General features: G+C 64.7%; 104 protein-coding genes (1 of these 104 only partly in view). 59 read left to right on the top strand and 45 right to left on the bottom strand.

Going from position 1 to position 112,704, the window contains the following annotated elements:
- Together VGN93_RS22685 and VGN93_RS22680 are read left to right on the top strand one after the other, a co-directional pair.
- Positions 1-225 carry the 3' portion of a DUF1236 domain-containing protein gene (locus VGN93_RS22685; RefSeq protein ID WP_319314098.1) on the top strand. Its footprint begins 102 nt before the window's first position, so 225 of the gene's 327 nt are visible here — the last part of the coding sequence; the start codon falls outside the window, past its left edge; it ends in the stop codon at positions 223-225.
- A gap of 112 nt (positions 226-337) precedes the next feature.
- Positions 338-1,135 carry an alpha/beta hydrolase gene (locus VGN93_RS22680; RefSeq protein WP_327509267.1) on the top strand — a complete coding sequence of 266 codons (798 nt, stop codon included), beginning with the start codon at positions 338-340 and terminating at the stop codon, positions 1,133-1,135.
- Between the two features lie 3 nt (positions 1,136-1,138).
- Here VGN93_RS22680 and VGN93_RS22675 read toward each other — a convergent pair whose 3' ends face one another.
- The gene (locus VGN93_RS22675; RefSeq protein ID WP_327509266.1) at positions 1,139-2,017 is read right to left on the bottom strand and encodes a LysR substrate-binding domain-containing protein; all 879 of its coding nucleotides are present in this window, start codon (positions 2,015-2,017) and stop codon (positions 1,139-1,141) included.
- Between the two features lie 110 nt (positions 2,018-2,127).
- On the opposite strand from VGN93_RS22675, the gene VGN93_RS22670 reads away from it, so the two are divergent.
- The 5 genes from VGN93_RS22670 (at position 2,128) to VGN93_RS22650 (ending at position 8,247) form a co-directional block, all read left to right on the top strand.
- Positions 2,128-3,651, top strand: a complete 1,524-nt coding sequence (locus tag VGN93_RS22670; RefSeq protein WP_327509265.1) for an ABC transporter substrate-binding protein — start codon at positions 2,128-2,130, stop codon at positions 3,649-3,651.
- Positions 3,652-3,720: 69 nt separating this feature from the next.
- Positions 3,721-4,386: a dimethylsulfonioproprionate lyase family protein gene (locus VGN93_RS22665; RefSeq protein ID WP_327509264.1), complete on the top strand. Its 666-nt coding sequence runs from the start codon at positions 3,721-3,723 to the stop codon at positions 4,384-4,386.
- Positions 4,383-5,336, top strand: a complete 954-nt coding sequence (locus VGN93_RS22660) for an ABC transporter permease (protein ID WP_327509263.1) — start codon at positions 4,383-4,385, stop codon at positions 5,334-5,336. The genes VGN93_RS22665 and VGN93_RS22660 overlap by 4 nt, the downstream gene beginning before the upstream one ends.
- On the top strand, positions 5,333-6,220 hold the full coding sequence (locus VGN93_RS22655) for an ABC transporter permease (protein ID WP_327509262.1): 888 nt from the start codon (positions 5,333-5,335) through the stop codon (positions 6,218-6,220). Before VGN93_RS22660 ends, VGN93_RS22655 begins: the two co-directional genes overlap by 4 nt.
- 2 nt (positions 6,221-6,222) lie before the next feature.
- Entirely contained in the window at positions 6,223-8,247 is a 2,025-nt protein-coding gene (locus VGN93_RS22650; protein ID WP_327509261.1) for an ABC transporter ATP-binding protein, read from the top strand.
- Here VGN93_RS22650 and VGN93_RS22645 read toward each other — a convergent pair.
- Positions 8,244-9,032 carry a pseudouridine synthase gene (locus VGN93_RS22645; protein WP_327509284.1) on the bottom strand — a complete coding sequence of 263 codons (789 nt, stop codon included), beginning with the start codon at positions 9,030-9,032 and terminating at the stop codon, positions 8,244-8,246. The two genes, VGN93_RS22650 and VGN93_RS22645, sit on opposite strands and share 4 nt — an antisense overlap.
- A gap of 106 nt (positions 9,033-9,138) precedes the next feature.
- Between VGN93_RS22645 and prmB the strand changes: the two genes are divergently transcribed.
- Positions 9,139-10,056: a 50S ribosomal protein L3 N(5)-glutamine methyltransferase gene (gene prmB / locus VGN93_RS22640; RefSeq protein WP_327509260.1), complete on the top strand. Its 918-nt coding sequence runs from the start codon at positions 9,139-9,141 to the stop codon at positions 10,054-10,056.
- Between the two features lie 3 nt (positions 10,057-10,059).
- Here the strand turns inward: prmB and VGN93_RS22635 are convergent, their stop codons facing one another.
- From VGN93_RS22635 to VGN93_RS22600, 8 genes are all read right to left on the bottom strand, one after another.
- On the bottom strand, positions 10,060-12,510 hold the full coding sequence (locus tag VGN93_RS22635; RefSeq protein ID WP_327509259.1) for an FAD-dependent oxidoreductase: 2,451 nt from the start codon (positions 12,508-12,510) through the stop codon (positions 10,060-10,062).
- 87 nt (positions 12,511-12,597) lie between these two features.
- Positions 12,598-13,380, bottom strand: coding sequence for a DeoR/GlpR family DNA-binding transcription regulator (locus VGN93_RS22630; protein ID WP_327509258.1), 783 nt, complete (start codon positions 13,378-13,380; stop codon positions 12,598-12,600).
- A 299-nt stretch (positions 13,381-13,679) separates the two neighbouring features.
- A complete protein-coding gene (locus VGN93_RS22625; RefSeq protein WP_327509257.1) occupies positions 13,680-15,686 on the bottom strand; it encodes a putative 2-aminoethylphosphonate ABC transporter permease subunit in 2,007 nt (668 codons plus the stop codon).
- A 2-nt stretch (positions 15,687-15,688) separates the two neighbouring features.
- Entirely contained in the window at positions 15,689-16,852 is a 1,164-nt protein-coding gene (locus tag VGN93_RS22620; protein ID WP_327509256.1) for a putative 2-aminoethylphosphonate ABC transporter ATP-binding protein, read from the bottom strand.
- 80 nt (positions 16,853-16,932) lie between these two features.
- Positions 16,933-17,943 carry a putative 2-aminoethylphosphonate ABC transporter substrate-binding protein gene (locus VGN93_RS22615; RefSeq protein ID WP_414714154.1) on the bottom strand — a complete coding sequence of 337 codons (1,011 nt, stop codon included), beginning with the start codon at positions 17,941-17,943 and terminating at the stop codon, positions 16,933-16,935.
- A gap of 307 nt (positions 17,944-18,250) precedes the next feature.
- Positions 18,251-19,705, bottom strand: coding sequence for a phosphonoacetaldehyde dehydrogenase (phnY, locus tag VGN93_RS22610; RefSeq protein WP_327509254.1), 1,455 nt, complete (start codon positions 19,703-19,705; stop codon positions 18,251-18,253).
- A gap of 10 nt (positions 19,706-19,715) precedes the next feature.
- A complete protein-coding gene (gene phnA / locus VGN93_RS22605; RefSeq protein ID WP_327509253.1) occupies positions 19,716-20,978 on the bottom strand; it encodes a phosphonoacetate hydrolase in 1,263 nt (420 codons plus the stop codon).
- Between the two features lie 75 nt (positions 20,979-21,053).
- Positions 21,054-22,256: a 2-aminoethylphosphonate--pyruvate transaminase gene (locus VGN93_RS22600; protein ID WP_327509252.1), complete on the bottom strand. Its 1,203-nt coding sequence runs from the start codon at positions 22,254-22,256 to the stop codon at positions 21,054-21,056.
- Between the two features lie 198 nt (positions 22,257-22,454).
- Between VGN93_RS22600 and VGN93_RS22595 the strand changes: the two genes are divergently transcribed.
- From VGN93_RS22595 to VGN93_RS22585, 3 genes are all read left to right on the top strand, one after another.
- Positions 22,455-23,330 carry a LysR substrate-binding domain-containing protein gene (locus VGN93_RS22595; protein ID WP_327509251.1) on the top strand — a complete coding sequence of 292 codons (876 nt, stop codon included), beginning with the start codon at positions 22,455-22,457 and terminating at the stop codon, positions 23,328-23,330.
- An 89-nt stretch (positions 23,331-23,419) separates the two neighbouring features.
- On the top strand, positions 23,420-24,016 hold the full coding sequence (locus VGN93_RS22590) for a GNAT family N-acetyltransferase (RefSeq protein ID WP_327509250.1): 597 nt from the start codon (positions 23,420-23,422) through the stop codon (positions 24,014-24,016).
- Between the two features lie 182 nt (positions 24,017-24,198).
- A complete protein-coding gene (locus VGN93_RS22585) occupies positions 24,199-25,284 on the top strand; it encodes a hypothetical protein (RefSeq protein ID WP_327509249.1) in 1,086 nt (361 codons plus the stop codon).
- A 29-nt stretch (positions 25,285-25,313) separates the two neighbouring features.
- Here the strand turns inward: VGN93_RS22585 and VGN93_RS22580 are convergent, their stop codons facing one another.
- The gene (locus VGN93_RS22580; RefSeq protein WP_327509248.1) at positions 25,314-25,778 is read right to left on the bottom strand and encodes an Rrf2 family transcriptional regulator; all 465 of its coding nucleotides are present in this window, start codon (positions 25,776-25,778) and stop codon (positions 25,314-25,316) included.
- A gap of 475 nt (positions 25,779-26,253) precedes the next feature.
- Between VGN93_RS22580 and tauA the strand changes: the two genes are divergently transcribed.
- The 3 genes from tauA to VGN93_RS22565 all read left to right on the top strand — a co-directional run bounded on the left by tauA (position 26,254) and on the right by VGN93_RS22565 (position 28,998).
- The gene (tauA, locus tag VGN93_RS22575; protein ID WP_327509247.1) at positions 26,254-27,258 is read left to right on the top strand and encodes a taurine ABC transporter substrate-binding protein; all 1,005 of its coding nucleotides are present in this window, start codon (positions 26,254-26,256) and stop codon (positions 27,256-27,258) included.
- A gap of 94 nt (positions 27,259-27,352) precedes the next feature.
- Entirely contained in the window at positions 27,353-28,159 is an 807-nt protein-coding gene (locus VGN93_RS22570; protein WP_327509246.1) for an ABC transporter ATP-binding protein, read from the top strand.
- Complete coding sequence (locus tag VGN93_RS22565) at positions 28,156-28,998, top strand: ABC transporter permease subunit (RefSeq protein WP_327509245.1); 843 nt, start codon at positions 28,156-28,158, stop codon at positions 28,996-28,998. Before VGN93_RS22570 ends, VGN93_RS22565 begins: the two co-directional genes overlap by 4 nt.
- A gap of 15 nt (positions 28,999-29,013) precedes the next feature.
- Here the strand turns inward: VGN93_RS22565 and VGN93_RS22560 are convergent, their stop codons facing one another.
- The 5 genes from VGN93_RS22560 to VGN93_RS22540 form a co-directional block, all read right to left on the bottom strand.
- Complete coding sequence (locus VGN93_RS22560; protein WP_327509244.1) at positions 29,014-29,649, bottom strand: RBBP9/YdeN family alpha/beta hydrolase; 636 nt, start codon at positions 29,647-29,649, stop codon at positions 29,014-29,016.
- 168 nt (positions 29,650-29,817) lie between these two features.
- A complete protein-coding gene (locus VGN93_RS22555; protein ID WP_327509243.1) occupies positions 29,818-30,474 on the bottom strand; it encodes a methionine ABC transporter permease in 657 nt (218 codons plus the stop codon).
- Positions 30,455-31,525, bottom strand: a complete 1,071-nt coding sequence (locus tag VGN93_RS22550; RefSeq protein WP_327509242.1) for a methionine ABC transporter ATP-binding protein — start codon at positions 31,523-31,525, stop codon at positions 30,455-30,457. The genes VGN93_RS22555 and VGN93_RS22550 overlap by 20 nt, the downstream gene beginning before the upstream one ends.
- 82 nt (positions 31,526-31,607) lie before the next feature.
- Positions 31,608-32,456 carry a MetQ/NlpA family lipoprotein gene (locus VGN93_RS22545; RefSeq protein WP_327509241.1) on the bottom strand — a complete coding sequence of 283 codons (849 nt, stop codon included), beginning with the start codon at positions 32,454-32,456 and terminating at the stop codon, positions 31,608-31,610.
- A 197-nt stretch (positions 32,457-32,653) separates the two neighbouring features.
- Complete coding sequence (locus tag VGN93_RS22540) at positions 32,654-33,469, bottom strand: MerR family transcriptional regulator (RefSeq protein ID WP_327509240.1); 816 nt, start codon at positions 33,467-33,469, stop codon at positions 32,654-32,656.
- Positions 33,470-33,670: 201 nt separating this feature from the next.
- Between VGN93_RS22540 and VGN93_RS22535 the strand changes: the two genes are divergently transcribed.
- Entirely contained in the window at positions 33,671-34,948 is a 1,278-nt protein-coding gene (locus tag VGN93_RS22535) for a 4-aminobutyrate--2-oxoglutarate transaminase (protein ID WP_319314159.1), read from the top strand.
- Between the two features lie 95 nt (positions 34,949-35,043).
- Entirely contained in the window at positions 35,044-36,525 is a 1,482-nt protein-coding gene (locus VGN93_RS22530; RefSeq protein ID WP_327509239.1) for an NAD-dependent succinate-semialdehyde dehydrogenase, read from the top strand.
- Positions 36,526-36,561: 36 nt separating this feature from the next.
- Here the strand turns inward: VGN93_RS22530 and VGN93_RS22525 are convergent, their stop codons facing one another.
- Genes VGN93_RS22525 through VGN93_RS22510 form a run of 4 tightly spaced genes read right to left on the bottom strand, consistent with a single transcriptional unit; the run spans position 36,562 to position 38,919 of the window.
- Entirely contained in the window at positions 36,562-36,957 is a 396-nt protein-coding gene (locus VGN93_RS22525; protein ID WP_327509238.1) for a type II toxin-antitoxin system VapC family toxin, read from the bottom strand.
- A complete protein-coding gene (locus tag VGN93_RS22520) occupies positions 36,957-37,196 on the bottom strand; it encodes a type II toxin-antitoxin system VapB family antitoxin (protein WP_256116302.1) in 240 nt (79 codons plus the stop codon). The genes VGN93_RS22525 and VGN93_RS22520 overlap by 1 nt, the downstream gene beginning before the upstream one ends.
- 57 nt (positions 37,197-37,253) lie before the next feature.
- A complete protein-coding gene (maiA, locus tag VGN93_RS22515) occupies positions 37,254-37,898 on the bottom strand; it encodes a maleylacetoacetate isomerase (RefSeq protein ID WP_327509237.1) in 645 nt (214 codons plus the stop codon).
- A 4-nt stretch (positions 37,899-37,902) separates the two neighbouring features.
- On the bottom strand, positions 37,903-38,919 hold the full coding sequence (locus tag VGN93_RS22510) for a fumarylacetoacetate hydrolase family protein (protein WP_327509236.1): 1,017 nt from the start codon (positions 38,917-38,919) through the stop codon (positions 37,903-37,905).
- Positions 38,920-39,025: 106 nt separating this feature from the next.
- On the opposite strand from VGN93_RS22510, the gene VGN93_RS22505 reads away from it, so the two are divergent.
- Positions 39,026-39,592, top strand: coding sequence for a DUF2585 domain-containing protein (locus tag VGN93_RS22505; protein ID WP_414714153.1), 567 nt, complete (start codon positions 39,026-39,028; stop codon positions 39,590-39,592).
- Positions 39,593-39,600: 8 nt separating this feature from the next.
- On the opposite strand, the gene hmgA is transcribed toward VGN93_RS22505, so the two are convergent.
- A complete protein-coding gene (hmgA, locus tag VGN93_RS22500) occupies positions 39,601-40,941 on the bottom strand; it encodes a homogentisate 1,2-dioxygenase (RefSeq protein WP_327509234.1) in 1,341 nt (446 codons plus the stop codon).
- An 85-nt stretch (positions 40,942-41,026) separates the two neighbouring features.
- On the opposite strand from hmgA, the gene VGN93_RS22495 reads away from it, so the two are divergent.
- The 6 genes from VGN93_RS22495 to VGN93_RS22470 all read left to right on the top strand — a co-directional run bounded on the left by VGN93_RS22495 (position 41,027) and on the right by VGN93_RS22470 (position 46,149).
- Positions 41,027-41,485 carry a MarR family winged helix-turn-helix transcriptional regulator gene (locus VGN93_RS22495; RefSeq protein WP_327509233.1) on the top strand — a complete coding sequence of 153 codons (459 nt, stop codon included), beginning with the start codon at positions 41,027-41,029 and terminating at the stop codon, positions 41,483-41,485.
- Positions 41,486-41,573: 88 nt separating this feature from the next.
- Positions 41,574-41,822, top strand: coding sequence for a WGR domain-containing protein (locus VGN93_RS22490; RefSeq protein WP_327509232.1), 249 nt, complete (start codon positions 41,574-41,576; stop codon positions 41,820-41,822).
- Between the two features lie 220 nt (positions 41,823-42,042).
- Positions 42,043-43,254, top strand: a complete 1,212-nt coding sequence (gene repA / locus VGN93_RS22485) for a plasmid partitioning protein RepA (RefSeq protein WP_319314179.1) — start codon at positions 42,043-42,045, stop codon at positions 43,252-43,254.
- 2 nt (positions 43,255-43,256) lie between these two features.
- A complete protein-coding gene (repB, locus tag VGN93_RS22480; RefSeq protein WP_327509231.1) occupies positions 43,257-44,282 on the top strand; it encodes a plasmid partitioning protein RepB in 1,026 nt (341 codons plus the stop codon).
- A 156-nt stretch (positions 44,283-44,438) separates the two neighbouring features.
- Positions 44,439-45,761, top strand: a complete 1,323-nt coding sequence (repC, locus tag VGN93_RS22475; protein WP_327509230.1) for a plasmid replication protein RepC — start codon at positions 44,439-44,441, stop codon at positions 45,759-45,761.
- Between the two features lie 94 nt (positions 45,762-45,855).
- Positions 45,856-46,149, top strand: coding sequence for a DUF6074 family protein (locus VGN93_RS22470; RefSeq protein ID WP_319314185.1), 294 nt, complete (start codon positions 45,856-45,858; stop codon positions 46,147-46,149).
- Between the two features lie 2 nt (positions 46,150-46,151).
- Here VGN93_RS22470 and VGN93_RS22465 read toward each other — a convergent pair whose 3' ends face one another.
- Complete coding sequence (locus tag VGN93_RS22465) at positions 46,152-46,733, bottom strand: threonine transporter RhtB (protein WP_327509229.1); 582 nt, start codon at positions 46,731-46,733, stop codon at positions 46,152-46,154.
- 143 nt (positions 46,734-46,876) lie between these two features.
- On the opposite strand from VGN93_RS22465, the gene VGN93_RS22460 reads away from it, so the two are divergent.
- The 8 genes from VGN93_RS22460 (at position 46,877) to VGN93_RS22425 (ending at position 57,276) form a co-directional block, all read left to right on the top strand.
- A complete protein-coding gene (locus tag VGN93_RS22460; RefSeq protein ID WP_327509228.1) occupies positions 46,877-47,380 on the top strand; it encodes a heme-degrading domain-containing protein in 504 nt (167 codons plus the stop codon).
- Positions 47,381-47,470: 90 nt separating this feature from the next.
- Positions 47,471-49,294 (top strand): sensor histidine kinase, encoded by a 1,824-nt coding sequence (locus VGN93_RS22455; protein WP_327509227.1) that lies wholly within the window; start codon positions 47,471-47,473, stop codon positions 49,292-49,294.
- Positions 49,291-50,646 (top strand): sigma-54 dependent transcriptional regulator, encoded by a 1,356-nt coding sequence (locus tag VGN93_RS22450; RefSeq protein ID WP_327509226.1) that lies wholly within the window; start codon positions 49,291-49,293, stop codon positions 50,644-50,646. Before VGN93_RS22455 ends, VGN93_RS22450 begins: the two co-directional genes overlap by 4 nt.
- Before the next feature lie 198 nt (positions 50,647-50,844).
- Positions 50,845-51,828 (top strand): tripartite tricarboxylate transporter substrate-binding protein, encoded by a 984-nt coding sequence (locus VGN93_RS22445; RefSeq protein WP_327509225.1) that lies wholly within the window; start codon positions 50,845-50,847, stop codon positions 51,826-51,828.
- A 93-nt stretch (positions 51,829-51,921) separates the two neighbouring features.
- Positions 51,922-52,383, top strand: coding sequence for a tripartite tricarboxylate transporter TctB family protein (locus VGN93_RS22440; RefSeq protein ID WP_327509224.1), 462 nt, complete (start codon positions 51,922-51,924; stop codon positions 52,381-52,383).
- A gap of 9 nt (positions 52,384-52,392) precedes the next feature.
- Positions 52,393-53,898, top strand: coding sequence for a tripartite tricarboxylate transporter permease (locus VGN93_RS22435; protein ID WP_319314197.1), 1,506 nt, complete (start codon positions 52,393-52,395; stop codon positions 53,896-53,898).
- A gap of 132 nt (positions 53,899-54,030) precedes the next feature.
- On the top strand, positions 54,031-54,915 hold the full coding sequence (locus tag VGN93_RS22430) for an AraC family transcriptional regulator (RefSeq protein ID WP_327509223.1): 885 nt from the start codon (positions 54,031-54,033) through the stop codon (positions 54,913-54,915).
- A 159-nt stretch (positions 54,916-55,074) separates the two neighbouring features.
- A complete protein-coding gene (locus VGN93_RS22425) occupies positions 55,075-57,276 on the top strand; it encodes a TonB-dependent siderophore receptor (RefSeq protein ID WP_327509222.1) in 2,202 nt (733 codons plus the stop codon).
- A gap of 100 nt (positions 57,277-57,376) precedes the next feature.
- On the opposite strand, the gene VGN93_RS22420 is transcribed toward VGN93_RS22425, so the two are convergent.
- The 9 genes from VGN93_RS22420 to VGN93_RS22380 all read right to left on the bottom strand — a co-directional run bounded on the left by VGN93_RS22420 (position 57,377) and on the right by VGN93_RS22380 (position 66,969).
- Complete coding sequence (locus tag VGN93_RS22420; protein ID WP_327509221.1) at positions 57,377-58,399, bottom strand: LLM class flavin-dependent oxidoreductase; 1,023 nt, start codon at positions 58,397-58,399, stop codon at positions 57,377-57,379.
- A gap of 134 nt (positions 58,400-58,533) precedes the next feature.
- The gene (locus VGN93_RS22415; RefSeq protein ID WP_327509220.1) at positions 58,534-58,893 is read right to left on the bottom strand and encodes a cupin domain-containing protein; all 360 of its coding nucleotides are present in this window, start codon (positions 58,891-58,893) and stop codon (positions 58,534-58,536) included.
- 26 nt (positions 58,894-58,919) lie between these two features.
- On the bottom strand, positions 58,920-60,305 hold the full coding sequence (locus tag VGN93_RS22410) for an FAD-binding oxidoreductase (protein ID WP_327509219.1): 1,386 nt from the start codon (positions 60,303-60,305) through the stop codon (positions 58,920-58,922).
- 20 nt (positions 60,306-60,325) lie between these two features.
- Positions 60,326-61,441 (bottom strand): ABC transporter ATP-binding protein, encoded by a 1,116-nt coding sequence (locus VGN93_RS22405; RefSeq protein ID WP_327509218.1) that lies wholly within the window; start codon positions 61,439-61,441, stop codon positions 60,326-60,328.
- Between the two features lies 1 nt (position 61,442).
- Positions 61,443-62,228, bottom strand: coding sequence for an ABC transporter permease (locus VGN93_RS22400; protein WP_256116327.1), 786 nt, complete (start codon positions 62,226-62,228; stop codon positions 61,443-61,445).
- 5 nt (positions 62,229-62,233) lie between these two features.
- Complete coding sequence (locus VGN93_RS22395) at positions 62,234-63,055, bottom strand: ABC transporter permease (RefSeq protein WP_414714152.1); 822 nt, start codon at positions 63,053-63,055, stop codon at positions 62,234-62,236.
- Between the two features lie 132 nt (positions 63,056-63,187).
- Positions 63,188-64,264 carry an extracellular solute-binding protein gene (locus VGN93_RS22390; RefSeq protein ID WP_414714148.1) on the bottom strand — a complete coding sequence of 359 codons (1,077 nt, stop codon included), beginning with the start codon at positions 64,262-64,264 and terminating at the stop codon, positions 63,188-63,190.
- Between the two features lie 39 nt (positions 64,265-64,303).
- A complete protein-coding gene (locus VGN93_RS22385; protein WP_327509217.1) occupies positions 64,304-64,921 on the bottom strand; it encodes a helix-turn-helix domain-containing protein in 618 nt (205 codons plus the stop codon).
- An 83-nt stretch (positions 64,922-65,004) separates the two neighbouring features.
- Entirely contained in the window at positions 65,005-66,969 is a 1,965-nt protein-coding gene (locus VGN93_RS22380) for an FAD-dependent oxidoreductase (protein ID WP_327509216.1), read from the bottom strand.
- Between the two features lie 207 nt (positions 66,970-67,176).
- On the opposite strand from VGN93_RS22380, the gene VGN93_RS22375 reads away from it, so the two are divergent.
- Positions 67,177-67,767: an XRE family transcriptional regulator gene (locus VGN93_RS22375; RefSeq protein WP_327509215.1), complete on the top strand. Its 591-nt coding sequence runs from the start codon at positions 67,177-67,179 to the stop codon at positions 67,765-67,767.
- A gap of 8 nt (positions 67,768-67,775) precedes the next feature.
- On the opposite strand, the gene VGN93_RS22370 is transcribed toward VGN93_RS22375, so the two are convergent.
- The 3 genes from VGN93_RS22370 to VGN93_RS22360 are packed head-to-tail and all read right to left on the bottom strand — an operon-like array spanning position 67,776 to position 69,150.
- Entirely contained in the window at positions 67,776-68,474 is a 699-nt protein-coding gene (locus VGN93_RS22370) for an LrgB family protein (protein ID WP_327509214.1), read from the bottom strand.
- Complete coding sequence (locus VGN93_RS22365) at positions 68,467-68,841, bottom strand: CidA/LrgA family protein (protein ID WP_319314220.1); 375 nt, start codon at positions 68,839-68,841, stop codon at positions 68,467-68,469. The genes VGN93_RS22370 and VGN93_RS22365 overlap by 8 nt, the downstream gene beginning before the upstream one ends.
- Before the next feature lie 60 nt (positions 68,842-68,901).
- Positions 68,902-69,150 (bottom strand): hypothetical protein, encoded by a 249-nt coding sequence (locus VGN93_RS22360; protein ID WP_327509213.1) that lies wholly within the window; start codon positions 69,148-69,150, stop codon positions 68,902-68,904.
- On the opposite strand from VGN93_RS22360, the gene VGN93_RS22355 reads away from it, so the two are divergent.
- The 10 genes from VGN93_RS22355 to VGN93_RS22310 all read left to right on the top strand — a co-directional run bounded on the left by VGN93_RS22355 (position 69,122) and on the right by VGN93_RS22310 (position 79,817).
- On the top strand, positions 69,122-70,276 hold the full coding sequence (locus VGN93_RS22355; protein ID WP_414714147.1) for a phytanoyl-CoA dioxygenase family protein: 1,155 nt from the start codon (positions 69,122-69,124) through the stop codon (positions 70,274-70,276). The two genes, VGN93_RS22360 and VGN93_RS22355, sit on opposite strands and share 29 nt — an antisense overlap.
- A 63-nt stretch (positions 70,277-70,339) precedes the next feature.
- Complete coding sequence (locus tag VGN93_RS22350; RefSeq protein WP_327509211.1) at positions 70,340-71,284, top strand: sugar ABC transporter substrate-binding protein; 945 nt, start codon at positions 70,340-70,342, stop codon at positions 71,282-71,284.
- Positions 71,285-71,359: 75 nt separating this feature from the next.
- Entirely contained in the window at positions 71,360-72,481 is a 1,122-nt protein-coding gene (locus tag VGN93_RS22345; protein ID WP_319314228.1) for an ABC transporter permease, read from the top strand.
- The gene (locus tag VGN93_RS22340) at positions 72,481-73,257 is read left to right on the top strand and encodes an ATP-binding cassette domain-containing protein (RefSeq protein WP_414714146.1); all 777 of its coding nucleotides are present in this window, start codon (positions 72,481-72,483) and stop codon (positions 73,255-73,257) included. The genes VGN93_RS22345 and VGN93_RS22340 overlap by 1 nt, the downstream gene beginning before the upstream one ends.
- A gap of 35 nt (positions 73,258-73,292) precedes the next feature.
- Positions 73,293-74,405 carry a Gfo/Idh/MocA family oxidoreductase gene (locus VGN93_RS22335; RefSeq protein ID WP_327509210.1) on the top strand — a complete coding sequence of 371 codons (1,113 nt, stop codon included), beginning with the start codon at positions 73,293-73,295 and terminating at the stop codon, positions 74,403-74,405.
- A gap of 16 nt (positions 74,406-74,421) precedes the next feature.
- Positions 74,422-75,405 carry a Gfo/Idh/MocA family oxidoreductase gene (locus VGN93_RS22330; protein WP_327509209.1) on the top strand — a complete coding sequence of 328 codons (984 nt, stop codon included), beginning with the start codon at positions 74,422-74,424 and terminating at the stop codon, positions 75,403-75,405.
- Positions 75,406-75,541: 136 nt separating this feature from the next.
- Complete coding sequence (locus tag VGN93_RS22325; protein ID WP_327509208.1) at positions 75,542-76,978, top strand: NAD-dependent succinate-semialdehyde dehydrogenase; 1,437 nt, start codon at positions 75,542-75,544, stop codon at positions 76,976-76,978.
- A 10-nt stretch (positions 76,979-76,988) separates the two neighbouring features.
- On the top strand, positions 76,989-77,804 hold the full coding sequence (locus VGN93_RS22320; RefSeq protein ID WP_327509207.1) for an HpcH/HpaI aldolase family protein: 816 nt from the start codon (positions 76,989-76,991) through the stop codon (positions 77,802-77,804).
- Positions 77,805-78,794, top strand: a complete 990-nt coding sequence (locus VGN93_RS22315) for a hydroxyacid dehydrogenase (protein WP_327509206.1) — start codon at positions 77,805-77,807, stop codon at positions 78,792-78,794.
- A 108-nt stretch (positions 78,795-78,902) separates the two neighbouring features.
- On the top strand, positions 78,903-79,817 hold the full coding sequence (locus VGN93_RS22310) for a MurR/RpiR family transcriptional regulator (protein ID WP_319314240.1): 915 nt from the start codon (positions 78,903-78,905) through the stop codon (positions 79,815-79,817).
- A 2-nt stretch (positions 79,818-79,819) separates the two neighbouring features.
- On the opposite strand, the gene iolG is transcribed toward VGN93_RS22310, so the two are convergent.
- Complete coding sequence (iolG, locus tag VGN93_RS22305) at positions 79,820-80,821, bottom strand: inositol 2-dehydrogenase (protein WP_327509205.1); 1,002 nt, start codon at positions 80,819-80,821, stop codon at positions 79,820-79,822.
- A gap of 110 nt (positions 80,822-80,931) precedes the next feature.
- Here iolG and VGN93_RS22300 point away from each other — a divergent pair, with 110 nt between their 5' ends.
- The 7 genes from VGN93_RS22300 to VGN93_RS22270 all read left to right on the top strand — a co-directional run bounded on the left by VGN93_RS22300 (position 80,932) and on the right by VGN93_RS22270 (position 92,482).
- A complete protein-coding gene (locus VGN93_RS22300) occupies positions 80,932-82,125 on the top strand; it encodes a Gfo/Idh/MocA family oxidoreductase (RefSeq protein WP_327509204.1) in 1,194 nt (397 codons plus the stop codon).
- A gap of 87 nt (positions 82,126-82,212) precedes the next feature.
- Complete coding sequence (gene iolD, locus VGN93_RS22295) at positions 82,213-84,054, top strand: 3D-(3,5/4)-trihydroxycyclohexane-1,2-dione acylhydrolase (decyclizing) (RefSeq protein ID WP_327509203.1); 1,842 nt, start codon at positions 82,213-82,215, stop codon at positions 84,052-84,054.
- A gap of 170 nt (positions 84,055-84,224) precedes the next feature.
- Positions 84,225-85,508 carry an efflux RND transporter periplasmic adaptor subunit gene (locus tag VGN93_RS22290; protein WP_327509202.1) on the top strand — a complete coding sequence of 428 codons (1,284 nt, stop codon included), beginning with the start codon at positions 84,225-84,227 and terminating at the stop codon, positions 85,506-85,508.
- Between the two features lie 10 nt (positions 85,509-85,518).
- On the top strand, positions 85,519-87,456 hold the full coding sequence (locus tag VGN93_RS22285) for a MacB family efflux pump subunit (protein ID WP_327509201.1): 1,938 nt from the start codon (positions 85,519-85,521) through the stop codon (positions 87,454-87,456).
- Between the two features lie 63 nt (positions 87,457-87,519).
- Positions 87,520-89,382, top strand: coding sequence for a sigma-54-dependent Fis family transcriptional regulator (locus VGN93_RS22280; protein ID WP_327509200.1), 1,863 nt, complete (start codon positions 87,520-87,522; stop codon positions 89,380-89,382).
- 161 nt (positions 89,383-89,543) lie between these two features.
- The gene (locus tag VGN93_RS22275) at positions 89,544-90,617 is read left to right on the top strand and encodes a 2,3-butanediol dehydrogenase (protein ID WP_327509199.1); all 1,074 of its coding nucleotides are present in this window, start codon (positions 89,544-89,546) and stop codon (positions 90,615-90,617) included.
- 65 nt (positions 90,618-90,682) lie between these two features.
- On the top strand, positions 90,683-92,482 hold the full coding sequence (locus tag VGN93_RS22270; protein ID WP_327509198.1) for an NAD(P)/FAD-dependent oxidoreductase: 1,800 nt from the start codon (positions 90,683-90,685) through the stop codon (positions 92,480-92,482).
- Positions 92,483-92,530: 48 nt separating this feature from the next.
- Here the strand turns inward: VGN93_RS22270 and VGN93_RS22265 are convergent, their stop codons facing one another.
- The 3 genes from VGN93_RS22265 to VGN93_RS22255 all read right to left on the bottom strand — a co-directional run bounded on the left by VGN93_RS22265 (position 92,531) and on the right by VGN93_RS22255 (position 96,165).
- The gene (locus VGN93_RS22265; protein WP_327509197.1) at positions 92,531-93,904 is read right to left on the bottom strand and encodes an aspartate aminotransferase family protein; all 1,374 of its coding nucleotides are present in this window, start codon (positions 93,902-93,904) and stop codon (positions 92,531-92,533) included.
- Between the two features lie 161 nt (positions 93,905-94,065).
- The gene (locus tag VGN93_RS22260; protein WP_327509196.1) at positions 94,066-95,562 is read right to left on the bottom strand and encodes an NAD-dependent succinate-semialdehyde dehydrogenase; all 1,497 of its coding nucleotides are present in this window, start codon (positions 95,560-95,562) and stop codon (positions 94,066-94,068) included.
- 120 nt (positions 95,563-95,682) lie between these two features.
- Entirely contained in the window at positions 95,683-96,165 is a 483-nt protein-coding gene (locus tag VGN93_RS22255; protein WP_327509195.1) for an Lrp/AsnC family transcriptional regulator, read from the bottom strand.
- A gap of 66 nt (positions 96,166-96,231) precedes the next feature.
- Here VGN93_RS22255 and VGN93_RS22250 point away from each other — a divergent pair, with 66 nt between their 5' ends.
- The 10 genes from VGN93_RS22250 to doeB all read left to right on the top strand — a co-directional run bounded on the left by VGN93_RS22250 (position 96,232) and on the right by doeB (position 106,020).
- A complete protein-coding gene (locus VGN93_RS22250; RefSeq protein WP_327509194.1) occupies positions 96,232-97,653 on the top strand; it encodes a PLP-dependent aminotransferase family protein in 1,422 nt (473 codons plus the stop codon).
- Between the two features lie 119 nt (positions 97,654-97,772).
- Positions 97,773-98,558, top strand: coding sequence for an ectoine/hydroxyectoine ABC transporter ATP-binding protein EhuA (gene ehuA / locus VGN93_RS22245; RefSeq protein WP_327509193.1), 786 nt, complete (start codon positions 97,773-97,775; stop codon positions 98,556-98,558).
- A gap of 56 nt (positions 98,559-98,614) precedes the next feature.
- A complete protein-coding gene (ehuB, locus tag VGN93_RS22240; RefSeq protein ID WP_319314267.1) occupies positions 98,615-99,466 on the top strand; it encodes an ectoine/hydroxyectoine ABC transporter substrate-binding protein EhuB in 852 nt (283 codons plus the stop codon).
- A 247-nt stretch (positions 99,467-99,713) separates the two neighbouring features.
- The gene (gene ehuC, locus VGN93_RS22235) at positions 99,714-100,373 is read left to right on the top strand and encodes an ectoine/hydroxyectoine ABC transporter permease subunit EhuC (RefSeq protein WP_327509192.1); all 660 of its coding nucleotides are present in this window, start codon (positions 99,714-99,716) and stop codon (positions 100,371-100,373) included.
- A gap of 2 nt (positions 100,374-100,375) precedes the next feature.
- A complete protein-coding gene (gene ehuD, locus VGN93_RS22230) occupies positions 100,376-101,038 on the top strand; it encodes an ectoine/hydroxyectoine ABC transporter permease subunit EhuD (protein WP_327509191.1) in 663 nt (220 codons plus the stop codon).
- Complete coding sequence (gene eutA, locus VGN93_RS22225) at positions 101,038-101,814, top strand: ectoine utilization protein EutA (protein WP_327509190.1); 777 nt, start codon at positions 101,038-101,040, stop codon at positions 101,812-101,814. The genes ehuD and eutA overlap by 1 nt, the downstream gene beginning before the upstream one ends.
- A 3-nt stretch (positions 101,815-101,817) precedes the next feature.
- Positions 101,818-102,819 (top strand): hydroxyectoine utilization dehydratase EutB, encoded by a 1,002-nt coding sequence (eutB, locus tag VGN93_RS22220; protein ID WP_327509189.1) that lies wholly within the window; start codon positions 101,818-101,820, stop codon positions 102,817-102,819.
- Positions 102,816-103,808 carry an ectoine utilization protein EutC gene (gene eutC / locus VGN93_RS22215; protein ID WP_327509188.1) on the top strand — a complete coding sequence of 331 codons (993 nt, stop codon included), beginning with the start codon at positions 102,816-102,818 and terminating at the stop codon, positions 103,806-103,808. Before eutB ends, eutC begins: the two co-directional genes overlap by 4 nt.
- A gap of 34 nt (positions 103,809-103,842) precedes the next feature.
- On the top strand, positions 103,843-105,024 hold the full coding sequence (gene doeA, locus VGN93_RS22210) for an ectoine hydrolase DoeA (RefSeq protein ID WP_327509187.1): 1,182 nt from the start codon (positions 103,843-103,845) through the stop codon (positions 105,022-105,024).
- Between the two features lie 3 nt (positions 105,025-105,027).
- Positions 105,028-106,020: a N(2)-acetyl-L-2,4-diaminobutanoate deacetylase DoeB gene (gene doeB, locus VGN93_RS22205; RefSeq protein ID WP_327509186.1), complete on the top strand. Its 993-nt coding sequence runs from the start codon at positions 105,028-105,030 to the stop codon at positions 106,018-106,020.
- Positions 106,021-106,023: 3 nt separating this feature from the next.
- Here doeB and VGN93_RS22200 read toward each other — a convergent pair whose 3' ends face one another.
- From VGN93_RS22200 to VGN93_RS22170, 7 genes are read right to left on the bottom strand one after another with little or no spacing between them, the layout of a single operon-like run.
- Entirely contained in the window at positions 106,024-107,337 is a 1,314-nt protein-coding gene (locus VGN93_RS22200; protein WP_327509185.1) for an aspartate aminotransferase family protein, read from the bottom strand.
- A gap of 15 nt (positions 107,338-107,352) precedes the next feature.
- On the bottom strand, positions 107,353-108,021 hold the full coding sequence (locus tag VGN93_RS22195; RefSeq protein WP_327509184.1) for an isochorismatase family cysteine hydrolase: 669 nt from the start codon (positions 108,019-108,021) through the stop codon (positions 107,353-107,355).
- Complete coding sequence (locus VGN93_RS22190) at positions 108,018-109,046, bottom strand: branched-chain amino acid ABC transporter permease (protein ID WP_327509183.1); 1,029 nt, start codon at positions 109,044-109,046, stop codon at positions 108,018-108,020. The genes VGN93_RS22195 and VGN93_RS22190 overlap by 4 nt, the downstream gene beginning before the upstream one ends.
- Before the next feature lie 12 nt (positions 109,047-109,058).
- The gene (locus VGN93_RS22185) at positions 109,059-109,949 is read right to left on the bottom strand and encodes a branched-chain amino acid ABC transporter permease (protein WP_319314286.1); all 891 of its coding nucleotides are present in this window, start codon (positions 109,947-109,949) and stop codon (positions 109,059-109,061) included.
- Between the two features lie 3 nt (positions 109,950-109,952).
- Positions 109,953-110,660, bottom strand: a complete 708-nt coding sequence (locus VGN93_RS22180; RefSeq protein ID WP_327509182.1) for an ABC transporter ATP-binding protein — start codon at positions 110,658-110,660, stop codon at positions 109,953-109,955.
- Complete coding sequence (locus VGN93_RS22175) at positions 110,653-111,387, bottom strand: ABC transporter ATP-binding protein (protein WP_327509181.1); 735 nt, start codon at positions 111,385-111,387, stop codon at positions 110,653-110,655. The genes VGN93_RS22180 and VGN93_RS22175 overlap by 8 nt, the downstream gene beginning before the upstream one ends.
- Before the next feature lie 54 nt (positions 111,388-111,441).
- Positions 111,442-112,614, bottom strand: a complete 1,173-nt coding sequence (locus VGN93_RS22170; RefSeq protein ID WP_319314293.1) for an ABC transporter substrate-binding protein — start codon at positions 112,612-112,614, stop codon at positions 111,442-111,444.
- Between the last annotated feature and the right edge of the window lie 90 nt (positions 112,615-112,704).

Here is a 112,704-nt window from a genome sequence, read left to right as displayed (position 1 = left end):
ACGGAATCGACGGTCGTCGTACCGGGTGAAGTTCGCACCTATGTGATGGAACAGCAGGTTCCCTCCGCCACCTATGAAGGCGATGTGCTCATCGGCCGGGTGATGCCCGACACCGTGGAAATCCACAGCGTCGATGGATATTCCGACTATGGCTATACTGTCGTCAACGAACAGCGGGTTATCGTGGATCCGCAGACGCGCACGGTCATTCAGGTGCTCGAATAACAGACAAAGCCCGGCGGTCTCCGCCGGCTTTGCGGCATGAGGTTCTTTTTGCGCGGGCTGTCGAAGACCGGCCTGCGCAATCGTCCTTGTTTGAAGGATAGGGAGGAGCCCAATGCATGATGATGAACTGCTGATTTTTGAGAAGGATGGCGCGCCGCCGCTTCCGGCGACAGGCACGGAAGGCTTCGTGACGAATGACGGCGCGCGCATCTGGTTTGCCGTTCATGGTGCGGGACCGGCGGTCATCCTGCTGCATGGCGGGCTGGGCAATGCTGGAAACTGGGGCTACCAGGTGCCGGCCCTCGTGCGGTCCGGTCGCATGGTCGTCGTGATCGACAGCCGCGGCCACGGCCGCAGTACGCGTGATGCCGGGCCGTTCGGCTATGCCCGCATGGCGGATGACGTGCTGGCCGTGATGGATCATCTGGGCCTGGAAAAGGCGAGCCTCGTCGGCTGGAGCGATGGCGCCTGCACCGCACTTATTCTCGCCGACAAGCACCCGCAGCGCGTCTCCGGCGTCTTCTTCTTCGCCTGCAGCATGGACCCGGGCGGCGCGCTGCCTTTCCAATCGACACCGGTGATCGACCGCTGCTTCAGCCGCCACCGGCAGGATTATCAGGCGTTGTCCGCGACACCGGACGACTTCGAGACATTCGTGGCCGACGTATCGCGCATGATGCAGACCGAGCCGAACTATGGCGCCGAGCAGCTTGCTTGTATCCGGGTTCCCGTCGCGGTGGTGATCGGCGAGAACGACGAATTCATCCGGCGCGATCATGCCGACTATCTGGCGCGTACCATTCCCGGCGCCGAACTTGTGGTTCTTCCGGGTGTGAGCCATTTCGCGCCCGTGCAGAGGCCGGAACTGTTCGATCAAGCGGCTATCGGGTTTCTCGACCGGCTCGACTGAGGCTTACACCTGACCCTGGAGCCATTGCACGAATTTGCGCAGCGCCTTTTCGTTACCGCGTCGCTCCAGATGCACGAGATACCAGCCGCCGGGCTGCATGACCTCGGAGGCCAGTGGTGCGACGAGCGTGCCGCTGGCGATATCCCCCTCCACCAGGAAGGCCGGCACCACGACCAGCCCCTGCCCGTTGATCGCCGCCTCGATGGCGAGCAGGTTGCTGTCGAAGAGCGGCGAGGATTTTTGCGAATGGCCGGTCGCACCGACGCTCGCCGCCCAGGTCGCGGCGTCCTCGGTCGTGCCGCTGACGGCGAGGAACGAGAAATGCCGCAGGTCCTCCGGCGCCTTGATCGCCCTGGCGATGGCGGGCGAGCAGACGCCGACGAGCCGCTCGCGACGCAGCAGCGTATAGGTCAGGTTCGGCCGGTTCGGTGTGCGCGTATAGATGAAGCCGATATCGGCGCGGTCGGGATTGAACTCCCAGTCGAGCAGGCTTGCATCGAGGCTGACGGCGACTTCGGGCGAGGCTTCCTTGAAGGTCTGCAGCCGCGGGATCAGCCAGCGCACCGCCACGGTGACATAGACCTGCACCGTCAGCGAGGCCGGTGTGTTGGTCTGGCGGATGAGGTCCGTGGTCAGCGCAATCCGGTCGAGCGCGTCCTGCACGACGGGAAAGTAGATCGCGCCCGCCTCGCTCAGTTCCACGCGGCCGGGTAGCCGCAGGAAGAGCGGCGTGCCGAGATTGCGCTCCAGCGAGGCGACCTGATGGCTGATGGCGGATTGCGTGACGCGCAGTTCCTCGGCGGCCGCCTTGAAGCTCAGGAGCCGGGCCGCCGCCTCGAAGGCTCTCAGCGTCGTCAGGGGCGGCAGGGTTCGCCGGACCATTTTTTCGCAATCCACATGAATTTTACTCATGTAGACGTTAATTCTAATCGTTTGCAAGCCGGGCGCGCCGTTTTCATACTCCCGGCATAATCCGAAAACGGGGAACCGAAATGAAACGAGATTTTTTGAGAACCACGGCGCTCGCCGTGGCCATGGCCGGCTGCGCGCTTTCGACGGCGGCCTTCGCCCAGCAAAGCTGTGTGCGCGTGCTCGGCTACGAATCCGATGGCGAAAAGCAGACCATGGACCCGGCCGCACTGATCGGCACCGACAGCGTCTACCACATCCGCGCGGTCTACGAGCCGCTCGTCGACCGCAGCAACACGATGCAGCCGGTGCCGGTGCTTGCCGAATCCTGGGATGTCAATGCGGACGCGACGGAATGGACCTTCCATCTCCGCAAAGGGGTAAAGTTCCACGATGGCTCGGATTTCGACGCCAAGGACGTCGTCTATTCCTATCGCCGCCTGCTCGATCCGGCGATCTCGCCGGGCGGTTTTTCCACCCTCGCCTTCCTCGATGCGGATGGCATCACCGCCGTCGACGATCATACGGTGCGCTTCAAGGTGAAGCAGCCCGTCGTCGAACTGCCGACGCTGATCGCCACCAAATATGCGCTGATGGTGCCGGAAGGCGCCAAGGCCGAGGACCTGCGGATCAAGGGCAACGGCACCGGCCCGTTCGTGCAGCAGGCGTTCACCATCAACGGCGCGGTGCGCGTGATGGCGCGCAACCCGGCCTATTGGCGCGCCGGCCTGCCGAAGGCCGATTGCCTGGAGATCACCACCAGCCTGGAGCCGACCTCCCGCCTTTCCGCGCTGTTGTCGGGCACGGTCGACCTGTCGCTGACGGTCGATCCGGCGAGCCTCATCACGCTGAAGGACAATCCCGCCGTCGAGCTTGCCGCGACGCCGGGCGCCACCTCGCTCTATCTCGCGGTGTGGACGGATACGCCGCCCTTCGACGACGTCAGGGTGCGCCAGGCGATGAAGCTGGTGATGGATCGCCAGAAGATCGTCGATACCGTGCTGCTCGGTTATGGCGAGGTCGGTGGCGATACGCCGATCCCGCTCTCCTCGCCGCTCGGCCTCGGCACGCCGGCGCAGACGGCCGATATCGAGAAGGCCGCGGCGCTGCTCGCCGAGGCGGGCCATGCGGATGGCATCGACTTCGATCTCTACACGTCGGATTCCTATCCCGGCATGATGCTGCTTGCCCAGGTCTATGCCCAGATGGCGGCTCCCGCCGGCATCCGCGTCAACGTCATCACCTCGCCGGCGGAAGGCTATTGGGACACGATCTGGCTGAAGAAACCGGCCGTCATCTCCTACACCAGCGCCCGCCCGCCGGCCGAAGCCCTGACGCTGTCGCTGAACAGCAAGTCCGAGTGGAACGAGACGCACTGGAAGCGCGACGATTTCGACGCGCTGGTCGTCAAGGCCGGGCAGACGGCGGACGAGACGCAGCGCAACGAGCTCTACCGCGACGCCCAGCGCATCGTCGCCGATGAAGGCGGCATGATCCTGCCGGTCTTCACCTCCGTCGTCGCGGGCCTGCGCAAGGGTTGCACCGGCTATACCCCTAATGTCGACGTGAACCGCATCGACTATGCAAACCTGAGCTGCGGCGAGTAACCGCCCTTTTTCCACACCCAAGACCACCGCATCCACGGGGCAATCCGCCCCGTGGAAGAGGATAGCTGCATGACCACCTCCGCCCTGACCACCTTTCTCATCTGTTTTGCCGATGCGCTTGCGCGGGACGCGCGGCCCGTCTCGCGGTCGCACGCCGCCCGCCTCCGCCGGCTTGCCGAGCGCCTGCCGCCCATTCGCGACATCGCACCGGGCCGCGTGCCGATACAGGCGGCCTGCGAAGCCGAGCTCGCAGCGACAGAGACGTCGCTTGCCCGCGCGCTCGCCGCCCTTCTGCCGGAAATCCACGTCACCCGCAGCACCAGCTACCTCGCCAACCCGCCCAGCAGCGATTTCGGCGCGAATTACGGTTACGGCGTCATCTGCGGCCCGCAAGGCGGCCCGCCGACGCTGATCGAGGATCCCGATATCGCCTTCGGGCTGATGTTCCTGGGGCCGAAGACGCATTATCCGTTGCATCACCACCCCGCCGACGAGCTCTATTACACCGTCACCGCGCCCTCCTTCTGGCGGGCGGGCACGGCGGACTGGACCCGGCGCGGGATCGATGAAATCATCCATCACCCGCCGTGGCTGCCGCACGCGACGCTTTCGGCCGAGCGGCCGCTGGTGCTGCTCTACATCTGGGAGGGCGACCTCGAGACCGATGCCGCCTTCATTCCCGACACCGTGACGGCGGACGCCGCCCTCATTTCCGTGGGATTGGATGCGACATGAGCGTTTTTCGCCTGCTTGCCAGCAGAATCCTGTTCTCGGCGCTGACGCTGCTTCTCGTCTCGGTGCTGATCTTCCTGATCCTGGAGGCGCTTCCCGGCGACGTCGCGACCCGCATCCTCGGCCGTGACGCGACCGCCAAGGCGCTGGAGGTGCTGCGCAGCCAGCTCCATCTCGATCAGCCTGCCCTCGTGCGCTATTTCCACTGGCTCGGCGATTTTCTGCGCGGCGATCTCGGCGTGTCGATCGCCACCGGCCGGCCGATCGCCGACGTGCTCGGCCCGCGCATCGTCAACACGCTGCTGCTCTCGCTCTTCGCCTTCGTCATCTACCTCGTACTGGCGCTCGTTCCCGCCATCATCCAGGCGACGAACCGCGGCAAGGCCGTCGACAACGTCATCTCGGTCATCACGCTCGTCCTGCTGTCGCTGCCGGACTTTCTGCTGGCGACGATGCTGCTCTTCCTGTTTGCCGTCGCCGTGCCGATCCTGCCGGCGCTGGCGACGATCTCGGAGGCCAGCACCTGGCAGGAAACGCTGCGCGCCATGGTGCTGCCTGCCGTGACACTCGCCATCATGATGGCGGTCTATGCCATCCGCGTGCTGCGCGACAGCCTGATCGAGGTGCTGCGCTCGGACTATGTGCGCCTCGCGGAATTGAAGGGCCTGCGCCCCCGCGCCGTGCTCTTCCGCCATGCCCTGCCGAACGCCATCGTGCCGGCGCTGAACGTCACGGCGCTGAACCTCGGCTTCCTGATCGGCGGCGTCGTCATCGTCGAGCGGGTGTTTTCCTATCCGGGCTTCGGCACGCTGCTGATCGACGCGCTGCAACTGCGCGATATCCCGCTGATCAAGGCGACCGTGATGATCAGCGCCGCCGTCTATGTCGCCGCCAATCTGGTGGCGGACGTTCTCGCCATCCTGCTGCAACCGCGTCTGAGGGCAAGCCGATGAGCACGATCACCTCTCCCCCCGCCAAGCGCCTTGCCCGGTTCGATGCCGCCCGCTGGCGCGCCACGCCCGGTCCCTTCAAGGTCGGCGCGGTCATCCTTCTCGCCCACGCGCTCTTCGCCCTCATCGGCGTCTTCTGGACACCCTATGGCTTTGCCGAAATGGGCGCGGGCCTGCCGCTCTCCGGCGCCTCGTGGCAACATCCGATGGGCCTCGACCAGATCGGCCGCGACGTTTTCAGCCGCTTCATGCATGGCGCCCATATCGTGCTGCTGCTGGCCTTCGCCGGCACCATTCTCGGCATGGTCGCGGGCACCACGCTCGGCCTGTTGTCGGGCTATATCGGCGGCTGGTTCGACGAGATCACGCAGCGCATCGTCGAGGCGATGATCAGCATTCCCTTCCTGGCGCTCGCTTTGGTCATGATCATCGCCGCCGGCCCGGCGCTTGCCGGCGAGCCGGTGCTGATCGTCTTCGTCGTCGGCCTCGTCTATGCGCCGCGCATCGCTCGCATCGCGCGCGCCGCCGCCATGGAGATCGCGACGCGCGAATATGTCGCCGTGGCGGAGCTGCGCGGCGAAGGCACCTGGTCCATCGTCTGGCGCGAAATCCTGCCGAATGCCGCCAATGTGCTGCTGGTCGAATTCTCGCTGCGCCTCAGTTATGCGCCCATCCTCATCGGCGCGCTCGGCTTCCTCGGTTTCGGCATCCGCCCGCCGACGCCGGAATGGGGCCTGATGATCAGCGAGAACCGCAACCTGCTGATCGCCTCGCCGGTGACGGTGTTCGGCCCGGGCCTCGGCCTCGCCTCCCTCGTCATCGGCTTCAATCTGTTCACCGACGGCCTGTCGCGCATGCTCGGCCAGCGGGCCGTCGCGGGAGCTTGAAAATGAAAAAACTCATCGAAGTCCGCAATCTCAACATCGCCTATGGCAGCCCCGCCGGCTGGACCAATGTCGTGCAGGGCGTCTCCTTCGGGATCGCCCGCGGCGAGGCCTTCGGGCTCGTCGGGGAATCCGGCTGCGGCAAGTCCACCGTCGCCTATCGCCTGCTCGGCTACGGCACCGTCAACAGCCTGGTGCAGACCGGCGAGGTGCTGTTCGACGGCACCGACCTCTTGAAACTCGACGCGAAATCGCTTGGACGGCTGCGCGGCAGCCGCATCGCGCTGGTGCCGCAGAACCCGACGACCTCGCTCAGCCCCGGCATGCGGGTCGGCTCGCAGATCCGCGAGATGATCGCCACCCACAAGGCCCTGCCGCCCGGCATGAGCATGCAGGCCCGCATCTCCGAGCTTTTTGCGCTGGTCGGCCTGCCGGATGTCGGCCATCGTTATCCGCACGAGCTCTCCGGCGGCCAGCAGCAGCGCGTGACGATCGCCATGGCGGCCGCCTGCAATCCCGACCTGCTGGTGCTCGACGAGCCGACGACGGGCCTCGACGTCACCACGCAGCGCCAGATCATCCAGCTTCTCGGCGATCTCAGAAGTCGCATCGGCATGGCGATGCTCTATGTGACGCATGACCTCGCGCTGCTCGCCCAGATCGCCGACCGGGTGGGCGTCATGTATGCCGGCCAGCTCGTCGAGGTGGCACCCTGCGATCAATTGCTGGCGGCACCGGCGCACCCCTATTCGCGCGGCCTCATCGCCTCGATCCCGACCGTCGACGGCACGGAACGGCAGGCGCGCGGCCTGCGCGGCGTGCTGCGCCGCGACCAGATGTCCACCGGCTGCAAATTCGAGCCGCGCTGCGATTTCGCGAGTGCCGCCTGTCGCAGCACGCCGCAGGTGCTGGAGCCGGTCACGGACGCCCGCGCCGTCGCCTGCATGAAAAGGCGGGAGGTGGCAGTGCCGGAGACGGCGGCCGTGAAGCCGCGGATCGACGCCAAGGCCATGGCAAAGCCGGAGCGCCTGCTCTCGATCGCCGACCTCGATCTCACCTATCGAAAGCCCGGCCTTTTCGACAGACTCCTCGGCCGCACAAGCCCGTCCGTGGTGCGCGATATCGATCTCGAACTGCGCGCCGGCGAAGTGGTGGCGCTCGTGGGCGAATCCGGCAGCGGCAAGTCGACCATCGCCCGCGCCATCTCCGGCCGTCTGCCCCCGCGCGCGGGCCTGATCAGCCTCGATGGCGGCCTGCTCGATCCGGCGCTGAAGAGCCGCTCCGTCGAGCAGTTGCGGCAGATCCAGTATATCTTCCAGAACCCCGACGCCTCGCTCAACCCCCGCCGCCGCATCCGGGCGATCCTTGAGCGCCCGCTCGACCATTTCGGCATCAAGGCCGACGAGAAGACGCTCGAAGGCGTGCTGGAAAATGTCGGCCTGCATGCCGGTTATCTCGACCGGTTCCCAGAGCAGCTTTCCGGCGGCGAGCGCCAGCGCATCGCCATCGCACGCGCGCTGCTGGTCAATCCGAAACTGCTGATCTGCGACGAAATCCTGTCGGCGCTCGATGTCTCGGTACAGGCGCGCATCGTCGAGCTGCTGCGCTTCCTCAAGGAGAAACATGCCGTCGCGATGCTGTTCATCTCGCACGACCTCGCCGTCGTGCAGCAGTTCGCCGACCGGGTGGCGGTGCTCTATCGCGGCGAGTTGATGCAGCTGGCTGAGACCGAGACCCTGCTCGCGGCACCGCTGCATCCCTATACCGAGATGCTGCTGGAAGCGGCGCCCGGCCTCAGCAAGGACCATTACGTCTCCCGCCCCGCGGCCATGCCGGCCTCGAAGCCGGTGCCGGGCCTCGGCTGCCCGCTCGCCGGCCGCTGTCCCCGCCAGGTCGGCAGCATCTGCGCCGAGACGCGTCCGCCGGTGCAGGCGACCGGCAGCGGTTTCGTCCGTTGTCATGTGCCGGTCGAAAAACTGGCGACCCGCGCAGTTCCGCCGGTGGAAAAACGGCCGGCCGCAGCCCTCTAGGTAATACGGGACGCGACGAGGCGGCGCAGATCCTCGACCTCGCCGTCGTCCAGCGCCCGGACCGCGCCCTTTTCCAGATCGCCCAGCGCGAGATTGCCGATCGAGACGCGCACGAGCCGCAGGCAGGCGATGTTCATCGCCTCCAACATGCGGCGGATCTGGCGGTTTCGGCCTTCGTCGAGCTCGATTTCGAGCCAGGAATTCTTGTCGCCTTCCCGCAGTTTCCGCACGCTTTTTGCCCGCAGCAACTCCCCGTCATGGCGCACACCGGCCTGCAGGGCGTCGAGAAGCGCGTCGTCGGCGAGGCTGTCCATCTGGACGTGATAGATCTTCGAAACATGGGTTTCGGGATCGAGCAGCGCCTGGGCGAATTCCGTGTCGTTGGTAAAAAGCAGCAGGCCCTCGCTCGCCTTGTCGAGGCGGCCGACGGGCGAGAGATGCGCGTGGTCGAGCTGTTTCAGGCAATCGTAGACCGTTGGCCGGCCTTCCGGATCGTGTCGGGTGGTGACGAGGCCGCGCGGCTTGTTGAGCATCAGGTAGACCCGCTCTTCCGCCGCGACGGCCTTGCCGTCCACGGCGATGACGGCGTTCGAAAGATCGACCCAGGTGGCCGGATCGGTGACCACGCGGCCGGCGAGCGCCACCCGCCCCGCCAGGATCAGCTCCTCGGCCTGCGTGCGCGAACAATAGCCGAGCTTGGAGAGCGCGCGCGGCAGCGTGACCCGCTTGCCGCCCGGCGCCGGCTCGACCTTTCGGTGGGCGGCCGGTTTCTGCCGCTTGCGGATGTCCTTCATGACGCCGTCCTTGAAACCTGCCATATGTCCCGGGATCGGTTGACCCGCCGGCCTTTCTGATTCTAAAGCACCGTCTTAGCAAATAAGTGAGAGTGCGTTGACCCAGGACGACATTACCCGCGAACTCGTGACGCTGCGCGACTATTGGCGCTATGCGATTTCCCGTTTCAACGCCGCCGACCTCAGCTTCGGCCACGGCACGACGACGGCCGGCGACGATGCCGCCTTCCTGCTGCTCGATTCGCTCGACCTGCCGATCGATGCACTCGATCCCTTCCTCGACGCCCGCCTGCTTCCCGCGGAACGCAGGCTGCTCGCCGAGCGCATCGAGACGCGCGTGACGACCCGCAAGCCCTCCGCGTACATCACGGGCCGCGCCTATATCCAGGGCGTGCGGTTCCTCGTCGATGAGCGGGTGATCGTGCCGCGCTCGCATATCGGCGAGATCCTGTTCAACGAATATGTGAATTCGCCGGGCTCGTCCTTCCTGCCCGATCCGATGGCGGTGACCAGCGCCGTCGACATCTGCACCGGCTCCGGCTGCCTGGCAGTGCTCGCGGCAAAGTTCTTCCCCTATGCCGCGGTCGATGCGGTGGATCTTTCCGCGGACGCGCTGGATGTGGCGCGGCTGAACCTCGCGGAGCATGAGGTGGAGGATCAGGTCACCTTGCACGAAGGCGACCTGTTCGCACCGCTGTCCGGCCGGACATACGACCTGATCATCACCAACCCGCCCTATGTCGACCACGCCGCGCTCGGCGCTTTCCCTGCCGAGTTCCGCGCCGAGCCGCAGATGGCGCATGACGGCGGCGACGATGGGCTCGATCTCGTTCGCCAGATCTTGGCGACGGCAGGCGATCACCTCAATCCCGGCGGCGGCATGATCTGCGAGATCGGTTCGGGCCGGGAAATCCTGGAAGAGGAATTCCCCCATCTGGAGTTCCTCTGGCTGGAAACGGCGGAATCCCAGGATGCGGTGTTCTGGATTTCCGCCGAAGCGCTGGGCGTGGAATAATCGCTAAGCCTTGACCCGCAGGCTCTTCGGGTCATAGGCCGGCGAAAGCCAGGCCGTCACCGCAAAGCGCTCGCCGGCAAGCTCGACCTCGAAACGGCCGCTCGTCAAAAAATCCTTGTCGACGCCGGAGGGATGTTCGACGAGGGCAAGGGCGACGGCACGGCCGAGCGTATGGCCATAGGCGGCCGAGCGCACCTCGCCGACCGGCTTGCCATCCCGCAGCACCAGCTCGCCGCCCCACAGCATGGGCGACGGATCGTCGACGGTGAACTGCACGATGCGCCGTGTCGGCGCGCCCTTCGCCTTGGCCTCGATCAGCGCCTTCCGGCCGATAAAGCCGCCCGGCTTGTCGAGCGAGACCGCGAAGGCAAGACCCGCCTCGTAGGGGTTGATATCCGGCGTCAACTCCCGGCTCCAGGCGCGAAAACCCTTTTCCAGCCGCAGTGCTTCCAGCGCGTAATAGCCGCAATCCATAAGGCCGACGTCGCGGCCCGCCTCCTGCAAGGCCTCGTAGACACCGACGGCGAATTCCGTCGGCACGATCAGCTCCCACCCGAGTTCGCCGACATAGGTCATGCGGTTGGCATAGGCCGTGGCATAGCCGATATCGATCTCGTGGACCGTTGCGAAGGGAAAGGCCTCGTTGGAGAGGTTGGCCGAGGTGAGGCGCCCGAGAATGTCGCGCGAGCGCGGCCCCATCAGCGCCAGCACGGCATAGGCGGAGGTGACGTCGGTCAGCGTGACATGGGCGTCGGTGGGAATGTTCTTGCGGATCCAGTCCGCATCATGCACCGCCTGTGCCGAGCCGGTGATGAGGAGGAAGCGGTCTGCCGCAAGGCGCAGAACCGTCAGGTCGCTTTCATAGCCGCCGCGCGCGTTCAAGAGGCCGGTATAGATCGAGCGGCCGATAGCGACGTCGATCTCGGCGGCGCAGATGCGGTTCAGCGCCGCGGCGGCATCGCGCCCCTGCACGAGGAGTTTTGCGAAGGACGTCTGGTCGAAAAGCCCGGCGGCCTCGCGGGTCGCCGCCATCTCGCGCTTCACGGCCTCGTGCCAGTTCTGCCGGCCGAAGGCATAGTCCGTCACCGGCGTCTCGCCTTCGCCGGCAAACCAGTTGGCGCGTTCCCAGCCCATTTTCGAACCGAAGCAGGCACCCTTGGCGGCAAGCCGGTCGTAAAGCGGGGAACGGCGGAAGGGCCGTGCGGTGTCGAGCTCCCGGTTCGGCCAGGGCATAGCATAGTGAAGGCCGAGCGTTTCCTTGACGCGGTCGTGCAGCCAGCGCGGATTGTTGTTGAAGCCGGCGAAACGGCGGATATCGACCGGCCAGAGGTCCATGGTCGGTGCGCCGTTGACGATCCACTCCGCCAGCGCCCTGCCGGCACCGCCGGCACTCGCGATACCCATCGAGTTGAAGCCGGCGCCGACATAAAAATTCTTCAGCTCCGGCGCTTCGCCGAGAATGAAGTTGTTGTCGGGGGTAAAACTTTCCGGGCCGTTGTAGAACTTCTTCACCTCGGACGTCGCGAGCTGCGGCACGCGCTCCAGCGCGCTCTGCATGAGGATCTCGAACTGGTCCCAGTCGTCCGGCAGCAGGGCGAATTCGAAATCGTCCGGGATGCCCGCCATGCCCCAGGGCTTGGCCTCCGGCTCGAAGCCGCCCATCACGAGGCCGCCGACCTCCTCCTTGAAATAGATGTAGCCGTCGGGATCGCGCATGACCGGCAGGTCCGGGTGCACGCCCTCGATCTTGCCGGTGACGATATACATGTGTTCGGCTGAATGGAGCGGCACTGAGACGCCGCACATCTGGCCGACCTTGCGTGCCCACTGGCCGGCGCAATTGACGACGATCTCGGCGGCAATCGTGCCGCGGTCGGTCTCCACGCCGGTGACGGTGCCGTTCTTGCTCGTGATGCCGGTCACCCGCACGCGTTCGAAGATGCGCACACCACGGTTGCGCACGCCCTTGGCGAGCGATTGCGTGAGGTCGGTGGGGTTGGCCTTGCCGTCGCCCGGCAGCCAGACGGCACCGGCGAGGTCTTCGATCGCCATGACGGGCCAGAGGTCCTGTGCCTCCTTCGGCGAAATCACCTCGATGTCGACGCCCTGGGCGCGGGCCGAGGCGGCGGTGCGCTTCAGCACGGTCATGCGGTCGGCCGTGCGGGCCACGGAAACGGAGCCGCAATTCTTCCAGCCAGTGGCAAGACCGGTTTCAGCCTCCAGCTCGCTATAAAGCTGCGTCGAATATTTGATGAGGCTCGTCATGTTGGCGTGGCTGCGCAACTGGCCGACGAGGCCGGCGGCATGCCAGGTGGTGCCGCCGCTGAGCTGCCCCTGTTCGAGCAGCACGACATCGCGCCAGCCGAGCTTGCTCAGATGGTAAGCGACCGAACAGCCGATGATGCCGCCACCGACGATGACGACCTGTGCCTGCGTTGGAAAATCCTGTGCCATGCGACGACCTCCGGAGCCATGGGAGGCCGCACTGTAACAAGGCGCGGGCAGATGACAAGACAAAAAGTTACATAAGATTACATAAACTCACGTCGGAACGATCAGGCTTGGCCCCTTCCGCTCCAGCGCCTCGCAGATCGCCTCCGGCGGACGGCGGTCGACGATCACGCCGGCAGCGAGTTCGAAACGCGGAATGCGCAGCGGCGTCAGCCGGCCGAACTTGGAACTGTCGAGCACGAAATAGGCTTTTCCCGCCAGTGCCGCCATGCGCGAACGCTGCTCGGCGCCGCTGCGGGTAAAATCCGTCACCTCGCCATCCGGCGACAGGCCGCCGCCGCCGAGGAAGGCGACATCCACCCGGAAATGGCTGATCGCCTCCAGCGCATCGATGCCGACGGCCGCCTCCTCCACCGGGTCGATTTCGCCGCCGATCATGTGCACGCGGACCAGCGGCTGGCGGCACATCAGCAGCGCGATCGACAGCGACGTGGTGCAGATCGTCAGGTTCTGCCGTTCGGTCAGCGCCTGCGCCACGGCAAGTGTCGTCGTGCCGGAATCGAGGAAGACCACCATGCCGTCGCGCACGAGATCCGCGGCCGCGCGGCCGATCGCGCTCTTGGCCCCGGCATTCTCCTCCCGCCGTTCCGTGAAGGCCGCCTCGGTCGGTTCGAACAGCGTGGCGCCGCCATGCACGAGGTCCAGCTGGCCGCGCTCCGCCAGATGTTTCAGGTCGCGGCGGATCGTCTGCCGCGACACGTCGAAGAAGTCGGCGAGCGCGGTGATGCTGACCGTTCCATCCGCAGCGAGGCGACGGAGAATCTCGCCGTGGCGGCGGGGCGCAAGGGCGCGGGTGTTTTGTGACTCTGACATGGCCGTATCTGCGATCATTTTTGTCGCTTTGACAAGCAGGGTGGAAAAATCGGCGATTTGTGGCCGTTCGACACCTTTGCAGGGCAGGAAATCCAGCCGAAAGCGCCCTCGTCATGTCCAAGTGTGTTGCAAAATGTAATTATTATTTGCATTCTTTCCTGCCCGTCATCGAGATCGCCATGGCTGCCCGCAGCAGACGCGGATGGCGGAAACGGAACGGCGCCGGCTCGACCGGCCGGAGCGACGGGTGGCGTGAAAGGGAGGGTGCCGGGTGCTTTCGCACCCGGCTTGGGCCGTTGCTATCGCCAGGCCTGGGTGCGGGCGAGCAGGCCGCGGGAGATCAGCGCGTGGATCAGCTTGGCCGCGACATTCGTGTAGAAGATCATCATGCCCATCGCCGCTGCCGGGGCGATGTCGCCCGCATCGTCCATGTTGAGCACGGCGACGGAGGCGAGCTTGGTGTCGCTGGCATAGAGGAAGACCACCGCGGAAACCGTCGTCATCGCATTGACGAAGAGATAGATCGCGATGTTGAGGATCGCCGGCAGGCAGACCGGCACGGTGACCCGGAAGAACAGCCGGTGGAAGGGCTGCTTGAGGGAGGCCGCGACGGATTCGAATTCCGGATCCATCTGCTTCAGCGCGGTCAGCGCCGTCAGGTGTGCGACCGTGTAGAAGTGCGTGACCGTCGAGACGACGAGGATCGTCATCGTGCCATAGATGGCGTTCAGCGGATTGGCCGGATTGTTGAAGAAGAAGATATAGGCAAGGCCCAGCACCATGCCCGGCACGGCCATCGGCATCATCGCGAGAAAATGGAAGATGCCGCGGCCGAGGCGGAAGCCATCCGCCTTCTCTACCATATAGGCGCCGGCGAAGACGACGAGCGAGCCGAACAGCGCCGTCAGGAGGGCGAGCCGGATCGAATTGCCATAGGCCGCCCAGCCGCCGCCATCCATCAGGTCGAAGGCAAAGTTCTTGGTCGTCAGCGTCAGGTCATAGGGCCAGAATTTCACCAGCGCCGCGATCTGGCACATGGCGATCATGCCGAGGATGAACAGGCTGACGAGGCAGGCGAAGGCGAAGCAGATCGCGTCCAGCCTTGCGTTCGGCTTTGGCGAATAGGGCACGGCGCGTGCGGAGAGCAACGCCACCTGGCGCTTCTGCATGCGCCGGTCGACGGCAAAGGCGAGGATGGCCGGCACGAGCAGGATGACGGAGACGACGGCCCCCATTTCGAAATTCTGCTGGCCGATCACCTGCTTGTAGATATCGACCGCGAGCATGCCATATTGCCCGCCGATCACCTTGGGCAGGCCGAAATCGGTGATGACCAGCGTGAAGACGACGAAGGCGGCCGAGACAAGGCCGTAGCGCGCGCCCGGCACCGTGACGGTGGTGAAGTTGCGCCATTTGCTGGCCTTCAGCGAGGCGGCGGCCTCGTAATGCCGTGCATCGGCGACGGAGAGCGCGGTCAGGATGATCAGGAAGGCGTGCGGCAGGGTGAAGAAGACCGAGCCGACGACGATGCCGATCGGACCATAGATGGAATAGCCCATCAGCCAGTCCTTGAAGACACCCTGGTTGCCGAAGAGATAGACCAGCGCGATGCCCGGCAGCAGCGACGGCACGAGGATCGGGATCGTCAGGATGCCGCGGAACAGGCCCTTCAGCGGCATGCAGCTGCGCGTCAGCCCATAGGCGAGCGCGAAGGCGATGGAGATCGTCACCACCGTGCTGATCGTGGCCATCAGCACCGAATTGTAGATGGAGCGGGCAAGCGCCGACGTCGAGAAATAGGTCTTGAAGTTTTCGAGGCCAAGGCTGCTTGCCGGCCGCAGAACGACGCGCCGGAACGTGCCGGAATCGTATTCCCGCCATTCCGTACCCTTCTCCAGCGTCGAACCGGCGAGGAAGGCCGTATCGGGGTTCGTGCCGCGAATGCGGTAATGAACGGGGCTGCGGAAGCTGAAATCCGGGAAGAATTTCGTGGCGGCGAGCCGGCCGTCGGAGCTGCTGTCAAGCTCGTCATCCGTGACGGCGCCAAGCTGTTGGTTGAGCGCATGCGCGGTGACCACCGGCCCCCAGTTGGCGCCTGTCTCGTCGCTCACCTGGAATTCGAAGGCGGCGAGGTCGAAGCGGTAGGTCGATAGCGATTTCGACAGCATGACGGCGAGCGGTGCGCCGAGTGCAATGATCAGGTAGAGCCCGATGACGGCCATGAAGCCGAGCTTGATGCGGTCGTCGCGCGAGGATTCCTGCCGGACGCGCTTGCCGGGCGGGGCGAAGTCGAGTGCAAGCGTCATCGTCACGCCCCCCTTGGAAAGAGCAGCAAGCGGTCTCGCGGGATTTCCACCTGGATGACGCCGCCCGTCTCGATCTGGAGCCGGCGCACCGCATTGACGGAGAAATCGGCGACGAGCGTGCGCTCACCGAGCCGCGGGGCCGTCAGCCGTGTGCGCCAGAACATGCCGAGGAATTCCATCTCGCGCACTTCTGCATCGATGAGGTTCTGCGGCGTCGTGGGACGGTCGAGGGCGTTGACGGCATGCGCATCGGCGCCGTGTGGAATGATATCGACCGGACGCACGACAGCCGTCGCCGTGTCGCCGGTTGCGAAATCCTCCGTCGGACAACTGAAGGCGGAATGGCCGATCTCGACCTGGCCGCCGGGCAGGACTTTTGCCTGAAACTGGTTGGTCTCGCCGATGAAATCGGCAACGAACAGCGTTTTCGGATGGCGGTAGATTTCGGTCGGCGAACCGACCTGCTCGATGACGCCGTGGTTCATCACCACGATGCGGTCGGCCATGGCGAGCGCTTCTTCCTGGTCGTGCGTCACCATAATGGTCGTGACGCCGAGCTTGCGTTGCAGCGACTTGATCTCGTGGCGCAGATGCACGCGCACCTTGGCATCGAGCGCCGAGAGCGGCTCGTCGAGCAACAGCAGGCCGGGGGAAATGGCGATGGCGCGGGCAAGCGCGATGCGCTGCTGCTGGCCGCCGGAAAGCTGCGCGGGGTACTTTTTCCCATGCGCCGAAAGGCCGACCGTTTCCAGAAGCTCGGCGACACGCGCGGTGATCTCCGCCCGGGAGCGGCCGGTGTTTTCCAGGCCGAAGGCGATGTTCTGCTCGATCGTCAGGTTGGGGAAGAGCGCGTAGGACTGGAAGACGATGCCGTAATCGCGGCTGGAGGCCGGCAGGCTCGAAATGTTGCGGCCGCCCTGCAGGATTTTCCCGTGGGACTGGAGGTCGAGGCCGGCGATCGCCCGCAGCAGGGTCGTCTTGCCGCAGCCGGAGGGGCCGAGGAAACAGACGAACTCGCCCTTGGCGATGCTGAGCGAAATGTCGCGCAACGCAACGAAATCGCCGTAGTTTTTCCAGAGATCGGAGATTTCCAGATAGGAAGCCGCTTCTCCGGGGGTGCGGTGGATGCTCGTGGGTGTCGGTTCGATCGACATGGCATGTCTCATCTGCAAGCTCCGCTGGCTGTCAGGCACGTTTCGAGAATGCGAAAGGCGGAGCGCATGGCGCCCCGCCCGGCCGATCGATGTCAGCTCTTCGGTTCCGACTTGGCGTCGTAGCGCTTCTGCCATTCCTTCAGGATGGTGGCACGGTTGTTCGCGGCCCATTCGAAGTCGTTCTCGATCATCTTGGAGGCGATGTCGGACGGCAGGTGTTCGACCGCCTTTGCGACGCCCGGATAGGCGACCACGGCGTAACCGGCATTGTACATCTCGTTGGCTTCCTTGGTGACGGACCAGTCGACCAGCGCCTTGGCGGCCTCGATGTTCGCCGTGCCGGCGATGATGGCCGTCGCCTCGGCTTCCCAGCCCGAGCCTTCGGACGGGAAGATGATCTCGATCGGTGCGCCGGCGCTTTTCGCCTTGGCGCCGGGGAACTCGAAGGACACGCCGATCACCGCTTCGCCGGCACCCGCCATCTTGCAGGGTTTCGAGCCGGAATGGGTATAGGCCGAGATGTTTTCGTGCAGCTTGTCCATGAAGGACCAGGCCTTCTCCTCGCCCCACATCTGCACCCAGCCCGAGACGTCGAGGAAGCCGGTGCCGGAGGATGCCGGGTTCGGCATGACGATATGGCCCTTGTATTCCGGCTTCGTCAGGTCGTCCCAGCTCGTCGGTGCCTTGAGACCGAGTTTTTCGCCCTCGACCGTGTTGTAGCAGAGCGCTGCGACATAGGCGTCCATGCCGACCCAGCTCGGCGGGTTGTCCTTATCGACGAATTTCTTGTCGAGCGCCTCGACGCCCTTCGGCGCGTAACCTTCCAGCATACCCTCGGTCTTGAGGAGGAGCAGCGACGTCGCGGCAAGCCCCCAGACGACGTCGGCCTGCGGATTGTCCTTTTCGGCGAGCAGCTTTGCCGTCATGACGCCGGTGGAATCGCGCACCCAGTTGATCGTGATGTCGGGATGCGCCTTCTCGAAGGTCGCCTTGTAGCGGTCGAGATCGACGGCCTCGATGGCGGTGTAGACCGTGAGTTCACTCTGGGCGAAGGCAATGGTCGGAAGCACGGCGGACATGGCGCCGGCAAGCAAAAATAGCATGCGTCTGTTCATGATTGAAAATCTCCTCTGAAGGCCTGGAAAACCGGGGAAGCACGGTGGGCAATCTTGATGTCGCCCTTTGATGATCGGCTTCGAGAGGCATTCTGCGCAGGGGTTTTCGGTAAGTAAAATTTATTATTCTTATCATTCGGAAGATTAAATCGATGAATGATGTGCTGCTTAAAAAGGCACTTTCGCAGGTTTTGGCGCCGGAATCGGCAGGTCCTGCCAACCGCGCGGGCAACAAAAAAGGGAGCCGCATGAAGGCGGCTCCCAGGATGGGTGATCACGCAGGGGTTCGCTCAGATCACCAGGGCAGGGAGAAGGTTTTGACGTTGGTAAAGCTCTTCATCGCCTCGATGACGCCCTCCTTGTAGCCGTTGCCGGAATCCTTGATGCCGCCGAAGGGGGACATCTCGATGCGATAGCCGGGCACTTCCCAGATGTTCACCGTGCCGACCTTCAGCCCCGCTATATATTTCTGCATGCGGCGGAAATCGTTGGTGCAGACACCGGAGGAGAGGCCGAAAGCCGTGGAGTTGGAAAGCGCGATCAGCGCATCGTCGTCATCCGGCGCGCGGACAATCGGGATGATCGGCGCGAAGGTTTCCTCCATCACGAGTTCGCTCGAGTGCGAGACGCGGTCGATGACGATCGGCGGCAGCAAGGCACCCTGCCGGCCCGGATTGTAGAGGATGTCCGCCCCCTCTTCCGCGGCCTTGTGCACGCGGCGCTCGAAGACTTCCGCGGCCTTGGCATGCACGACCGTGCCGAGATCCGTCGTGCGGTCCATCGGATCGCCGAACCGGAGCTTCTTCGCCCGCTCAAGCACCAGCGGCACGAAACGATCGGCGACGCGCTCCTGGCAGAGGATGCGTTTGACCGCCGTGCAGCGCTGGCCGGAATTCTTCGTCGCGCCCGCCACCGCGAGGTCGGCGGCTCGGGCGAGATCGTCGTCCGACAAGTCGTTAAGGATGATCAGCGGGTCGTTGCCGCCGAGTTCGAGGATCTGGCGCTTGTAGTGGGCGTGCGCGGCGATCAGCTTTCCCACCGGCACGCTGCCGGTGAAGGTGATCAGGTCGAAATTCGGGTTTGTGATCATCTCCATGCCGATATCGGCCGGCCAGCCGGTGACGACGGAGAGCATTTCCGGCGGCAGGCCGGCTTCATAGAGAATGTCGGCCAGCACCAACGCCGTCATCGGCGTCAGCTCGGTCGGCTTCAGCACCACGCAATTGTTGGTGGCGATCGCCGGCGCCACCTTGTGCGCCACCATGTTGAGCGGGTGGTTGAAGGGGGTGATCGCCGAAATGGCGGTCAGCGGTTCGCGGGTGGTGAAAATCTTGCGCGCCTTGCCATGCGGGGTGAGGTCGCAGGAGAAGATTTCGCCGTCGTCGTGGATGCACATCTGCCCGGAAAGCGTGAAGACATCGAAGGCGCGGCCGACTTCATAGAGCGAGTCCTGCTTGGAAATGCCGAGTTCCAGCGTGATGAGATCGGAGATCTCCTCCTTGCGGGCAACCAGCAAGTCGGCCGCCTTGAGCAGGATGCGCTGCCGCTCGTAGCGCGTCAGCTTCGGCTGGTAGGCGGCGGCGATCTCGAAGGCCTTGCGGGCATGTTCGGCATTACCCGCCGGGACGGTGCCGATGACGGCATCGTTCCAGGGATAGTGCACCTCGACCACGCCTTCGGTGTCGACCTTCTTGCCGGCGATCCGCATGGGCTCGTGGCGGATCGCGAATGTCGTTTCGACCTTGGTCATCTTCCGCTCCCTATTGTGCCGGCTGCGCGGCTGCGACGAGCGCGTAGTAGAAGGCATCGAAGTTGCGCAGCGTGCCGGCGGAAAGAAGTTCCGGCAGCGTACGGTTGGCGATGAAGGGCACTTCCTGCTCTGTGAGGCCACCGTGGGAGCGCAGCGGCTCGTTCAGCGCGGCAAGGTCGTGCCGGTGCTCGCTGGTGCCGAGCGTCTTGTTCTCCGACGAGACAAGCACGATATCGCCGATGCGATCGTCCGGCAGTTCGAAGCGAACGCAGGCTTCCGGGCGCGTCAACACGACGTCGATGCCCTCGATCGCCTTCAGCCGTTCGATGATCTCCTCCTTGTCCGTGCCTTCCGGCAGGTAGGCGGTGGCGAAGGAGCCGAGCGCGCCGTGATGCACGACATAGGGATCGGTAATCGGCAGGATGACGCGGGCGGCGTCCTTGCCAAGCCATTGGTCGAGCAGGTCCTGCACATAGATCACGTCCGGAGAGCCATCCGTCTTATGCTTCGGCTTCATGCCATGGTCGGCCGTGACGATGATCGCGGCGCCCAGCGCATCGAGTTCGGTCAGGTACTTGTCGAACATCTCGTAGAAGGCATTCGCCTGCGGCACGCCGGGGGCGTATTTGTGCTGCACATAGTCCGTCGTGGTCAGGTACATGACGTCCGGGCGGAATTCCTTGAGGAGTTTCACGCCGGCCGCAAAGACGAACTCGGAGAGTTCCGCAGAGTAGACTTCCGGCACGGGACGGCCGAGCCACTGCGAGGCATTGTCGATGCCGTGTTCCGCCTTGGTCGTCGTGTCGGACTTCTCCGAGGAGAAGCAGATCGCCCGGCCCTCGTCGAACTTCAGGCCGTGGCCGAGAAGGGCGCGCAGCTTGTCCTTTGCCGTTACCACGCCGACCTTGGCGCCGGCGTCGTAGAACGCCTTGAAGACGGTCGGCGCGCGGAGGAAGCGCGGATCGTTCATCATCACTTCCTTGCCGGTCGCGGGCTCGTAGAGATAGTTGCCGCAGATGCCGTGGATTGACGGCGGGCGGCCGGTGGCGATGGACAGGTTGTTCGGGTTGGTGAAGCTCGGGATGACGCTGAGCGCGGTGCGCTCCGTGCCCGTCTTGCGCATGCGGGCGAGCGTCGGCATCAGGCCGGCCTTGATGGCCTCGTCGAGATAGGCCGGCTCGCAGCCGTCGAGGCAGATGGCGATGGCCGGGACATTCGGCCAGGGATAGGTGCGCCGGTTGGCGGTGACGGTGAGCTTGGACATCTGGTTCATCGGAAGTTCAATCCTTCGTTCAGAGCATTTTCAATCGACGTGGGTACCGGTTCGCGTGAAGAAAATGCGGTAAAATTAAGCCGCGAGGCGGCTGCGTTCTTCAAGGGCGATGGCCGGGGGCGCGGCGTTGTCGACGCCCATTTCGGCAAGCGAGGAGCGGGCGGCGTCCACCACGCGGCGCATGACATGTTCGTCCATGCGGCCGATGCAGCCGACGCGGAAACTGTCGACGACCGTCAGCTTGCCGGGATAGATGATGAAGCCCTTGTCCTTCATCAGCGCGTAGAAGCGGTCGAAGGCGAAGGCCGGATGGGCCGGGCTGAAGAAGGTGACGATGATCGGCGACAGCCACTGGTTTGCCAGAAGCGTCTCGAAACCCGCCTCGCGCATGCCGGCGACCATGACATCGCGGTTGCGGGCGTAGCGGGCGCCGCGGGCGGCGACGCCACCTTCTTCGCGGTGCAGGCGCAGTGCCTCCAGGAAGGCGGCGACGACGTGGGTTGGCGGCGTGAACCGCCACTGGCCGGTCTTGTTCATGTAGTCCCACTGGGCGTGCATATCGAGGCTCAGCGAATGGCTGCGGCCCTTGGCGGCTTCCAGCTCGCTCTTGCGGGCGATGACGAAGCCGAAGCCCGGCACACCCTCGATGCACTTGTTGGCGGAGGAGACGATCGCCTCGTAGCGGAAATCGGCGATGCTGGCGGGTACTGCGCCGAAAGCGCTCATCGAGTCGACGATCAGCTTGCGGCCGCGGGAATAGACGGCGTCCGAAATTTCCTTGAGCGGATTGAGGATGCCGGAGCTCGTTTCGCAATGCACGACAACGACATGGCTGATTGCCGGATCGGCATCGAGAGCGGCGACGACTTCGGGGCCGCGCGGCGGCATGTAGTCGCCCTTGTCGATCGTCACATAGTCGCGGCCGAGATAGGCGAGCGTCTGGGCGATGCGCTTGCCATAGGCGCCGTTACTAAGAACCAGCACCTTGCCGTCGCGGGGAACGAAGCTGCCGAGCATCGCCTCGACCGAAAACGAGCCGCTGCCCTGCATGGGTACGCAATCGAACTCGCCCGTCGTATCGCCGGCGATCTCCAGAAGCTGGCGACGGAGGTCGGCCGTCATGGCGCGGAAATCGGCATCCCACGAACCCCAGTCCCGCAGCATCGCTTCCTTGACCGAATAGGCCGTCGTCAAGGGACCGGGCGTCAGCAGATAGGGCTCGCCGAGTTTTGGTGTTTCCAGCGGCGCGATGGTTCTGTCAGAAGCGGTGTTTGGCATGGTCCGTCCTCGCGTTTGCGTCTCTGGAGCGACAATGCGGCGGGCAGACATATATGTAAAATCGTTCTTTTGTATGAAAATATAGATTTTACTTATGGTTATGACGGCCACGCCAGTGGTTGGCACTTTTGGCCTTTACATAAGAAGAATCGTTCGGTCTGATGATTGCATCACCCTGATCGATCGAAAGACGGTTCCATGCGCTATGTCCAGCTTCGCGCTTTCCACAACGTGGCCATCCACGGCGGCTTTTCGCGCGCGGCGGAAGCGCTCTTCCTCACCCAGCCGGCCATCTCCGACCAGGTGCGCAAGCTGGAGGAAGAATATGACGTCCTGCTGTTCAACCGCAACAAGAAGCAGGTGACGCTCACCCAGGCCGGCCAACAGCTTCTTGAAGTCACCCGCCGCATGTTCGACGTCGAGCAGCAGGCGCTCGACCTGTTGTCGGAATCGCGCGCCCTCAGGGCCGGCAAGCTGCGCATCGTCGCGGATGCCGCCCACCATCTCCTGCACATCCTCGCCGCCTTCCGCCGCGCTTATCCGACCGTGCAGGTCTCGATCGATGCCGGCAATACCGAGACTGTCATCACCAGCCTGCATGCCTATGAGGCGGATATCGGCGTTCTCGGCGAAATCCCGCAATCCAGCGATTTCGAGATCCTGAAGCTCAACTCCACGCCGATCATCGCCTTTGCCAGCCGCGACTATCCTCTCGCCGGCCAGGAGAAGATCACCCTCGCCGAACTCGCCAAGCACCCCCTGGTCTTTCGCGAGCGGGGCTCCAAGACCCGCCAGAAACTGGAGGCGATGGCCGCGCAATGCGGGGTCGTGCTGACGCCGCTCATCGAAGCGGAGGGGCGCGAGGCGGTTCGCGAGATCGTCGCGGCCGGCGGCGGCGTCGGCTTCGTTTCCTCCGCCGAATTCGGCCAGGACAACCGCCTCGTCCCGATCCGCATTGATGCTCCGGAAATGCTGATGGACGAAGCGCTCATCTGTCTGCGCGAGCGCAGCAACGGCAAACTCGTCAATGCCTTCTACGACATAGCCCGCAAGCTGGCGCAAACGCCGGGCTGACTTCGACGCCTTTCGCCGCGGATGGTTGAAGGTGCGGGCGATCGGTCATAGACTTTCGGCATTCGAGACGCCCATGGCGGGAAAGCGAAATGCCCGAGACCTTCGATATCCACCCAATGACCGCCGACCGGTGGGCCGATCTGGAAGAGCTTTTCGGGCCGCAGCGTGGCGCGAATTCCGGATGCTGGTGTATGTGGCCCCGGCTCAGCGGCGCCGACTACAAGGCGATGGACAGGGCCGATCGGAAAGATGTGTTCCGCGCCATGGTGGAGGCCGGGCCGCCGCCGGGTCTGTTCGCCTATAGTGACGGAAAGGCTGTCGGCTGGTGCGCCGTCGGCCCCCGGCTTGCGTCGCCGCGTTTTAATGGCGCAAAATCCTCGCGGCCCACCGACGATGCAGCCGAACCGGACCCGGCGCGGGTCTATGCCATTACCTGCTTTTTCATCCGCACGGGCTTTCGCCGCCAGGGACTCATGAAGCGGCTTGCCGGCGCTGCGGTCGCGTTTGCACGAGAAAACGATGCGCTCGCCGTCGATGCCTGCGCCATCGAGACGGAAAAGCCCCTCATGTGGGGTGAAGGGTTCGTGGGCGTCGCTTCGGTGTTCGAAGAACTTGGATTTTCAGAGGTCGCGCGTCGATCCCCGCGGCGGCCGTTGATGCGGCTGGGGCTGTCTTCGGCCAGCTGAGCTTATCGGAAGCGCGATGGGCCGGACGGTTTCACGAGGCAATCGTCGGATCTTCGTGGTAGCGTGAAGGTGGTTTCCTCGATCCGATGGCATAAAATCTTTCTATACAATCTCTATAGAATGTGATCTTTTTGCCCGGTTAAGCCTGTGCGCCTGAAACGGCATCCGCAAGGAGAGACGACATGGGTATGATCTCGTCAGCACTCGACCGCCCAACGCGAACCGCCGCCGTCATCAGCACCGAGGACGAGGCGTTGACCGTCGTCGGCACGATTGCCGGCATTTTCAGTGCCGCTGCGGGCGGCACGCTGGCAACGGCGGAAGCCCGCCTCGACCTTCTGTCCCGCTCGGGCCTGTTCGGCATTTCCGTGCCGACGGAGTATGGCGGCATCGACGTTTCCAATACGGTTCTGGCGGATGTCTGCGCCGTGGCGTCAGCGCAATCCGCGACGCTGGGCGAAATCCTTGCCGCCCATTTCGTCGTGCTCGAAGAGCTTCGCAGCCATGGCACGGACGGCCATCGTAGCGGGGTTTTCTCGGCGGCGCTTTCGGGCGCGCGGCTCGCCCGCGCCGTCCCCCGGCGCAATGGCGACGAAGCCGAAACGCTGCCGCTGGCCGCGAGCGGCCTTGCCTGGCGGCTCAGCGGCGAAGCGCTCTGTACGCCCTGCACCCGCCATGCCGACTGGCTGCTCGTGCCGACCCGCAACGACGGCGGCAAGGCCGCAAGCCTGCTGCTGCCGACGCGCATCGACGGCCTGCACTATGTCGCCAACAGTTGCGAGCCGGCCAACGGCGCGCCGCAATCGGCCGAACATGTATTGTTCAAGGACGTGCTGGTCGATGGCGATGCCCTGCTGCACGCGCCCGGCGAGGTAGCGGTTCCGCATTCGCTCGGCCTGCTTCTCGGAGCGGCACGGCAATTGGGCGCGGGCCAGCGGGCGCTCGGCCGTGTCCTGGACAAAGCGGACGGCGATGTTTTCGAGGCCGGCCTGCTTACCGCCCGCCTCGCCGCCGCGCAGGCCATGGTCGCGGAGGCGGGGCGCGCCATAGATGCGGCGCAGATCGGGATTGCGGATCAGCACAGGACGAACGCCTTCCTCGCCGCCACTGCGGCTCGCGCCGTGGCGCAGGAGGCTGCCGACCATGTTCGAGCGGCTGGAGGCGGGACGCAGCCTGAAGGCCTGCCGCCGCATCTCGCCGAGGCGCTGAGGCAAAGCGGTAAGCTGCGCCGCGAGGCGCACCGCCACCCGGAGAACGAGGAAAACTAGGTTTTTTGCGAGGATTTGCGGGTACGGCTTCAGCCGACCCGCTTTTCCAGCTCTTCGTCGTCGATCATCGCGGCAGCGCCGGGCACGGCGACGAACTGTTCGAGCGTCATCGTATCGAGAATGGCGGCGATGGCGTCGCGCACGTCCGTCATGGCGCGGCGGACCTGACAGGTTTCCGGATCGGCACAATCCTCGCAGGCCTCATAGGCGGTGCGGCTCGCGCAGCGGATGGGCGCCAAGGGCCCGTCGAGCACGCGGATGGCGTGGCCGATTCGGATTTCGGAGGCCGGATGGGAGAGCGAATAGCCGCCGCCCGGCCCCTTCTTGGAGCGCAGCATGCCGGCATTGCGCAGTTCCAGCAGAATCGTGTCGAGGAACTTTTTCGGAATGTTGTTTCGAAGCGCGATCTCGCTGACGAAAGCGGTTTGGCCCGGCTCCAGCCGTGCGAGATCCACCAGGGCCTTCAGTCCGTATTTTCCCTTTTTCGTCAGCATTTCAGCCTGCTTTCCATCAGCATGTGTGCATTACCCGGATATGCCCGGCAGCGCGGACGCGCACGCCGCGTCCCGCTGTTTCCATCCGTCGTCCTCGGGAAGATCGATCGGCTCACCTTGTGACGGGTGATTCTGGCTCATTCTTGGCACCGGAGTGCGAAAAACATATAAAAACAATATAATTTATTTATGAGCATAACACCATGGAAATTGGCATTCTCCGTCAACCCCTTATGCCGATTTTTGGCCCCGGCGTGCCCATTTCGCATCATTTTTCGCGACAATCGGTATTTCTTCTGCCCGCCATTATTTTGCGCCCGGCGCTCCGTTCCAGCCGAACCGCGGAAAAACGCAAAACCAATTGCGGCAAGACCGGTAAATTGAGGCAAATATTTCTCTACTAAATTTATGGAATGGATAGCCTGAATTACCGGCCCGCGACAGACCGCGGCAACGGCAATTTGAGGAGAGGACCATGACCATCAACCGCAGAACCCTGCTTGCCGCGACCGCCGCCCTTGCCATGGCCGCGTCGTTCGGCACCGCCTATGCCCAGGAGGTGACGCTCAACATCGGCTACCAGCCGATCGTTGAGCCGTCCCGCGTGCCGCAGGCGGACGGCACCTATGAGAAGGTGACCGGCGCCAAGATCAACTGGCAGAAATTCGACGGCGGCGCCGACGTGATCGCAGCCATCGCCTCCGGCTCGCTCGATATCGGCTATGTCGGCTCCTCGCCGCTGGCCGCCGCCTCCAGCCGCGAACTGCCGATCGAGCTGATCTACATCGTCGGCCTGATCAGCGAGGCGGAAGCGCTCGCCGTGAAGTCGATCGACAGGCCGGAAGACCTTGCCGGCAAGAAGATCGCCACACCCTTCGTCTCCACCGCCCATTACAGCCTGCTGACGGCGCTGAAGCACTGGAAGGTCGATCCGAAGTCGGTCGAGATCCTCAACCTGCGTCCGCCGGAAATCGCGGCCGCCTGGGAACGCGGCGATATCGACGGCGCCTATGTCTGGGACCCGGTTCTGGCGCAGCTGAAGAAGAGCGGCACGGTGCTTGCGACCTCGAAGGATGTCGCCGATTGGGGCGGCCCGACCTTCGACGCCTGGATCGTCAGCAAGAAATTCGCGGAAGAGCATCCGGACGTCGTGACGGCCTTCGTGAAGGTGACGGGCGATGCGGCCGCCGCCTATCGCGCCAACCCTGACGCCTGGAACGCCACCTCGCCGGAAGCCGAGAAGATTGCGCGGCTGACCGGCGCCAAGCAGGACGAGGTGCCGGCGCTTCTCAAGGGCTACGTCTTCCCGACGCTGGAAGAGCAGGCCGGCGAGGCGCTGCTCGGTGGCGGCACGGTAAAGGCCGTGGCCGATACTTCGGCCTTCCTGCTGGAACAGGGCAAGATCCCGTCGGCGCTCTCCGACTACAAGCCTTATGTCTCCACGCGCTGGGTCACGGACGCGACGAAACTGTCCTACTGATCGGCGACAAATCCTGCGGCGGAGGTGGCTCGGCGGTGCGAAAGCGCTGCCGGGCCATCGCCGGCAGATAGGCCAAGACACTCCCGGAGGTTCCATGAGCATCCTGACATTCCGCAACGTTTCGCTGCGTTATCCGCCGAGGGCAGGACGGGGCGGCACCGCTGAAAAGCTCGTCCTGGACGGCATCAACCTGCAGGTCGCCTCGGACGAGCTGGTCGCCATCATCGGGCGTTCCGGCTCCGGCAAGACGAGCCTGCTCAACCTCGCCGCCGGGTTTCTGGAACCGACCTCCGGCTCCATCACCGTCGACGGCGTGCCCATCAAGGGGCCGAATGCCGACCGGGCCGTGGTCTTCCAGGACGATGCGCTCTACCCCTGGCTCGACGCGCGCGACAACATCGCGCTTTCCTTCAAGCTCAGGGGCGTTCCGCTTGCCGAACGGCGCGAGAAGGCCCAGCAGCTTCTCGAACGCGTCGGCCTTGCGGATGCCGGCGACAGGCGCATCTGGGAACTGTCCGGCGGTATGCGCCAGCGTGTGGGCATTGCCCGGGCGCTCGCCGCCGAGCCGCGCTTCCTGCTGCTCGACGAACCGCTCGGCGCGCTCGATGCGCTGACCCGCACGCGCATGCAGGCCTTCCTGCTGCGCATCAAGGCGGAAAGCGGTGCGGGCGCCCTGCTCATCACCCATTCGATCGAGGAGGCGCTGCTGCTCGGCACGCGCGTCGTCGTGCTGTCGCCCAATCCGGGGCGCCTGACGGCGGAGATCGAGGCCGGCTTCAATGCGGAGGTGCTGGGTGGCACGCCGGTCGCCACCGTCAAGGCCTCGCCGCTCTTCAAGCGCATGCATGCCGGGCTCAACGGCCTCATCCAGTCCACCACCGACGAGGAGTTGGCCGCATGACGCTCTCCACCGAAATCGAACCCCTGCCGCAGCCGGTCGAGACCATCGAGGCCGCCCTCCCCCGCGCGGCACGTCCCGTGCCGATCGCCGTCATTTCGACCATCACCGTTGCTGCGATCATCGGGCTGTGGGGCCTCGCCTCCGCCTATGCGCTGGTCTCGCCCGTCTTCCTGCCCTCGCCGCGGCAGGTCGTCATCGCTCTCTATAACCTCGTCGTCACCGGCTTCGTCGATTCGACCCTGGCCGAACATGTCGGCGCCAGCCTCTACCGCATTTTTGGCGCGCTCATCGCCTCCATCCTGATCGGCATTCCCGCCGGCATCGCCATCGGCACGAGCCGGCTCGGCCGTGGCATCCTCGATCCGATCGTCGAATTCCTGCGCCCGCTGCCGCCGCTCGCCTACCTGCCGCTCGTCATCATCTGGGTCGGCATCGGCGAGGCGTCGAAGATCACGGTGATCGCGCTCTCCATGCTGCCCTCGATCATCCTGTCGACCTCAGCGGGCGTTCGCGGGGTCTCGAAGGACCATGTCAACGCGGCCCGCTCGCTCGGCGCCAGCAAGCGGCAGGTGCTGACGGAAGTCGTGCTGCCGAGCGCCGTGCCCTCGATCCTCACCGGCATCCGCATCGCGCTCGGTGCGGGCTGGACGACGCTGGTCGCCGCGGAACTGGTGGCGGCGACGAGCGGCATCGGCTTCATGATCCAGTCGGCGGCGCAATTCCTCGTCACCGACATTGTGATTGCCGGCATCATCGTTATCGCGCTGATCGCCATCCTGCTGGAATTCATCGCGCGGCTGATCGAGCGCCGCCTGGTTCCCTGGGCCTCGCACCGCTGAGTGCGATGCCGGCGCTCAGTTGAGCGCCAGCCCCATGCTCGCGACGGCCGCCGTGAACAGGCGGCCGTCCGGTGTTGCGGCGAAGGGAGCGCGCTCCGCCCGCGCCTTCAGCAGTTCCAAAAAGTCATAACCCGCCGTCCAGCGGCCGAAGCCGCTCGCGATGTTGATATGGCCGGCATTGCCGATATCGACGAGATCGCTGCCCCAGGCCCTGGCGCTCTGGCGCAACCGGTCGACCGGCATATAGGGATCGTTGAGGCTGCCGACGACGAGCGAGGGAAACGGCAGGCGTTTTGCCGGCATGGCGCCGAAGCGGACCACGCAGGGGTGCAGGGTTTCCGTCGTGTCGAGATCGCAGGGGGCCACGAGCAGCGCGCCGCGGATGCGCGAGGAAAGCGGGCTTTCGGCGAAATGCGCCGCCAGCACGCAACCGAGGCTGTGGCCGACGAGCCAGATGTCCTTGCCGATCATGTCGACCTGCCGTTCCAGTTGCACAAGCCAGCTCTGCCGGTCCGGGCAGTTCCAGTCGAATTGCTCGACGACGCGGCTTTCAGGATTGTCGCGCGCCCAATGGCGCTGCCAATGGTCGTTCGCGGAACCGTTGAGGCCCGGCAGGATCAGCGTGTCTACGGGGATATCGAGTGACGGCATGGCGGCGGCCTTCCTTCGCAAACCGGATCTGTCCGGAAGGATGCGCGACACAACGCCGAATGATAAGAAAACCGCTGCTAAACTCTTCAAAATCCATAAAATTTCTTTGCATCATGGCGATGATGCGAAGCATCGGGCGGCAAATGCGCCCGATGCCTTTCGGCTCTTTCAGCCGCGATGGTCGAGGCGTGCGACGAGCCGGTCGCCGAGCCACTGGATGCCGCAGACGAGCACGATGAGCACGGCGACGACCGCCACCATGACCGTCGTCTCGAAGCGCTGATAGCCGTAGCGGATCGCGAGGTCGCCAAGACCGCCGGCACCGATGGCGCCCGCCATCGCGGAAGCGCCGATCAGCGTCACGAGCGTCACGGTGAAGCCCGCGACGATGCCCGGCAGCGCCTCGGGGATCAGCACTTCGCGCACGATCGTCCAGCGGTTGCCGCCCATGGCGCGCACGGCCTCGATCAGCCCGCGGTCCACCTCGCGCAGCGACACTTCCGCGATGCGCGCATAATAGGGTGTGGCGGCGATCGACAGCGGCACGATCGCCGCCCAGGTGCCGATCGACGTGCCGACGATGAGGCGCGTGACGGGGATGAGGGCCACGAGCAGGATGATGAAGGGCACGGAGCGGAAGCCGTTGACGATGGCGCCGAGCAGGCGGTTGGTCCAGAGGGTTTCCGCAATGCCGCCGCGCGCGGTTGCCACCAGCGCCAGGCCGAGCGGCAGGCCGAAGGCGAGCGAGATGACGCCGGACGCGGCGGTCATAACGACCGTTTCCCAGAGCGAGCGGACGAGAAGCTCAAGCATGATCGGCGACATGGCCGAGGACCTCCACCTGTGCGCCGAGGCGCTCTGCAAACGAAACGAGGCGCGCGCTGGCATCCGCCGGCACCGCGATGAAGAAACGGCCGACGGCCTGTTCCTGGATATGATCGACGCCGCCATGGATCAGGCGATAGCCGCCCGGAAATTCCTCCGACAGCTTCTGGAACAGCGGGCCGGTGGCGGCGGGGCCGGCAATGTCGAGGCTGAGAATGGCCTCGCCTGCAATATCCGCCGTGAGGCTTTGCGCGATATGGGCGGGCAGTTGCGGGCGGATGCCGCTGAGCAGGCTTTTCGTCGTCTCCGCCTGCGGGCGTGAAAACACCTGCCAGACGGGGCCTTCCTCCACGATGCGGCCGGCATCGAGCACGGTGACGCGGTCGGCGATATTTCGAACCACTTCCATCTCATGGGTGATGAGCAGGATGGTGAGGCCGAGCTTGCGGTTGATGTCCTTGAGCAGCGCGAGGATCGAGCGCGTCGTTTCCGGGTCGAGCGCGGAGGTCGCTTCGTCGGAGAGCAGCAGCGCCGGGCTTGCGGCGAGTGCCCGGGCAATGCCGACGCGCTGCTTCTGGCCGCCGGAGAGTTCCGAGGGATAGGCCTTCGCCTTGCCGGTCAGGCCGACAAGGTCGAGCAGTTCGGCGGCGCGGGCGAGACGCTTGGCCTTCGCCCAGCCCTCGATCTTCAGGGGCAGCGCGACATTCTCCTCCACCGTCTTGGCGGAGAGCAGGTTGAAATGCTGGAAGATCATGCCGATGCGGCGGCGCAGCGGCTGAAGCTCGGCTTCGCTGAGGCCGGTGATCTCGCGGCCCTCGATCTCGATCGTCCCGCTGTCCGGCCGTTCAAGGCCGTTCAAGCACCGGATGAGCGTCGACTTGCCGGCGCCGCTGCGCCCGATGATGCCGAGGATCTCGCCGCGGCGCACATCGAGCGAAACGCCGTCCAGCGCCGGCGTCGCGCCAAAACGGCGGCGGACGTCCGACAGGCGGATGACGTCTTCTTCGCTGGCCGCGGTCTGCGCCGGCTTGCCTGTCACATGTTTGTTCATGCGCGGTTCCCTTCCGGAAACGGAAAGACAGCCCGCGGCGGCTGAGCGCATCGCGGGCTGTCTCTGCTGGTTGTCGAATGTCTTAGTAGGCGCTGATGCCCGTGCCCTTGTAGACGCGGTCGAACTCGGCCTTCACGACGTCGTTCTGATAGGCCTCAACCAGCGGCTTGACCCAGGGCTCGTCCTTCGATTCCTCGCGAACCGCGATGAAGTTGCGGTACGGGTTGTCGGCGACCGGCTCCTGCGCGATGCGGTTTTCCGGGGTGAGGCCGCTCTTCAGCGCCCAGTCGGTGTTGACGATCGCCGCATCCAGGTCATCGACCGAGCGTCCGACGATGCCGGCGTCGAGTTCCTTGATCTCCAGCTTCTTCGGGTTTTCCGAGATGTCGGCGATAGTGGCGAGAATGCCGGTGCCGTCCTTCAGCTTGATCAGGCCTTCGTTCTGCAGCACGCGCAGCGCCCGGCCCTCGTTCGACGGATCGTTCGGCACGCCGACGACCGCGCCGTCCGGCAATTCCGCGATCTTGGTATGCTTTTTGGAATAAAGGCCGATCGGCCAGACCGCCGTGTAGCCGGCGGGCACGATCTTATAACCGTGCTGCTGGATCTGGTTTTCCAGATAGGGCAGGTGCTGGAAGGCGTTGGCGTCGATCTCGCCGCGGGCGAGCGCCTCGTTCGGCTGGGTATAGTCGTTGAAGACGACCGTCTCGATGGTCAGGCCCTTCTTGGCCGCCTCGGCAACGACGACGCGCCAGACATCCTCGTCCTCACCGGAGATGATGCCGACCTTCAGGTCCTTCTTGTCTTCGGCGAAGGCAGGCGCGGCGATGGAGAAGGTGGAGACGGCGACGGCTGCCACCGCGAGCGCCGCAAGGGCGGAGCGGCGGGAGAAAAGCGCGTTTTCGAGAAGTTTCTTGCTGATTTTGGACATGCTGGCCTGCTTTCGCGATTGGGAGGATCGACTGCGAAACAACGTTGTTTCTACCCCTAAAATCGCAAATGCCGCTTTTGTAGACAACGAATGGCGGTTTATTGGGCAGGCCGGACGGGAACTTTCGCTCTCTGATATCGAAGCATGGCGGAAAATATTTTCTACTGAATTTGTGAACTATATAAAACGCCGGGGCTCTAAAAGGTCGGCGGGGTGTTGATCCAGATCAGCACCGTCTCGCCGTCATGGCGGTTGCGCCAGGCGTGGCGGCGGCAGCTTTCGAAATAGAGGCTGTCGCCGGGGCCGAGGTCGTGGAATTCATGGCCGTCGAGCACCATTTCGACGCGGCCGGAAAGCACGTGCACGAATTCCTCGCCCTCGTGTTTGTAGGCACCGTCGCTGGAGGCACCGGGGGCGAGCACGAAGCGGTGGCAATCCATCATGTTGCGCCCGTCCGCCAGTACCTGCACGGTGACGCCCGGTGAGGTTTCCGGCCAGAACTTCCACTCCCCTGCCCGCACGACCGACCGGTTGGCCTCCTCCTCTTCGCCGGAGAGTTTCGAGACGGTCGTGTCGTAATAGGCCGCGAGATCGTGCAGCACGCGGAATGTCACGCCCTGCGAGGTGCGCTCGAAGGTGGAGAGCACCGATGTCGCAATGCCGATGTCGCCCGCGACCTGCTCCAGCGTCTTGCCCGTGGCATGGCGCAGGCTGCGCAGCTTGCGGCCGACGCCCTGTGGCGCATCGCCTTCGGAGACCGTGGTCTCGCCTGCTGGGTCTTCCGCCTCCAGCGCCTCGCGAATGGCGGCGGGGTTCAGGCCGCGCTCCGTCCTGTACCAGGCGATACGTTTCAGCCGGGCGACGTCGTCGCCGCTATATTGACGGTGGCCGGTCTCCGAGCGTCCCGGCACGACGAGGCCCTGCGTTTCCCAAAGCCTGAGCGTGGACGCGGAAACGCCGGCAAGCCGCGCGGCCTCCGCCACCTTGTAGTGCACCGGTTCTTCCGAACCCATCGCGCCAATCCCTGATTCTGGTTATAGTTTCTTATAGCATTCCCGACGGACTGCATCCGATCTTCGTACCCCTGAAAATCCGTCGCATACCCGTCTTAAAATGACCGTTGCATTCTTGCAGAAAAAATGTAGGAATTCCACTTGAGACTTGCAGAAAAAATGCAAGTTATTAATTGAAGCCTCCAGATCCAGGATAGCGCCATGACCGGAACAGCCCTCACAGACCGCAAGAACGCCGCCATTTCGCGCGGTGTCGGCATGACCACGCAGATCTACGCCGACCGTGCGGAGAATGCGGAGATCTGGGACAAGGAGGGCAATCGCTATATCGATTTCGCCGCCGGCATTGCCGTCGTCAACACCGGCCACCGCCATCCGCGCGTCATCGAGGCCGTCAAGAACCAGCTCGACCGTTTCACCCACACCTGCCACCAGGTCGTGCCTTACGAAAACTATGTCGAGCTTGCCGAGCGCCTGAACGCCATCACCCCCGGCAACTTCGCCAAGAAGACGATCTTTGTCACCACCGGTGCCGAAGCCGTCGAGAATGCCGTCAAGATCGCCCGCGCCGCCACCGGGCGCCAGGCCGTCATCGCCTTTTCCGGTGGTTTCCATGGCCGTACTTTCATGGGCATGGCGCTGACCGGCAAGGTCGTGCCCTACAAGGTCGGCTTCGGCGCCATGCCGGCCGACGTCTTCCATGCCCCCTTCCCGGTCGAGATGCACGGCACGACCGTCGAGCAGTCGCTCGGCGTGCTGAAGAAGCTGTTTGCGGCCGATGTCGATCCGAACCGCGTTGCCGCGATCATCATCGAGCCGGTACAGGGCGAAGGCGGCTTCTATCCGGTTCCGGTCGCCTTCATGAAGGCGCTGCGCGAGATCTGCGACCAGCACGGCATTCTCTTGATCGCCGATGAGGTGCAGACCGGCTTTGCCCGTACCGGCAAGCTCTTCGCCATGGAACACTACGGCGTGGTGGCCGACATCACGACGATGGCCAAGGGCCTCGGCGGCGGCTTCCCGATCGCAGCCGTCACCGGCCGCGCGGAAATCATGGACGCCCCCGGCCCGGGCGGCCTCGGCGGCACCTATGCCGGCAGCCCGATCGGCGTTGCGGCGGCGCATGCCGTGCTCGACGTCATCAAGGACGAGGACCTCTGCAACCGTGCCGAAAACCTCGGCGCCCGCCTGAAGCAGCGCCTTGCCTCGCTGCAGGACAAGGTTCCGGAAATCGTCGATATCCGTGGTCCCGGCTTCATGAACGCCGTCGAGTTCAACGATGTTTCGACCAAGCTGCCGAGCGCCGATTTCGCCAACAAGGTGCGCCTGAAAGCCCTCGAAAAGGGCCTGATCCTGCTCACCTGCGGCGTGCACGGCAACGTCATCCGCTTCCTGGCACCGATCACCATCCAGGACGAGGTTTTTGCCGAGGCGCTCGATATCCTCGAAGCCGCGATGGTGGAAGCCCGCGCCGCCTGATCGGCGACGCCCAACACTGAATACATCCTCCCAAGGAAACACCCGGAGCCTCTGCTCCGGGTGAACGACCTTCCACGTCCGAAAGGAACGAAATCATGGCCTTCTACGATGCGCTCACGAAGCACCTAAAGTCGACCGACTTCCTGCGCGATGCAGGATATGTCAACGGCAACTGGATCGGCGGCAACGGCGCCGAGACCTTCGACGTCTTCAACCCCGCGACCGGCGAAAAGCTCGCGACGCTGCCTGAAATGGGCGCGACCGAGACTTCTGCCGCGATCGATGCCGCCTATAAGGCGCAGCAGGTCTGGGCCGCCCGCCCGGCCAAGGACCGCAGCGTCCTGCTGCGCAAATGGTTCGACCTGATCGTCGCCAATGCGGACGAACTGGCTGCGATCCTGACCGCCGAAATGGGCAAGCCGCTGCCGGAAGCCAGGGGCGAGATCCTCTATGCCGCCTCCTATGTCGAGTGGTATGCGGAAGAAGCCAAGCGCATCAACGGCGAGACGATCCCCGCCCCCTCCGTCGACAAGCGCATGCTGGTCATCAAGCAGCCGGTCGGTGTCGTCGGCACGATCACGCCGTGGAACTTTCCGGCCGCGATGATCGCCCGCAAGGTGGCGCCTGCGCTTGCCGTCGGCTGCACGGTCGTCTCAAAGCCCGCCGAGCAGACGCCGCTTTCGGCGATCGCGCTGGCCGTGCTCGCCGAAAAGGCCGGCCTTCCGGCCGGCGTCTTCAACGTCATCCTCGGCACGGACGGTCCAGCCATCGGCAAGGAGCTTTGCTTCAATCCGAAGGTCCGCAAGATCTCCTTCACGGGCTCGACGGAAGTCGGCCGTATCCTGATGCGCCAGTGCTCCGACCAGATCAAGAAGGTGAGCCTGGAACTCGGTGGAAACGCGCCCTTCATCGTCTTCGACGATGCGAACCTGGACGCTGCCGTCGAAGGCGCAATGGCCTCGAAATACCGCAATGCCGGCCAGACCTGCGTCTGTGCCAACCGCATCTACGTGCAGTCGAACGTCTATGATGCCTTTGCCGACAAGCTGGCGAAGAAGGTCGCCGAGCTTTCCGTCGGCAACGGTTTCGACAAGGGCATCACGATCGGCCCGCTGATCGAGGAAGCGGCCATCGAGAAGGTCGAGGCACACATTGCCGACGCTGTGTCGAAGGGCGCCACGGTGGTTGCCGGCGGCAAGCGCGTTGCGGGTCAGGGTACGTTCTTCGAGCCGACCGTGCTCAAGGGTGTTTCCCGCGGCATGACGGTCGCACGGGAAGAGACGTTTGGCCCGGTCGCGCCGCTCTTCCGCTTCGATACGGTCGAGGACGTCATCGCGCAGGCGAACGACACTGAATTCGGCCTGGCAGCCTACTTCTTTGCCGGCGATCTGAAGAAGGTCTGGCAGGTGACGGAAGCGCTGGAATACGGCATGGTCGGCGTCAACACCGGCATCATCTCCTCCGAAGCCGCCCCCTTCGGCGGCATCAAGCAGTCCGGCCTCGGCCGCGAAGGCTCCGCGCACGGCGCGGACGACTATCTGGAGATGAAATACGTCTGCATGGGCGACGTCGCCTGACATTTTTTGAATCGCCCCGCTTCGGCGGGGCGGTTTTCACGCGGTTTCGATATCCGTCTGCGAAAAGTCGTCGCCCTTGTAGAGCAGCGGCACGTCGAGGTGCCTTGCGCAGGCATAGGCGAAACAGTCGCCGAAATTGAGCCCGGCCGGGTGGCGGCCCTTGCCGAAACGCTGGTATGCCTCGACGGCGGCCGCAGTCGCTGCCGGCGAGATCGCGATGACCTCGATTTCAAGCGGTCGAATATAGGCTTCCACCTCACGCAAAGCAGCCTTCGGTTCGACGCCGGAAATGCGGCTGTAGGCGACGGAAGCCTCCCAAAGCGCCATTGGTGACGTTGCGCGCGAAGTGGCCGTCATGAGGCGTAACGACAGCGACGCGGCGTCGCTTTCGTTTGTCATCATGGCGACGATAGCGGAAGCATCGACGAACATCAGTCTTCGTAGAGGCTGTCGATGAAGGCTTTGTCAGCCTTCAGGCCGGTCGGAGAATACTTCCGGTTCAGCTCCCGTGTCATGGCAACGGCCTTTTCCACCAGCGTCGGCTCGTTCTCCGCGCGCTCCAGCTCATGCGTCAGCGCCTGGCGCACCGCCTCGGTCTTGCTGACCTTGCGCAGCGTGGACAGCTTTTCCGCTAGCCGGTCGACCTCCTGGTCCTTCACGTAGAGCGGCATGGTATATCCTTCATCAATCGAAGGTATATATAACATCCCGAACCCGCAAATAAAAGCTCAAGCCGGCTTCACCGTCTCCGGATGCGCCGCCTGGAAGGCCGGGAGGGCGCGGCAGTTGTCAGTGATGTGGCGCACTTTCTCCAGCGCGCTGATATCGGCGCCCCAGCGTTCGGCATTGTAGACCTGCGGCACGAGGCAGAAATCGGCCATGGTGGGCATATCGCCGTGGCAGAACTTTCCCGTCGCCGGATTGTCGAGCAGGGTTTCGACGGCAGCGAGACCCTCGCCGATGAATTTTTTCATCCACTCGGCGCGCGCCGCCTCCCCGTCCCCGGTCAGCGTCATGAGATGGCCGACGACGCCGGTGTTGCAGACGGCGTGGATCTCCATGGCGATGGCATAGGAAATCGCCCGCACCCGCTGCCGGCCGAGCGGATCGGACGGCAGGAAATGCGCCTCAGGGCGCGTCTCCGAGAGGTATTCGATGATCGAGAGCGACTGCGTCAGCATGTGCCCGTCGATCGCGAGCGCCGGCACGAGGCCCTGCGGGTTGCGGGCGCGGTGCTCCGGCGAGCGCTGTTTCCCGTCGAGCAGATCGACAGATTCCCGCCGATAGGCGAGACCGAGGCTTTCGAGCGCGATGCGCACGCGGTAGCTGGCGGACGAGCGCCAGTAGTCGAAAAGCACGATCTCGCCGCTCATCGGTTCAATCCTTTTCGTAGGCTTTTACGGTCTGCTCGATCGCGCCGAAGATCGAATGGCCGGTCTTGTCCTTCATCTCGATGCGCACGACATCGCCGAACTTCATGAAGGGCGTTTTTGCGGTGCCGGTCGCGATCGTCTCGATGGTGCGGAGTTCGGCGATGCAGGAATAACCCGCGCCACCCTCCGCGACCGGCTTGCCGGGGCCGCCGTCGAGCTTGTTGGAGACGGTGCCGGAGCCGATGATCGAGCCCGCAACGAGCGGCCGGGTCTTTGCCGCATGGGCGACGAGCTGGCCGAAATCGAAGGTCATGTCGACGCCGGCTTCCGCCTTGCCGAAGGCCTTGCCGTTGAGCGAGACGAGGAGCGGCAGATGCAGTTTTCCGCCATCCCAGGCCTCGCCCAACTCGTCCGGCGTCACGGCGACGGGGGAGAAGGCGGAGGCGGGTTTCGACTGGAAGAAGCCGAAACCCTTGGAGAGTTCGGCGGGGATGAGCCCGCGCAGCGACACGTCGTTGACGAGCATGACGAGGCGGATCGCGTCGCGCGCTTCCTCCGCGCTCGCGCCCATCGGCACGTCGTCGACGATGACGGCGATCTCGCCCTCCATGTCGATGCCGAAGGTCTCGTCGGCCGCCAGGATCGGGTCGCGCGGGCCCAAGAAGCTGTCGGAGCCGCCCTGGTACATCAGCGGATCGGTCCAGAAGCTTTCCGGCATGTCGGCATTGCGGGCCTTGCGCACCAGCTCGACGTGGTTGACATAGGCCGAGCCGTCCGCCCACTGGTAGGCGCGCGGCAGCGGCGAGGCGGCGTCGTGCTCGTGGAAGCGGGTGGTCGGCTGCGCGCCGGTTTCCAGCCCTTCGGCAACCCGCTCCAGCCGTGGCGCGACATGCGCCCAGTCGTCCAGCGCCGCCTGCAGCGTGCGGGCGATGTGCCCGACTTCCGAGCAGAGCGTCAGGTCGCGCGAGACGACGACCAGGCGGCCGTCGCGGGTGGAATCCTTCAGTGTCGCAAGCTTCATGCGTCTCTCTCCCGATCTTGTTTCCAGCCGCAAGGATGTGTCATCTTCCGGCCGCCTGTCTCCACCCGATGCGCCGCGTTCTGCGGCGCATCGCATTCTCAAGGAAATCCGCGTGAACCGCACGGTCCTGAATTCCCTGCTGCTCGCCGCCGGCTTCATCGGCGCGACGGCACTTCTCCTTTATACGATGGGTCAGCCGCTCATCTGCAAGTGCGGATATGTCAAACTGTGGCACGGCGTCGTCGTTTCCTCGGAAAATTCGCAGCATCTCTCCGATTGGTACACGCCGAGCCACATCATCCACGGCATCCTGTTCTTCGGCCTCTTCACGCTGATCCTGCCCAAAGCCGGCATCAACCTGCGCCTGACGCTCTCTTTGGTCCTCGAATGCGCTTGGGAAATCCTCGAAAACACCGACATGATCATTAATCGCTATCGCGAGTCGACGATCTCGCTCGACTATTTCGGTGACAGCGTCATCAATTCGAGCGCCGATATTTTCGCCATGGTCGTCGGCTTCTTCCTGGCCTCGCGGCTGCCCGTCTGGGCGAGCGTCGCGCTCATCGTCGTCTTCGAGGGCGTAACCACCTACCTTATCCGCGACGGCCTGGCGCTCAACATCCTGATGCTCGTCTGGCCGCTGGAAGCGGTGAAGGTTTGGCAGGGCGGCTGAACGACCCTTCATTTGATGCCCGGCGTGCCGTCGAATTTGCGTTCCAAGCCATCCCAGCATTCGAGATAGTTGTCCTGCAAGGTTTCCAGCTCGGCGGCGAATTTTGTGAGCTGCTGCGGGTAGCGCGTCTCGAACATGAAGGCCATGGTGTGGTCGAGCTTGACGGGCTTCAGCGCGCTGTTCGACGCCTTGTCGAAGCCAGTCGCGTCCGGTCCGTGCGGCAGCATCATATTGTGCAGGCTCATGCCGCCGGGCACGAAACCCTCCTCCTTGGCGTCGTACTGGCCATGGATCAGCCCCATGAATTCGCTCATGATATTGCGATGATACCAGGGCGGACGAAATGTGTGCTCGGCCACCAGCCAGCGCGGCGGGAAGATGACGAAGTCGATATTCGCCGTGCCGGCTTCTTCCGTCGGCGCGGTCAGAACGGTGAAGATCGACGGGTCGGGATGGTCGAACAGGATCGCGCCGACCGGGGAATAGGTGCGCAGGTCGTATTTGAACGGCGCGTAGTTGCCGTGCCAGGCGACCACGTCGAGCGGCGAATGGCCGATCTCGGTGACGTAGAATTTGCCGCACCATTTGACATGCACGCGGCACGGCGTCTCCTTGTCTTCGTAGGCTGCGACCGGCGTCTTGAAATCGCGCGGGTTGGCAAGACAGTTGGCGCCGATCGGGCCGCGGTCCGGCAGGGTGAATTTCGCGCCGTAGTTCTCGCAGACGTAGCCGCGCCAGACGTCGCCCTCGCCCAGACGGGAGACCTTGAACATCATGCCGCGCGGGATGAGGCAGATTTCCAGCGGTTCGACATCCATGATGCCCATTTCGGTGAAGACGCGGATCGCACCCAGCTGCGGCACGACGAGCAATTCGCCATCGGCATCGAAGAAATAGTCGTCCACCATGTCGGCGTTGAACGTATAGGCGTGTGCGGCCATGCCGACCTGGGTCAGCACGTCGCCGGCCGTCGTCATCGTGCGCATGCCTTCAAGGAAGCTGAGCGTTTCCTTCGGCGCAGGCAGCGGGTTCCAGCGCAACTGGCCGAGCGGCAGGGAATGGTCGTCGAGGCAGGGCGCGCTTTTCCAGTGCGGATAGCTGGCATTGGAGAAGCGGCGGGTGTGGCGCACGCTCGGGCGGATGCGGTAGAGCCAGGAGCGTTCGTTGGTGCCGCGCGGCGCGGTGAAGGGCGAGCCGGAAAGCTGCTCGGCATAGAGGCCGTAGTTGCATTTCTGCGGGCTGTTCTGGCCCTGCGGCAGGGCGCCTGGCAAGGATTCCGTCTCGAAATCATTGCCGAAGCCGGGCATGTATTTCAGGCTGTTGGCGGTCTCAGCGGCATGGTCCGGCATGGCTTGGCCTCCTCTTGCAAAGCACCCTTGTCGTCAGGTGGTTACAGATGTAACTGTCCATTTTGTAACCATCAAGGCGCGGTCCATGGACTTCCGGCTCGAAACCTTCCTACCCTACCGCCTCAACCAGGCGGCAGAACTGGTCAGCCAGCGTTTTGCCGCGCAATACCGGACGCGCTACCGCATGACCCGGCCGGAATGGCGGGCGCTTGCGGCCCTCGGCTCCTATGGCCGCATGACCGCGACGGAAATCGGCGCCAATTCCAGCATGCACAAGACGAAGGTGTCGCGCGCTGTGCGGGCGCTGGAGGAAAAACACTGGCTGAAGCGCAGCGAGGATGCCGCCGACCGCCGGATCGAGCATCTGGACCTCACGCCGGCGGGCCGGCGCATCTATGGTGAAATGATCGCGCTGGCGCATGAATACGAGCAGGAACTGGCCCGGCTTCTTGACGCGAGCGGCCTGGAGCAACTCCAGGCAGGCCTCGCGACGATCGAAGCGACGCTGGCGGTGCAACCGGCGCGGCGCGGGCCAAGCGACTGACGATCCATCACGCAGATGAATCGATGCGCCCGGATCGATTCAAAGCTTTCATTGGACGGTGATTCGCGGCTTCGGCAGAATCCTGCGCATGCCGAACACCATCCCCTCCCCGGCCTACCGCTTCCGCCGCATCGACGCTACGCGGAACATGGCGCGCTTCTATATGCTTTCGCTGGAGCCGACGCTGTTCGGCGAAGTCGCCGTGCTGCGCCACTGGGGCCGTATCGGCACAAGCGGTCGGCAAGCGCTGAGCCTGCATGCGACATTGGCGGAGGCCGAGGCGATGTTCGCCCGGCAGGTCGCCAGACGGCGCAGGCGCGGTTACGTCGAGGCGTGAAGGGACTGAAAAGGTTAATTTTCCGGAGTTTTCCCCAATCGAATCGGGACATGCCGATAGCCGGGCGATGGTCAATACGCTAAAGTCTCATTCATGGACGTGCCAGCGCCGGGAGTGCGGGGTGCGTTAACCATTATTGCCTTGCCCTATAATCAGAATCGGTTCTAAATGCGGTTTAAACCCACAAGTGGGCTTGAAATCGCATTTTGAGATTCCCGACATGAATATGGCCGCAATGTTTGGACAGGCAATTTCCGAGGTCGATCAGCTGATCATCGGGCAGGCGCACGAACTGTCGGACAAGCTGAAGCAGCACCGGCTGGAGATGTTTCCTCCCGTCGCCCAGAAGAGCCTGCGCCAGTTCCAACTGAGCGAGGCGGCGCATTTTCTTGGCGTCACGAGCGGTTATCTGCGCAATCTTTCGCTGGAATCCAAGGGACCGCTGCCGCAGGTGACGCCGTCAGGCCGCCGGTCCTATTCGGCCGAGCAGTTGCAGGAAATGCGCGAATATCTGGAGCAGAACGGCCGCGGCGGCCAGCGTTACCTGCCGCGCCGGCGCGGCACCGACCATCTCCAGGTCATCGCGGTGGTGAACTTCAAGGGCGGTTCCGGCAAGACGACGACGACGGCCCATCTCGCCCAGCATCTGGCGCTTACCGGCCACCGGGTGCTTGCGGTCGATCTCGATCCGCAGGCGAGCCTTTCGGCGGTGCACGGTTTCCAGCCGGAATTCGACGTCAACGAGAACGAGACGCTCTACGGCGCCATCCGCTACGACGAGCATCGGCGGCCGCTGAAAGACATCATCCGCAAGACCAATTTCCCCGGCCTCGATATCGTGCCCGGCAATCTCGAACTCATGGAGTTCGAGCACGACACGCCGCGTGTGCTGTCGCAGGGCGACAGGAACGATTACGGCCGGATCTTCTTCGCGCGGCTGGACGAGGCGCTGTCCTCCGTCGCCGACGATTACGATGTGGTGGTGATCGACTGCCCGCCGCAGCTCGGCTTCCTGACGATGAGCGCGATCTGCGGCGCGACTGCGGTGCTGATCACCGTGCATCCGCAGATGCTCGACGTCATGTCGATGTGCCAGTTCCTGCAGATGCTGGGCGAGGTGCTGAACACGCTGAAAAGTGCGGGCGGCAATATGAACCTCGACTGGCTGCGGTATCTGGTTACCCGTTACGATCCGGCGGATGGCCCGCAGACCCAGATGGTCGCCTTCATGCGCTCGTTGTTCAAGCAGCATGTGCTGACCAATTCGATGGTGCGCAGTGTCGCCATTGCGGATGCCGCACTCACCAACCAGACACTCTATGAGGTCGACCGGAGCCAGTTCACGCGTGCCACCTATGACCGGGCGATCGAATCCATGGAGGCGGTCAATGCGGAAATCGTCGAACTGATCCACAAGGCATGGGGGCGTTAATCATGGCGCGCAAGAACGTTCTTTCCAATCTGATGTCACCGACGGCGGAAAAGTTGACGTCGGTAAACCCCGTGCAGGACGAGTTGCGCCAGCATGTGACCTACAAGGGCATCGGCGCGCTCGGCGCGGTGACGCGCAGCATCGATGCGCTCGCTGCCAAGGCGGATGCCGCCAAGGAGATCGAGGCAAAGCTGACGGCCGGTGAAATCGTCATCGAGCTCGAGCCGGACGAGATCGAGGAATCCTTCATTTCCGACCGCCTCGCCCATTCGGACGAGCAATTCCAGGAACTGGTCGAGGCCATGCGTGTGCGCGGGCAGGATTCGCCGATCCTCGTGCGCCCGCATCCGGAAAAATCCGGCGTCTACCAGATCGCCTTCGGCCATCGCCGTGCGCGCGCGGCGCGCCTGCTCGGCCGCCCCGTTCGCGCCGTCGTCAAGGCGCTGACCGACCGCGACCATGTCATCGCGCAGGGCCAGGAGAACAGCGCGCGCGCCGATCTCTCCTTCCTCGAGCGGGCGACCTTTGCCGGCGAACTGGAGACGCGGGGTTTCGATCGCGAGACGATCATGGCGGCGCTGAGCGCCGACAAGACGACCGTCTCGAAGATGCTGTCGGTGGTGAACCGCATCCCCAAGAGTGTGCGCGGCGCGATCGGCCCGGCGCTGACCATCGGCCGCGATCGGTGGCATGAGCTTGCGACCCGTTTCGACGATCCGGCCAATGAGGACAAGGCGGTGGAGTTTCTTGCGCGCGAGCGGGTGAAAAGCCGCACGCCCGAAGATCGCTTCAACCTCGTCAGCGGCCATCTTTCGAAAAAGGAACCCGCGGAGGCGGCCAAGCCCGCGGCGGTGGAATGGTCGCGCAGGGACGGTGCCGTGCGCGCCAGCATCAAGACGAACGGCAGCCGGTACACGATCGCGCTGAAGGCCGCGCAAGCGCCCGCCTTCGGCGCCTACATCACCCAGAACCTGGACCGCCTCTACGAGGCGTTTCGTGCTGAAAACAAACAGAAATCGGGAGATTGATCCGCAAAAGAAAAAGGCCCCCTCAACGTTACCGTCGCGGAAGCCCTTCTCATCGTTTAGCAGCCTGAGAATCGCACTTCCCCGAATCACAGTCAAGCCTTTTCGGCGCCGGTTTCGGTGATGGGGTCTCTTTTGCCTGTTGAAAGGTGAAGAGAGATGGAGACGGACGGCATAACGACGCCCTTCGGGCGGCGCGCGATGACACTTGGCATGTTGGCAAGCCAGGCAGTCGCCAAAACGGTCTCGCCCGAGGCGAGCATCGACAAGTGGAAGCTCTATCGCTGGCTCTGTGAGGCCCGGGTGAAACTCGGCATCAGCGACCGGGCGCTCTCGGTGCTGAATGCCTTGATGAGTTTTCATCCGAAGACGGAACTCAGCGGCGGCGACGGGCTGGTGGTGTTTCCCTCCAATGCGCAGCTTTCGCTGCGCACGCACGGCATGGCCGAGACCACGCTGCGCCGGCACCTGGCGGCGCTGGTGGACAGCGGTCTGCTCACGCGCCGCGACAGCCCGAACGGCAAGCGTTATGTGCGACGCGACCAGCAAGGCTCGATCGGCGAGGCCTTCGGCTTCTCGCTGGCCCCCTTGCTCGCCCGGGCAGGAGAAATCGAACGACTTGCCGCGGAGGTCACCGCCGAACGCCTTCTTTTGCAGCGTCTGCGCGAGCGGGTCACGCTCGTTCGCCGGGATATCGCCAAGCTGATCGAGACGGCGCTGGAAGACGGCCTTGCCGGAGACTGGATGCGTTACGAAGCCGACTATCGCCGCGAGGTCCAGGCCCTGCCGCGTTTGCGGACGCCCGAAAACCTGACACCGGCGCTTGCCGCTCTCGAGGCCTTGCGCCTGGAAATCCTCAAGAGCCTGGAACAGCATATTATTTTACAAGAACCGGATGGCAATGCCCGCCATACTGAGCGGCACAAACAGAATTCAAAACCCGAATCCCTATCTGATCTTGAACCAAGCTTCGAAACGAAGCAGGGCCGCAAAGGCGAGGCCAGACCGGACCGTTCGACCGCGCGGCGGATGGAGCAGGATGAAAAACCGGACGCCCGGTATTCGCAATGGCCCGTCGATGTGCCGACACCGGCGAAAGGGGTCTATCCACAGCCGGCGAACGCTTCGGACCCGCAAAAACCCTATCCGTTGGGGCTTGTGCTGCGGGCCTGCCCGGAAATCGTGGCCTTCGGCCCTGGGGGCGCGATTTCGAGTTGGCGCGACCTGATGACGGCGGCGGTGGTGGTGCGCTCGATGCTGGCGATCAGCCCTTCCGCCTATGAACAGGCTTGCGCGGTGCTCGGGCCGGAAAATGCCGCGACCGTGATCGGCTGCATCCTGGAGCGATCCGGACACATCAACTCCGCCGGGGGGTATCTGCGCGACCTCACCCGCAGGGCGGAGCGCGGCGAATTCTCGCTTGGCCCGATGCTGATGGCGCTAACGCGGACGAACGGCGTTCCGGCCAAGCAGGCGGGGTGATGGTCGCAGCTTGGCACAGCGAAATTCACCGCGGAAACCGCACGTTAACCATGGGGCTCCTAATCATGGGGGGAAGATAAGGAAGCCCGAATCAATGCCCCCTCACGCCTCGGTCCAGCCGCGCCGCCGTTCCATTCCCACCGAGACCGGACCGGTCGTTCCGTTTCCCGCCGAACGTCGCACGGCCCATGTGCGGCGTTGCGCCGGGGAGCTTGGCGGCTTGCATGGCGAGGACGCGCGGCTCTACTGGCTCAGAGTCTGCCGGGAACTGGCGGACGAATTGCGCAAGCTCGGCTCGAACGAGAACCAGGCGCGCAACGCCGTTTTCGCCTTCCAGGACGAGGTCCAGCAGGAACTCATGCGTCTGCATGATGCGGATGAGGGCTGACTTCAGATAAGGCCGGACGCGCTGCCGGCAAGACCCAGTGAAAAGATCACGAGAAAGACGGCCGCGGCGCGGTAGACCAGGCGCGGTGACAGAAGCGGCGCCCGTCCGACAAGGCTGCCCAGCACGAGGAAACTCGTGCCGGCGCCGGCGACCAGCAGGCTGAAAAGACCGAGGGCCGGCGCGATCTCCATCAATGGGCCATGCGGCATGATGACGAGCCCGATGATCGGTGCTTTCGGATTGAGGACAGTTGTCAAAAAAACCTGGCCCATCGTGACGGGCGATCCCGCGTCCCGGTTCTCCTTCGTGGATGCCAGGCGCCAGAGCCGGAACGCCAGAAACAGCACCCATCCGGCGGCGGCGAGACGAAGGGCGATTGCCAGCGCCGGACGTCCATCCAGCAATGTCGCGGCGATCGTCGCAAGCGGCACCACGACGATGAGATAACCGGCGAGCTCCCCGAAAAGCAACGGAAGGCTGGCGCGCAAGCCGCGTGCGGCGGCCCCGACCGTCAGCAGCGTGTTGGTCGGGCCGGGCGTCAGGAGCAGCGCGAGGATGGCGAAGACGAAAAAGCTGTCCGGCATGACGACCCCGGGAATGGATGCTGTGACCTCCCCTACCCTACGGCCTCCCCTCCCCGCAACCTTGATCTCCATCAAGTGAACACGCCCTTCCCCTCGCGCGAGACTCCCGATAAGGATCGGTCACGAAAATCCGGATGGGGGACATGATGGCGGAGACGATTGCAGAAGACATCCGGCGGTTGGAAGAACAGGAACGGCTCCTGCGCTTCAGCCGGTTCAGCCCCGACGACGCCTGGGCGCTCGGCAACCGCGTGCGCGAAACAGCCCTGGCTATCGGCGCCGGTGTCGCGATCGACATTTCGCTGCGTGATCGCGCCCTCTTCCATTGCGCCCTGCCCGGCACGTCGACGGACAATGTCGAGTGGATCCGCCGCAAGCGCAACACCGTGTTGCGGCTCTGGCACTCCTCCTATCTCGTCGGACGGCGGCTGGCGCTGTCCGGTCGCGAGCAGATAGAGGCGCACAATCTCGCCCATGCCGACTATGCCGTGCATGGCGGTGGTTTTCCGCTCTTCGTCGCCGATCTCGGCTGCGTCGGCGCGGTCACGGTTTCCGGCGTGCCGCAGCGCGTCGACCATGCAATCGTCACCGATGCGATTGCCGGTTTCCTGAATGTCGATCTCGGCGACAACCGTCTCACCGACTAACCCCCCTCCCCTCTAGGAAAGAGGCTGGGGGCTGATTAGGATAGGCGGCGGCCAACCGGCCGAAAGGAAGCGGAAAGGAGCCGTCGTTCCATGAAGCTGCGTCATGCCCTGGCCTTCGCGATCGTGCCGGTCGTCGTCGTGCTCGCCATCCTGCAAGGGGGCACGTTGCTGACCCGCAGCTATATGGACGAGGCGTCGTCGCAGGCGGGTTCCGCGCTGCGTCTTGCCGTGGCGGCACTCGGCGGTCATCTCAGCCGTTACGAACCCCTGCCCGCGCTGATTGCCGACCATGACGACATCGAAGCGCTGCTGCAAGCCCCGAACGATCCTGCGCTGCGCCAGGTTGCGAACGAATATCTGAGGGAAATCAATGGTCTGCTGGAATCCTCCGACATCTATGTGATGACGCCGGACGGCAATACGATTGCCGCCAGCAATTACGAGATGCCGGGAACCTTCGTCGGGCAGAATTTCGATTACCGCCCCTATTTCCAGGATGCCATCGCGGGCCGGCAGGCGCGATTCTATGCGTTGGGCACGACCTCGCTGAAACGTGGTTACTACTTTTCCTCTCCCGTGGATGTCGACGGGAAGATTCTCGGCGTCATCGTCTTCAAGGTCGATATCGATTCCATCGAGAGTTCCTGGCGCGGCGGTGAATACAAGCTTTTCGTGGCAGATCCGGAAGGCATCATCTTCATGACCGGCAGTCCGGAATGGCTCTATTCCGGCATCCTGCCGCTCGATGCGGCACGCCTCGCCCGCACCCAGACATCCCGGCGTTATGCCGAAGCCGAGCTCAGGCCGCTGCCCGTCACCGAGAGTGTTTACTACGGTCAACATCTGATGCGGATCGCCGGCGAAGGCACGACGCGGGAATATCTTCGGCTGTCGCACTACATGCCCGAAGCGGACTGGACCGTGAACGTGCTGCTCGACACGGCGTCGGTGCGGACGCAGGCGCGCACCGCGCTCATCGCCATCCTGCTGTTCATCTGCCTTGCGACCCTTGGCCTCGCCGTGTTGTGGCAGCGCCGCGCCCGCATAGAGGAGCGGCTGCGCCTGCAGGAGGAAACCCGCAACGAGCTGGAGCGGCGGGTCGATGAGCGCACGGCGGACCTTGCCCGCGTCAATGAGCAGATCGAATTGGAAATCGCCGAGCGGCGTTTGACCGAACAGGAGCTGCGCAAGACACAGGCCGACCTCATCCAGGCCGGAAAGCTCGCAGGGCTCGGCCAGATGTCGGCGGCGCTTTCGCATGAATTCAACCAGCCGCTCGCTGCGGCAAAGACCTATGCGGATAGTGCTGCGCTGCTGATCGACCGCGGCCGCGTGCCGGAAGCGCAGGATAATGTTCGCCGCATCTCCGGCCTGATCGACCGCATGGCCTCGATAAGCCGCCACTTACGCAATTTTGCCCGCAAGCCGAACGAGAAACTCGGGCCTGTTCCCCTCCCCGACGTCATTGCGGATACGCTGGAAATCGTCGCGCCCCGGTTGAAGGCGGCGGATGCGAAGCTTGTCGTGCAGCTTGACGAGCAAGCCCTTGTGGTGAAAGCCGGCCCGGTTCGCCTGCAACAGGTGCTGGTCAACATCATCAGTAACGCGGCCGATGCGGTGGAGGGGCTGGATGACAGGCGGATCGTGCTTACAGCGCGTCGCGAAGAGGAGCATGTGATCGTCGAAGTGCACGACCGCGGCCCGGGTGTGCCTGCGGCCATCGCCGAGCGCATCTTCGACCCCTTCTTCACGACCAAGGGTGTCGGCAAGGGGCTCGGCCTTGGGCTGTCTATTTCCTACAATATTATCAAGGACTTCGGTGGAAGTCTCTCGGTCGGGAACCACCCGGAAGGCGGCGCCGTTTTCCGCATCGTGCTCGATGTCGCGGCCTCCGTGCGGGCGGCGGCGGAATGACGGAGCCGCGCATCCTGCTGATAGACGACGAGGAGGAGATGCGGCGCTCCTCTGCGCAGGCGCTGGAACTCTTCGGTCTCGAAGTCGATACCTTTGCCAGCGCCGAACCAGTGCTCGAACTCGTCGGTTTTGCCTTCGATGGCGTCGTGGTGAGCGATATCCGAATGCCGGGCATGGACGGTATGACGTTGCTCCAGCGTATTCGCGAGGTGGATCCGGAAGTCCCGGTCATCCTGGTGACGGGCCATGCGGATGTGCAGCTTGCGGTCAGCGCCATGCGGGCGGGCGTCTATGACTTTCTCGAAAAGCCGTTTACGGCGCAACACCTCGCCGGCATCATCCGCCGCGCCATGGACCGCCGGAGCCTCGTGCTGGAGAACCGGCGGCTGCGCGCCGTCGCCGGCAAGCGGGACGATATAGAGGCGCGCCTGCCGGGGCGGACCCAGGTTATGGTGGACCTGCGCTATAGACTGCGGGCAATCGGCGCGACGGATGCCGACACGCTGATCGTCGGCGAGACCGGCGTCGGCAAGGAGGTCGTGGCGCGGGCGTTGCATGATATCAGCGCCCGGGCAAATCGCGCGTTCATCGCCATCAACTGCGCGGCGCTGCCGGAAAACCTCATCGAGAGCGAGCTTTTTGGCCATGAGGCGGGCGCCTTTCCGGGCGCGCTCCGGCCGCGCTACGGCAAATTCGAACATGGCCGTGGCGGCACGATCCTGCTCGACGAAATCGGCTCGATGCCCTTCGATCTCCAGGCGAAATTTCTGCGCGTGCTGCAAGAGCGCGTCATCACCCGGCTCGGTTCCAACGAGCCCGTGCCGCTCGACGTGCGCTTCGTCGCGACCAGCAAGGTGGATCTTGAGGCCGAGGTTGCGGCCGGCCGTTTTCGGGCCGATCTGTTCTATCGGTTGAACGTCGCAACGCTGCATGTGCCCTCGCTGGTGCAGCGGCGGGCGGATATTCCCCTGCTCTTCCTTCAGCTCGTGCGCGAGGCCGCGGCGCGCTACGTGCGCAACGATGTCGAGGTACCGCCGGAGCTGATGACGGAAATTGCCGGCCGGAGCTGGCCCGGCAATGTGCGCGAATTGCGCAATTCCGCCGACCGGCTCGTGCTCGGGCTCGACACGTCGCCGGAGGATGGCTCGTCGGACACCGGCCCGCAGCGGCTTGCCGACAAGGTGGCGGCTTATGAGCGAGGGCTGATCGCCACGGCTCTGGCCGCCCATGGCGGTAGTCTCAAGCCGGTTTACGAGCAGCTCGGCGTGTCACGCAAGACACTTTACGAGAAGATGCAGAAATACGGGCTCGATAAAAACATCAGCGCGACGGCCTTTCAGGACGATCTCTGACACCTTCGTGGGTGGATTTCCACCCATTGCTCCGACGCTTTGTCCCCCATCCCACCCATTCAGCGCGGTTTACCGCCGTAAACTGGCCCGTAAATTTCCCTCGCCGCTTGCCGACTCGGCCTGCTGAGCCCCTTCTAGGCCATCCAGAACCGGCGCGGGAGGAGCCACGTCGGCTGGGCATTTCATCGGGAGGATTTGATGAAGACCTTGAAAGCCCTGTTAGGCGTGTCGGCCGCACTCGCCGTATCGCTGCTCGCCACCTCTGCGCTTGGCCAGACCTATCCGGAACGCACCATCACCATGGTCGTGCCCTTCGCGGCCGGCGGCCCGACCGACACGGTGACCCGCCTCGTCGCCGAAGCCATGTCGAAGGATCTCGGCCAGCAGATCGTCGTGGAGAATGTCGGCGGCGCCGGTGGCACGCTGGGTGCGGGCCGCGTCGCAAGCGCCGATGCGGATGGCTACACGCTGCTGCTCCACCATATCGGCATGGCGACCAGCGCGACGCTCTATCGCAAGCTCGCCTATGACACGCTGAACGCCTTCGAATATGTCGGCCTCGTCACCGACGTGCCGATGGCGATCGTCGCCCGCAAGGATCTCGAGCCGACCGATCTCAAGGGCCTCATCGAGTATATGAAGGCCAACAAGGACACCGTGACGGTCGCCAATGCCGGCATCGGCGCGGCCTCGCATCTCTGCGGCATGATGCTGATGAGCGCCATGCAGACGCAGTTCGTTACGGTTCCCTACAAGGGCACCGGCCCGGCGATGACCGACCTGCTCGGCGGCCAGGTCGACGTGATGTGCGACCAGACGACCAACACGACGAAGCAGATCCAGGGCGGCACGATCAAGGCTTATGCCGTGACCTCGCCGGCACGCCTCGCCAACCTGCCGGATCTTCCGACGGCGGAAGAGGCCGGCCTTGCCGGCTTCCAGGTCGGCATCTGGCATGGCATCTACGCGCCGAAGGGCACGCCGGCCGAGGTGACCGAGCGTCTCTCCAAGTCGCTGCAGGGCGCGCTGAAGGACCCGAACGTCGTTGCCCGCTTCGCCGAACTCGGCACGGTTCCCTCCGCCGAGGCCGACGCCACGCCGGCGGCGCTCAAGGCGAAACTCGAAGGCGAGATCGCCCGCTGGAAGCCCGTGATCGAGGCGGCCGGCCAGTACGCCGACTGAGGTTTGCGCGGATCGGATCGTGACGGCGGTCAACGCCGTCACGATCCCTGACCGCCTGCGCGGCCCATTCCGGCCGCAGGACGAGGGGATCCCATGAAACAATTTGAGTTCGACAGCACCAATGCGATATGCGGCCTGACCTTCATCGCGCTTGGCGGCTTCTTTGTTTATCAATGCCTTAACCTTGAACTTGGTACGGCGTTCCGCATGGGGCCGGGCTATTTTCCGCTGGTGCTGGCCTCGATCCTGACGGTTCTGGGCGTCGTCGTGCTGGTGCAGGCAACAAGGGTCAAGGGCGAGCCGATCGGGCCGCTTGCGCTGCGCGGCATGCTTTTCATCCTGCCCGCCCCGGTCTTCTTCGGGCTGACGGTGCGCGGCCTCGGCTTCGTGCCGTCGTTGTTTTTCGCGGCGCTCATTGCCGCCTTCGCCTCAAGTCGCATGACGCCGCTGATGGCGCTTCTGCTCGCCGTCGCCATCACGGTCTTCTCCGTCGTGGTCTTCAGTTATGCCCTGGGCCTGCCGTTCGAGCGGTTCGGCCCCTGGACCCGACTGTAGGAGGCGACCATGGATCTCATCAGCAATCTCGCCCTCGGTTTCTCGACGGCCGCCTCGCCAGAGAACCTGTTCTTCTGCCTTATCGGCGTGCTGCTCGGCACGCTGATCGGCGTGCTGCCCGGCATCGGCGCCACGGCCACCATCGCCATGCTGCTGCCCATCACCTTCCAGCTGGAGCCGGTCTCCTCGCTGATCATGCTCGCCGGCATCTATTACGGCGCGCAATATGGCGGCTCGACCACGGCGATCCTGATCAACATGCCGGGCGAATCCTCCTCCGCGGTGACGGCGATCGACGGTTACCAGATGGCCCGCAAGGGCAGGGCAGGGGCGGCCCTTTCCATTGCCGCGCTCGGTTCCTTCTTCGCCGGCACGGTCTCGACCTTCCTCGTCGCTGTCTTCGCGATCCCGTTGACCGCCATCGCGCTGAAGTTCGGTGCGGCGGAATACTTCTCGCTGATGGTCGTCGGCCTCGTTTCTTCGATCGCGCTGGCGCACGGCTCGATCGTCAAGGCGCTGGCGATGGTGGCACTCGGGCTGCTGCTCGGGCTGGTGGGCACGGACATTTATACGGGCACGCCGCGCTTCACCCTGGGCATCCGGGAGTATGCCGACGGGCTCAACTTCGTGGCGGTGGCGGTCGGCGTGTTCGGCATCGCCGAAATCCTGCGCAACCTCGAAGGCGAGAAGACGCGCACGGTGCTGATGGCCAAGGTCAGCGGTCTCTGGCCGACGAAGGACGACTTCAAGCGTATGGCGGGGCCGGTGCTGCGCGGCACGGCGATCGGCTCCGCGCTCGGCATCCTGCCGGGGGGAGGGGCGATCCTCGCGGCTTTCGCCTCCTACACGGTGGAAAAGCGCGTCTCGGATCATCCGGAAGAGTTCGGCCACGGCGCGATTGCCGGCGTCGCGGGACCGGAATCGGCCAACAATGCCGGCGCGCAGACCTCGTTCATCCCGCTGTTGACGCTCGGCATCCCGGCCAATCCGGTCATGGCGCTGATGGTCGGCGCGATGATCATCCAGGGCATCGTTCCCGGCCCGAACGTTGCGACCGAGCAGCCGACGCTGTTCTGGGGCATCATCGCCTCCATGTGGATCGGCAACCTGATGCTCGTGGTGCTGAACCTGCCGCTGATCGGCCTGTGGGTGAAGCTGCTGACGGTGCCTTACTACGTGCTCTTCCCGATTATCATGGCCTTCTGCTCGATCGGCGTCTACAGCGTGAACTCCAACGTCTTCGACCTCTATGCGGTGGCGATGTTCGGCCTTGGCGGCTACCTGCTGGTCAAGCTGCGTTGCGAGCCGGCGCCGCTGCTGCTTGGCTTCGTGCTCGGCCCGCTGCTGGAAGAGAATCTCCGCCGCGCCATGATCCTGTCGCGCGGTGATCCGACGACGTTCTTCACGCGCCCGATCAGCGCGATCCTGCTGGGCATTGCCTTGGCGGTTCTCCTCGTCGTCTTCCTGCCTTCGGTCAAGAAGAAGCGTGAACAGGTTTTCCAAGAAGAAGACTAGCTCAAGAAAAAACCTGCGGGGGAGGGAGGGGCGGCGCGAGCCGCCCCTCCTGCATTTTGGCGATATTGCAACGCCGCGAGATTCGGGTTACAAAAACTTGACCAAAAACAGAAGGAATAGCCGGTAGGAAAGATGACGTTCCAGCCGCGCATGCAGAACAGGATCGAAGGCTTCTCCGTTGTCGGCGGTCTCAGCCGTCGGCATTGGAACGGCATCGTCGCCGATGTGTGGGACGTGGAATGCGCCGCCAATGCCGGCGGGTATTATGTCGGGCGCGATCCGCGTCTCTTCATCCTGCTCGACAAACGCGGCCCCGGCGAATCCCGCATCCGGCTGGCGCCGGGCGGCACGGAGACGGTCGAGGACTGGCGGCATTGCCCGATCGCCTATATCCCCGCCGAATTCGAGCTGTGGGCGGACCTTGCCGACCACCAGTTCCTGCGCCATCTCGACCTGCATTTCGACGCCGAGACGATCAGCCGGCGGCTGGCGGAAGACCTCGATCCCGAGCGGCTCGCGACGCCGCAGCTGTTCTTCTCCGACAATCGCCTGCTGTCGCTTGCCCAGCTCATCGCCGCCGAGTGCACCAACCCGCAGCCGCTGCACGACCTCTATGGCGACGGCCTGGCGCTGGCGCTGATCATCGACGTGATGAAACTCGCCAAGGCGCCGAGCCGCAAGCGCAGCAAGCTTGCCGGCTGGCAACTGCGCCGCGCGACCGATTTCATTGAAGAAAACTGCTTGCGCAATATCCGGCTGGAGGAGCTGGCGGGCCTCATCGGCCTGTCGCAATCCCATTTCAGCCACGCCTTCAAGGCCTCGACGGGTGTCGCACCGCACCAATGGCAGGTGAATGCCCGGCTCAGGCGCGCCAAGCAATTGCTTTTGAATGGCAATCAGCCGCTGACGGAAATCGCCGCCGAGACCGGTTTCGCCGACCAGGCGCATTTCACCCGGGTTTTCCGCAAGAATTTCGGCACGACGCCGGCCCATTGGCAGAAGGCGCAGCTCGCCTGAGCTTGAGCCACCGGGCGAATATTCATTATCCGGAAAATTGCCCAAGAACGTTCTATTTTCGCGGAATGTGACAAGCCCGACCGTTAAAACTGAGTTAAGCACTCATCTTATCTTTGGAAGACCGTCCAGGCAGGCGGGCGGGTGAGTGGGGACGCGCAGATGATGATGAAGTCGAAGAACCAGCGGCGGTTGAGGCTGGCGCTTGTTTGCGGTACGGCGGCGATCGGCCTGCTGGCGCCGCTTTCCACCTTTGCACAGGACGCGGAAGGCGCGACACGGCTGGAAGAAGTGCGGGTCGAACAGGGCGATCCCAGTGCGGTCGCCGATACCGGTGTCGAACCTGTCCGCGGCGTCGTCGCCAAGTCCACGCGCACCGGCAGCAAGGCCGCGACCGACCTCAACGAGATCCCGCAATCGGTCTCCGTCGTCGGCCGCGAGCAGATCGACGACCAGAGCCCGCAGAAGATCGACGAGGCCCTGCGCTACGTCGCGGGCGTGAACGCCTCCACCTACGGCACGGATTCCGACACGGACTGGCTCTTCATCCGTGGCTTCCAGGCCGAGCAGACCGGTGTCTTCCTCGATGGGCTTTCGCTGTTCCAGACCGGCTTCGGCACCTTCCTCGTCGATCCCTTCTTCCTGGAGCGCATCGAAGTCATCAAGGGGCCGAGTTCGGCGCTTTACGGCGGCGCCAGCCCGGGCGGCTTCGTCAACTTCGTCAGCAAGCGCCCGACCGATGAGCCGTTGCGTTATGTCGAGACCGGCATCAACAGCTTCGGCAACGGCTATCTCGGCCTGGATTTCGGCGACAAGCTCGGCGGCGACGACGTCCTGAGCTACCGCCTGACAGGCAAGATCTCCGGCGGCGGCTGGGAGACGGACAAGTCGAATGATTTTCGCGGCACGATCGCGCCGAGCCTGACCTGGCAGCCCGACGAAGGCACCAGCCTCACCATTCTCAGCTCGTACCAGCACATCGACCTGACGCACACCAGCACGGGCTTCCTGCCCTATTTCGGCACGGTCAAGGACCAGCCGGGCGTCGGGCGCATCCCGACCGACCTGTTCTATGGCGACAAAAGCATCGATGAATATGATCGCAAGCAGGCCATGATCGGCTATGAGTTCGAGCATACTTTCGACAACAACTGGACGGTCCGCCAGAACCTGCGCTACGCCAGCGTCTCGCTCAAGGAAGACGCGCTATACGCCAACGGATGGTCGCTGACCGATCCCACGAAGCTCGCCCGCTACCGGTTCGCGCATGACACGGATGTCGGTATTTTCACGGTCGATAACCAGCTCGAAGGCGAGTTCGCGACAGGCGTACTCGATCATAACCTTCTTCTCGGACTGGACTACCGGCGCTATTCCATCGACCAGGCGCAAGCCGTCGGATTCGGCGACCTGGACCTTGATCCGCTCAACCCGGTTTACGGCGTCGTTCCTCCGGCGCTGGGAGCGCCGTATCTCGATCAGGACCTGAAGCGCGACCAGCTCGGCATCTATGCGCAGGACCAGATCAAGTTCGGTGGTGGCTGGATTGCCACGCTGAACGGGCGCTACGATTTCGTGAAGACCGAGCTCGACGATAACATCAACGCCGCCAACTCCACGAAAAGCGACGAGGGCGAATTCACCTGGCGTGCGGCGCTCGCCTATGAACTCGCAAACGGCCTGACGCCCTATGTCAGCTACTCGACCTCGTTCAACCCGACGACCTCGACGGACAATGACGGCGACCTGCTGAAGTCGGAGACGGCAAAGCAGTGGGAAGTCGGCATCAAGTACCAGCCGGACTTCATGGATGCGCTCATCACGGCCGCCTATTTCGACATCACGCGCGAAAACGTGCCGAGCACGATCACGGTCAACGGCATCCCGGAAACGGCTGCCATCGGCGAAGTGCAAGCCCGCGGGTTTGAGACCTCGATCCAGGCGAACGTCACGGATGGCCTGAAGATCATCGGTGCGCTGACCTATCTCGACCTGGAAGTCACCAAGGCGACGGGCGGCGCGTTCGACGGCACGCCGGCCGGCAACACGCCGATCCAGGTTCCTGACCTCACGGCGTCGCTCTGGGCGGATTACACCTTCCAGGACGATATGCTCCAGGGCGTCAGCGTTGCTGCCGGCGTGCGTCATATCGGCAAGTCCTGGGCCGACCGGGAGAACACGCTCCGGGTTCCCGCCGCCACGCTGGTCGATGCGGCCATCCGCTACGAGAAGGACAATTGGGGCGTCGCGCTGAACGTCTCTAACCTGCTCGACAAGGAATATGTCGCGACCTGCCAGGGCGCGAACTCCTGCGGCTATGGCGCGGGCCGTACGTTCATGCTGAAGGCAAGCACGTCGTTCTGATCCTGCCCGAAGGGCACAAGACAAAAAGCGCGCCAGGGGCTCCCTGGCGCGCTTTTATCGTTTTTGGCTTGTCGTGTAGCGTTCGCGCTGGAAAACGCGCCTAGCGCCAGCCCAGGGCCGGTGCGACGTGTTTCAGGATCGCCTCGATGACATGCGCGTTATATTCGACACCCAGCTGGTTCGGCACGGTCAGGAGCAGCGTGTCGGCTTCCCGGATCGCCTCGTCAGCGGCAAGCTGCTGGATCAGCTTCTCGGGCTCGTCGGCATAGGAGCGGCCGAAGATCGCCCGCGTCTGGTCGTCGATATAGCCGATCGAATCCGCTTCCTTGCCGCCGCGGCCGAAATAGGCGCGGTCGCGATCATCGACGAGGGCGAAAATGCTGCGGCTCACCGAGACGCGCGGCGTGCGGGCGTGGCCCGCTTCCTTCCAGGCCTCGCGATAGGCGCGGATCTGAGCCGCCTGCTGGACGTGGAACGGCTCGCCCGTCTCGTCGTTCTTCAGCGTCGAGCTTTGCAGGTTCATACCGAGTTTCGCCGCCCAGACGGCGGTGGCGTTCGAGCTCGCGCCCCACCAGATGCGTTCGCGCAGGCCCTCGGAATGCGGTTCCAGGCGCAACAGGCCGGGCGGATTGGGGAACATCGGCCGCGGGTTCGGCTCGGCGAAACCCCCGCCCTTCAGCACGTCCAAAAACACTTCGGCGTGGCGGCGGCCCATGTCGGCGTCGCTCTGGCCCTCCTGCGGCTCGTAGCCGAAATAGCGCCAGCCATCGATGACCTGTTCCGGCGAACCGCGGCTGATGCCGAGTTGCAGGCGCCCTTGCGAAATGAGGTCGGCGGAGCCGGCATCTTCCGCCATGTAGAGCGGGTTTTCGTAGCGCATGTCGATGACGGCCGTGCCGATCTCGATCTTTTTTGTCCGCGCGCCGACGGCCGCCAGAAGCGGGAAGGGCGAGGCGAGCTGGCGGGCGAAGTGATGCACCCGGAAATAGGCGCCGTCCGCGCCAAGCTCTTCAGCCGCGACGGCAAGGTCGATCGACTGGAGCAGCGTATCGCCGGCCGAGCGGGTCTCGGATTGCGGGGAGGGGGTCCAATGCCCGAAGGACAGGAAACCGATTTTCTTCATGGATATGGGCCTCGACGCGGGAGCGTCCGTTGGAGAGGGTCTCGGTCCGGAACATGGGGTATCGAGGCAGGCTTGAAAAGGCGCGGAACGGGAACGCAGCGTTCACAATTTGAAGCCGTCCCGCGCCTTATGTGTTAAACGCCCCTTGCAACCATCGTGTAGATCTTGCGGGTCCGTTCGTGGATCGTCCATTCGCCGCGCCAGCCGAGCGGCAGCACGAACATCTCGCCCGCCCCGATATCACGGCTCGTGCCGTCCTCATTGTGCAACGTCACCCGGCCGGTGAGCAGGTGGCAGATTTCGGCATTGTCGGTGCGGTCCGCAGTGAAACGGCCGGGGGTGCATTCCCAGATACCGGTGTCCATCTTGCCATCCGGGCTTTCCCACAAGGTCAGGGCGGCCTCCTCCTGGTTACCTTCGATGGAGGTCGGCTTCGATGCGAAGGGGCCGATATCGCGGCCGAGAAGGTCGCCGAAATTCTCAAAACTGATCATGATCTATCCTGTCATTCCATAAAAGTTCAATGGCCGGTGATGGCGTCGGCAAGGGCCGCGAGCTTGGAGGTCTTCGGCAGGCCGGCGAATTCACGTTCGTCGGCCATGCGGTAGAGCTGGTACATGGAGTGCACGCCGAGCCAGCGGAACGGCTCCGGTTCCCATTTGCGCACGGTGCGGTTCACCCACGGCAGGCCGGTCAGCGCCGTCTCGCGGTTGAGCACGAGGTCGGTCAACGTGCGGCCGGCGAGGTTGGAGGACGAGACGCCGAGGCCGACATACCCGCCGGCCCAGCCGATGCCGGTGGAGCGGTCGAAGCCCGCCGTCGTGCACCAGTCGCGCGGCACGCCGAGCACGCCGCACCAGGCATGGTCGATCTTCAGCGATTTCGTCTGCGGCAGCAGGCGTGTCAGGATGCCGTGCAGCGCGTCGATGGTCGCCTGCTGCGTCTGGCCGTTGACGTCGGTTGCCGAGCCGTAGCGATAGGGCACGCCGCGCCCGCCCATGGTGATGCGGCCCTCGCGGGTGCGCTGGGCGTAACAATAGGCATGCGCCGCGTCGCCGAGCAGCTCGTGACCGGCCCAGCCGATCTCTCTCCACAGCGCTTCCGGCACGGGTTCGGTGACGATCTGGGCGCTGTTCAGCGCGAGCCAGGTGCGCTCATAGCCCGGCAGGCCGGCGGAAAATCCTTCCGTGGCGCGGATGATGGATCTGGCGCGCACCGTGCCGCGGTCGGTGTCGACGCGGCCCTTTTCGAACGAGGTGACGCTCGTTCCCTCGTAGATCGCCACACCGAGGCCTTCGACCACCTTGGCAAGGCCCCGCACCAGCTTTGCCGGCTGCACGCGCGCCATGTTGCGGTAGAGCACGGCGCCCTGGACGTCGGCGATGTTGATGCGCTTGGCAGCCTCCTGCGCCGACAGCAGTTGCAGGCGCTCCGGCGGCATCTGCCAGTCGAGGGCGAACTGGTATTCTTCACGCACCCGCGCAAGCTGCGCTTCATTGGTGGCGGCGACGAGCTTGTCGACCCGGATCAGGTCGGCATCGATGCCCTCGGCCCTGGTGACGCGCTCGACCTCATCGACCGTTCCGGCCATGGCGTTCTGCATGTCGACCACCGCGCCGCGGCTGGAGGTTTTTGCATATTTCTCCCGCGACCAGCTGAAGCCGCCGGAGAGCCAGCCGCCATTGCGGCCCGAACCGCCGAAGCCGGCGAATTCGCGCTCCAGCACGACGATGTTCAGCGTGGGATCGGCCTTCTTCAGGTAGTAGGCGGTCCACAGGCCGGTATAGCCGGCGCCGATGATGCAGACATCGGCCTCGCGGTCGCCGGGCAGGGGAGGGCGCTTTTGCGGAATGCCTCCGATATCGGCATACCAGAAGGAAATGTTGCCGTTGGTCTTGACGTCCATGGGATGTGCTTTCGGTGGGTTCAGGTCAGCGTCACGTCGGCGCTGGCATCGTCGGGAAGAAGGGTGAGGTCGGCGGGCGTGAAGGTGACGTCCACCGCGTCGCCGATCCTGAAATCGGCGCCACCAAGGGGGCTGCGCACGACGGCGGTGGTGCCGTCCGTCAGCCGCACCTCGTATTTCGAGCCGGAGCCGAGATAGATCGCCTCCTCGACCGTGCCGGAGAGGCGGTTTTCGCCGCTGACGGCGTCCGTGCCGGGGCGTTTCAGCGCGGTACGCTCGGGCCGGAGCAGGATGACCGGCCGTGCATCGCCGGGCAGGCGACCGTGCGCCACGACCTTGTCGCTGCCGATGGTCATCACCGTGTCGCCGTCCACGATCTCCGTCGGGCCGCGCAGAACGGTGGATTCGCCGATGAAGCGGCCGACGAACAGGGTTGCCGGATGGTCGTAGAGTTCGCGGCCCGTGCCGATCTGCTCGATGCGGCCGCCGTTGAAGACGGCGATCCGGTCGGAGAGAACCAGCGCCTCCTCCTGGTCGTGCGTGACGTAGACGAAGGTGGTCCCAAGCTCGCGGTGGATGCGCTTGATTTCGAGCTGCAGCCATTCGCGCAGCTTCTTGTCGAGGGCGCCGAGCGGTTCGTCCATCAACAGCAGCGGTGGGTCGAAGACCAGCGCCCGGGCGAGTGCTACGCGCTGCTGCTGGCCGCCGGAGAGCTCGTTGGGATAACGGTGGGCAAAATCCGTCATCTTCACCATGTCGAGCGCGCGTTTCACGCGGCGCTCGCGGTCCTCGCTCTTGATGCCGCGCAAGGTCAGCGGATAGGCGACGTTCTTGCCCACCGTCATGTGCGGGAACAGCGCGTAGTGCTGGAAGACGACGCCGATATTGCGCTTGTGCGAGGGCAGGCCGGTGACTTGTCTGCCGCCGATTTCCAGCGAACCGGAGCTGATATCGGTAAAACCGGCGATCAGGTTCAGCGTCGTTGTCTTGCCGGAGCCGGAGGGGCCGAGCAGCGTCATGAATTCGCCGGGGCGGATGTGCACGTCGATATCGTTGAGGGCCGTGAAGGCGCCGTAGCGCTTGGAGGCCTTGCGGATTTCGATCGCGGCGCCGGCGGAGCGTTGGGGTGCATTCATGTCAAGTCCTTCCGCGGCGCATGCCGAAGAGCAGGCCGGCAACGATGATGAGCGAGGTCGCGATGAAGAGCAGCGTGCCGACCGCGGCGACCGTCGGGTCCGCGTCGCGGGTGATCGACGTGTAGATCTGCACCGGCAGGGTCTTCAGGTACGGGCTCGTGATGAACAGCGCGACGATGATCTCGTCGAACGAGGTGATGAAGGCGAAGAGCGCGCCGGAGAGGATACCCGGCAGGATCAGCGGCAGCGTCACCGTGCGGAACACGGTGAGCCGTCCGGCGCCGAGGCTCGATGCGGCGGTCTCCAGCCGGCGGTCGAAGACTTCGAGGCTCGCCTGCACCGCGATCAGCACGAAGGGTATGGCGAGCATGGTATGCGCCAGCACGAAGCCGACGACCGTGCCGACCAGATGCGCATCGAGATAGACCGCATAGATGCCGATCGCCAGCACCACGCCTGGCACGACCATCGGCGTGATCAGAAGCGCCCTGAGCAGCCCGCCGGTTCGCGCCGCAGCCCTGGTGACGCCGAAGGCGGCGAGCGTGCCGACCACGGTTGCGACGACCGCGACGATGAGCGCGATGATCAGCGAATTGGTGAAGCTCGTGGTCCAGTCGGGATTGCTGAAGAAGTTCGCATACCATTGCCAGGAGAAGCCCACCGGCGGGAAGGCCAGCGACTTGTTGCCGTTGAACGACATCGGGATGACGACCAGCGTCGGCGCGAGCAGCAGCACGGCGACGAGCAGGCAGAACAGACCGAGGAAAACACGCGGGAAGGAGGGCATGGGCGTCAGGCCTCCCTGCGATTGCTGGTGTGTTTCTGGCGCATCAGCGGGGCGGCGATGGCGAGCAGCAGGAAGGTCGCGACCAGCAGCACCACGCCCATGGCGCCGCCGCGGCCCCAATTGAGCAGGCTCAGCACCTGGTTCTGCACCAGCGACGACAGCATGGTCGAGCGCGGGCCGCCGAGCAGGGCCGGCGTGATGTAGAAGCCGAGCGACAGGATGAAGACGATGATCGCGCCGGCATAGACGCCGGGCAGCGACAGCGGCACGTAGATCTGCACGAAGGCGCGCCAGGGTTTCGCACCGAGGCTGCGGGCGGCCTGCAACAGGCGGGTATCGATGCCGCGCATCACCGAATAGATCGGCAGGATCATGAAGGGCAGCAGAACCTGCGTCATGCCGATGATGACGCCGGGAAGCGTGCGGATCAGCTTGACGGGCGGAAGACCGACGCCGCGCAGGAAAGAATTGATGACGCCGGAATCCTGCAACAGGATGACCCAGGCGAGCGTGCGCACCACGCCGCTCAGCCAGAAGGGCACCAGCACGCAGAGGATGAGCGCAAGCCGCACGTTCTTCCCGACGATGGTCATGGCATAGGCATAGGGATAGGCGCAGATCAGCGAGGCGAGCGTCACCCAGGCGGCGACGACGAAAGTCCGTTGCAGCACGTTGCGGTTCACCGCGGACTGGAAGAACCAGACGTAATTGTCGATGCCGGGCGCCGGATCGGTGAAGCTGCGCACCACGACGATCGCCAGCGGATAGGCGAGCGCCACGAGCAGCACCAGCACGGCGGGCGCTGCCAGCCACACCGCGCCGCGCAGCTGGAAGCGCGACAGGAAGGTGGGTCGTTCGGAACCGGTGTGCGCACCTTGGTCGGGTATCGCTGTCAAGGAAACCTCCCGTGCTGGGGAAGCAAGCCCGGCATGGCGCCGGACTTGCATTGGATCACGCTCTTAGTTGCCGGAAAGAAGGGCGGACCACTTTTCCGCGGCAAGGTCGAAGTTCTTCACCCAGAACGGGATGTTTTGCTGGTAGCCCTGGCCGATGCGCTCGGGCGTCGAGGTGAGGAAGGCGGCCGTCACGTCGTCGACCTTCGGCTTGGCGTCGAGGTTGATCGGCGTGTAGGAGGTCTTTTCGGTGAGGATCGCCTGGGCGTTTGCGCCGAGATAGGCGTTGAGCAGCGCATAGGCGGCGTCCGTGTCCTTGACGCCGACCGGGATGGTCATCTGGTCCATGACGACCAGCCAATCCTGCCAGACGGGCGTATAGGCGGCGCCGTTCTTCACGGCGGTCATGGCGCGGCCGGTCCACATCATCACCATGTCGGCCTCGCCGGATTCGGCAAGCTGCTGGGATTCAGCGCCGGTTTTCCAGTAGATCGTGTCGGGGCCGAGATCGCGCAGCTTCTGGATGCCCTTCTCGATATCGTCGGGCGTCATCGCCTTCGGGTCGCCGCCGGTTGCCTTGAAGGCCTGTTCGATCAGGCCGCCGGTCGGATCGCCGCTGCCGTCGATGGCGCGGATGCCCGGGAATTTCTCCGTGTCGAAGAAATCGACCCAGTTCTTCGGCGGATTGTCCTTGTAGGTCTCGTTCTTGTACATCAGCACGACGCCGTAGTTCATCGCCGGAACCGAGCATTCGCCGACCTGGCCGGGCGGGATTTTCGAGACGTCGAGCTTGGAGAGGTCGAGCTTCTGGAACAGCGTGCCGCAATGCACATAGGGCGGCAGGTCGGCGGTATCGACCACGTCCCAGGTGACGTTGCCGGCATCGACCTGGGCCTTCAGCTTGGCGATTTCCGTCGGGCCGTCATTGAGTAGCGTCACGCCGGATTTCGTCACGAAATCCTGGAGGGCCGCGACCTGACCGTCCTGGTAGATGCCGCCATAGGAGACGAAGGTCAGCGTCTTGCCCTTGAGCGAGCCTTCCTTCACTTCGCCGGCGACCGGCTTTTCCTGTGCGAACGCCGGCAACGCCAGGGCGCACGTCATCGTCAGGGCGAAAGCCCTCGCAAAATTCTTCATCGTCATTACTCCCAGTAGCGCTCGCTTCAGTTGTTCCCGCCGCGGTTACGAGCCCGGCCGTGGCAGGTATTTGTCGAGGTCGTCCGCGACGCTGGTCGGTGGCGCGATCATCCACATGACTTCAGCCGTTTCCGCGCCGATATTGACGGTCTTGTGCGGAACCGACGTCGGATATTCGATGCTGTCGCCGGCCGACAGCACATGGCGCTCGTCGCCGAGGGTGAGTTCCACCTCACCCCGCAGCACGAAGAACAGTTCATGCGAATCCCCATGGCTGTAGGGTTTTTCACCCGTCGAGCCGCCGGGGTCGAATTCGCCGATATAGACTTCCATGTCGCGGATCGGGCGCCGCGACAAAAGCATTTTCCGATAACCCTCGGCCGGCGGCAGAGCCGGGCGCTCATGCTTGTGCAGGACACGGCCGACGGGCGGGGCGGTCTCTTCGAACAGGTCGGTCAGGCTGATGCCGAGCGCGCCGGCAATGCGCATCAGCGTGCTGATATTGACGCCGCTGAGCCCCCGCTCCAGCTGACTGAGGAAGCTCGCCGTCGTTCCTGTCGCGTCGCCCAGCGTGCGAAGCGACATGCGGCGGGCAGTGCGGAAGGCCTTGACCTTCTCGCCCACAGCAGCCTGATTCTTCGTCGCAACCGCGATGTCGTCCATGGCCTTACTCCTCACTTAACAACGTATTAAGTGAAGGGCACTTTGGCAACTGCTAAAATCACCGGCCGGCGATTTTGTGCCGCCTACAGGGCCGCGCCGACTTTCAGCCCGTCATAAACCGCCTCTTCCGCCGTGCGCGGGGCAAGACAGTCGCCGATGAGATGGATTTCGGCTACGAGCCCCGCCAGCTCGGCCTTGAGCGCGTCCATCGGCGCGTGCCCGAGGCAGAGCACGAGCGTATCGATAGTCTCGAAGACGATCGGCTGTTCGCTGACGGTGTGTTGCAGGTAGACGGTGCCGCCATCGCAGCCGTAGAGCCGGGCATAGGGTGTGATGCCGATGCCCTTCTTGTGCAGTTCGGCGGCGATGTTGTCGCGCACATAGAGCGGCAGCAGCTCGCCGGGATGGGTGCCGTTGACCGCCAGTTCGACGCTGCATCCGTCATTGACCAGCAGTTCGGCAATGCCAGGGCCGATCCAGTCGCAGCGCCAGTCGGCGACGACGACGCGGCTGCCGGTCTTCACCTCGCGGCGTAGCACCTGCCAGGCATCGACCACCTGCACGCTGTCGTCTGCGGGGATTTCCGGCAGATAGGGCCGTCCCCCGGTCGCAAGCACGACCGCATCCGGCCTTTCCCGCTCGACAAGCGCCGCATCGACGCGCACGCCCTTCACCACGCGCACCTGCGCCAGTTCGAGCTCACGCGAAAGGTTGGTGATGATGCCGCCGAATTCCGCGCGGCGTGGCAATTGCTGGGCTAGCAACGCCTGTCCACCGAGCTGGCTGGCGGCCTCGTAGAGCGTGACCTGATGGCCGCGCGCGGCGGCGATTGCGGCCGCCTTCATGCCGCCCGGCCCGCCGCCGATCACCATGACCTTCTTCGGCCGCGCAGCGGGGATGAGGGAGCCGAATTTCAGTTCGCGGCCGGTCTCCGGGTGCTGGATGCAGGAGATCGGCACGCCGCGATGGAAGTGGCCGATGCAGGCCTGGTTGCAGGCGATGCAGGCGCGGATGTCGTCGGTGCGGCCTTCCTCGGCCTTCACGGGCATGTCGGGATCGCAGATCAGCGCGCGGGTCATGCCGCAGACATCGGCGGCGCCCTCCGCCAGCACGGCCTCGGCCTCGTGCGGCTGGTTGATGCGCCCGGCGACGAAGACGGGGACTTTCAGCGCGCGGCGGAAGCGGGCCGCATCGCTTGAGAGATAGGCGTTGCGATAGGCCATGGGCGGCACGATATGCACGGCGCCGCCGAGCGAAGCCGAGGTGCCGGCCGTGACGTTGACATAGTCGACGAGCGGTTCGAGCAGGCGGCAGCTTTCCAGCGCCTCGTCGGAGGTGAGCCCGTTTTCATCGCGATCCCCGGCGCTGATGCGCAGGCCGACGACGAAATCCTCCGACGTCGCCGCGCGGATCGCCTTCAGCGCCTCGGCAGCGAAGCGCAGCCGGTTTTCCAGCGGCCCGCCATAACCATCGGTCCGGCGATTGACGCGCGGGTTCAGGAATTGCGCCGGCAGGTAGCCGTGGCTCGCTACCAGCTCCACCCCGTCGAGACCCGCCCGATGCATGCGCCGGGCCGCCGCGCCGTAACCGGCGACGATCTCGTCGATCATCGCCTGGTCGAGTGCCCGCGGCATGACGCGAAAACGCTCGTTGGGCGTGACGGAGGGTGCATAGGCGACCGTCAGCAGCCCGTCGCCGCCCTCCATGATTTCCCGTCCGGGGTGGAAGAGCTGCGAGAAGAGGGCGGTGCCATGGGCATGGCAGGTCTCCGCCAGCCGGCGATAGCCGTCGATGCAATCGTCCTCCGTCGCCATCAGCATGTGCGAGGTATAACGCGCCGTCTCGTGCACGCCCGCGACCTGCGAAACGATGAGCCCGACGCCGCCCGCTGCCCGCGCCTCGTGATAGGCGATGAGCGCCGCGTTGACGAGGCCGTCGGTCGGCAGCGTCGTGTCGTGTCCGGTGGACATGATGCGGTTCTTCAGCCGCACGCCGCGGATCTGCAAGGGCTGGAACAGGTTCGGAAAGTGAGAGGCCGTCATGGTCATGCCACACCACCGGTCTTCCGACAGAGGCGCACAGAGCGCTTGCAAGGCACGATCCCGATCATCCAGTCCTCCCATCCCGAGCGAGCGAAACGAGATCGCTTCTATGTCATCCATAGTAAAAAATCGACAGATTTTTTTACTGAGGGCAAAATCTGTTGCCATTACCCGCATTCTGAACGACCTTGCCGCGACACGAGGGATGAGACGATGGCAGACGAGATCGACGTGGAACCGGCAGCCGGCGAGGACCCGGTGCTTGGCGAGCGCATCCGGGGCCTGCGCAAGCGGCGCAGGATGACGCTTGCCCAGCTTGCGGAAAGCGCCGGCCTTTCGACCGGCTATATCAGCCAGATCGAGCGCAACCTCGCCTATCCGTCCATTCCCGCGCTGGTCGGCATCGCCCGCAGCCTGGGCGTCACGGTGCAATGGTTCTTCGGCGGTGCAGCGCCCGTGCCGCAGTCCGAACACGGATATGTCATCCGCGGCGGCAATCGCCTGAGGATCCAGTACGACCACGGCATCGTCGACGAATTGCTGACGCCGAAGATGAGCCTGCAGGTCGAGATGATCTACACGCGCCTGCCGCCGGGCACCGAGAGCGCGGAGAGCTACAGCCATGCGGGCGACGCGGTGGGCTTCGTGATGGCGGGTGAGCTCGAAATCTGGATCGGCGAGCGCCACTTCCACCTGCGCGAAGGTGACAGTTTCTCCTATTCCGCCGGCGAGCCGCACCGCTACCGCAACCCCGCAACCCGCGAAGCCGTCGTGCTCTGGGCAATCAGCCCGCCGAGTTTCTGAAGGGCCTTTCAGAGAAAGAGGTGCACGATCAGGGATGTGAGGACGGCGTTCAGGCCCATGGCAATGCCGGAAAACAGTCCTGCGACCGGATCGACGGAATAGGCGCGCGCCGTGCCGATCCCATGCGAGGCAAGCCCCACGGCAAACCCGCGTGCGCTAAAATCCTTGATGCGCATGGCGTTCATCATCGGCGTGACGACGATCGCGCCGCAGATGCCGGTGAGCACGACGACGGCCGCCGTCAGGGCCGGGTCTCCCTGCAAGCCGGAGGAGATCGCCATGGCGACGGCGGCCGTCGTGGATTTCGGCGCCATCGAGGCGACGACCTCGGGCGAAAAGCCGAACAGGTCGCTGAAGAACACCGTCGAGCCGACCGCCGTGAAGCTGCCGACGACGAGGGCGCTCAGCATGGGCACGAGATTGCTCTTCACCAGCGACAGTTTTTCGAAGAGCGGGATGCCGAGCGCCACGGTCGCCGGTCCCAGCAGGAAGTGGATGAACTGGGCGCCGTCGAAATAGGTGCCGTAGTCGATGCCGGTCACGCAGAGCACGATGGCGATTGCGGCGATGGAGAGCATGATCGGGTTGAGCAGCGGGTTGGTGGGAGCAAGACCCGCGATGGCCGTTGCGATCAGCCAGACGACCAGCGTTCCGGCAAGCCACAGCAGCGGCGATGTGGCGAGATAGACCCAGAGCCCGTCAGTCATTGGCATAACCCCCGGAAAGCCGCTTGACGAGGATGAAGACCCAGACCGTCACGGTGAGGGTGATGACTGTCGACAACAGTACGATCGCCATCAGCGCGAAGCCACGGTCGCGGATGAGATCGAGATGCTGGATGATGCCGACGCCCGCCGGCACGAAGAGCACGCCGAGATTGGCGAGGATCGCCTTGGACGTGTCGACGGTGCGTTCATGGGCCGGTTTCAGGAAGGTCGAGCCTTTCGTGAGCGTGAGCACGACGGCGGCCATCGCCATGCCGATGACGGGACCCGGCACGAAGCCGCCGAGGAAATAGGCGGTCACTTCGCCAACGAGCTGAAAAACAAGAAGAATCGTTATTCCGACGAGCATGTGCGCACTCCCGTGCCTGGCGTTGCTTCGAAGGCGGCACGGGGCCGCTTTCTGGCAGGATTAAAGGTGTTCCGCCGTTAAATCCATGGTGATGCCCGGCCCGTTGCGCTTGAGCGCCGTCCTTTCCCCGACCTCGAAGACGAACATCGCGCCGCAGGCCGCACGATCTATTGACACCGGCAAAATTTCACAATTAATATTGCTGATCGTTGATGGCCGCAATTTTTGATTTGCGCTTGCGGCTCGCAGTGCCCGAGGAGGGGTGCCGCGAGAAGGATGCATGCCGCCATCAAACCGGGTTTCACGCATCGGTGGGAGGATTTCGATGAATGATATTGCAACGGTGATCGACCTTGCGCAATTCCGGCAGCAGGTCGAGACCGCGACGACCATGGCGATGTGCCCGACGGCGATTGCCATCGAGAAAAACATCCCGATCTATGACGGTGCCTCTGTCAATGACGAGATCGGCCCGGAATGGGCGTCGATCATCGGCGAGGGACCGGGCGTCTTCGTGGTGAAGCGTGCCTTTGTCGATGCCGGCGCGATCGACGTGGCAAGCGAGGTGTTTCGCCAGATCATCGCCGACGAACGCGCGGCGGGTACGGCGGCGGGCGACCATTTCGCCAAGGCCGGCGCCAATGACCGCATCTGGAACAGCCTGCAAAAGCTCTGCCTGCGCGATCCGGCGGTCTATGCCCGCTACATGGCCAATCCGGTGATCGACATCGCCTGCCGCGCCTGGCTTGGGCCCGGTTACCAGATGGCCACGCAGGTCAACCAGGTCCGCCCCGGCGGCAAGGCGCAGGCGCCGCACCGCGATTACCATCTCGGCTTCATGAAGCCGGAGCAGATGGCGGAATATCCGACCCATATCCATGCCACCGGCCCGACCCTCATCCTGCAAGGCGGTGTGGCCCATTGCGACATGCCGGTCGAAAGCGGCACGACGAAGCTCCTGCCGCATTCGCAGCGCTACCTGCCCGGTTATGTCGCCGCCACGCGGCCGGAATTCCAGGCTTATTTCGAAGAAAACTGCGTCCAGCTCCCCTTGGAAAAGGGCGATGCCATCTTCTTCAGCCCCGCGCTGTTCCACGCGGCCGGCGAGAACCGAACGGCGGATGTCGTGCGCATGGTCAACCTCATCCAGACGGCATCGGCCTTCGCGCGCCATATGGAAAACCTCGACCGCACGGCCATGGCCCGCGCCGTCTATCCCCATCTGGCGGCGCTGTCGCCGCAGGGGCGGCGCGCGGTGATTGCCGCAACGGCCGACGGCTACCCGTTCCCGACCAATCTCGACACCGATCCGCCGCTCGGCGGCCTTGCCCCGGAAAGCCAGCAGGAGCTGCTCGCCCGGGCCGTCGCGGAAGGCTGGGACCAGGCGAAACTGGACGCCGCCTTGTCTGCACAGGGCGCCAAGCGCGCGGCCTGACAGTTACCCGCAACGGCTTCGGGCGGGGAGGAACAGGAAGCCAATTTCGGGAGGAAATTATTCATGAAGAAGATTCTGCAATCGCTCGCCCTCGGCGCGCTGCTCGCCACGACGGCGTTTGCCGGTGTGGCCAATGCGGATGGCGAAAAGTTCGTCTGGATCAGCCATGGCCCGGATAGCGACAGCTGGTTCAATGTCATCAAGAACGCCATCAAGGTCACCAACGAGCAGATGGGCGTTACGACCGAATACCGCAATCCGCCGACGGGCGACCTCGCCGACATGGCGCGCCTCGTGCAGCAGAGTTCGGCGGCCGGCGTCGACGGCATCATCGTCACGATCGCCGACTTCAACGTGCTCGAAGGACCGATCAAGGATGCCGTCGCCAAGGGCATTCCGGTCGTGACCGTCAATTCGGGCACGGTGGAAGAGAGCCAGAAGCTCGGCGCGCTGATGCATGTCGGCCAGCCGGAGTTCGAGGCGGGCCTCGGCGCCGGCAAGCGCGCGAAGGAGGCGGGCGTCAAGAGCTTCCTCTGCGTCAACCACTACATCACGAACCCGGCCTCCGTGGAGCGTTGCCGCGGCTTTGCCGAAGGCATCGGCGTCGAACTCGGCAACCAGATGGTCGATTCCGGCATGGACCCGTCGGAAGTGCAGAACAAGGTGAAGGCGTACCTCACCGCCAATCCGGATACCGGCGCGATCCTCACGCTTGGCCCCAACTCGGCCGAACCGTCGATCCGGGCGGTGAAGGACATGGGCCTCGACGGCGACCTCTATTTCGGCACCTTCGACCTCTCGGCCGAGATTTCGGCCGCCATCAAGGACGGCACGATCAACTTCGCGATCGACCAGCAGCCGTTCCTGCAGGGCTCGATCCCGATCCAGGTGCTGACGAACTACGTGCGCTACGGCGTGACGCCGTCGAACTCGATCTTCACCGGTCCGGGCTTCGTGACGAAGGACAACATCGCGCTCGTCGAGTCGCTGGCGGGCCAGTACCGTTGATCTGACGGATTTTTGGCGCGCACCGGCAATGGCCCGTGCGCGCCGAAAAACTTATCGAGGGAGGAGACTGCATTCATGACGGACGTCATTCCGGACGCGCTGAAGGACGAGCGCATCAAACCCGTCTCGCCGCTCAAGCGCGCGCTGATCCGGCCCGAGCTCGGCGGCATCTGCGGCACCATCCTGGTCTTCCTGCTGTTTGCGGTCATTGCCGGCGACAGCGGCATGTTCGCGGCCGAAGGCGTGATGAACTGGACGGTGGTTTCGGCGCAGTTCATGGTCATCGCGGTCGGCGCCTGCCTCCTGATGATCGCCGGCGAGTTCGATCTTTCGACCGGCTCGATGATCGGCTTTTCCGGCGTGATGATCGCCATTCTCTCGGTCCATATCGGCGTGCCGCTCTGGCTTGCCATCATCGCGACCTTCGTCTTCTGCATCCTGCTCGGCGGGGTGAACGGCTGGCTCGTCATCCGCACCGGCCTGCCGTCCTTCATCGTGACGCTCGCCTTCCTCTATATCCTGCGCGGGCTGACCATCTGGGGCTCGATCTACTTTACCCGCCAGACCATCATCGGCGGCGTCGCGGAAAAGGCGGCGACCGACTGGCTCGCGCCGATCTTCGGCGGCAAGGTTCTGGGCTGGCTTTTCACCTGGATGGGGGAGGCGGGCTGGATCGCCACCTTCACGCGCGGCAACCGCGCCGGCCAGCCGGTCATCGACGGCATTCCGATGCTCGTCGTCTGGGCGATCGTGCTGGTGGTCTTCGGCCATTGGCTGCTGACGCGCACCAAGTTCGGCAACTGGATTTTTGCGGCCGGCGGCGATGCGCTCGCCGCGCGTTATGTCGGCGTGCCGGTCAATCGCGTCAAAATCCTGATGTTCATGTTCTCCGCCTTCTGCGCCTGCGTCTTCGCGACCTGCCAGGTGATGGAATTCGGCTCGGCGGCGGCCGACCGCGGCCTGTTGAAGGAGTTTGAAGCGATCATCTGCGTGGTCATCGGCGGGGCCTTGCTGACGGGCGGCTACGGCTCGGTCATCGGAGCGGCCCTTGGCGCCATCATCTTCGGCGTGGTGCAGCAGGGCCTGTTCTTCGCCAATGCGGAAAGCTCGCTCTTCCGGGTGTTCCTCGGCCTGATACTGCTGACGGCCGTGATCATGAACACCTACATCCGCCGCATCATCACGGGAGAACGCTGATGTCCGCCATCGTGGAGATGAAAGAGATCACCAAGCACTTCGGCCATGTCATCGCGCTGGCCGGGGTCTCCTTCGACATCCGGGCCGGCGAATGCCATTGCCTGCTCGGCGACAACGGTGCCGGCAAATCGACCTTCATCAAGATCATGTCCGGCGTGTACAAGCCGAGCGGCGGCGAGGTGCTGGTGGAGGGGACGCCGAACCTGTTCCAGAGCCCACGCGACGCCATGAACGCCGGCATCGCGACCGTCTACCAGGATCTCGCGATGATCCCGCTGATGAGCGTCAGCCGCAATTTCTGGATGGGCCGCGAGCCGGAACGCGGCGTCTGGCCCTTCAGGACCTTCGACACGGCCAAGGCCGACGACATCACCGTCAAGGAGATGCGCAAGATGGGCATCAGCCTGCGCGGCCCGGACCAGGCGGTGGGCACGCTTTCCGGCGGCGAGCGCCAGACGGTCGCCATCGCCCGCGCCGTCTATTTCGGCGCCAAGGTGCTGATCCTCGACGAGCCGACCTCGGCGCTCGGCGTGCGCCAGACGGCGAATGTGCTGAGCACCATCGACCGCGTGCGCAAGCAGGGCATCGGCGTCGTCTTCATCACACACAACGTCCGCCATGCGCTCGCCGTCGGCGATCGTTTCACGGTGCTCAACCGCGGCCAGACGCTGGGCACCGCCGAGCGCGGCACGGTGGACGCGGCGGCGTTGCAGGACATGATGGCGGGCGGGCAGGAACTGGCGCTCTTGGAGTCCTCGCTCGGCGGGACGATCTGAAACGGGCGCTGACACTATCATCGGGGAAAGAGAGAATGAAACAGAAGCTCCGTCTTGGCCTTATCGGGTCGGGTTTCATGGGCAAGACGCATGTCTTCGGCTTTGCCGCCGCCGAGCGGGTTTTCGACCTGCCCTATGATGTGGAACTCGCCACGATCGCCGACGTGACGATGGCGCAGGCGGAAGCCGCGCGCGCCGCCTTCGGCTTCGCTAAGGCCACGGATGACTGGCGGAGCCTGGTGGCGGATCCGGACATCGACGTGATCGACATCACCGCCCCCAACGCCCTGCACAAGGAAATGGCGCTCGGGGCGATTGCCGCCGGCAAACATGTCTATTGCGAGAAGCCGCTCGCCCCGCTTGCGAGCGACGCGCGCGAAATGGCGGAGGCCGCGGAAAAGGCCGGCGTCCGGACACAGGTCGGCTTCAACTATCTCTGCAATCCGATGCTGAACCTCGCGAAGGAGATGATCGCCGGGGGGGAACTGGGCGACATCCGCGGCTATCGCGGCCTCCATGCGGAGGACTACATGGCGGACGCGGGCGCGCCCTTCACCTTCCGCCACGATCCGGCCGGCGGCGGTGCGCTGGCCGATCTCGGCAGCCATGCGCTGGCGACGGCCGAGTTCCTCGTCGGCCCGATCTCGAAGGTCATGGGCGATTGCGTGACGGTGATCGCTAGCCGCCCCGACGGCAAGGGCGGCGTGCGGGCCGTCGAGACGGACGATATCGGCCGCGCTTTCGTGCGCTTCGAAAACGGCGCGACGGGCTCGATCGAGGGCAACTGGATCTCCACCGGCCGCAAGATGCAGCACGATTTCGAGGTCTACGGCACGAAGGGCGCGCTCGCCTTCTCGCAGGAGCGTTTCAACGAACTCCACTTCTATTCGACGGCGGATACCAGGGGCCGCCAGGGTTTCCGGCGCATCGAGGCTGGGCCGGACCATGTGCCCTACGGCCGCTTCTGCGTCGCGCCGGGCCACCAGCTCGGCTTCAACGACCTGAAGGCGATCGAGGTCGCCGGTTATCTGGAGGCGATCGCCGGCCTCAGGCCCGAGCCGTTCAATTTCCGCGCCGGCCTGCGCATCCAGACGCTGGTGGAGACGATCCAGACATCTTCGCGCGAGGGCGCATGGCTCGCCGTTTGAGCTTGGGAGAGGAACCATGAAAAGCATCGGAATTGGCGTCATCGGCGCGGGCGTGATGGGGGCGGAGCACGCGCGCATCCTCGCCGGCGATATTTCGGGGGCGCATCTGGTTGCCGTGGCGGATGCCGACCTTGCCCGTGCCGAGGCGGCGGCGCGCGGCGCGCGGGCGACGACGGACGCCGAGGCGCTGATCGCCGATCCCGCCGTCGAAGCCGTGCTCGTCGCTTCGCCGGATGCGACGCATCACCGGCTCGTGCTGGCGGCGATCGCGGCGGGCAAGCCGGTCCTGTGCGAGAAACCGCTCGCGACAAGCACCGCCGAATGCCTGGAGATCGTCGCAGCCGAGGCGCGATCCGGCCGTCAGCTGGTCCAGACAGGCTTCATGCGCCGCTTCGATCCCGCCTATCGCGAAATGAAGGCGGCGATCGATGAAAACACGCTCGGTGCCGTGCGCATCCTGCATTGCCAGCATCGCAATGCGGAAGCACCGTCGTGGTTCACCGGCGCGATGGCCGTCACCAATTCGCTTGTGCACGAGATCGACGTCTGCCGCTGGCTGCTCTCGACGGAATATACCGCCGTCACCGTCATTCCCTGCCCGTCGGAGGAGAGCAACGATCCGGCCATGTTCATCTTCGAAACGGCGGCCGGTAGTCTCGTTTCCGTGGAAGTCTTCATGAACGCCGACTATGGCTACCACGTCCATGCGGAAGCCGTCTGCGCGGGCGGCACGATCGGCATGGCTCATCCGGCGCCTACCCGCATGCGGCGCAACGGTGCGGAGGAAGGTGCTTTCCCGGCCAACTGGGTGCCGCGCTTCCGCGATGCCTATCGCCTGCAGAACCAGGCCTGGGTCGACGGTATCCGTGAGGGCACGCCGGCGGCGGATGGCTCGACGGCCTGGGACGGGCTCGTCGCCACCTGCCTCGCGGACCAGATTGTCGTAGCGATGACGACGCGCGAGCGCACGCGGCTGACACTGCCCGAAAGGCCGCGTTGAACGGTGGATGGGAATGCGTGCCCGCACCAAATGTTGCGGATAATTCTTGACTTGCAATAAAAATTGCTTCCATTGTGACTGGGAAATGCTGCTTGCGGATGCGGCCTTCTGGCACCGCCGGCATGGAGGAGTTGACATGTACGGTTCCTACGGTTTGTTCATTGATGGCGCCTGGTCGGGGCCGGCGCGCGGGGCCTCGACGGAGATCACCGATCCCGGCAATGGCGAGGTTCTCGGCATTGTGCCCGCCGCCGTCGTGGAGGATACGGAACGGGCGATCGCCGTTGCCGAACGCGCCTTTCGCAGCTGGAAGGCGACGCCCGCCTGGGCGCGCGCGGATGCGCTGCACAAGGTCGCCGACATCATGGCCGCGCGTGCTGCGGAAGCGGCTCGCCAGATCACGCTCGAAACCGGCAAGCCTTTGGCGCAGGCCGGCCGCGAATGGGGCCTCGCCGTCGACCAGTTCCGCTGGTATGCGGAAGAGGCCCGCCGCATCTACGGCCGCATCGTCGAAAGTCGCGCGCCGGGTGGCCGGCTGGAGGTATCGCACGAGCCTGTCGGCGTCGTCGCGGCCTTCACGGCGTGGAATTTCCCGGCGGCGCTGATCGCCCGCAAGGTGGCGCCCGCTCTTGCCGCCGGCTGCGCCGTCATCGTCCGTCCCTCCGTCGAGGTGCCGGGTGTGGCGATGATCCTGTTCGACTGCCTGCACGAGGCCGGCCTTCCCGCGGGCGTCGCCAACCTCCTGATCGGCCCGACCTGCAATACCTATAAGCCCATCATGGCCTCGGCCCGCGTGCGCAAGGTTTCGCTGACCGGATCGACCCGCGTTGGCCAGCAGATGATCCGCGACAGCGCCGAGACCGTGAAGCGCGTCAGCATGGAGCTTGGCGGCAATGCGCCGATGATCGTCTTCGACGATGCCGATCTCGACCGGGCGCTCGACCTCGCGGTGCCGACGAAATATGCCAATGCCGGCCAGGTCTGCGTCACGCCGGATCGCTTCTACGTGCATGAGGCGCTGCACGACCGCTTTGCCGAGGGTTTTGCGGCGCGCGCAAAGGCGTTGAAGCTCGGCCACGGCCTCGACGAGGCGACGCAGATGGGCTCGCTGATCAACGAGCGCCGCAGGCTGGCGATCGAGGAGATCATCGCCGACGCCAGCGACCGCGGCGGCAAGATCCTGGCTGGCGGCCGGCGCCCGGCCGGCATGAATGCCGGCTTCTTCTTCGAGCCCACTGTCATCACCGGCCTGCCGGATGACGCCAAGGCGATCGCCGAGGAGAACTTCGGCCCGATCGCCGCCATCACGCCTTTCTCGTCGGCGGACGAGGTCTTCGAGCGGGCGAATGCCTCCGAGATGGGCCTCTCCGCCTATGTCTTCACCCGCGATGCCGGACGCGCCAGCGAGGCGGCGGCGCGGCTGGAGGCGGGCATGGTGGGCGTCAACAGTTTTGCGCTCGCGGCCGCCGAGGCGCCCTTCGGCGGCATCAAGGCGAGCGGCATGGGCCGCGAGGGTGGCACCGAGGGCATTCTCGATTATTCCAATGTCAAACTCGCGCAGATGACCATCTGAGGAGAGAGCCATGATCAAGAACGGTGTCAGGCAGCGCTGGGCGGAGGGCAAGCCCGTCATCAACGGCTGGCTTTCGATCGGCAATTCCTTCAGCGCCGAAATCATGGCCGGGCAGGGCTACGATTCGCTCACCATCGACATGCAGCACGGCATCGTCGGTTATGACGGCACGGTGCCGATGTTGCAGGCGATGCGGGCAAGCGGCGTGACGCCGCTGGTGCGCGTGCCCTGGCTCGATCCCGCCGACATCATGAAGGCGCTCGATGCCGGCGCCTATGGCGTGATCTGCCCGATGATCAACACGCGCGCCGAGGCCGAACGGCTGGTCTCCTACATGCGCTATCCGCCCGCGGGCGTGCGCAGTTTCGGGCCGAGCCGGGCGCTGTTTTCCGCCGGCCCGGGGTACGCCGCGGAGGCTGACGACGAGATCATCTGCCTTGCCATGATCGAGACTGCGCAGGCCTATGAGAACCTCGAGGATATCCTCGCCACCCCCGGCCTCGACGGCGTCTATATCGGCCCGGCGGACCTGACGCTCGGTCTCCAGGGCAAGCGTTATGCGCCCGGCTTCGACCGCCGCGAGCCGGAGATGATCGAGGCGATCAAGCGGATCCTCCATGCGGCGCACAAGGCCGGCAAACGCGCCGCCCTTCACAACGGGACGCCCGACTATGCGGCCGAGGCCGTCGGCTGGGGCTTCGATTTCGTCACCGTCTCGAACGACGTCCGCCTGCTCGCCGCCGCCGCCGATGCGAGCGTGCGGAAATTCCGCGAGCTCGTGCAGGAGCTCGCTCCCGAAAACAAGATCGATACGGGAGGCTATTGAATGCCGAGGATCCTGGTGGCCGGCAAGATCCATGCGGATGGGCTTGCAGTCCTGCACTCCGCGCCCGGCGTGACGGTCGATTATGTCGAGGAGGTTTCCGCGGCGAGCTACCAGCCGTTCCTTGCCGCCGCCGAGGCGCTGCTCATCCGCACCCAGCCGCTGCCGGCGGAATTCATCGCCGGTGCGCCGCAGCTCAAGATCGTCTCGCGCCACGGCGTTGGGTACGATTCCGTCGATGTCGAGGCGCTGAACGGCCGCGGCATACCGCTTGCCGTCGTGGGTGACGTGAATTCGCGCGCTGTGGCCGAACATGCCGTCATGCTGATGCTGTCCGCCGCCCGGCGCACCGTGCTCTTCGACCGGAAGATGCGCGCGGGCGACTGGAACTACCGCAACACGCTCGACGCCGACGAACTCGACGGGCGGACCCTGCTCGTCGTGGGTTTCGGGCGCATCGGGCGCCGGCTGGCGCAGATCGCGCTCGCGCTCGGCATGGCGGTGCTGGCCTATGACAAGTTCCAGGACGCTGCCGAGATCGCGGCGGCTGGCGTTACCCCGGTCGCCGACCTGCGCGATGGCCTCGGGCAGGCCGACGTGGTGTCGCTGCATGTGCCGAAATCCGGGGCGGAACCGCTGATCGGGGCGGCGGAACTGGCGGTGATGAAACGCTCCGCCATCCTCGTCAACACCGCGCGCGGCGGGCTGATCGACGAGGGGGCGCTGCTCGCGGCACTCAACGAGGGGCGCCTGTCCGCGGCCGGCCTCGACGTGCTCGATTCCGAACCGCCGGCGAGCGACGACCCGATGCTCGCCTGCGAGCGCGTCGTGCTCTCGCCGCACAATGCCGGGCTGACCGAAGCCTGCGGGCGGCGCATGGCGATCTCGGCGGCGACCAATATCCTGGATTTCTTCAAGGGCACGCTCGATCCGGCGCTCGTCGTCAACCGTGACGAGATCGCGGCGCATGCCCGTTCGAGTGTCGGCATCTGACGCTTGCGAGTGCCGTTTCCCGGCTTCCGGCCAAAACGTTGCAGACTTTCGATTTATGCAATACTGCACGGTTTCCGAATGACACGAACTCTGGGGAGTGGAGGCTCAATGCCGCGGGTAAAACAGTCCGACCAGCCGCCACCGAAAACGGCGAACTACGAGGCCTTCTTCAACATCGTCACGGAAGCCTATCCGGGTCTCAGCGACCGGTTTCAGCAGGTCGCGCGGTTCATCACCCAGAACCCCAACGTCGTCGCCATGCAGTCGATCAACGCGATTGCCGAACAGTGCGGCGCGCATCCCTCCATCCTCGTGCGTTTCGCGCAGAATTTCGGCTTTTCCGGCTTCAAGCAGCTCCAGTCGGTGTTCCAGAGCCGGCTGTCGACCGCTGCACCCGGTTACCGCGAACGCATCAGCGCGCTCGACGTCGATCTCGAAAAGACCAAGCGCAAGGGCAATCTCGGTTTCCTGCATGATCTCGTGGTGCGTGACATCGCGACCCTGCAGGAGCTTTTGAACACGACGACCGAGGAGAGCCTCTCCCAGGCCGCACGCGCGCTGAAGAACGCCAACACGATCTTCATCGCCGGCCAGTTGCGCTCCGAGCCGATCGCGAAATTCCTGCGCTACGTGCTCTCCATGCTGCAATGCCGCGTCATTCTGCTCGATCCGGCCGGCGGGCTTGCGCCGGAAATGGCGAAGGTGATGGGCAAGAAGGACGTGCTGGTCGCCATCGCCTTCCGGCACTATGCCAAGGAAGTGGTGACGATCGCCGATGTCGCGGCGGAAAACGGCACGCCGATCGTGGCGATCACCGACAGCCAGCTTTCGCCGCTCGCCAAGAACGCGACGGTGCTCTTCACAATTCCCGAAGACGAGTATTCGTTCTCCCGCTCGCTCGCCGCACCCATGTGCCTGACGCAGACGATTGCGGTGGCGCTCGCCGCGCTGCTTCAGGAGGACAAGAAGGGCTCGCCCGAGATCCCGACGGTCACAGGCAAGCAACAGCGCCGCAAGCACTGAGGTCAGCCGATAATCTCGCCGACCTTCACGAAGCGGCCTTCCGCCTTGGAGCGAATGGCAGCCTCGGCCAGCACCAGCGCATTCTCGCCATCCTCGAAGGTGACGTCCGGCGTGGTGTTTGCGGCGGCGCAGGCGAGGAAGGACTGGAGGCCGAGTTCGAAGGCTTCGACGTAGCGTTCGATGAAGAAGTCGAGATAGGGCTCGCCCGCACCCGTCGCCGTGGCATTGAAGCGTTCGACATGGTGGGCGCGGCGGTTGCCGGAGATCAGCATGCCCTTCGAGCCGAACAGCTCGACGCGCTGGTCGTAGCCATAGGCGGCGGCGCGGGAATTGTTGATGTGGCAGAGCTTGCCGCTTGCGGTGCGCATGACGATCATCGTGGAATCGACATCGCCGAATTCCGCAAGCGTCGGGTCGACGAGCGTGCTGCCGGTGGCGAAGACCTCGACGGGCTCTTCGCCCAGCATGAAGCGGGCGAGATCGAAGTCGTGGATCGTCATGTCGCGGAAGATGCCGCCGGATACTCTCAGGTAGTCGCGTGATGCCAGGCCGGGATCGCGCGAGGTGATGATGACCTGCTGGAGATCGCCGATCTCGCCGACGCGGGTCGCGTCGCGGGCGGCGCGGTGGCCGGGGTCGAAGCGGCGGTTGAAGCCGATCTGCACGGGCCGTTCGAAGCCGGCGATGGCCTGGCGGCAGGCGACGACGCGGGCGAGCGACAGGTCGATCGGCTTTTCGCAGAAGATCGCCTTGCCGGCCTTGGCGGACGCCTCGATGAGGTCCGCATGGGTCGCCGTCGAGGTCGCGATCAGCACGGCGTCGGCAAGCGCGATCGCCTCCTCGGCGCTGGCGGCGACGGTGCAGCCGTAGCGTTGGCCGATCTCTTCGGCGGCGCCTGCGACCGGGTCGTAGACGGCGGTGAGTTCGGCGCCCTCGGCGCGCACGATGGTGGCCGCGTGCATTTTACCAATGCGGCCGCAGCCGAGCAGGGCTATTCTCGTCATCGGTTCCTCCCGAAAATCTCAATGCAAAATTCGTTGCACTTTTGATATTCTGTCAATAATAATTCTGCAAGCCCGTTTTCGGGCAAGCGAGGATTTTGAGGGAGGTGACAATGGCAGAGGGGTCCGACAAGGCAGAATTCCCGTTGGCGGAGCGCCGCTTGCGGCTCGGTGTCGTCGGCGGCGGGCAGGGCAGTTTCATCGGCAAGGTGCATGCCCGGGGCGCGCGGCTCTCCAACCGCTGGGACGTCGTTGCCGGCGCGCTATCCTCACGGCCGCAGGTCGCGAAGGAATCCGGCCGGGCCTGGCTGCTCGCCGACGATCGCATCTATACCGACTACCGCGTGATGGCCGAGCGCGAGGCGGCGCGGCCGGACGGCATCGATGCCGTGGCGATCACCACGCCCAACAATTCCCACCATGCGATCGCCTGTGCCTTCATGGAAAAGGGCATCGACGTGATCAGCGACAAGCCGCTGACGACCACGCTCGCCGATGCGCTCGATCTGGTGCGCCGGCAGAAGGAAACGGGCCTCGTCTTCGGCGTCACCTATGCCTATGCCGCTTCCGCCATGGTTCGCCAGGCCCGCCAGATGATCCGCGAGGGCGTGCTCGGAAAATTAAAGCAGGTGCATGTCGAATATTTCCAGGAATGGGCGCTGACGCCGCCGAAGGACGCCGGTGCCGGCGCGCAGTGGCGTGTCGATCCCGCGATCGTCGGCCCCACCTTCACGACGGGCGATATCGGCACCCATTGCCACCATCTCGGCGCCTTCGTCTGCGGCCGTCCGGTCACTAAGGTGCGGGCCGAATTCCACACGCTCGGGCCGCCGAAGGCGCTGGAGGACACCGCCTTCATGCATGTGCGCTACGAGGGCGACATTCCCGGCACGATCATGATTTCGCAGGTCGCGCCCGGCGCCCATTGCGGCCTGCGCATCCGCGCCTTCGGCGACAAGGCGAGCCTGGAATGGAACCAGGAGGAGCCGGAACTCCTGCATTTCCGCCGCTTCGGCGAGCCGGCACGCATCCTCACCCGCGGCGAGGGGGCCGGCATCGGCGTGCATGCGGCGCGTTTCGTGCACATGCCGCGCGGTCATCCCGAGGCGCTGAGCGATGCCTGGGGCAATCTCTACGAGGAATTCGCCATCGCCGTCGAGGCGCGGCGTCTCGGCCGGACTTTGCCCGAAGGGTTGCTGGAATATCCGACGGTGGAGGACGGTGTGCTCGGCGTGAAATTCATCGAGGCGGCGCTGGCGTCCAGCCAGTCGGGCGGCGCCTGGGCGGATTGCACGCTGCGGCTCTGATCCGCAATAAGTATTGTAAAAATCGATTATATGAAATAAAAGTTTCTTGAGGGGCCGGCGACGGAGGCCGGTCCAGGGAGGTTTACCATGTCCACCATCCGCCTGACCATGGCACAAGCCCTGGTGCGCTATCTCTGCAACCAGTTCACCGAGATCGACGGAAAGCGCGAACCGCTGTTTCCCGGCGTCTTCGCCATCTTCGGCCACGGCAATGTTACATGCCTTTCGGAGGCGCTGGAAGCGGTCAAGGATACGCTGCCGACCTGGCGCGGCCAGAACGAGCAATCGATGGCGCTCGCCGCGATCGGCTTCGCCAAGGCGACGCGCCGTCGCCAGATCATGGTCGCGACGAGCTCGATCGGCCCCGGCGCGCTGAACATGGTGACGGCGGCGGGCGTGGCGCACACCAACCGCCTGCCGATCCTGCTTCTGGCCGGCGACAGTTTCGTCAACCGCCGGCCCGACCCGGTCATGCAGCAGGTCGAGCATTTCGGCAATCCGACGATCACCGTCAACGACGCCTTCAAACCCGTGACGCGCTATTGGGACCGCATCGTCCATCCGGAACAGATTATCGGCTCGCTGCCGCAGGCCGTCGCCGTGATGCTGGACCCGGCCGATTGCGGCCCGGCCTTCATCGGCCTGCCGCAGGACGTGCAGGAAATCGCCTGGGACTATCCGGAGAGCTTCTTCGCGCCGACCGTCCACAAGGTGCCGCGCCCGCGGCCCGACCGCGACAGCCTTGCCGAGGCCGTCCGCGTGCTCAAGGCAGCCAAGCGCCCGCTGATCATCTCCGGCGGCGGCGTACGGTATTCCGGTGCGGAAACGGCACTCTCCGCCTTCGCGGAAAAACACGGCATCCCGCTTTGCGAAACCATTGCCGGCAAGGGCACGGTCACCCATGACCATCCGGCCCATGTCGGCCCCATCGGCATCGTCGGCTCCACCTCGGCCAATGCGTTGGCGGCGGAAGCCGACGTGGTGCTCGCCGTCGGCACGCGGCTGATGGATTTCACCACCGGCTCCTGGACGGCCTTCTCGCCGGATGCCCGTTTCGTCTCGATCAACGCGGCGCGCTGGGATGCCAACAAGCACCGCGCCGTCGCCGTCGTCGGCGATGCGCTGGAAACCGTGAACGAGCTGGAATCCGCCCTCGGCGACCACAAGGCCGATGCCGGCTGGACGGAAAAGGGCCGGCTGGAATTCGCCAAGTGGAACGATGCGCTCGACGGCTACCAGAAGCCGACGAATGCGCCCGTCCCGACCTATGCCCAGGTCGTCGGCATCGTCAATTCCAAGGCGAAGGACCGCGACCTCCTCATCACCGCCGCCGGCGGCCTGCCGGGCGAGGTGATGAAGAACTGGCGCGTCAAGGCGCCGAACACCTTCGATTGCGAGTTCGGTTTCTCCTGCATGGGCTACGAGATCGCTGCCGGCTGGGGTGCCGCCATGGCCGATCCGACGCGCACGCCGATCGTCATGATCGGCGACGGCACCTATATGATGATGAACTCCGACATCTATTCGACCGTGCTTTCCGGCCACAAGATGATCCTCATCGTCTGCGACAACGGCGGCTATGCGGTGATCAACCGCCTGCAGAACGCCAAGGGCACGCCGGGCTTCAACAACCTCATCAAGGATTGCCGGGTCAAGGAACCCTTCGCCGTCGACTTCGCCAAACATGCCGAGGCGATGGGCGCGTTGACGCGCCGCGTCGAAAGCCTCGCCGATCTCGGCGATGCCGTCGAATGGGCGCAGACGACCGACCGCACCACCGTCATCACCATCGTCTCCGACGCCTTCACCTGGACGCCGGGCGATGCCTGGTGGGATGTCGGCGTGCCGCAGGTGAGCGAGCGGGCGGAGGTCAACGCGGCTTCGAAGGACCAGCTGGAGGGCCGCAGGAAGCAGCGCGTCGGCGTCTGATCTTTGCCCTGGCAGGCAGTGGTGTCGCAGGGCTCGAAGGGGACTTGTCCGTCCGTCACGGCAAACATTACGAAAATATAATGATCACAAGGGCTTCTCCTTTGGCGGTTGCGGTGCCACCTTTCCTTTAAAGGGACGGGAGAGGCATGGCCTCGACTTATAGGAAGCCGATGACCAAGACCGTACGACCGCAAAAGGACGACAAGCCTGCCGATGAGGCGGGCCGGACCAATGTGACCTTCATGCCCGGTGCGACCCCGCCCGCCCGGCGCAAGCGGCGCTCGCGCGGCTGGATATGGCTGCCGGTGATCGCGGTGCTTGCCGGTGCCGGCTATTATGCCTGGACCCGTTATGCGCCGGCCGAGGCGAAGACCGCGGTCATCACGCAGCCCGTTATGCGCGGCGATATCGAGAATGCGGTGACGGCGGTCGGAACGCTGGAGGCGGTCAAATCCGTCGATGCCGGCGCGCAGGTTTCCGGCCAGCTCAAGGTCCTGCATGTCGAGATCGGCGACACGGTCACGAAAGACCAGCTGATCGCCGAGATCGACCCCGCGACCATCGAGAACCGCATCGAGATCAACCGCGCCGAACTTGCCAATCTCCAGGCGCAGCTTCAGTCGCGCAAGGCGCAGCTCGTCTTCAAGCAGGCCAACATCACCCGTCAGCGCAATCTCATCGCCGGCAATGCCGTGGCGCAGCAGGCGCTCGAACAGGCGGTCGCCGATCTTGCGGCGGCGGAAGCCGACGTCAACGCCATCGATGCGCAGATCCGCAAGCAGCAGGCGACGCTTGCCGGCGACGAGGTCGATCTCGGCTATACCAAGATCTTCGCGCCCATGGCCGGCACCATCGTCGCCAATCCGGTGAAGGAAGGCCAGACGCTGAACGCCAGCCAGACCGCGCCGACCATCGTCACCATCGCCGATCTCTCGACCATGACCGTGCGCGCCGAAGTCTCCGAAGCCGATGTCAGCCGCCTGAAGGTCGGCATGGAGGCCTATTTCACCCTGCTCGGCCAGCCCGGAAAACGCTTCACCGGTACGCTTCGCCAGATCCAGCCGTCGCCGACCGTCGAAAACAATGTCGTGCTCTACAACGCGCTGTTCGACGTGCCGAACCCGCAGGGCGAGCTGATGATCTCGATGAGCGCGCAGGTGTTCTTCGTGCAGGCGGCCGCGCGCGACGTGCTCGTCGTGCCGAGTGGCGCGATCAACCTGAAGCGGGGCGAGGCGGGCGGCGAGCCGGAAACCGAGGTGACGGTCGTGACCGCCTCCGGTGCCACCGAGACACGCAAGGTCGAGACCGGCATCCGCAATCGCGTCAGCGTCGAGGTGGAGAGCGGGCTTGAAGAGGGTGACCGCGTCGTCATCGGCGCCGGCTCGGATAGCGGACGCCCGGCGGGCGGCAACCGGGGGCAGCGGCGCGGCATGCGCATGCCGTCGATGTTCTGAGGGCGACGCCATGACAGCGCTCATCTCGCTCAGGGACGTCACGAAGACCTTCTTCAACGATGGTTTCGCCGTGGAGGTTCTGCACGGCGTTACCCTCGATATCGAGGCGGGGGAATTCGTCGCGATCATCGGCCAGTCCGGTTCCGGCAAGTCGACGCTGATGAACATCCTCGGCTGCCTCGACCAGCCGACCTCCGGCGAGTACCGCATCGACGGCGAGCCGGTGTCGGATATCGATACGGACGATCTCGCAGCGCTCCGCCGCCGCACCTTCGGTTTCGTCTTCCAGAGCTACAACCTCATCCCGACCGCGAGTGCCCGCGAAAATGTCGAGGTTCCGGCGATCTATGCCGGCATTTCGGCACGCGACCGGCAGGAGCGGGCGGAGGGGCTGTTGCAATCCCTGAAACTCGGCGATCGGCTCGACCATCGCCCGAACCAGCTTTCCGGCGGCCAGCAGCAGCGCGTCTCCATCGCCCGCGCGCTGATGAACGGCGGCCGCGTCATCCTCGCCGACGAACCGACCGGTGCGCTCGACAGCCAGAGCGGCGAAGAAGTGATGGCGCTGCTGCGCAAGATGCACCAGGACGGCCACACGATCATCCTGATCACCCATTCGCGCGAAGTGGCGGAAGCGGCCGACCGGCTGATCGAGATCCGCGACGGCCGCATCGTCTCCGACCGCGCCCGAAAGAGCCGGCCGTCCTCCGAGGCGGCCGCCGGCTTGCAGGCGGCGATGAAGGAAGGTTCCGCCGCGATCGCCGACATTTCCGAGGCGATCAAGATGGCGCTGCGGGCGCTGCACGCCAACCTGTTCCGCACGGTGCTGACCCTGCTCGGCATCGTCATCGGCGTCGGTTCCGTCGTGGCGATGCTGGCGATCGGCACGGGCGCGCAGAATTCCGTGCTCGACCGCATCTCCTCGATGGGCTCCGATCTCCTTCTGGTGCGGCCGAACATGGCGAATTTCCGGGGCACCGGCCAGCCGGTGACGCTCATCCCGTCCGATGCCAACGCGATCCTCACCCTCCCGAACGTGACCTTCGCCGTGCCGGAAATGACGAGTTCGGTGACGTTGCGCTCCGGCAATATCGACTATCAGACGACGGCCAACGGCACGGTGCCCGACTTTCCGCGCGCAAAATCGTGGGCTGTCGCCTCCGGCGAATTCATCAATGCCGACGACATGGACACCTATGCCCCCGTCGCCGTGCTCGGCCAGACGGTGGCAAAGACGCTGTTTCCCGATGGCGGCAATCCGCTCGGCCAATATGTGCTGGTCAACAAGATCCCCTTCCAGGTGATTGGCGTGATGAGCGAGATGGGGGCGAGTGCGGGCGGCAACGACCAGGACGACGTCATCCTCGTGCCGCTGTCGACCGGCAGCATGCGGCTGTTCGGCCAGCGCAACGTGCGCACCATCACCGTGCAGGTGGCGGATGCCACCGCGATCGACCAGACACAGGATGCCGTGCAGGCGCTGCTCGACGAGCGCCACAAGGCCGAGGATACGCAGATAACCAACATGTCCTCGGTGCGCGAGGCCTTTACCGAGACGTCGAACACGATGAAGCTCTTCCTCGGCTCGGTCGCCGCGATCTCGCTTTTGGTCGGCGGCATCGGGGTGATGAACATCATGCTGGTGAGCGTGCGCGAGCGCACCCGCGAGATCGGCGTGCGCATGGCGACGGGCGCGCGGCAACGCGATATTCTGCTGCAATTCCTGATCGAAGCATTGGTCGTCTCGGCGATCGGCGGGGCCATCGGCGTGGTGCTGGGGCTGTCGGTCGGCGGGCTGGCGCAGGTCTTCGGCATGCCGGTGAGGTTCACGATCGGCCCGGTCGCGCTCGCCTTCGCCTGCTCGTTCCTGACGGGGCTGGTCTTCGGCTACCTGCCTGCCCGCAACGCCTCGCATCTGCAACCGGCCGTGGCACTCGGCGCGGATTGAGCCTCGTTAGGCGATTGTCGCGCGCCGTCTCCTGTGCGACCATGCGCGCGGGAGGATTGATGCATGGTGTCGACGCTGTCGCACATTCGTGAGATCGAACGCGTCGCAATGGGCGCCGTCAGCCCGCGCGATGCGCCGGTCATCCAGTCCTGGCTGCGCTGCCTGCACGATTACAAGCTCGATCCGACCGTCGCGCAGGAAGCCTATATCGTGCCGGAAGTGAAGCTGCGCGAACATCGCGAGCAGGCGGAAGAGCTGATCCGTATCGGCCGCTCCGGCCTCGAGACGCTGTTCAACCAGATCGCCGAGCAGAACTATGTGCTGCTGCTGTCGGATGCGCGCGGCGTCACCGTCGATTTCATGGGCGACCCGACCTTCGACAACCAGCTGCGAAGGGCAGGGCTCTATCTCGGTTCCGAATGGTCGGAGAACCGGGCCGGCACCTGCGCGGTCGGCGCCTGCATCGTCTCGGGCGAACCCGTCATCATCCACCAGGACGATCACTTCGATACCAGCCATATCGGGCTCACCTGTACCGCAGCCCCGGTCTTCGACACGCTGGGTGCCCTGACGGCCGTGCTCGACATATCGCAGCTCCGCTCGCCGACCGCCAAGGCGAGCCAGCAGCTGGCGCTGCATCTCGTGGCCTCCACCACGCGGCGTATCGAACTCGCCAACCTGATGACGCGCACCCGCAACGACTGGGTGCTGCGCCTTGCCCGGTCGCCGGAATTCCTCGATGTCGATCCGGATGCGGCCATCGCGCTCGACGGCAGCGGCCGCATCACCGGCATGACCCATGGCGGTTTCGGTGCGCTCGCACGCTCGATGAACATGCACGGCGTCGCAACGCGCGATTTTCTCGGCCAGCCGATTTCCGAGGTCTTCGACATGGATATCGACGACCTGCCGCGCTTCATGCGCGGGCGGCCGAATGGCGAGCGGCTGCTGCGCGCCCGCAACGGCCTGGTGCTGTTCGCCAGTGCCATCGCCCCGGCCGTCAGCATCCGCGCGCCCGCGGTGCCGGAACCGCGCCTGCCGCGCGCACTGCGCGATCTGAGCAACGGCGATACCGCGATGGAAAGGGTGCAGGCGCGTGCGGCAAAACTCGCGGCGCGCGATATCCCGATCCTCATCCAGGGCGCGACCGGCAGCGGCAAGGAATTCCTGGCCCGCGCGATCCATGACAGCTGCGGCAGTCCCGGCACTTTCGTCGCGGTCAATTGCGCGGCGATCCCCGAGCATCTCATCGAATCCGAACTCTTCGGCTACACGCCCGGCGCCTTCACCGGCGCCAGCCAGAAGGGCAAGCGCGGCCTCATCGAGGAGGCGAGCGGCGGCACGCTGTTCCTCGACGAGATCGGCGACATGCCGCTTGCCCTGCAAAGCCGGCTGCTGCGTGTGCTTTCGGAAAACGAGGTGCAGCCCGTCGGCGCGCTGAAGGCACGCGCGGTTCGCCTGCGGGTGCTCTCCGCCTCGCACCGCGATCTCGCCCACCTGGTGAAGGAAGGCCGTTTCCGCCAGGACCTCTATTATCGCCTGAACGCCGCGACGCTGACCTTGCCGTCGCTGCGCGACCGGCAGGATCTCGGCTGGCTGCTCGACCAGTTGCTTCGTCGCATCGAGAAGGAAAACGGCCAGTCCTACCGGATCGACAAGGCGGCGCGCGCCGCCCTGCTGTCGCATGACTGGCCGGGCAATCTGCGCGAACTCTCCAACGCACTGCGCGTGGCGGCGGCCCTTGCGGAGGGCGATCTCATCGATATCGATTGCCTGCCGGAGCACCTCTTTGCCGAACCCGCAGCACAGGATGACGACGAACTGCGCCGGGCACTCGGCGACTGCGGCAACAATGTCTCCGCGCTCGCCCGCAAACTCGGCGTCAACCGCTCCACCATCCACCGCCGCCTGAAGCGCCTCAACTGACGCAACAGCTGCAACACCTGTTGCGCGCGACCTGTTGCATCGGCTTCGCCTGCCAAGTCGCCTCTTTTGTAAGCCATTGAAAAACCAAAAATAACGGGCCGCTTTCCGTTCTGGCATGCCACTTGCTGACCTCCTCTGCAAGAACAACAGGAGGAAAACCAATGAAGGCTCTGCGCTTTTACGCCGCCAAGGATTTGCGCATCGAGGAGGTCGATACACCGCCCACGCCCGGTCCGGGCGAGGTGCTGGTGGAAAACAGGTTCTGCGGCATTTGCGGCACGGACCTGCACGAATATGCCTATGGCCCGATCTTCGTGCCGAAGGAGCCGCATCCCTTTACCGGTGCGCATGGACCGCAGATCCTCGGCCATGAATTCGGCGGCGTCGTCAAGGCGGTGGGCGAGGGCGTGGCCCATGTTAAGCCCGGAGACCGGGTGTCGATCCAGCCGCTGATCATGCCACGGAGCGGCGATTATTATGCCGATCGCGGCCTGTTTCACCTGAGCGGCAATCTCGCGCTCGCCGGTCTCTCCTGGCATTCGGGCGGCATGGCGCAGGCGGCCCTTCTCAACGACTACAACGTCCAGCCCATTCCGGATGCGCTTTCCGATCAGGAAGCAGCCCTGATCGAGCCGACGGCAGTCGCCGTCTATGCCTGCGATCGCGGCGGGGTGACGGCCGGCAACAGCGTGCTTGTCACCGGCGCCGGGCCGATCGGCATTCTCGTCGCCATGGCCGCACGCGCCGCCGGTGCCTCGCAGATCTTCCTCTCCGACCTCAACGACACGCGGCTCGCGCTGGCGCGGGAGGCGCTCGGCGACGTTCGCACGATCAACCCGAAGACGGAGAAGGTCGGGGATGTCATCCGCGCCGAGACGGAGGGTGGCGTCGGCTGCGACGTCGCCATCGAATGCGTCGGCAACGAACATGCGCTGAAGAACTGCGCCGATGCGGTGCGCAAGCAGGGCGTCGTCGTGCAGACCGGGCTTCACCCCGGCGAAAACCCGCTGAACTGGTTCGACGTCACCTTCAAGGACATCGATATCCGCGGCTCCTGGGCCTACCCGACCCATTACTGGCCGCGCGTGGCGCGCCTCATCGCCAGCGGCCAAATCCCGGCGAGCCGCATCGTCACCAAATATGTCTCGCTCAGCGAGGCCGTCACGGAAGGGTTCGACCAGTTGCTCGATCCCGCCGGCAAACATCTGAAAATTCTGATCGACCTGTCCCGATAGGCGATCCGTCTTGCGGGGCGGTTGAGGAGCCGCCCCGTTTTTGAAACTGAGCAGGAGGAGAAACTATGCTCGACAAAACCCCGACCACCCGCATCCAGGCGCTTCTCGATACCTTTGGCGCGGCACTCGAAGCCGGCCGGATCGACGACGCCGTCAATCTTTTTGCCGAGGAATGCTACTGGCGCGACCTCGTCGCCTTCACCTGGAACCTCAAGACCGTCGAGGGCCGCGACCAGGTGCGCGACATGCTGCAGGCGCAGCTTTCCACCGCAAAGCCGTCGAACTGGAGCGTCGCCCCCGGCGAAGCGGCGACCGAGGCGGATGGCGTGCTCGAAAGCTGGATCACCTTCGAGACGGCGACCGGGCGCGGTTATGGCCTGGTGCGCTTCAAGGACGGCCTGATCTGGACGCTGCTGACGGCGCTTTCCGAGCTGAAGGGCCACGAGGAAAAATCCGGCTTCACCCGTCCGCTCGGCGCAAAACACGGTCAGAACCTCGGCGCGAAAACCTGGAAGGAGGAGCGCGAGGACGAGGCCCGCACGCTCGGCTACGAGACGCAGCCCTATACCGTCATCATCGGCGGCGGGCAGGGCGGCATTGCGCTTGGCGCGCGGCTGCGCCAGCTCGGCGTGCCCACCATCATCCTCGAAAAGAACGACCGGCCGGGCGACAGCTGGCGCAAGCGCTACAAGTCGCTCTGCCTGCACGATCCCGTCTGGTACGACCACCTGCCCTATATCGATTTCCCGAAGAACTGGCCGGTCTTCGCGCCGAAGGACAAGATCGGCGACTGGCTGGAATTCTACACCAAGGTCATGGAGCTGAACTACTGGACCCGCTCCACCGCCAAATCCGCCAAATGGGACGAGGCGGCGAAGGAATGGACGATCGTGGTCGACCGCGACGGCGAGGAGGTCGTGCTTCGGCCGAAGCAGCTGGTCTTCGCGACAGGCATGTCCGGCAAGGCGAACATCCCGGATTTCAAGGGCCGCGAGCGGTTCCAGGGCGAGCAGCACCATTCCTCGCAGCACCCGGGGCCGGATGGCTACAAGGGCAAGAAGGTCGTGGTCGTCGGCTCGAACAATTCGGCCCATGACATCTGCGCCGCGCTCTACGAGGCGGGCGTCGACGTCACCATGATCCAGCGCTCGACGACGCATATCGTGCGCTCGGACACGCTGATGGATATCGGGCTGGGCTCGCTCTATTCCGAACAGGCGCTGGCCAATGGTGTGACGACCGCCAAGGCCGATCTGATCTTTGCCTCGCTGCCCTACCGGATCATGCACGAGTTCCAGATCCCGCTTTACGACAAGATGCGCGAGCGCGACGCCGACTTCTACGCGGCGCTGGAAAAGGCGGGCTTCCAGCTCGACTGGGGTTCGGATGGCTCCGGTCTCTTCATGAAGTACCTGCGCCGCGGCTCGGGCTATTACATCGACATCGGCGCCTCGCAGCTGATCATCGACGGCAAGGTCAAGCTTGCGGCCGGGCAGGTGGAGGAGATCACGGAGAATTCCATCAAACTCTCCGATGGCAAGGAAATCCCGGCCGACGTCATCGTCTATGCCACCGGCTACGGCTCGATGAACGGCTGGGTGGCCGATCTCATCGACCAGCAGACGGCGGACACGGTGGGCAAGGTCTGGGGCCTCGGCTCGGATACGCCGAAGGATCCGGGGCCGTGGGAAGGCGAGCAGCGCAACATGTGGAAGCCGACGCAGCAGGAAGCGCTGTGGTTCCACGGCGGCAACCTGCACCAGTCGCGGCACTACTCACAATATCTGTCGCTGCAATTGAAGGCGCGCATGGAAGGCATCCCGACGCCGGTCTACGCCCTCCAACCGGTGCATCACCGGAAGTAGGCCGGCAACGGCGGGCAGCGTTGGTCGCTGCCCGCCGATTTCTATGGCTTAGCCGAGAACCGACTTGATCGCGTCGGCTGCGGCCTTCACCACGATATCGGCTTCACCCTTCGTCAGGCAAAGCGGCGGCGCGAAGCCGAGGATATCGCCCTGCGGCATGGCGCGGCCGATGACGCCGCGCTCCAGAAGGGCGGCGGAGACCTGCGGGCCGATCTTCTTCGACGGATCGAAGAACGCACGGTCGTCCTTGTCCTCGACGAATTCGATCGCCGCCATCAGGCCATCGCCGCGCACCTCGCCGACATGTTTGTGGTCGCCGACCGCCTTTGCCAGTTCGCCACGGAAATAGGCACCCGTCGAGCCGGCATTCTCGACGAGGCCGAGTTCGTCGATCAGTTCGAGATTGGCCACGCCGGCGGCGGCGCAGATCGGATGCGAGGAATAGGTCCAGCCATGGCCGATGGCGCCGAGTTCGTCCGAACCCTTGACCAGGACGTCCCACATCTTGTCCGAGACGATGGTGCCGGAGAGCGGAGCGTAGGCGGAAGTGAGGCCCTTGGCGATGGTGATGAGAGCCGGCTTCATGCCGTAATGGTCCGAGCCGAACATCGTGCCGAGGCGGCCGAAGCCGGTGACGACTTCGTCGGCGACAAGCAGGATGTCGTATTTGTCGAGCACGGCCTGGATCTTCTGCCAATAGCCCTTCGGCGGCGGCACGATGCCGCCGGTGCCGAGGATCGGCTCGCCGATGAAGGCGGCGACCGTGTCCGGGCCTTCCGCGAGGATCATCTCCTCCAGCTTGTCGGCGCAATATTGCGAGAACTGCTCCTCGTCCATCGAGCGATCCGGCCGGCGGAAGAAGTAGGGGGCTTCCGTGTGCAGGATCGGCGCGCGCGGCAGGTCGAAGGCATTATGGAAGAGGTGAAGGCCGGTCAGCGAGCCGGTCATGACGCCGGAACCGTGATAGCCGCGCCAGCGCGAGATGATCTTCTTCTTCTCCGGCCGGCCGAGAATGTTGTTGTAGTACCAGATCAGCTTGATGTTGGTCTCGTTGGCATCCGAGCCCGAAAGCCCGAAATAGACACGGCTCATGCCCTCCGGCGCGCGGTCGATGATCATCTTGGAGAGCGTGATCGAGGCTTCCGTGCCGTGGCCGACATAGGCGTGGTAATAGGCGAGGTTCTTGGCCTGCTCGGCGATCGCATCGGCGATCTTCTGGCGGCCGTAGCCGACATTGACGCAATAGAGGCCGGCAAAGGCGTCGAGGCTCTTCTTGCCGTTGCTGTCCGTGATGTAGACGCCTTCGCCGCCCGCGATGACGCGGGTCGGCGTTTCGCCGCGGGCGTGCATGCCCATATGCGTCGAGGGATGGAAGAAGTGGTCGCGGTCCCAGGCGGTCAGTTCGTTGCGTTGGTCGAGCATGGTCTTTCCTTTCGAAGTCGGTTTGTTTCAAGATTTCCGGCCACAGCTGTCCAATCTTCCCTCCGTCATCCTCGGGCTTGACCCGAGGATCCACAACCCAGGTGCCACATGGATCCTCGGGTCAAGCCCGAGGATGACGATGGAGAGGTTGGGCGCCGGGATCAGGCGGCGGTGTCGATGCAGAGATATTTGAGTTCGGTGAAGGCCTCCATGCCGTGGCGCGAACCCTCGCGGCCGAGGCCGGATTGTTTCCAGCCGCCGAAGGGGATCGGGCCACCGGTGATCTTCACGCGGTTGACCGCCACCATGCCGTATTCCAGCGCGCGGGCAAGCCGCATCTGGCGGGCGCCGTTTTCGGTGACGACATAGGCGACGAGGCCGTATTCGGTATCGTTGGCGCGCGCGACTACTTCCGCTTCGCTGTCGAAGGCGGTGACGGCGGCGACGGGGCCGAAGGTTTCTTCGCGCATGATCAGCGTATCATCGGAGACGTCGGCCAGCAGCGTCGGCTCGTAGAACAGCGGACCGGCCTTGTGGCGCCTGCCGCCGGTCAGAAGCGTTGCGCCGCGCTTGAGCGCATCGGCCACCTGTTCCTCCACCTTGGCGATGGCGCGCTCATGCATCAGCGGGCCAATCTCGACGCCCGCCTCCAGCCCGGCCCCGATCTTCAGCGCCTCGATGCGCGCCTTGAAGGCCTTGGTGAAGGCGGCAAGCACGGGGCGCTCGACATAGATGCGGTTGGCGGCGAGGCAATCCTGGCCGGATGTCGCGAACTTGGCATTGATCGCGATGTCCGCCGCCTTGTCGATATCGGCATCGGCGAAGACGATGAGCGGTGCATGGCCGCCGAGTTCCATCACGAGGCGCTTCATGGTCTGCGCGCACTGGCCGGCGATCAGCTTGCCGATTTCCGTCGAGCCGGTGAAGCTGAGCGCCCGCACGCGGGCATCGGCGTTCATGCGGCCGACGATGGTCGCCGCATCGCCCGTCACCACGTTGAAGACGCCGGCCGGAATGCCGGCCCGCTCGCCAAGTTCCGCAAGCGCGAGCGCCGAGAGCGGCGTCTCGCTGGAGGGATGGGCGACCACCGTGCAGCCGGCGGCGAGCGCTGCGGCGGCCTTGCGGGTGATCATCGCGCAGGGAAAATTCCACGGCGTCACGATGCCGACGACGCCGAGCGCCTCGCGGCGCACGATCATCTCGGCGCCGGGCAGGTGGCTGGTCACGCTCTCGGCATTGAGGCGTTTTCCCTCCTCGGCATACCACTCGATGAAGGAGGCGGCGTAGTCGATCTCGCCGCGGGATTCGGCGAGCGGCTTGCCCTGTTCGAGCGTCATCAGCAGCGCGAGGTCTTCGCGCGCTTCGAGGATCAGCCCGTGCCACTTGCGCAGAATGACGGCGCGGCTCTGCGGCAGCAGGTCCCGCCAGGCGGGAAAGGCCTGCGCCGCGGCCGAAATGGCCTCCGTGGTCTGTTCGGCATCGAGCGATGCGACCCAGGCGAGCGTCGCGGCAGAGGCGGGGTCGGTCACCGCAAAACTGTTGCCTTCGCGGCCCGCCACCCAGCGCCCGCCGATATAGGCGAGGTCGCGGCGCAGGTGAGGATCGGCGAGGCGGGCAAGCGCGTCGTGGAACGTCGTCCGGGCGAATTGGGCGGTCATGGCGGCCTCCTCTGGCTTCAGTGGCCGGGAGTCTGCCAGAGGCGGGGCGACAGATTGTCTATTGCCGGGCTTGGCGGCAGAGACTTTGGCCAAATGGGCGACGTGCCGTAGACAATCTCTCTATTCGGGGGAGGGCAGCAGCGTCGTCAGCGGCAGCACGGTCTCCTCCTTCACCGTCTTGGTGACGATGTAGGTGAAATAGCGGTCGATGCCGAGTTCGCGGTCGAGCAGGCTGTCGACCAGTCGCTGGTAGGCGTCGATATCGGGCGCCATGATCTTCAGGATGTAATCGACGCCGCCGCCGACGGACCAGCAGGCGACGATCTCCGGCGTCGTCGCCACCGCGCGCTCGAACCGGTCGAAATCCGCCTGCCGGTGGTTGGCCAGCGTCACCTCCATCATGACGCTGGCGACCGGCGCCAGCCGCCGTACCGCGACCCGCGCGTGGTAGCCCGTCACGATGCCTGCCTTTTCCAGCTTGCGCAGCCGCAGCCAGCAGGGGGTCGGCGAGAGGCCCGCCTTTTCCGCCAGCGCCAGCTTGGTGATGCGCCCGTTCTCCTGGATCGCTTCGAGGATGCGCAGGTCGATGGCATCGAGTTTCATGCGGTCGCCCTCCGGGCGGGTATCATGTCAAAGTTCGGAAAAAGACCATGGAAAGCCATTTTAGCGTTGTCAATTGAACTGAATTTGAGCACTGTTGAAATCATGACAAATTGGCGTCCCGATATATCCCAATTGCGCCGGCCGGCCTACCTTTCGCTCGCCGAGCAGATCGCCCGCGCCATTCAGGAAGGGCTGCTGCCGAACGGTACACGCCTTCTGCCACACCGCAAGCTCGCCGACGACCTGAAACTTTCCGTGCAGACCGTCAGCCGCGCCTATGACGAACTGATCCGTCGCGGCCTGATCTCCGGTGAAATCGGCCGCGGCTCCTTCGTGCAGACAAGGCCGAAGGAGCCGGAACCGCCCTACCTGCCGGAACGCCTCGGCGAGCTGGTGGATCTGTCGATCCTCAAGCCCGTCTGCGAACAATTGCATCTGGAGCGTATGCGCGAGGCCTTCGGCTGGCTGGCGGAAAACCTGCCCTCGAGTTCCGCCCTGTCCTTCCGGCCCAACATGGTGTTCCCGCGCCATCGCGCCGTAGCGGCCGAGTGGCTGGCGCGCTGCGGCCTCGACATTTCGCCGCTCAACATCAGCCTCACCAATGGCGCGACCTCCGGCATGACCGTGGCGCTGATGAGCGTCGCGCCGCCCGGCTCGACGGTCGCCACGGAAGCGATCAGCCACCACACGCTGGTGCCGCTGTCCACCTATCTCGGCCTGCATCTCGAAGGCCTGCCGATCGACCATGACGGCATGATCCCCGAAGCTTTGGACGAAGCCTGCCGGAAAGGCGTGATCCGCGCCGTCTTTCTCCAGCCTTCCGTCATCAACCCGACCGCGACGCTGATGAGCGCGGAACGCCGGCAGGCGCTGGCGGACGTCGCGCGGCGCAACGACATTGCGATCATCGAGAACGATATTCTGGGTCCGCTGGTCGAAAACCGCGCGCCGCCGATCGCGGCCTATGCGCCGGAGCGCACGCTCTACGTCACCAGTTTCACCAAGATCACGGTGCCGGGCCTGCGCATCGGTTATCTCGCAGCCCCCGACCGCTATGTCGCCGCCGTCGCCAACCGGCACCTCGTCTCGAACTGGATGGCGACGCCGTCGATCGCCGAGATCGCCACGCGCTGGGTCAGCGACGGCACGGCGATGGAATTCGTCAACTGGCAGCGCCGTGCGCTCGCCGCGCGGCACGCCATTGCCGAGGAAACCTTCGCGGGCCTGCCCTACCGCGCGCATCCGCAGAGCCTGCATGTCTGGTTGCCGCTGCCGGAGGGGCATACGGAAGAGGGCTTCGTCTCGCAAGCGCGCCTGCGCGGTGTCGCCATCGCCCCCGGCTCCTCCTTCCGCACCGCCGATCAGGGCTGGCATCCCGCCGTGCGCATCTCGCTCGGCTCGACCACCGAACAGGAACTTCGCACCGGCCTCGGCATTCTGGCTTCTCTGGCCAGCGGAAATCCGGAGGCATTGCTGCTCGCGATTTGAGGCAAATGCCTGCCAAAGAGGCGAAGAGACAATAATTGTCATGATATTATTATTCGGATTGACATGATTTCGATCGCCGCGCATCGTTAGGCATCACGTCTCAACAGGGAGAGACATGCATGGCTGCGCCCATCATTCGCATCGACAACATCACGAAGCGCTACGGCCCGCTGACCGTGCTCGACGGATTGTCGATGGAGGTGCTGCCGGGCGAAAAGCTCGCCCTCATCGGCCCGTCCGGCTCCGGCAAGACGACGATCCTGCGCATCCTGATGACGCTGGAAACGATCAGCGGCGGCCATATCGAGGTCGAGGGTGATCAGCTCTACCACATGCCGAAAAACGGCAGCCTCGTGCCGGCGGACGACCGCCACCTGCAAAGGATGCGCGAGAAGATCGGCATGGTCTTCCAGCACTTCAATCTCTTCCCGCACAAATGCGTGCTCGACAATGTCACGCTCGCGCCGATGCTGACCAAGGGCGTGGCGCGGGCGGCGGCCGAGAAGCGGGCGATGGAGCTTCTCGACATGGTGGGCCTCGCCGACAAGGCGAAGAACATGCCCGCCCAATTGTCCGGCGGACAGAAGCAGCGTGTCGCCATCGCCCGCGCTCTCGCGCTCTCGCCGAAGATCATGCTGTTCGACGAGGTCACCTCCGCGCTCGATCCCGAGCTCGTGGAAGAGGTGCTGAACGTCATGCGCAAGCTCGCCGCCGAGACCGACATGACCATGCTGCTCGTCACCCACGAAATGGGTTTTGCGCACGATTTCGCCGACCGCGTGCTGTTCTTCGATCGCGGCAAGATCGTCGAGGAAGGCAAGCCGGACGACATATTCAGCCATCCCAAGCAGGAACGCACACAAAGTTTCCTGCGCAAGATCATCGCGGCAGGGCACCGCGTCTGAGGGCCAAGGCACCTCAAGAGAATTGCTCCAAGCAACAACCAGAGGAGTTCGGAACAATGAAGAGCAGACATTTTTGGACCATGGCCGCGGGTGCCGGCGCACTGATGGCAATCGTCGCCGCCGCACCGGCTTCGGCCGATGACGGCAAGCTTGCGGAACTGAAGGAACAGGGTTTCGCCCGCGTCGCCATCGCCAACGAGCCGCCGTTCACGGCGGTTGCCGCGGACGGCAAGGTTTCGGGTGCGGCCCCCGACGTCGCGCGCGAGGTCTTCAAGCGCCTCGGTGTTGCGGACATCGTCGCGTCGATCTCGGAATATGGCGCGATGATCCCCGGTCTCCAGGCCGGCCGCCACGACGTCATCACCGCTGGCCTCTTCATGAAGCCGGAGCGTTGCGCCGCCGTTTCCTATTCGGAGCCGATCCTCTGCGATGCCGAAGCCTTTGCGCTGAAGAAGGGCAACCCGCTCGGCCTCAAGAGCTACAAGGATATCGCCGACAATCCCGATGCCAAGATCGGTGCGCCGGGCGGCGGCACGGAAGAGAAGCTGGCGCTCGAAGCCGGCGTGCCGCGTGACCGCGTCATCGTGGTGCCGGATGGCCAGAGTGGCCTGAAGATGCTGCAGGACGGCCGCATCGACGTCTATTCGCTGCCGGTGCTGTCGATCAACGACCTCGTTTCCAAGGCGAACGACCCGAATGTCGAGGTCGTGGCCCCGGTCGAAGGCGCTCCGGTCTATTGCGACGGCGCCGCCTTCAAGAAGGGTGAAGAAGCGTTGCGCGATGCCTTCGACGTCGAACTCGCCAAGCTGAAGGAATCGGGCGACTTCGCCAAGCTCATCGAGCCCTACGGCTTCTCCGCCGCCGCCGCCATGTCGACGACGCGCGAAAAGCTCTGCGCGGCACAGTAAGCGTCAGAACCAATGGCAACGGATTTGGGCAATTTAATATGACGCGACCGCACCCCCCTCTGCCCTGCCGGGCATCTCCCCCTCAAGGGGGGAGATTGGATGGAGCATCGTTTCGCCCATCTCCGCTGTCGCTGGTGGGGCAAGAGCCTCGCGTCCTGCCGATCTCCCCCCTAGAGGGGGAAATGCCCGGCAGGGCAGAGGGGGGTGCCTTGCCTCTCGCTTTCGCTTCAACGGGATTGCACGCACCATGACCGACTGGTCCGGCTATATAGGGCTGATCCTGCAAGGCGCGCTCGTGACGCTTCAGCTCACCCTTATGGGCTCGGTGCTGGCCGTCATCATGGCGTTTGTCGCCGGCCTCGGACGCGTCAGCCGCTTCATGGCGGTCCGGGCGCTGGCCACCACCTATATCGAATTCTTCCGCGGCACCTCGATCTTCGTGCAGCTCTTCTGGGTCTATTTCGTGCTGCCCTTTGCCGGCGTCACGCTGTCGCCGCTCCAGGCCGGTGTGCTCGCTTTGGGCCTGAATGTCGGCGCTTACGGGGCGGAGGTGGTGCGCGGTGCGGTCAAGGCGATCGGCCGGGAACAGCGCGAGGCCTGCGTGGCCCTCAACCTGACGCGCGGCCAGGCGATGCGCCATGTCATCCTGCCGCAGGCGCTGCCGCTGATGCTGCCGACCTTCGGCAACAATGCGATCGAGCTCCTGAAGGGCACGGCCGTCGTCTCGCTGATCTCGCTTACCGACATGACCTTCCAGGCGCAGGTCGTGCGTGCGCAGACCGGCAGCACGCTCATCCCCTTCGCGGTGATCCTCGTGCTCTATTTCCTGATGGCGCTGGCGATTTCCACCGGCATGCGCTGGCTGGAGCGTCGCGTCACCCGCGGCCTTGATGGCGTGAGGACCTGACGATGGAATGGGACTGGAATTTCGTCTGGGAAATCATGCCGACCCTGCTCGAGGGGCTGAAGATCACCCTTCTTGCCACCGTGCTGGGTGCTGCCGTCGCCGCCGTCGTCGGCCTCGTCTTTGCCATCCTGCGCATGACCGCGCCGAAGCCGATCGCGCGCACCACCAGCTTCATCGTCGAGTTCATCCGCGGCACGCCGCTGCTCGTGCAGCTCTACTTCATCTTCTACGTGCTGCCGGATATCGGCATCCGCCTGCCGGCGCTGCTGGCCGGTGTCATCGGGCTCGGCGTGCACTACGGCACCTATGCAGCGGAAGTCTATCGCGCCGGCATCGAGAACGTGCCGCGCGGCCAGTGGGAGGCGGCGAAGGCGACGAACCTTTCCGCCCGCCAGACCTGGATCCACGTGGTCCTGCCGCAGGCCATCCCGCCGATGATCCCGGCGCTCGCCAATTATCTGATCGCCATGTTCAAGGAAACGCCGCTGCTCTCCGCCATCACCGTGCTGGAGCTGATGAACCAGGCAAAGAGCGTCGCCAACAGCAGCTATCGCTATATCGAACCGATGACGATGGTCGGCATCTTCTTCCTGATCATGAGCCTGATCTCCGTCGTCTTGCTGCGCTGGCTGGAAGAGCGTTATGCCCGGGTGGAGGAACGCTGATGCAAACTCTCGACCTTGTTCTCACCTCCCGCGCGCCAAAACTCGACGAACGTACGCTCGCAAAGCGCGTCGGCCTGATCATCCTTGCGACCGACCACACGACGGAAGTGGATTTCCAGCGCATGGTGGCAAATGAGCGTATCGGCGTCTATGCGACCCGCATCCCCTATGCCAATCCGGTGACGCCGGAGAACCTGCGCGCCATGCAGCCTTCGCTGACGGCCGGCGCGGCGCTCATCCTGCCGGGTGAACCGCTCGATGTCGTCATGTATTCCTGCACGTCCGCTTCGGTCGTCATCGGTGACGCCGCGGTAAAGGCGGCGGTGAAGGCGGCCAAGCCGACAGCCGCTGTGGTGACGCCGACGGCCGCGGCCGTTTCCGCACTGAAGGCCTTCGGTGCGAAGCGGATCTCGGTCCTGACGCCCTATACGATCGAAACCAGCAAGCCGATGGCGGACTATTTTATCGCGCTCGGTTTCGACATTGCCCGCTTCACCTGCCTCGGCCTGACGGACGATCGCGAGATGGCGCGGATTTCTCCCGCGGAGATCGTCGCCTTCGCGAAGGAAGCGACCGCCCCGGACTGCGATGCGCTCTTCATCTCCTGCACGGCTGTGCGCGCGGCGGGCGTCGCGGCGGAAATCGAGGCCGCCATCGGCAAGCCGGTCGTGACCAGCAACCTTGCGACCGCCTGGGCCTGCCTGCGGTTGTGCGGCGACGATGCGGCTTGGCCGGAGCTTGGCCGGCTGATGACGCTCGCCTATCCGGGTCGGTAAGCCATGACAAACCTTCCCGTGACATTGGCCGATATCGAACAGGCTGCCCGGCGCATCGAGGGCCGCATCCTGCGCACGCCCTTCGTGCTGTCGGCATCGCTTTCCGAACGCTGCGGCGTGCCGGTGGGCCTGAAGCTCGAACACCACCAGACGACCGGCAGCTTCAAGCTGCGGGGTGCCACGAATGCTGTGCTCTCGCTTTCGCCGGAGGAACGGGCGAGGGGCGTCGTGGCCGCCTCCACCGGCAATCACGGCCGCGCGCTTGCCCACGCTGCCAAGGCCGAAGGCTCGGTCGCGACGATCTGCATGTCCCGCCTCGTGCCGGAAAACAAGGTGGCGGAAATCCGCCGGCTCGGCGCGCATGTCCGCATCGTCGGCCGGTCGCAGGACGAGGCGCAGGTCGAGGTGGACAGGCTGGTCGCCGAGGATGGCCTCGTCATGGTGCCGCCCTTCGACAATCCCGCCGTCGTCGCGGGGCAGGGCACGCTTGGCCTGGAGATCGTCGAGGCCATGCCGGACGTTGCCACCGTGCTCGTGCCGCTGTCCGGCGGCGGGCTTGCCGCGGGCGTTGCCGCAGCGGTGAAGGGGCGCTCGCCCGGGACACGAGTCATCGGCCTCACGATGGAGCGCGGCGCGGCGATGAAGGCGAGCCTCGATGCAGGGCGGCCGGTACAGGTCGAGGAACTGGCGAGCCTTGCGGATTCGCTCGGCGGTGGCATCGGGCTTGACAATGCCGTGACCTTCCGCATGTGCCATGCGCTGCTCGACGGGGTGATCCTGCTGTCGGAAGCCGAGATCGCGGCGGGCATGCGGCATGCCTATACGCAAGAACGCGAGGTGATCGAGGGAGGGGCTGCGGTCGGCATCGCTGCGCTGCTTTCCGGTCGTCTCGGCAAACTCGACGGCCCCGTGGCCGTCATTCTTTCCGGCCGCAACGTCGACATGGGCCTGCACCAGCGGGTCATCAACGGCGAGGCCGATCCGTTTGCGGAGGACGCGGCGTGACGAAGATGAAGATACTGACCGAAGCGGACCTCAGGCGCATCGTCCCCCTCGACCTGGAGGCGATCGCCTGCGTGGAAGAGGCGTTCCACGCGCTCGCCACCAAGGCCGTCGTCATGCCGCCGATCCTGCGGCTCGATATTCCGGAGCAGCGGGCGGAGGTGGACGTGAAGACCGCCTATGTGCCCGGCCTCGATGGTTTCGCCATCAAGATCAGCCCCGGCTTCTTCGACAATCCGAAGATCGGCCTGCCGAGCACAAACGGCCTGATGGTGCTGTTTTCGACGAAGACCGGACTCGTGCAGGCCGTGCTGCTCGACAACGGCTACCTGACGGATGTACGCACGGCCGCCGCCGGCGCCGTTGCGGCACGATACCTTTCACGCACCGATGCCGCGGTCGCCGCCATCTTCGGTGCCGGCATGCAGGCGAAGCTGCAACTGGAAGCGCTGAGCCTCGTGCGCCCGATCCGTGAAGCCCGCATCTGGGCGCGCGATGCGGCAAAGGCCGAGGCGGTTGCGGCGGAATTGGCGCTGAAACTCGGCTTCCCGGTTCGTGCCGAAGCCGACGGCAGGGCGGCGGTCGATGGTGCGGATGTCATCGTTACTACCACGCCATCCGAAACGCCGATCCTCAAGGCCGAGTGGCTCCGGCCGGGCCAGCATATCACCGCCATGGGCTCGGATGCCGAGCACAAGAACGAGATGGAGCCGTCGGTCATTACCGGCGCCGGCCTCTATGTCGCCGACAGTCTGAAACAGACGCGCCGGCTCGGCGAATTGCACCATGCCATCGAGGCGGGGCTTGTCACCGAAGGCACCACCTTCCCCGAACTCGGCGAGATCATCGCCGGGCGCAAACCGGGCCGCACCGGCCCCGAGCAGATCACCGTGGCGGATCTCACCGGCACGGGCATCCAGGACACGGCCATCGCAACGCTTGCCGCCGCCCGCGCGGCTGCGGCGGGTGCGGGCACGACCTTCGAGAGTTGAGACCGGCTTTTCGCCGGGTATAGAGGAAACACCGATGAAACAAGCGAACCTGAAGTTCTCACTTCCGGAGTATGAAGCACGTCTTCAAAAGACGCGGAAGGCCATGGAGGCCAAGGGCATCGACGTGCTGATCTGTAGCGATCCGTCGAACATGAACTGGCTGACGGGCTATGACGGCTGGTCCTTCTACGTGCACCAGTGCGTCGTCGTGCCGCCGACCGGCGAGCCGATCTGGTACGGCCGCGGCCAGGATGCCAATGGCGCGAAGTTCACCGCCTACCTGAAACACGAAAACATCATCGGCTATCCCGACAACTACGTGCAGTCCACCGAGCGTCACCCGATGGATTACCTCTCGGCCAAGCTCACCGAACGCGGCCTCGACAAGCTCACCATCGGCGTCGAGATGGACAATTACTGGTTCTCCGCGGCCGCCTTCGCCTCGCTCATAAAACACCTGCCGAATGCCCGCTTCGTCGATGCCACGGCACTCGTCAACTGGCAGCGCGCGGTGAAGAGCGCGACCGAGATCAAATATATGCGCAATGCCGCGCGTATCGTCGAAGCCATGCACCAGCGCATCTTCGACAAGATCGAAGTCGGCATGCGCAAATGCGATCTGGTCGCCGAGATCTACGATGCCGGCACGCGTGGCGTCGATGGCATCGGCGGCGATTATCCGGCGATCGTGCCGCTGCTGCCCTCCGGCGTCGAGGCCTCCGCGCCGCATCTCACCTGGGACGACCGGCCGATGAAATCCGGCGAGGGCACCTTCTTCGAGATCGCCGGCTGCTATCATCGGTATCACGTGCCGCTGTCGCGCACCGTCTTCCTCGGCAAGCCGACGCAGGCCTTCATCGATGCGGAAAAGGCGACGCTCGAAGGCATGGAGGCGGGACTTGCGGTCGCCAAGCCGGGCAATACCTGCGAGGATATCGCCAACGCCTTCTTCGGCGTGCTGAAGAAATACGGCATCGTGAAGGACAACCGCACGGGCTACCCGATCGGCGTTTCCTACCCGCCGGACTGGGGCGAGCGCACGATGAGCCTGCGCCCCGGCGACAAGAGCGAACTCAAGCCCGGCATGACCTTCCATTTCATGACCGGCCTCTGGCTGGAAGACATGGGCTTCGAGACGACGGAAAGCATTTTGATCACCGAGACCGGTGTCGAGTGCCTGGCCAATGTGCCGCGCAAGCTTCTCGTGAAGGACTGAGCCATGCGTGCCTCTCCCATCAGTCCCACGGTCGATTTTTCGGCCGAGGGCGTGCAGCACGGCTTTTTGCGCCTGCCCTACAGCCGGGACGATTCCGCCTGGGGCTCGGTGATGATCCCGGCGACGGTGGTGAAGAACGGGGAGGGGCCGACGGCCCTTCTCACCGGCGGCAACCATGGCGACGAATATGAGGGGCCGATCGCGCTCTTCGATCTCGCCCGTACGCTGAAGGCGGAGGATGTTTCCGGCCGCGTCATCATCGTGCCGGCGATGAACTATCCGGCGTTCCTGGCTGGCACGCGCACCTCGCCGATCGACAAGGGCAACATGAACCGAAGCTTTCCGGGCGCGCCGGACGGCACGGTCACGCCGAAGATCGCCGATTATTTCCAGCGCACCTTGTTGCCATTGGCCGATATCGTGCTCGACTTCCATTCGGGCGGCAAGACGCTGGATTTCCTGCCCTTCTGCGCCGCGCACATCCTGCCCGACAAGGCGCAGGAGGCAAAGGCTTTCGACCTCGTCAGCGCCTTCGGCGCGCCCTGGTCAATGAAGATGCTCGAGATCGACGCCGTCGGCATGTACGACACGGCGGCCGAAGAGATGGGGAAAATCTTCGTCACCACCGAACTCGGCGGCGGCGGGACGGCGACGGCAAAGAGCGCCGGCATCGCCAAGACGGGTGTCGCCAATGTGCTGAAGGCGGCCGGCATCCTGAAGGGTGCGGTCGAGGCCACGGACACGACCTGGCTCGACATGCCGGATGGCAATTGTTTCTCCTTTGCCGAAGACGGAGGCCTTATCGAGCCGCTCTACGATCTCGGCGACCGGGTGAAGAATGGCGACGTCGTCGCCCGCATCTATCCGGTCGGGCGCACGGGCGTGGCCCCTCTGGAGGTGAAGGCGAAGATGGATGGCATCCTCGCCGCCCGCCATTTCCCCGGCCTCGTCAAATCCGGTGATTGCGTCAGCGTGCTGGCGGCCGTGGTCGATTGACGGTTACCAGCCGGCAAACTCTGCAAGAAGACCTTCGTCGACGCGCCCTGCTGCGACGTCGGCGAGTGCCTGGTCGAGCATGGCGACGCCCTCTTGCGCCTGCATTTCTGTGAGCGTCAGGGGCGGGGTGAATTCCAGCACGTTGGAGCGGACCCCGACGTAATAGAGCACGAGGCCGAGCTGGAAGGCGCGGTAGACAGTAAGCGCCGTCTGCCGCGCGGCCGGTTCGCGGCTGGCGCGATCGGTGACGAGCTCGACGCCGAGCGCGAGGCCACGGCCGCGCACATTGCCGATGAGAGAATGGCGGGCGGCAAGGCGGTCGAGGGCCTCGCGCAGCACATGGCCGGTTCGTTCCGCGTTCTGCACCAGATGGTCGCGCTCGATCGTTTGCAACACGGCAAGCGCCGCGGCCGCGCAGACCGGGTTGCCGTGTACCGTTTGCAGCGAGAAGGCGACGGCGTGGTTCATGATGGCTTCCGGGCCGACCACCGCCGAGATCGGCAGGCCGCCGCCGAGACCCTTGCCGAAGACGACGATGTCCGGCTCGATGTCGGAATGTTCGAAGGCGTTGAAGCGGCCGCTGCGGCCGAGGCCGACCTTTACCTCGTCCGAAACGAGCAGGATGCCGTACCTGCGGCAGAGTGTTTCCACCGCCTTGAAGTAGCCGTCCGGCGGCACCAGCATGCCGCCGTCCGATTGGATCGGTTCGATGAAGAAGGCGGCGACCTCTTGCGGCGGCACCTCGGTTGCGAAGAGCTTTTCGAGATGGGCGAGCGCCGCGTCCCTAGCGGCCTCGGGGCTGCCGGCGGCATAGCTGTTCGGGTAGGGAACGAGCGTCAGGCCCTCGGCCCGTGTGCCCTGTTGCGCAGGGTGGCCGGAGACGGCCATCGAGCCCACGGTGCCGCCGTGATAGGCGCCGCTGAATGCGAGGATGCGCGGCCGGCCGGTGGCAGCGACCACCATGCGGGCGACCGTCTCGTTGGCATCCGAGCCGGAATGGCCGAACCAGACGCGGCCGCGGGCGCGCTCAGGCACTAGCGAGAGCAGCTTTTCGGCCAGCAGCACGCAGGGCTCGTTGGCGGTCGAGAGATAGCTCGCGCCCGCCTGGTCGGAGAGCGCGCGGTTGACCGCCTCGCGAACGGCGGGATGCGAGTGGCCGAGGCTTGCCGCGCCCCAGGAGGCGGCGAAGTCGAGAAGCTGCCGCCCGTCGTCGCCCGTCAGATAGGCGCCGCTGCCGCCGACGACCGCCTGCGGAAAGAACCGCAGGTGCACCATGGTGGAGACGGATCGGCTTTCGCGGGCGTAGAGACCGGACATGGCGCGTTTCCTCGGTTATTTGAAGAAGGTGACAACCTCGTCGAGCTGGACGACGTGGCAGTAGATCATGTTGATGATCTCAAGTTCCCGCTTGTGCAGTTCGTCCGTCGCCGCCGCGCCGCAATCGTCGACGACGACCACGCCAAAACTTTCGTCGGCAAGGCTGCGCACGGTCGAGGAGACGCACTGGTCGGTGAAGATGCCGCAGCAGATAACGTCCTTGATGCCCATATTGGCGAGGATCAGGCGCAGGTTCGTGCCGGTCAGCGCGCTGTCGGTCGTCTTGGTAATGACGATCTCGTCGGGGCGCGGCTCCAGTTCGGGCACGACCTGACCTTCCGGCAGTTCCTTCGGCAGCAGCAGGTAGTTGAAGCCCGGCTTCTTCTGGCTCAGCGACCGGTCGCGGCCGTCCGGCTTCTGGCAGGCGATGCGCGCGTAGATGACCTCCACCTTGCGCTTGCGGCATTCGTCGATCAGGCGTGCAGTGTTGGGGATCACGGTGCCGCGCATGCGATCGTAGAAGGGCTGCCACCGCGCTGTCTCTTCCGGCGTGTCCTTCGGGTCGAGATAGGTGTTCTGCATGTCGATGACGAGCAGCGCCGTCGTTTCCGGGTCGAGCACGATGTCGTCCGGCTCGTCGGCGTTCGCATAGTAGAAGGAGCGGTAGGTGGTCTTCCAGGTCATGGGGCGGTTTCCTTCTTGCGGCGGGCGCGGGCGAGGATGTGGCCGATTTCGCGGTTGGGGAAGAGACCGCCGGGTTTCAGGATCATCACGGCGATCATGGCGAGCGCCAGCACGATTTCGGTGAGGCCGATGACCTGGCCGGCGCCGAAGGACGTGGCGTTGAGCGCGCCCTCGGTGCTGCGCAGGCCCTCATAGGCGACGGTGATGAGCACCGTGCCGGCCACGGCGCCGGTCACCGTATTGGCCCCGCCGATCACCAGCATGGTGATGATCAGGAACGTCTCCTTGAGATAGAAGGCTTTTGGCGCGAACGATGTGATGAAATGCCCCCAGAGCGCGCCGCCGATGCCGGCGATGAAGGCGGCGAGGATGAAGGCGCGCCAGCGCAGGTGCGGTATGTTGGCGCCGAGTGCCGCCGCCGCCACCTCGTCCTCACGCGAGGCGCGCAAGAGCTTGCCGGTGCGTGATTCCTTGAAGGCGAGCGCCACGATGACGACGATGCCCGCGACGATGGCGGCGATCGGCATGTCCGTTGTCTTCGGCAGGCCGAAGAGGGTGCGCGGGCCGTTGGTGAAGGCGCTCCAGTTGTTCATGACCGTGTAGAGCACGACGAGCAGCGCGAAAGAGGTGATGACTGAGGCCGCATCCGAAAGCCGCATCAGCGGATAGGCGACGAAGGCGGCCACGACGGCGGCCAGAACGCCTGCCGCCAGCATGGCAAGCAGCGGCGAGACTTCCACGACCTTCATGAACTCGTAGAGATCCGGCAGCGCCATGCCTTTCATCTGGGCGGGGATGGTGAGAACGGCGGAGGTGTAGGCGCCAAGCCCCATGAAGCCGATATGGGCGAAGGAGAGCAGGCCGGAATTGCCCATGAAGGTCTGCAACCCGACGACGAGCACCAGCGAGATCATCAGGTTGGTGGCGATGCGGTCGTAGAGGCGGATGCCGAGCAGGTGACTGCCGACGCCGATGGCGAGAATGACGGCGATGAGGATGAGGGCGGTGAGATAGGAATGTTTCATGGGTTCCGCTCCTCAGGTCCGCTGGCCGCTGGCCGGCCCCTTGATGAGGCCTTGCGGGCGCCAGAGCAGGATCAGGATGACGAGGCTGAAGGTGAAGGCGTCGCGGAATTTCAAAAGATCCTGCGACAGGGTGTAGTTGAGCGTCGTGTCGATGAGCGCCAGCAGGAAGCCGCCGACGACGGCGCCGGGAAGGCTGCGCATGCCGCCGATGACGGTGGCGATGAAGGCGACGAGCAGCGGCTCGAGCCCGACACCCGGCACGACGGTGCCGATGCGGCCGATCCAGAGAATACCGACGACGCCGGCCAGGAAGCCCGAAAGCGCGAAGGCTGACGAGATGATGAGGTTCGCCGGCACGCCCAGCATGCGCGCCATGGTGAAGTTCGTCGCGGCTGCCCGCATGGCGATGCCGAGCGTCGTCTTGCGCATCAGGAAGGCGACGGCGGCGAGCAGGACGATGGAGGCGGCGATGGTGATGAGGTTGCGCACCGGCGTGATCGCGCCGCCGATCGTGACGGTCTGCGAGAAGATGTCCGGCAGCGGCACGTTGCGCGGGCGCGGCGAGATGAAGAGTAGCGCGGCGTTCTGCAACAGGTTGGAGAAGGCGAAGGAGGTGATCAGCACGGCGGTGACCGATTTTGCGCGCACCGGGCGGAAGGCGACATAGTCGGTGAGGATGCCGAAGACGATCGCCATGATGACGGCGAGCACCGCCATGACGATCCACGGCAGGCCGGAGCCGCTGGCGAGGAACATGGTGTAGCCGGCGACCATGATGAGTTCGCCATAGGCGAAATTCACCAGCCGCAGGATGCCGTAGACGATGACGAGGCCGAGCGCCATCAGCGCGTAAGCGCCGCCGAGGCTGAGCACGTCGATGATGAACTGGATTGCGAAAGCCATGGATCAGCCTCCCAGGTAATGCGTGCTGAGATCGCTCGTCGCGCGGATCTCGTCGGCCGTGCCGGATGCAACGATGGCGCCGAGCCGCATGACATAGGCGCGGTCGGCGACGGACAGCGCCTGGTTCACGTTCTGCTCGACGAGCAGGATGGTGAGGCCGGATTTTTTCAACGTCTCGATCATCTCGAAGATGCGTTCGACGATTGCCGGCGCGAGGCCGAGCGAGGGTTCGTCGAGCAGCAGCACGGTGGGGCGGGACATCAGCGCCCGGGCGATGACGAGCATCTGCTGTTCGCCACCGGACAGCGTGCCGGCCGGCTGGTGTGACCGCTCGGCAAGGCGCGGGAACAGCGTGTGCAGGCGATCCAGGTTCTCGCGGTTGCCCGCCTGGTCGCGGCGGTGGATATAGGCGCCGAGCATGAGGTTTTCGGCGACCGTCAGGTCCGGGAAGACGTCGCGGGTTTCCGGCACGGTGGCAAGCCCGGCGCGCACCACCTGTTCGGGGCTTGCCGCCGTGATGTCCTTGTCTTCCAGCATGATGGAGCCGCCGGACGCCTTCAGCGCGCCGGCGATGCATTTGATGGTGGAGGATTTGCCGGCACCATTGGCGCCGAGCAGGCTCACCAGCTCGCCCTTGCCGACGGTAACGCTGATGCCGCGCACCGCGCGGATCGTGCCGTAGCTGACGGAGAGGTCGCGAATATCAAGCATGGACCGCTCCCTTGCCGAGATAGGCCTCGATGACGGCCGGGTGGCTGCGCACATGGGCGGCGTCACCTTCCGCGATGGTGCGGCCGGAGGCCAGCACATGCAGCCGGTGGCAGAGACGCATGATCAGGCCCATGTCGTGATCGATGATGAGAAGGCCGAGGCCGCGTTTCTTCGGCAGGTCGGACAGCGTGTGCAGCAGGGTTTCGGTCTCGCCATCGTTCATGCCGGCGGCCGGTTCGTCGAGCAGCAGGAAGCGCGGCTCGGCAGCAAGCGCGCGGGCGATTTCCACGCGGCGCTTGTCGCCATAGGCGAGGCTCTCGCCGAGTTCGTCGGCCTTTGCGGCAAGGCCGAATTCGGCGAGCAGGCTTTTCGCACGCTCCGTGGCGACGGCGCGGGAGGCGCCCTTCGCGAGTGCCGCCGCCTCGACATTCTCCAGCACCGTCATCGTGTTGAACAGCCGCACGATCTGGAAGGAGCGGCTGACGCCTTGCAGCGCGATCTTGCGCGGCGAGAGGCCCGAAAGCGTGGTGTCGCCGGCGGTGATCGCGCCGCTAGCCAGCTTCACCTGGCCGGTTATCGCATTGATGAGCGTCGTCTTGCCGGAGCCGTTCGGCCCGATGAGGCCGACGACCTCGCCGGTGGAGACGGAGAGGGACACATGGTCGAGGGCGCGAAGGCCGGTGAATTCCACCGACACGTCGTTTACCGCAAGGCGCGTTTCAGACATGGCTTTTCCGATAGTAATGGGCCGGCCACAAGGCCGGCCCGCAGGCAGGGGCGATCAGGGCTTCGGCAGGGTTTCCGGCTTGCGCCATCCGACGAAGGTCGGCTTTCCGCCCTTGAGCTCGATGAGGGCCGCCGCCTTGTTCGGCACGTGGCCTTCTTCGGCCGTGCCGTAGTCGAGATCGCCGGTGAGCAGCTTGAACTGGCCGTCTTCCAGCGCCTTGGCGACGGCCGCGCCATCGGTGGAGCCGGCCGCGGTGATCGCCTGGGCGAGCATCATGATCGTGTCCCAGCCGGTCGAGACGAAGGAGGTGTCCGGGTCCTTGCCGAACATCGCCTTGTAGAGGCCGATGAACTTCTCCATTTCCGGATCCGCTCCCGCACCCATCCAGGTGTGCGTGACGAAATAGACGTCGTTGCCGAACTTTTCGCCGAGCGTTTCGTGCATCGCCGGGTCGTCATAGGCATCGCCGCCGAGGATCGGCGCATCGTAGCCGACTTCGCGCAGTGCCCGGATGATCACGCCGATATCGGTGCCGTAAGACGAGACGAAGATCACGTCCGGCTTCTTGCCGAGCGCCTGGAGACGCGAAAGCTGGGCGGAGAAGTTGTTGTCGCCGTTCGTGTAGGTGTCTTCGAGGATGACTTCGCCGCCATCCGCCTTGAACTGTTCGACAAAATATTTCGACAGCGACTTGGTGTAGGCGATGAACTGGTCGGTGACGACATAGGCCGTCTTCCAGCCCTTTTCCTTGAAGGCGAAGTCGGCGGCCGTCGCACCCATCGTGGTGTTCCACATGGAGAGCGTGAACTGCTTGTCGCCGAGCGACCAGGAGGAATAGAGCGGGTCGGAGGCGCAGGTCGAGATGCCGACGAGGCCGGCAGATTGCGCTTCACGGCTGGCCGGAGAGCCGAAGTCGAAGTCGCAGGGTGCGACGATGACCTGGGCGCCCTTGTCGATCAATTCGACGGCGACGTTGCCGACCGTCACCGGATCGGACTTGCCGTCGATGTTGATGAACTCGACCTGCTTGCCGAGCACGCCGCCATTGTCGTTGAGGAATTTCACGGCGACCTGCGCGCCATTATAGCCGGGCGTGTCGAGCGGTGCCTGGATGCCCGTCATCGACAGCGCGCCGCCGATCACGATCTTGTCGTCGGCGGCGAGCGCCGCGGTGGAGGCCAGCGCGAAACTCGTCGCCGCCAGAAGCAGTCTGGAAGTCTTCATCATGGTCGTTCCCCTTTTGTGGTGCCTTTTCGGCAGTGAATGGATCGGCGGTCCGGCCTTTTGTTTTGTTCTGCGACCCGCCCTGGAGTGCTC

The sequence above is a fragment of the Shinella sp. genome (genome assembly GCF_035998705.1).
Lineage (GTDB): Bacteria > Pseudomonadota > Alphaproteobacteria > Rhizobiales > Rhizobiaceae > Shinella.
The sequence above is the reverse complement of the archived record's forward strand: the minus strand, read 5'-3'. Positions and strand labels throughout refer to the sequence as shown.

What these genes read in the sequence shown, in the direction of transcription:
- VGN93_RS22680 (WP_327509267.1), top strand. Translation starts at nt 338, where the DNA reads ATGCATGATGATGAACTGCTGATTTTTGAGAAGGATGGCGCGCCGCCG.
- VGN93_RS22675 (WP_327509266.1), bottom strand. Translation starts at nt 2,017, where the DNA reads ATGGTCCGGCGAACCCTGCCGCCCCTGACGACGCTGAGAGCCTTCGAG.
- VGN93_RS22670 (WP_327509265.1), top strand. Translation starts at nt 2,128, where the DNA reads ATGAAACGAGATTTTTTGAGAACCACGGCGCTCGCCGTGGCCATGGCC.
- VGN93_RS22665 (WP_327509264.1), top strand. Translation starts at nt 3,721, where the DNA reads ATGACCACCTCCGCCCTGACCACCTTTCTCATCTGTTTTGCCGATGCG.
- VGN93_RS22660 (WP_327509263.1), top strand. Translation starts at nt 4,383, where the DNA reads ATGAGCGTTTTTCGCCTGCTTGCCAGCAGAATCCTGTTCTCGGCGCTG.
- VGN93_RS22655 (WP_327509262.1), top strand. Translation starts at nt 5,333, where the DNA reads ATGAGCACGATCACCTCTCCCCCCGCCAAGCGCCTTGCCCGGTTCGAT.
- VGN93_RS22650 (WP_327509261.1), top strand. Translation starts at nt 6,223, where the DNA reads ATGAAAAAACTCATCGAAGTCCGCAATCTCAACATCGCCTATGGCAGC.
- VGN93_RS22635 (WP_327509259.1), bottom strand. Translation starts at nt 12,510, where the DNA reads ATGGCACAGGATTTTCCAACGCAGGCACAGGTCGTCATCGTCGGTGGC.
- VGN93_RS22630 (WP_327509258.1), bottom strand. Translation starts at nt 13,380, where the DNA reads ATGTCAGAGTCACAAAACACCCGCGCCCTTGCGCCCCGCCGCCACGGC.
- VGN93_RS22625 (WP_327509257.1), bottom strand. Translation starts at nt 15,686, where the DNA reads ATGACGCTTGCACTCGACTTCGCCCCGCCCGGCAAGCGCGTCCGGCAG.
- VGN93_RS22620 (WP_327509256.1), bottom strand. Translation starts at nt 16,852, where the DNA reads ATGAGACATGCCATGTCGATCGAACCGACACCCACGAGCATCCACCGC.
- VGN93_RS22615 (WP_414714154.1), bottom strand. Translation starts at nt 17,943, where the DNA reads ATGCTATTTTTGCTTGCCGGCGCCATGTCCGCCGTGCTTCCGACCATT.
- phnY (WP_327509254.1), bottom strand. Translation starts at nt 19,705, where the DNA reads ATGACCAAGGTCGAAACGACATTCGCGATCCGCCACGAGCCCATGCGG.
- phnA (WP_327509253.1), bottom strand. Translation starts at nt 20,978, where the DNA reads ATGAACCAGATGTCCAAGCTCACCGTCACCGCCAACCGGCGCACCTAT.
- VGN93_RS22600 (WP_327509252.1), bottom strand. Translation starts at nt 22,256, where the DNA reads ATGCCAAACACCGCTTCTGACAGAACCATCGCGCCGCTGGAAACACCA.
- VGN93_RS22595 (WP_327509251.1), top strand. Translation starts at nt 22,455, where the DNA reads ATGCGCTATGTCCAGCTTCGCGCTTTCCACAACGTGGCCATCCACGGC.
- VGN93_RS22590 (WP_327509250.1), top strand. Translation starts at nt 23,420, where the DNA reads ATGCCCGAGACCTTCGATATCCACCCAATGACCGCCGACCGGTGGGCC.
- VGN93_RS22585 (WP_327509249.1), top strand. Translation starts at nt 24,199, where the DNA reads ATGGGTATGATCTCGTCAGCACTCGACCGCCCAACGCGAACCGCCGCC.
- VGN93_RS22580 (WP_327509248.1), bottom strand. Translation starts at nt 25,778, where the DNA reads ATGCTGACGAAAAAGGGAAAATACGGACTGAAGGCCCTGGTGGATCTC.
- tauA (WP_327509247.1), top strand. Translation starts at nt 26,254, where the DNA reads ATGACCATCAACCGCAGAACCCTGCTTGCCGCGACCGCCGCCCTTGCC.
- VGN93_RS22570 (WP_327509246.1), top strand. Translation starts at nt 27,353, where the DNA reads ATGAGCATCCTGACATTCCGCAACGTTTCGCTGCGTTATCCGCCGAGG.
- VGN93_RS22565 (WP_327509245.1), top strand. Translation starts at nt 28,156, where the DNA reads ATGACGCTCTCCACCGAAATCGAACCCCTGCCGCAGCCGGTCGAGACC.
- VGN93_RS22560 (WP_327509244.1), bottom strand. Translation starts at nt 29,649, where the DNA reads ATGCCGTCACTCGATATCCCCGTAGACACGCTGATCCTGCCGGGCCTC.
- VGN93_RS22555 (WP_327509243.1), bottom strand. Translation starts at nt 30,474, where the DNA reads ATGTCGCCGATCATGCTTGAGCTTCTCGTCCGCTCGCTCTGGGAAACG.
- VGN93_RS22550 (WP_327509242.1), bottom strand. Translation starts at nt 31,525, where the DNA reads ATGAACAAACATGTGACAGGCAAGCCGGCGCAGACCGCGGCCAGCGAA.
- VGN93_RS22545 (WP_327509241.1), bottom strand. Translation starts at nt 32,456, where the DNA reads ATGTCCAAAATCAGCAAGAAACTTCTCGAAAACGCGCTTTTCTCCCGC.
- VGN93_RS22540 (WP_327509240.1), bottom strand. Translation starts at nt 33,469, where the DNA reads ATGGGTTCGGAAGAACCGGTGCACTACAAGGTGGCGGAGGCCGCGCGG.
- VGN93_RS22535 (WP_319314159.1), top strand. Translation starts at nt 33,671, where the DNA reads ATGACCGGAACAGCCCTCACAGACCGCAAGAACGCCGCCATTTCGCGC.
- VGN93_RS22530 (WP_327509239.1), top strand. Translation starts at nt 35,044, where the DNA reads ATGGCCTTCTACGATGCGCTCACGAAGCACCTAAAGTCGACCGACTTC.
- VGN93_RS22525 (WP_327509238.1), bottom strand. Translation starts at nt 36,957, where the DNA reads ATGTTCGTCGATGCTTCCGCTATCGTCGCCATGATGACAAACGAAAGC.
- VGN93_RS22520 (WP_256116302.1), bottom strand. Translation starts at nt 37,196, where the DNA reads ATGCCGCTCTACGTGAAGGACCAGGAGGTCGACCGGCTAGCGGAAAAG.
- maiA (WP_327509237.1), bottom strand. Translation starts at nt 37,898, where the DNA reads ATGAGCGGCGAGATCGTGCTTTTCGACTACTGGCGCTCGTCCGCCAGC.
- VGN93_RS22510 (WP_327509236.1), bottom strand. Translation starts at nt 38,919, where the DNA reads ATGAAGCTTGCGACACTGAAGGATTCCACCCGCGACGGCCGCCTGGTC.
- hmgA (WP_327509234.1), bottom strand. Translation starts at nt 40,941, where the DNA reads ATGCCGGACCATGCCGCTGAGACCGCCAACAGCCTGAAATACATGCCC.
- VGN93_RS22495 (WP_327509233.1), top strand. Translation starts at nt 41,027, where the DNA reads ATGGACTTCCGGCTCGAAACCTTCCTACCCTACCGCCTCAACCAGGCG.
- VGN93_RS22490 (WP_327509232.1), top strand. Translation starts at nt 41,574, where the DNA reads ATGCCGAACACCATCCCCTCCCCGGCCTACCGCTTCCGCCGCATCGAC.
- repA (WP_319314179.1), top strand. Translation starts at nt 42,043, where the DNA reads ATGAATATGGCCGCAATGTTTGGACAGGCAATTTCCGAGGTCGATCAG.
- repB (WP_327509231.1), top strand. Translation starts at nt 43,257, where the DNA reads ATGGCGCGCAAGAACGTTCTTTCCAATCTGATGTCACCGACGGCGGAA.
- repC (WP_327509230.1), top strand. Translation starts at nt 44,439, where the DNA reads ATGGAGACGGACGGCATAACGACGCCCTTCGGGCGGCGCGCGATGACA.
- VGN93_RS22470 (WP_319314185.1), top strand. Translation starts at nt 45,856, where the DNA reads ATGCCCCCTCACGCCTCGGTCCAGCCGCGCCGCCGTTCCATTCCCACC.
- VGN93_RS22465 (WP_327509229.1), bottom strand. Translation starts at nt 46,733, where the DNA reads ATGCCGGACAGCTTTTTCGTCTTCGCCATCCTCGCGCTGCTCCTGACG.
- VGN93_RS22460 (WP_327509228.1), top strand. Translation starts at nt 46,877, where the DNA reads ATGATGGCGGAGACGATTGCAGAAGACATCCGGCGGTTGGAAGAACAG.
- VGN93_RS22455 (WP_327509227.1), top strand. Translation starts at nt 47,471, where the DNA reads ATGAAGCTGCGTCATGCCCTGGCCTTCGCGATCGTGCCGGTCGTCGTC.
- VGN93_RS22450 (WP_327509226.1), top strand. Translation starts at nt 49,291, where the DNA reads ATGACGGAGCCGCGCATCCTGCTGATAGACGACGAGGAGGAGATGCGG.
- VGN93_RS22445 (WP_327509225.1), top strand. Translation starts at nt 50,845, where the DNA reads ATGAAGACCTTGAAAGCCCTGTTAGGCGTGTCGGCCGCACTCGCCGTA.
- VGN93_RS22440 (WP_327509224.1), top strand. Translation starts at nt 51,922, where the DNA reads ATGAAACAATTTGAGTTCGACAGCACCAATGCGATATGCGGCCTGACC.
- VGN93_RS22435 (WP_319314197.1), top strand. Translation starts at nt 52,393, where the DNA reads ATGGATCTCATCAGCAATCTCGCCCTCGGTTTCTCGACGGCCGCCTCG.
- VGN93_RS22430 (WP_327509223.1), top strand. Translation starts at nt 54,031, where the DNA reads ATGACGTTCCAGCCGCGCATGCAGAACAGGATCGAAGGCTTCTCCGTT.
- VGN93_RS22425 (WP_327509222.1), top strand. Translation starts at nt 55,075, where the DNA reads ATGATGATGAAGTCGAAGAACCAGCGGCGGTTGAGGCTGGCGCTTGTT.
- VGN93_RS22420 (WP_327509221.1), bottom strand. Translation starts at nt 58,399, where the DNA reads ATGAAGAAAATCGGTTTCCTGTCCTTCGGGCATTGGACCCCCTCCCCG.
- VGN93_RS22415 (WP_327509220.1), bottom strand. Translation starts at nt 58,893, where the DNA reads ATGATCAGTTTTGAGAATTTCGGCGACCTTCTCGGCCGCGATATCGGC.
- VGN93_RS22410 (WP_327509219.1), bottom strand. Translation starts at nt 60,305, where the DNA reads ATGGACGTCAAGACCAACGGCAACATTTCCTTCTGGTATGCCGATATC.
- VGN93_RS22405 (WP_327509218.1), bottom strand. Translation starts at nt 61,441, where the DNA reads ATGAATGCACCCCAACGCTCCGCCGGCGCCGCGATCGAAATCCGCAAG.
- VGN93_RS22400 (WP_256116327.1), bottom strand. Translation starts at nt 62,228, where the DNA reads ATGCCCTCCTTCCCGCGTGTTTTCCTCGGTCTGTTCTGCCTGCTCGTC.
- VGN93_RS22390 (WP_414714148.1), bottom strand. Translation starts at nt 64,264, where the DNA reads ATGACGATGAAGAATTTTGCGAGGGCTTTCGCCCTGACGATGACGTGC.
- VGN93_RS22385 (WP_327509217.1), bottom strand. Translation starts at nt 64,921, where the DNA reads ATGGACGACATCGCGGTTGCGACGAAGAATCAGGCTGCTGTGGGCGAG.
- VGN93_RS22380 (WP_327509216.1), bottom strand. Translation starts at nt 66,969, where the DNA reads ATGACCATGACGGCCTCTCACTTTCCGAACCTGTTCCAGCCCTTGCAG.
- VGN93_RS22375 (WP_327509215.1), top strand. Translation starts at nt 67,177, where the DNA reads ATGGCAGACGAGATCGACGTGGAACCGGCAGCCGGCGAGGACCCGGTG.
- VGN93_RS22370 (WP_327509214.1), bottom strand. Translation starts at nt 68,474, where the DNA reads ATGACTGACGGGCTCTGGGTCTATCTCGCCACATCGCCGCTGCTGTGG.
- VGN93_RS22365 (WP_319314220.1), bottom strand. Translation starts at nt 68,841, where the DNA reads ATGCTCGTCGGAATAACGATTCTTCTTGTTTTTCAGCTCGTTGGCGAA.
- VGN93_RS22355 (WP_414714147.1), top strand. Translation starts at nt 69,122, where the DNA reads ATGCCGCCATCAAACCGGGTTTCACGCATCGGTGGGAGGATTTCGATG.
- VGN93_RS22360 (WP_327509213.1), bottom strand. Translation starts at nt 69,150, where the DNA reads ATGCGTGAAACCCGGTTTGATGGCGGCATGCATCCTTCTCGCGGCACC.
- VGN93_RS22350 (WP_327509211.1), top strand. Translation starts at nt 70,340, where the DNA reads ATGAAGAAGATTCTGCAATCGCTCGCCCTCGGCGCGCTGCTCGCCACG.
- VGN93_RS22345 (WP_319314228.1), top strand. Translation starts at nt 71,360, where the DNA reads ATGACGGACGTCATTCCGGACGCGCTGAAGGACGAGCGCATCAAACCC.
- VGN93_RS22340 (WP_414714146.1), top strand. Translation starts at nt 72,481, where the DNA reads ATGTCCGCCATCGTGGAGATGAAAGAGATCACCAAGCACTTCGGCCAT.
- VGN93_RS22335 (WP_327509210.1), top strand. Translation starts at nt 73,293, where the DNA reads ATGAAACAGAAGCTCCGTCTTGGCCTTATCGGGTCGGGTTTCATGGGC.
- VGN93_RS22330 (WP_327509209.1), top strand. Translation starts at nt 74,422, where the DNA reads ATGAAAAGCATCGGAATTGGCGTCATCGGCGCGGGCGTGATGGGGGCG.
- VGN93_RS22325 (WP_327509208.1), top strand. Translation starts at nt 75,542, where the DNA reads ATGTACGGTTCCTACGGTTTGTTCATTGATGGCGCCTGGTCGGGGCCG.
- VGN93_RS22320 (WP_327509207.1), top strand. Translation starts at nt 76,989, where the DNA reads ATGATCAAGAACGGTGTCAGGCAGCGCTGGGCGGAGGGCAAGCCCGTC.
- VGN93_RS22315 (WP_327509206.1), top strand. Translation starts at nt 77,805, where the DNA reads ATGCCGAGGATCCTGGTGGCCGGCAAGATCCATGCGGATGGGCTTGCA.
- VGN93_RS22310 (WP_319314240.1), top strand. Translation starts at nt 78,903, where the DNA reads ATGCCGCGGGTAAAACAGTCCGACCAGCCGCCACCGAAAACGGCGAAC.
- iolG (WP_327509205.1), bottom strand. Translation starts at nt 80,821, where the DNA reads ATGACGAGAATAGCCCTGCTCGGCTGCGGCCGCATTGGTAAAATGCAC.
- VGN93_RS22300 (WP_327509204.1), top strand. Translation starts at nt 80,932, where the DNA reads ATGGCAGAGGGGTCCGACAAGGCAGAATTCCCGTTGGCGGAGCGCCGC.
- iolD (WP_327509203.1), top strand. Translation starts at nt 82,213, where the DNA reads ATGTCCACCATCCGCCTGACCATGGCACAAGCCCTGGTGCGCTATCTC.
- VGN93_RS22290 (WP_327509202.1), top strand. Translation starts at nt 84,225, where the DNA reads ATGACCAAGACCGTACGACCGCAAAAGGACGACAAGCCTGCCGATGAG.
- VGN93_RS22285 (WP_327509201.1), top strand. Translation starts at nt 85,519, where the DNA reads ATGACAGCGCTCATCTCGCTCAGGGACGTCACGAAGACCTTCTTCAAC.
- VGN93_RS22280 (WP_327509200.1), top strand. Translation starts at nt 87,520, where the DNA reads ATGGTGTCGACGCTGTCGCACATTCGTGAGATCGAACGCGTCGCAATG.
- VGN93_RS22275 (WP_327509199.1), top strand. Translation starts at nt 89,544, where the DNA reads ATGAAGGCTCTGCGCTTTTACGCCGCCAAGGATTTGCGCATCGAGGAG.
- VGN93_RS22270 (WP_327509198.1), top strand. Translation starts at nt 90,683, where the DNA reads ATGCTCGACAAAACCCCGACCACCCGCATCCAGGCGCTTCTCGATACC.
- VGN93_RS22265 (WP_327509197.1), bottom strand. Translation starts at nt 93,904, where the DNA reads ATGCTCGACCAACGCAACGAACTGACCGCCTGGGACCGCGACCACTTC.
- VGN93_RS22260 (WP_327509196.1), bottom strand. Translation starts at nt 95,562, where the DNA reads ATGACCGCCCAATTCGCCCGGACGACGTTCCACGACGCGCTTGCCCGC.
- VGN93_RS22255 (WP_327509195.1), bottom strand. Translation starts at nt 96,165, where the DNA reads ATGAAACTCGATGCCATCGACCTGCGCATCCTCGAAGCGATCCAGGAG.
- ehuA (WP_327509193.1), top strand. Translation starts at nt 97,773, where the DNA reads ATGGCTGCGCCCATCATTCGCATCGACAACATCACGAAGCGCTACGGC.
- ehuB (WP_319314267.1), top strand. Translation starts at nt 98,615, where the DNA reads ATGAAGAGCAGACATTTTTGGACCATGGCCGCGGGTGCCGGCGCACTG.
- ehuC (WP_327509192.1), top strand. Translation starts at nt 99,714, where the DNA reads ATGACCGACTGGTCCGGCTATATAGGGCTGATCCTGCAAGGCGCGCTC.
- ehuD (WP_327509191.1), top strand. Translation starts at nt 100,376, where the DNA reads ATGGAATGGGACTGGAATTTCGTCTGGGAAATCATGCCGACCCTGCTC.
- eutA (WP_327509190.1), top strand. Translation starts at nt 101,038, where the DNA reads ATGCAAACTCTCGACCTTGTTCTCACCTCCCGCGCGCCAAAACTCGAC.
- eutB (WP_327509189.1), top strand. Translation starts at nt 101,818, where the DNA reads ATGACAAACCTTCCCGTGACATTGGCCGATATCGAACAGGCTGCCCGG.
- doeA (WP_327509187.1), top strand. Translation starts at nt 103,843, where the DNA reads ATGAAACAAGCGAACCTGAAGTTCTCACTTCCGGAGTATGAAGCACGT.
- doeB (WP_327509186.1), top strand. Translation starts at nt 105,028, where the DNA reads ATGCGTGCCTCTCCCATCAGTCCCACGGTCGATTTTTCGGCCGAGGGC.
- VGN93_RS22200 (WP_327509185.1), bottom strand. Translation starts at nt 107,337, where the DNA reads ATGTCCGGTCTCTACGCCCGCGAAAGCCGATCCGTCTCCACCATGGTG.
- VGN93_RS22195 (WP_327509184.1), bottom strand. Translation starts at nt 108,021, where the DNA reads ATGACCTGGAAGACCACCTACCGCTCCTTCTACTATGCGAACGCCGAC.
- VGN93_RS22190 (WP_327509183.1), bottom strand. Translation starts at nt 109,046, where the DNA reads ATGAAACATTCCTATCTCACCGCCCTCATCCTCATCGCCGTCATTCTC.
- VGN93_RS22185 (WP_319314286.1), bottom strand. Translation starts at nt 109,949, where the DNA reads ATGGCTTTCGCAATCCAGTTCATCATCGACGTGCTCAGCCTCGGCGGC.
- VGN93_RS22180 (WP_327509182.1), bottom strand. Translation starts at nt 110,660, where the DNA reads ATGCTTGATATTCGCGACCTCTCCGTCAGCTACGGCACGATCCGCGCG.
- VGN93_RS22175 (WP_327509181.1), bottom strand. Translation starts at nt 111,387, where the DNA reads ATGTCTGAAACGCGCCTTGCGGTAAACGACGTGTCGGTGGAATTCACC.
- VGN93_RS22170 (WP_319314293.1), bottom strand. Translation starts at nt 112,614, where the DNA reads ATGATGAAGACTTCCAGACTGCTTCTGGCGGCGACGAGTTTCGCGCTG.